At 70.0% G+C, this 115084-nt stretch carries 95 protein-coding genes and 1 tRNA gene (2 of these 96 only partly in view); 40 read left to right on the top strand and 56 right to left on the bottom strand.

Annotated elements, in window-relative coordinates:
• The 3 genes in view from ACZ1DY_RS38485 to lspA are tightly spaced (at most 22 nt apart) and all read left to right on the top strand, a layout consistent with a single transcriptional unit that may run on beyond the window.
• Positions 1 to 40, top strand: partial view of a response regulator transcription factor gene (locus ACZ1DY_RS38485; RefSeq protein ID WP_037340466.1) — the 3' portion only. 653 nt of this gene lie to the left of the window's left edge; 40 of the gene's 693 nt are visible here — the last part of the coding sequence; its start codon lies beyond the left edge, outside the window; it ends in the stop codon at positions 38 to 40.
• Positions 37 to 1461 (top strand): HAMP domain-containing sensor histidine kinase, encoded by a 1425-nt coding sequence (locus ACZ1DY_RS38480; RefSeq protein ID WP_126736830.1) that lies wholly within the window; start codon positions 37 to 39, stop codon positions 1459 to 1461. Before ACZ1DY_RS38485 ends, ACZ1DY_RS38480 begins: the two co-directional genes overlap by 4 nt.
• Before the next feature lie 22 nt (positions 1462 to 1483).
• Complete coding sequence (lspA, locus tag ACZ1DY_RS38475) at positions 1484 to 1990, top strand: signal peptidase II (RefSeq protein ID WP_465482579.1); 507 nt, start codon at positions 1484 to 1486, stop codon at positions 1988 to 1990.
• On the opposite strand, the gene ACZ1DY_RS38470 is transcribed toward lspA, so the two are convergent.
• Entirely contained in the window at positions 1980 to 2351 is a 372-nt protein-coding gene (locus tag ACZ1DY_RS38470; RefSeq protein ID WP_465482578.1) for a VOC family protein, read from the bottom strand. The two genes, lspA and ACZ1DY_RS38470, sit on opposite strands and share 11 nt — an antisense overlap.
• Before the next feature lie 81 nt (positions 2352 to 2432).
• On the opposite strand from ACZ1DY_RS38470, the gene ACZ1DY_RS38465 reads away from it, so the two are divergent.
• Both ACZ1DY_RS38465 and ACZ1DY_RS38460 read left to right on the top strand, forming a co-directional pair.
• Positions 2433 to 3233 (top strand): DeoR/GlpR family DNA-binding transcription regulator, encoded by an 801-nt coding sequence (locus tag ACZ1DY_RS38465; protein WP_465482577.1) that lies wholly within the window; start codon positions 2433 to 2435, stop codon positions 3231 to 3233.
• An 85-nt stretch (positions 3234 to 3318) separates the two neighbouring features.
• The gene (locus ACZ1DY_RS38460) at positions 3319 to 4713 is read left to right on the top strand and encodes a S1C family serine protease (protein WP_465482576.1); all 1395 of its coding nucleotides are present in this window, start codon (positions 3319 to 3321) and stop codon (positions 4711 to 4713) included.
• Positions 4714 to 5025: 312 nt separating this feature from the next.
• Here ACZ1DY_RS38460 and ACZ1DY_RS38455 read toward each other — a convergent pair whose 3' ends face one another.
• The 5 genes from ACZ1DY_RS38455 to ACZ1DY_RS38435 are packed head-to-tail and all read right to left on the bottom strand — an operon-like array spanning position 5026 to position 8399.
• Complete coding sequence (locus ACZ1DY_RS38455) at positions 5026 to 5436, bottom strand: hypothetical protein (protein WP_465482575.1); 411 nt, start codon at positions 5434 to 5436, stop codon at positions 5026 to 5028.
• On the bottom strand, positions 5433 to 6500 hold the full coding sequence (locus ACZ1DY_RS38450) for a molybdopterin-dependent oxidoreductase (protein ID WP_465482574.1): 1068 nt from the start codon (positions 6498 to 6500) through the stop codon (positions 5433 to 5435). Before ACZ1DY_RS38450 ends, ACZ1DY_RS38455 begins: the two co-directional genes overlap by 4 nt.
• A complete protein-coding gene (locus ACZ1DY_RS38445; RefSeq protein ID WP_126736837.1) occupies positions 6497 to 7105 on the bottom strand; it encodes a methyltransferase domain-containing protein in 609 nt (202 codons plus the stop codon). The genes ACZ1DY_RS38450 and ACZ1DY_RS38445 overlap by 4 nt, the downstream gene beginning before the upstream one ends.
• Positions 7102 to 7746: a TIGR04282 family arsenosugar biosynthesis glycosyltransferase gene (locus ACZ1DY_RS38440; protein ID WP_465482573.1), complete on the bottom strand. Its 645-nt coding sequence runs from the start codon at positions 7744 to 7746 to the stop codon at positions 7102 to 7104. Before ACZ1DY_RS38440 ends, ACZ1DY_RS38445 begins: the two co-directional genes overlap by 4 nt.
• A complete protein-coding gene (locus tag ACZ1DY_RS38435) occupies positions 7743 to 8399 on the bottom strand; it encodes a glycosyltransferase family 2 protein (protein WP_257484168.1) in 657 nt (218 codons plus the stop codon). The genes ACZ1DY_RS38440 and ACZ1DY_RS38435 overlap by 4 nt, the downstream gene beginning before the upstream one ends.
• A 131-nt stretch (positions 8400 to 8530) precedes the next feature.
• On the opposite strand from ACZ1DY_RS38435, the gene ACZ1DY_RS38430 reads away from it, so the two are divergent.
• From ACZ1DY_RS38430 to ACZ1DY_RS38415, 4 genes are read left to right on the top strand one after another with little or no spacing between them, the layout of a single operon-like run.
• Positions 8531 to 9883: a hypothetical protein gene (locus tag ACZ1DY_RS38430; RefSeq protein ID WP_465482572.1), complete on the top strand. Its 1353-nt coding sequence runs from the start codon at positions 8531 to 8533 to the stop codon at positions 9881 to 9883.
• Between the two features lie 10 nt (positions 9884 to 9893).
• Positions 9894 to 10592 (top strand): response regulator transcription factor, encoded by a 699-nt coding sequence (locus ACZ1DY_RS38425; RefSeq protein ID WP_034305757.1) that lies wholly within the window; start codon positions 9894 to 9896, stop codon positions 10590 to 10592.
• Complete coding sequence (locus ACZ1DY_RS38420; protein WP_257484171.1) at positions 10589 to 11638, top strand: sensor histidine kinase; 1050 nt, start codon at positions 10589 to 10591, stop codon at positions 11636 to 11638. Before ACZ1DY_RS38425 ends, ACZ1DY_RS38420 begins: the two co-directional genes overlap by 4 nt.
• A gap of 54 nt (positions 11639 to 11692) precedes the next feature.
• Positions 11693 to 12859, top strand: a complete 1167-nt coding sequence (locus ACZ1DY_RS38415) for a serine hydrolase domain-containing protein (protein WP_465482571.1) — start codon at positions 11693 to 11695, stop codon at positions 12857 to 12859.
• Between the two features lies 1 nt (position 12860).
• Here ACZ1DY_RS38415 and ACZ1DY_RS38410 read toward each other — a convergent pair whose 3' ends face one another.
• A complete protein-coding gene (locus tag ACZ1DY_RS38410; protein WP_465482570.1) occupies positions 12861 to 13664 on the bottom strand; it encodes an MBL fold metallo-hydrolase in 804 nt (267 codons plus the stop codon).
• A gap of 70 nt (positions 13665 to 13734) precedes the next feature.
• The gene (locus ACZ1DY_RS38405; protein WP_465482569.1) at positions 13735 to 14796 is read right to left on the bottom strand and encodes an NAD-dependent epimerase/dehydratase family protein; all 1062 of its coding nucleotides are present in this window, start codon (positions 14794 to 14796) and stop codon (positions 13735 to 13737) included.
• Positions 14797 to 14918: 122 nt separating this feature from the next.
• Here ACZ1DY_RS38405 and ACZ1DY_RS38400 point away from each other — a divergent pair, with 122 nt between their 5' ends.
• Complete coding sequence (locus ACZ1DY_RS38400; protein WP_005155592.1) at positions 14919 to 15419, top strand: MogA/MoaB family molybdenum cofactor biosynthesis protein; 501 nt, start codon at positions 14919 to 14921, stop codon at positions 15417 to 15419.
• A 32-nt stretch (positions 15420 to 15451) separates the two neighbouring features.
• On the opposite strand, the gene ACZ1DY_RS38395 is transcribed toward ACZ1DY_RS38400, so the two are convergent.
• Complete coding sequence (locus tag ACZ1DY_RS38395; RefSeq protein ID WP_465482568.1) at positions 15452 to 15739, bottom strand: Rv0909 family putative TA system antitoxin; 288 nt, start codon at positions 15737 to 15739, stop codon at positions 15452 to 15454.
• A gap of 55 nt (positions 15740 to 15794) precedes the next feature.
• On the opposite strand from ACZ1DY_RS38395, the gene ACZ1DY_RS38390 reads away from it, so the two are divergent.
• Positions 15795 to 15968, top strand: a complete 174-nt coding sequence (locus ACZ1DY_RS38390; RefSeq protein WP_257484175.1) for a hypothetical protein — start codon at positions 15795 to 15797, stop codon at positions 15966 to 15968.
• Between the two features lie 6 nt (positions 15969 to 15974).
• Here the strand turns inward: ACZ1DY_RS38390 and mscL are convergent, their stop codons facing one another.
• The 3 genes from mscL to ACZ1DY_RS38375 all read right to left on the bottom strand — a co-directional run bounded on the left by mscL (position 15975) and on the right by ACZ1DY_RS38375 (position 17542).
• Positions 15975 to 16379 (bottom strand): large-conductance mechanosensitive channel protein MscL, encoded by a 405-nt coding sequence (gene mscL / locus ACZ1DY_RS38385; protein WP_126736847.1) that lies wholly within the window; start codon positions 16377 to 16379, stop codon positions 15975 to 15977.
• Positions 16380 to 16472: 93 nt separating this feature from the next.
• A complete protein-coding gene (locus tag ACZ1DY_RS38380) occupies positions 16473 to 17114 on the bottom strand; it encodes an SAF domain-containing protein (RefSeq protein ID WP_465482567.1) in 642 nt (213 codons plus the stop codon).
• A gap of 116 nt (positions 17115 to 17230) precedes the next feature.
• Positions 17231 to 17542 carry an FmdB family zinc ribbon protein gene (locus ACZ1DY_RS38375; RefSeq protein ID WP_126736849.1) on the bottom strand — a complete coding sequence of 104 codons (312 nt, stop codon included), beginning with the start codon at positions 17540 to 17542 and terminating at the stop codon, positions 17231 to 17233.
• An 851-nt stretch (positions 17543 to 18393) separates the two neighbouring features.
• On the opposite strand from ACZ1DY_RS38375, the gene ACZ1DY_RS38370 reads away from it, so the two are divergent.
• Entirely contained in the window at positions 18394 to 18552 is a 159-nt protein-coding gene (locus ACZ1DY_RS38370; protein WP_465482566.1) for a hypothetical protein, read from the top strand.
• On the opposite strand, the gene ACZ1DY_RS38365 is transcribed toward ACZ1DY_RS38370, so the two are convergent.
• On the bottom strand, positions 18553 to 18984 hold the full coding sequence (locus ACZ1DY_RS38365; RefSeq protein ID WP_257484178.1) for an arsenate-mycothiol transferase ArsC: 432 nt from the start codon (positions 18982 to 18984) through the stop codon (positions 18553 to 18555).
• A gap of 198 nt (positions 18985 to 19182) precedes the next feature.
• Between ACZ1DY_RS38365 and ACZ1DY_RS38360 the strand changes: the two genes are divergently transcribed.
• The 8 genes from ACZ1DY_RS38360 to ACZ1DY_RS38325 all read left to right on the top strand — a co-directional run bounded on the left by ACZ1DY_RS38360 (position 19183) and on the right by ACZ1DY_RS38325 (position 27858).
• Positions 19183 to 20814 (top strand): NAD-dependent epimerase/dehydratase family protein, encoded by a 1632-nt coding sequence (locus ACZ1DY_RS38360; RefSeq protein ID WP_465482565.1) that lies wholly within the window; start codon positions 19183 to 19185, stop codon positions 20812 to 20814.
• On the top strand, positions 20811 to 21791 hold the full coding sequence (senB, locus tag ACZ1DY_RS38355) for a selenoneine biosynthesis selenosugar synthase SenB (protein WP_465482564.1): 981 nt from the start codon (positions 20811 to 20813) through the stop codon (positions 21789 to 21791). Before ACZ1DY_RS38360 ends, senB begins: the two co-directional genes overlap by 4 nt.
• On the top strand, positions 21788 to 23140 hold the full coding sequence (locus tag ACZ1DY_RS38350; RefSeq protein ID WP_465482563.1) for a YcaO-like family protein: 1353 nt from the start codon (positions 21788 to 21790) through the stop codon (positions 23138 to 23140). The genes senB and ACZ1DY_RS38350 overlap by 4 nt, the downstream gene beginning before the upstream one ends.
• Before the next feature lie 9 nt (positions 23141 to 23149).
• A complete protein-coding gene (locus ACZ1DY_RS38345) occupies positions 23150 to 23845 on the top strand; it encodes a TfuA-like protein (protein WP_257484182.1) in 696 nt (231 codons plus the stop codon).
• Positions 23842 to 23988: a hypothetical protein gene (locus tag ACZ1DY_RS38340; protein ID WP_257484183.1), complete on the top strand. Its 147-nt coding sequence runs from the start codon at positions 23842 to 23844 to the stop codon at positions 23986 to 23988. Before ACZ1DY_RS38345 ends, ACZ1DY_RS38340 begins: the two co-directional genes overlap by 4 nt.
• Entirely contained in the window at positions 23985 to 25367 is a 1383-nt protein-coding gene (locus ACZ1DY_RS38335; RefSeq protein WP_465482562.1) for an MFS transporter, read from the top strand. The genes ACZ1DY_RS38340 and ACZ1DY_RS38335 overlap by 4 nt, the downstream gene beginning before the upstream one ends.
• Positions 25368 to 25466: 99 nt before the next feature.
• On the top strand, positions 25467 to 26675 hold the full coding sequence (locus ACZ1DY_RS38330) for an acyltransferase family protein (protein WP_465482561.1): 1209 nt from the start codon (positions 25467 to 25469) through the stop codon (positions 26673 to 26675).
• The gene (locus ACZ1DY_RS38325; protein WP_257484186.1) at positions 26668 to 27858 is read left to right on the top strand and encodes a cytochrome P450; all 1191 of its coding nucleotides are present in this window, start codon (positions 26668 to 26670) and stop codon (positions 27856 to 27858) included. The genes ACZ1DY_RS38330 and ACZ1DY_RS38325 overlap by 8 nt, the downstream gene beginning before the upstream one ends.
• Positions 27859 to 27933: 75 nt before the next feature.
• On the opposite strand, the gene ACZ1DY_RS38320 is transcribed toward ACZ1DY_RS38325, so the two are convergent.
• On the bottom strand, positions 27934 to 28428 hold the full coding sequence (locus ACZ1DY_RS38320) for a TIGR03618 family F420-dependent PPOX class oxidoreductase (RefSeq protein ID WP_225949358.1): 495 nt from the start codon (positions 28426 to 28428) through the stop codon (positions 27934 to 27936).
• A 19-nt stretch (positions 28429 to 28447) separates the two neighbouring features.
• On the bottom strand, positions 28448 to 40444 hold the full coding sequence (locus ACZ1DY_RS38315) for an SDR family NAD(P)-dependent oxidoreductase (RefSeq protein WP_465482560.1): 11997 nt from the start codon (positions 40442 to 40444) through the stop codon (positions 28448 to 28450).
• Positions 40445 to 40625: 181 nt separating this feature from the next.
• On the opposite strand from ACZ1DY_RS38315, the gene ACZ1DY_RS38310 reads away from it, so the two are divergent.
• Genes ACZ1DY_RS38310 through ACZ1DY_RS38300 form a run of 3 tightly spaced genes read left to right on the top strand, consistent with a single transcriptional unit; the run spans position 40626 to position 52361 of the window.
• Positions 40626 to 41903 (top strand): cytochrome P450, encoded by a 1278-nt coding sequence (locus ACZ1DY_RS38310; RefSeq protein ID WP_192743629.1) that lies wholly within the window; start codon positions 40626 to 40628, stop codon positions 41901 to 41903.
• A 31-nt stretch (positions 41904 to 41934) separates the two neighbouring features.
• Positions 41935 to 48441 carry an SDR family NAD(P)-dependent oxidoreductase gene (locus ACZ1DY_RS38305; protein ID WP_465482559.1) on the top strand — a complete coding sequence of 2169 codons (6507 nt, stop codon included), beginning with the start codon at positions 41935 to 41937 and terminating at the stop codon, positions 48439 to 48441.
• A 2-nt stretch (positions 48442 to 48443) separates the two neighbouring features.
• Positions 48444 to 52361, top strand: a complete 3918-nt coding sequence (locus ACZ1DY_RS38300) for a type I polyketide synthase (protein ID WP_465482558.1) — start codon at positions 48444 to 48446, stop codon at positions 52359 to 52361.
• Positions 52362 to 52445: 84 nt separating this feature from the next.
• On the opposite strand, the gene ACZ1DY_RS38295 is transcribed toward ACZ1DY_RS38300, so the two are convergent.
• Genes ACZ1DY_RS38295 through ACZ1DY_RS38240 form a run of 12 tightly spaced genes read right to left on the bottom strand, consistent with a single transcriptional unit; the run spans position 52446 to position 65176 of the window.
• Positions 52446 to 53966: a benzoate-CoA ligase family protein gene (locus tag ACZ1DY_RS38295; RefSeq protein WP_257484191.1), complete on the bottom strand. Its 1521-nt coding sequence runs from the start codon at positions 53964 to 53966 to the stop codon at positions 52446 to 52448.
• A complete protein-coding gene (locus tag ACZ1DY_RS38290; protein ID WP_257484192.1) occupies positions 53957 to 54193 on the bottom strand; it encodes a DUF6052 family protein in 237 nt (78 codons plus the stop codon). The genes ACZ1DY_RS38295 and ACZ1DY_RS38290 overlap by 10 nt, the downstream gene beginning before the upstream one ends.
• Positions 54174 to 55481, bottom strand: coding sequence for a phenylacetate--CoA ligase family protein (locus ACZ1DY_RS38285; protein WP_257484193.1), 1308 nt, complete (start codon positions 55479 to 55481; stop codon positions 54174 to 54176). Before ACZ1DY_RS38285 ends, ACZ1DY_RS38290 begins: the two co-directional genes overlap by 20 nt.
• The gene (locus ACZ1DY_RS38280; protein ID WP_465482557.1) at positions 55478 to 57223 is read right to left on the bottom strand and encodes an FAD-dependent monooxygenase; all 1746 of its coding nucleotides are present in this window, start codon (positions 57221 to 57223) and stop codon (positions 55478 to 55480) included. Before ACZ1DY_RS38280 ends, ACZ1DY_RS38285 begins: the two co-directional genes overlap by 4 nt.
• The gene (locus ACZ1DY_RS38275; protein ID WP_465482556.1) at positions 57223 to 58014 is read right to left on the bottom strand and encodes a tryptophan synthase subunit alpha; all 792 of its coding nucleotides are present in this window, start codon (positions 58012 to 58014) and stop codon (positions 57223 to 57225) included. The genes ACZ1DY_RS38280 and ACZ1DY_RS38275 overlap by 1 nt, the downstream gene beginning before the upstream one ends.
• The gene (locus tag ACZ1DY_RS38270) at positions 58002 to 58736 is read right to left on the bottom strand and encodes an indole-3-glycerol-phosphate synthase (RefSeq protein WP_465485766.1); all 735 of its coding nucleotides are present in this window, start codon (positions 58734 to 58736) and stop codon (positions 58002 to 58004) included. The genes ACZ1DY_RS38275 and ACZ1DY_RS38270 overlap by 13 nt, the downstream gene beginning before the upstream one ends.
• A 60-nt stretch (positions 58737 to 58796) precedes the next feature.
• Positions 58797 to 59849: an anthranilate phosphoribosyltransferase gene (gene trpD / locus ACZ1DY_RS38265; protein WP_465482555.1), complete on the bottom strand. Its 1053-nt coding sequence runs from the start codon at positions 59847 to 59849 to the stop codon at positions 58797 to 58799.
• Positions 59846 to 60841, bottom strand: a complete 996-nt coding sequence (locus ACZ1DY_RS38260; RefSeq protein WP_465482554.1) for a methyltransferase — start codon at positions 60839 to 60841, stop codon at positions 59846 to 59848. Before ACZ1DY_RS38260 ends, trpD begins: the two co-directional genes overlap by 4 nt.
• Positions 60825 to 62138, bottom strand: a complete 1314-nt coding sequence (locus ACZ1DY_RS38255; protein ID WP_465482553.1) for a tryptophan 2,3-dioxygenase — start codon at positions 62136 to 62138, stop codon at positions 60825 to 60827. Before ACZ1DY_RS38255 ends, ACZ1DY_RS38260 begins: the two co-directional genes overlap by 17 nt.
• 51 nt (positions 62139 to 62189) lie before the next feature.
• A complete protein-coding gene (locus ACZ1DY_RS38250; RefSeq protein WP_257484200.1) occupies positions 62190 to 62954 on the bottom strand; it encodes a tryptophan 2,3-dioxygenase in 765 nt (254 codons plus the stop codon).
• Entirely contained in the window at positions 62951 to 64342 is a 1392-nt protein-coding gene (locus ACZ1DY_RS38245) for an FAD-dependent oxidoreductase (RefSeq protein WP_257484201.1), read from the bottom strand. The genes ACZ1DY_RS38250 and ACZ1DY_RS38245 overlap by 4 nt, the downstream gene beginning before the upstream one ends.
• A 51-nt stretch (positions 64343 to 64393) precedes the next feature.
• On the bottom strand, positions 64394 to 65176 hold the full coding sequence (locus ACZ1DY_RS38240) for an alpha/beta fold hydrolase (protein WP_257484202.1): 783 nt from the start codon (positions 65174 to 65176) through the stop codon (positions 64394 to 64396).
• Positions 65177 to 65405: 229 nt separating this feature from the next.
• On the opposite strand from ACZ1DY_RS38240, the gene ACZ1DY_RS38235 reads away from it, so the two are divergent.
• Entirely contained in the window at positions 65406 to 66587 is a 1182-nt protein-coding gene (locus tag ACZ1DY_RS38235) for an epoxide hydrolase family protein (RefSeq protein WP_257484203.1), read from the top strand.
• Positions 66588 to 67486: 899 nt separating this feature from the next.
• On the opposite strand, the gene ACZ1DY_RS38230 is transcribed toward ACZ1DY_RS38235, so the two are convergent.
• Positions 67487 to 68407 carry a VOC family protein gene (locus ACZ1DY_RS38230; protein WP_257484204.1) on the bottom strand — a complete coding sequence of 307 codons (921 nt, stop codon included), beginning with the start codon at positions 68405 to 68407 and terminating at the stop codon, positions 67487 to 67489.
• Between the two features lie 204 nt (positions 68408 to 68611).
• Here ACZ1DY_RS38230 and ACZ1DY_RS38225 point away from each other — a divergent pair, with 204 nt between their 5' ends.
• Positions 68612 to 69298, top strand: coding sequence for a DUF899 domain-containing protein (locus ACZ1DY_RS38225; RefSeq protein ID WP_192743613.1), 687 nt, complete (start codon positions 68612 to 68614; stop codon positions 69296 to 69298).
• 58 nt (positions 69299 to 69356) lie between these two features.
• Here ACZ1DY_RS38225 and ACZ1DY_RS38220 read toward each other — a convergent pair whose 3' ends face one another.
• The 6 genes from ACZ1DY_RS38220 to ACZ1DY_RS38195 are packed head-to-tail and all read right to left on the bottom strand — an operon-like array spanning position 69357 to position 77130.
• A complete protein-coding gene (locus ACZ1DY_RS38220) occupies positions 69357 to 69644 on the bottom strand; it encodes a putative quinol monooxygenase (protein ID WP_192743612.1) in 288 nt (95 codons plus the stop codon).
• Positions 69645 to 69667: 23 nt separating this feature from the next.
• Complete coding sequence (locus tag ACZ1DY_RS38215) at positions 69668 to 71278, bottom strand: MFS transporter (protein ID WP_192743611.1); 1611 nt, start codon at positions 71276 to 71278, stop codon at positions 69668 to 69670.
• A 44-nt stretch (positions 71279 to 71322) separates the two neighbouring features.
• Complete coding sequence (locus ACZ1DY_RS38210) at positions 71323 to 72882, bottom strand: 4-hydroxyphenylacetate 3-hydroxylase family protein (protein WP_465482552.1); 1560 nt, start codon at positions 72880 to 72882, stop codon at positions 71323 to 71325.
• A complete protein-coding gene (locus ACZ1DY_RS38205) occupies positions 72879 to 74249 on the bottom strand; it encodes a condensation domain-containing protein (RefSeq protein ID WP_465482551.1) in 1371 nt (456 codons plus the stop codon). The genes ACZ1DY_RS38210 and ACZ1DY_RS38205 overlap by 4 nt, the downstream gene beginning before the upstream one ends.
• Positions 74250 to 74272: 23 nt before the next feature.
• Entirely contained in the window at positions 74273 to 75352 is a 1080-nt protein-coding gene (hppD, locus tag ACZ1DY_RS38200; protein WP_257484207.1) for a 4-hydroxyphenylpyruvate dioxygenase, read from the bottom strand.
• 26 nt (positions 75353 to 75378) lie between these two features.
• Positions 75379 to 77130, bottom strand: a complete 1752-nt coding sequence (locus ACZ1DY_RS38195) for an amino acid adenylation domain-containing protein (RefSeq protein WP_465482550.1) — start codon at positions 77128 to 77130, stop codon at positions 75379 to 75381.
• A gap of 370 nt (positions 77131 to 77500) precedes the next feature.
• Between ACZ1DY_RS38195 and ACZ1DY_RS38190 the strand changes: the two genes are divergently transcribed.
• Positions 77501 to 78733: an MFS transporter gene (locus tag ACZ1DY_RS38190; RefSeq protein WP_257484209.1), complete on the top strand. Its 1233-nt coding sequence runs from the start codon at positions 77501 to 77503 to the stop codon at positions 78731 to 78733.
• Between the two features lie 161 nt (positions 78734 to 78894).
• Here ACZ1DY_RS38190 and ACZ1DY_RS38185 read toward each other — a convergent pair whose 3' ends face one another.
• Positions 78895 to 79704 (bottom strand): alpha/beta fold hydrolase, encoded by an 810-nt coding sequence (locus ACZ1DY_RS38185; RefSeq protein WP_257484210.1) that lies wholly within the window; start codon positions 79702 to 79704, stop codon positions 78895 to 78897.
• 104 nt (positions 79705 to 79808) lie between these two features.
• On the opposite strand from ACZ1DY_RS38185, the gene ACZ1DY_RS38180 reads away from it, so the two are divergent.
• Both ACZ1DY_RS38180 and ACZ1DY_RS38175 read left to right on the top strand, forming a co-directional pair.
• A complete protein-coding gene (locus ACZ1DY_RS38180) occupies positions 79809 to 80495 on the top strand; it encodes a winged helix-turn-helix transcriptional regulator (protein WP_257484211.1) in 687 nt (228 codons plus the stop codon).
• A 226-nt stretch (positions 80496 to 80721) separates the two neighbouring features.
• Positions 80722 to 81942 (top strand): cytochrome P450 family protein, encoded by a 1221-nt coding sequence (locus ACZ1DY_RS38175; protein WP_257484212.1) that lies wholly within the window; start codon positions 80722 to 80724, stop codon positions 81940 to 81942.
• A gap of 64 nt (positions 81943 to 82006) precedes the next feature.
• On the opposite strand, the gene aroF is transcribed toward ACZ1DY_RS38175, so the two are convergent.
• Positions 82007 to 83056, bottom strand: coding sequence for a 3-deoxy-7-phosphoheptulonate synthase (gene aroF, locus ACZ1DY_RS38170; protein WP_257484213.1), 1050 nt, complete (start codon positions 83054 to 83056; stop codon positions 82007 to 82009).
• Between the two features lie 224 nt (positions 83057 to 83280).
• Between aroF and ACZ1DY_RS38165 the strand changes: the two genes are divergently transcribed.
• Both ACZ1DY_RS38165 and ACZ1DY_RS38160 read left to right on the top strand, forming a co-directional pair.
• A complete protein-coding gene (locus tag ACZ1DY_RS38165) occupies positions 83281 to 84462 on the top strand; it encodes an acyl-CoA dehydrogenase family protein (RefSeq protein WP_257484214.1) in 1182 nt (393 codons plus the stop codon).
• Between the two features lie 27 nt (positions 84463 to 84489).
• On the top strand, positions 84490 to 84906 hold the full coding sequence (locus ACZ1DY_RS38160; protein ID WP_192743600.1) for an SgcJ/EcaC family oxidoreductase: 417 nt from the start codon (positions 84490 to 84492) through the stop codon (positions 84904 to 84906).
• A gap of 184 nt (positions 84907 to 85090) precedes the next feature.
• Here the strand turns inward: ACZ1DY_RS38160 and ACZ1DY_RS38155 are convergent, their stop codons facing one another.
• Complete coding sequence (locus ACZ1DY_RS38155) at positions 85091 to 86641, bottom strand: (2,3-dihydroxybenzoyl)adenylate synthase (protein WP_306855998.1); 1551 nt, start codon at positions 86639 to 86641, stop codon at positions 85091 to 85093.
• A gap of 356 nt (positions 86642 to 86997) precedes the next feature.
• Here ACZ1DY_RS38155 and ACZ1DY_RS38150 point away from each other — a divergent pair, with 356 nt between their 5' ends.
• Positions 86998 to 92295, top strand: coding sequence for a type I polyketide synthase (locus ACZ1DY_RS38150; protein WP_465482549.1), 5298 nt, complete (start codon positions 86998 to 87000; stop codon positions 92293 to 92295).
• Between the two features lie 126 nt (positions 92296 to 92421).
• Here ACZ1DY_RS38150 and ACZ1DY_RS38145 read toward each other — a convergent pair whose 3' ends face one another.
• Entirely contained in the window at positions 92422 to 93435 is a 1014-nt protein-coding gene (locus tag ACZ1DY_RS38145) for an acetylserotonin O-methyltransferase (RefSeq protein WP_257484217.1), read from the bottom strand.
• Positions 93436 to 93448: 13 nt separating this feature from the next.
• Positions 93449 to 94648 carry a cytochrome P450 gene (locus tag ACZ1DY_RS38140; protein WP_192743597.1) on the bottom strand — a complete coding sequence of 400 codons (1200 nt, stop codon included), beginning with the start codon at positions 94646 to 94648 and terminating at the stop codon, positions 93449 to 93451.
• Positions 94649 to 95354: 706 nt separating this feature from the next.
• Between ACZ1DY_RS38140 and ACZ1DY_RS38135 the strand changes: the two genes are divergently transcribed.
• The 5 genes from ACZ1DY_RS38135 (at position 95355) to ACZ1DY_RS38115 (ending at position 99555) form a co-directional block, all read left to right on the top strand.
• The gene (locus ACZ1DY_RS38135; protein WP_465482548.1) at positions 95355 to 96587 is read left to right on the top strand and encodes a sensor histidine kinase; all 1233 of its coding nucleotides are present in this window, start codon (positions 95355 to 95357) and stop codon (positions 96585 to 96587) included.
• Positions 96584 to 97228, top strand: coding sequence for a response regulator (locus ACZ1DY_RS38130; protein ID WP_126736851.1), 645 nt, complete (start codon positions 96584 to 96586; stop codon positions 97226 to 97228). The genes ACZ1DY_RS38135 and ACZ1DY_RS38130 overlap by 4 nt, the downstream gene beginning before the upstream one ends.
• An 80-nt stretch (positions 97229 to 97308) precedes the next feature.
• On the top strand, positions 97309 to 97761 hold the full coding sequence (locus ACZ1DY_RS38125; RefSeq protein ID WP_465482547.1) for a DUF6463 family protein: 453 nt from the start codon (positions 97309 to 97311) through the stop codon (positions 97759 to 97761).
• Positions 97758 to 99122, top strand: coding sequence for a pyridoxal phosphate-dependent decarboxylase family protein (locus ACZ1DY_RS38120; RefSeq protein ID WP_465482546.1), 1365 nt, complete (start codon positions 97758 to 97760; stop codon positions 99120 to 99122). The genes ACZ1DY_RS38125 and ACZ1DY_RS38120 overlap by 4 nt, the downstream gene beginning before the upstream one ends.
• A 25-nt stretch (positions 99123 to 99147) precedes the next feature.
• The gene (locus ACZ1DY_RS38115; protein WP_126736854.1) at positions 99148 to 99555 is read left to right on the top strand and encodes a VOC family protein; all 408 of its coding nucleotides are present in this window, start codon (positions 99148 to 99150) and stop codon (positions 99553 to 99555) included.
• A 3-nt stretch (positions 99556 to 99558) separates the two neighbouring features.
• Here ACZ1DY_RS38115 and ACZ1DY_RS38110 read toward each other — a convergent pair whose 3' ends face one another.
• A complete protein-coding gene (locus ACZ1DY_RS38110) occupies positions 99559 to 100125 on the bottom strand; it encodes a helix-turn-helix domain-containing protein (RefSeq protein WP_257484223.1) in 567 nt (188 codons plus the stop codon).
• A 77-nt stretch (positions 100126 to 100202) separates the two neighbouring features.
• On the opposite strand from ACZ1DY_RS38110, the gene ACZ1DY_RS38105 reads away from it, so the two are divergent.
• From ACZ1DY_RS38105 to ACZ1DY_RS38090, 4 genes are read left to right on the top strand one after another with little or no spacing between them, the layout of a single operon-like run.
• Positions 100203 to 101363: an MFS transporter gene (locus ACZ1DY_RS38105; protein WP_465482545.1), complete on the top strand. Its 1161-nt coding sequence runs from the start codon at positions 100203 to 100205 to the stop codon at positions 101361 to 101363.
• A gap of 9 nt (positions 101364 to 101372) precedes the next feature.
• On the top strand, positions 101373 to 101534 hold the full coding sequence (locus ACZ1DY_RS38100; RefSeq protein ID WP_034305716.1) for a hypothetical protein: 162 nt from the start codon (positions 101373 to 101375) through the stop codon (positions 101532 to 101534).
• Complete coding sequence (locus tag ACZ1DY_RS38095; protein WP_126736857.1) at positions 101531 to 101878, top strand: VOC family protein; 348 nt, start codon at positions 101531 to 101533, stop codon at positions 101876 to 101878. Before ACZ1DY_RS38100 ends, ACZ1DY_RS38095 begins: the two co-directional genes overlap by 4 nt.
• On the top strand, positions 101875 to 103134 hold the full coding sequence (locus tag ACZ1DY_RS38090) for an MFS transporter (RefSeq protein WP_465482544.1): 1260 nt from the start codon (positions 101875 to 101877) through the stop codon (positions 103132 to 103134). The genes ACZ1DY_RS38095 and ACZ1DY_RS38090 overlap by 4 nt, the downstream gene beginning before the upstream one ends.
• 74 nt (positions 103135 to 103208) lie before the next feature.
• On the opposite strand, the gene ACZ1DY_RS38085 is transcribed toward ACZ1DY_RS38090, so the two are convergent.
• The 16 genes from ACZ1DY_RS38085 to glp all read right to left on the bottom strand — a co-directional run.
• Positions 103209 to 103463, bottom strand: a complete 255-nt coding sequence (locus tag ACZ1DY_RS38085) for a hypothetical protein (protein WP_465482543.1) — start codon at positions 103461 to 103463, stop codon at positions 103209 to 103211.
• Entirely contained in the window at positions 103460 to 103690 is a 231-nt protein-coding gene (locus tag ACZ1DY_RS38080) for a hypothetical protein (protein WP_465482542.1), read from the bottom strand. Before ACZ1DY_RS38080 ends, ACZ1DY_RS38085 begins: the two co-directional genes overlap by 4 nt.
• 45 nt (positions 103691 to 103735) lie before the next feature.
• Positions 103736 to 104719, bottom strand: coding sequence for a phage baseplate protein (locus ACZ1DY_RS38075; RefSeq protein WP_465482541.1), 984 nt, complete (start codon positions 104717 to 104719; stop codon positions 103736 to 103738).
• An 83-nt stretch (positions 104720 to 104802) separates the two neighbouring features.
• Positions 104803 to 105915 (bottom strand): serine hydrolase domain-containing protein, encoded by a 1113-nt coding sequence (locus ACZ1DY_RS38070; protein ID WP_465482540.1) that lies wholly within the window; start codon positions 105913 to 105915, stop codon positions 104803 to 104805.
• 11 nt (positions 105916 to 105926) lie between these two features.
• Positions 105927 to 106688 (bottom strand): hypothetical protein, encoded by a 762-nt coding sequence (locus ACZ1DY_RS38065; RefSeq protein WP_465482539.1) that lies wholly within the window; start codon positions 106686 to 106688, stop codon positions 105927 to 105929.
• Complete coding sequence (locus tag ACZ1DY_RS38060; protein WP_465482538.1) at positions 106685 to 107002, bottom strand: WXG100 family type VII secretion target; 318 nt, start codon at positions 107000 to 107002, stop codon at positions 106685 to 106687. The genes ACZ1DY_RS38065 and ACZ1DY_RS38060 overlap by 4 nt, the downstream gene beginning before the upstream one ends.
• A complete protein-coding gene (locus ACZ1DY_RS38055; protein WP_465482537.1) occupies positions 106999 to 107346 on the bottom strand; it encodes a YbaB/EbfC family nucleoid-associated protein in 348 nt (115 codons plus the stop codon). The genes ACZ1DY_RS38060 and ACZ1DY_RS38055 overlap by 4 nt, the downstream gene beginning before the upstream one ends.
• A gap of 34 nt (positions 107347 to 107380) precedes the next feature.
• The gene (locus ACZ1DY_RS38050) at positions 107381 to 108100 is read right to left on the bottom strand and encodes an ESX secretion-associated protein EspG (protein ID WP_465482536.1); all 720 of its coding nucleotides are present in this window, start codon (positions 108098 to 108100) and stop codon (positions 107381 to 107383) included.
• On the bottom strand, positions 108097 to 108423 hold the full coding sequence (locus ACZ1DY_RS38045; protein WP_465482535.1) for a hypothetical protein: 327 nt from the start codon (positions 108421 to 108423) through the stop codon (positions 108097 to 108099). The genes ACZ1DY_RS38050 and ACZ1DY_RS38045 overlap by 4 nt, the downstream gene beginning before the upstream one ends.
• On the bottom strand, positions 108420 to 109388 hold the full coding sequence (locus ACZ1DY_RS38040) for a hypothetical protein (protein ID WP_465482534.1): 969 nt from the start codon (positions 109386 to 109388) through the stop codon (positions 108420 to 108422). The genes ACZ1DY_RS38045 and ACZ1DY_RS38040 overlap by 4 nt, the downstream gene beginning before the upstream one ends.
• A 121-nt stretch (positions 109389 to 109509) precedes the next feature.
• Positions 109510 to 111840: a helix-turn-helix transcriptional regulator gene (locus ACZ1DY_RS38035; RefSeq protein WP_465482533.1), complete on the bottom strand. Its 2331-nt coding sequence runs from the start codon at positions 111838 to 111840 to the stop codon at positions 109510 to 109512.
• Positions 111841 to 111924: 84 nt separating this feature from the next.
• Positions 111925 to 112269: a hypothetical protein gene (locus ACZ1DY_RS38030; RefSeq protein ID WP_465482532.1), complete on the bottom strand. Its 345-nt coding sequence runs from the start codon at positions 112267 to 112269 to the stop codon at positions 111925 to 111927.
• Positions 112270 to 112434: 165 nt separating this feature from the next.
• Positions 112435 to 112507, bottom strand: a tRNA-Ala gene (locus ACZ1DY_RS38025).
• Between the two features lie 72 nt (positions 112508 to 112579).
• Positions 112580 to 113389 (bottom strand): divisome protein SepX/GlpR, encoded by an 810-nt coding sequence (sepX, locus tag ACZ1DY_RS38020; protein WP_257484238.1) that lies wholly within the window; start codon positions 113387 to 113389, stop codon positions 112580 to 112582.
• A gap of 161 nt (positions 113390 to 113550) precedes the next feature.
• Complete coding sequence (locus ACZ1DY_RS38015) at positions 113551 to 114222, bottom strand: GNAT family N-acetyltransferase (protein ID WP_126736877.1); 672 nt, start codon at positions 114220 to 114222, stop codon at positions 113551 to 113553.
• A protein-coding gene (gene glp, locus ACZ1DY_RS38010; protein ID WP_192743570.1) for a molybdotransferase-like divisome protein Glp crosses the window boundary here: on the bottom strand, positions 114222 to 115084 show its 3' portion. 409 nt of this gene lie beyond the right edge of the window; the window shows 863 of its 1272 coding nt (coding positions 410-1272); its start codon lies beyond the right edge, outside the window; it ends in the stop codon at positions 114222 to 114224. The genes ACZ1DY_RS38015 and glp overlap by 1 nt, the downstream gene beginning before the upstream one ends.

The raw sequence follows: 115084 nt of genomic DNA, 5'->3' as shown, positions 1-115084 counted from the left end.
GCGGGGAGTGGGCTACGTCCTGAGGGAAACCCCGCCGTGACCGAACCGGTCCCGGTCGTCGACGTGTCCGAAAAGGATCCGCGCGGCGACCGCTGGGGCACGCGGCGGTTCTCGCTCCGAGGCCGGGTCACGCTGCTCGCGGCCGCTTCGGTGGCCGGCGCGGTGGCGCTGGTGTCGCTCGGCGCGTACCTCGTCGTGCGCGACAACCTCTACCAGCAGGTCGACGACAACCTGCTCGCCCGCGCGCAGGCCGCGGTCGAGTCGCCCCAGGTGCAGACCGAACTGCAGCAGGTGCCCGGCGCCTTCCTCGCCAGCGCGGACCTGCAGATCGGCCAGCTGACGGTCGGGGAGAAGGTCCGGCTGACCTATCCGCAGTCCGGGAGCCGCCCGCCGTACGGCGAGGACGAGATCGCGGTCGCCTCCGGGGACAAGGCGTTCTCCCTGCGCACCGACCCGAGGACCGACAGCCGCGTCGTCGCCCTCCCGCAGGGCGACGGCCAGGCGATGGTGCTCGCGCAGTCGCTCGGGCCGACGAAGCGCACCCTGAACGAGCTTTCGGTGGTCCTGTTCCTGATCGGCGGCGCCGGGATCCTGGTCGCCGCGGCCGCGGGAACGGCTGTCGCGAGAGCTGGCCTGCGGCCGGTCGACAGGCTCACGTCGGCGGCCGAACGCGTCGCCACCACGGGCGACCTGCGGCCGATCCCGGTGAGCGGTGACGACGAACTCGCCCGCCTCACCCAGAGTTTCAACACGATGCTGGGCACGGTCGCCGAATCGCAGGAGCGGCAACGGCAACTCGTCGCCGACGCCGGCCACGAGCTCCGCACCCCGCTGACGTCGCTCCGTACCAACCTGGAGCTGCTCCTGTCCGCGAGCAGGCCGGGCGCGCGGACGCTGTCCGACGAGGACCGCAGCGACATCGAGGCCGACATCCGCGGCCAGCTCGACGAGCTGACCCAGCTGATCGGCGACCTCGTCGAGCTGGCACGCCAGGACGAGCCGCGGATCGAACACGAGCGCGTCGAAATGGTCGACGTCGTCGAGCGCGCGCTGGACAGGGCGCGCCGCCGCGCGGGCGAGATCGAGTTCGACGTCTCGCTTCAGCCGTGGGTGCTCACCGGTGACACGAGCGCGCTGGAACGCGCGGTGCTGAACCTGCTGGACAACGCGGTGAAGTTCTCGCCGGAAGGATCGACGGTCGGGGTCCGGCTGTACCCGGTCGGCGACGGCACCGCGGTGCTCGAAGTCGAGGACTCGGGGCCGGGGATCGCCGACGAGGACCTGCCGAAGGTGTTCGACCGCTTCTATCGCTCTTCGGAGGCGCGGACGCTGCCCGGTTCCGGCCTCGGCCTCGCCATCGTCCAGCACGCGGCACAGCGGCACGGCGGCGACGTCTACGCGGGCCGCGCGTCCACCGGTGGCGCGCTGATGACCTTGCGGCTCCCGGGAGCTCCAGCCTGACGAGTGATTACGCTGACGAGTGATGAGCACCGAGAACGCGCCTGAGATGCCGCCCCGCCGTCTGCTGTGGACACTGCTGGTGGCCGCGGTGCTGCTGGCCGCCGACCAGCTGACCAAATGGTGGGCAGTCGACGCCCTCACCGGCCAGGCCCCGATCCCGGTGATCGGCGACTTCATCCGGTTCCGGCTGCTCTACAACCCGGGCGCGGCGTTCTCGCTGGGCGCGAACTCCACCTGGATCTTCGCGATCCTGGCCGCGGTCGCGGTGGTCGCGCTGCTCTGGATCTCCCGCAAGGTCCGTTCGGCGGGCTGGGCGATCTCGCTCGGGCTGCTGCTCGGCGGCGCGACGACGCATCTGGGCGACCGGCTGTTCCGCGAGCCCGGCTTCGCTCGTGGCCACGTCGTCGACTTCATCGACTACAACGGCTGGTTCGTCGGCAACGTCGCCGACATCGCGCTGTTCTTCGGCGCTGTCTCGCTTTTCGTGCTGAGCTTCCGTGGCGTCCCGATCGAGGGCGTCAAGGAGTAACGAGACAGAACTCGTTCCCTTCCGGATCCGCGAGCACGACCAAGCCGTCTTCGGGACGCGCGAGTACGCGCGCGCCCAGTGCGACGAGCCTTTCGACGCTGTCGCCGGTCAGGTCCAGATGCACCCGGTTCTTGACGGTCTTCGATTCCGGGACCAGATTGAAGAACAGCCGCGGTCCCGAGGCCGCTTCGACCAGCACCGAAGGGTCGTCCTCGGGGCCCGAAAATCCCAGCGAACGAAGGCGGTCGAGCTCTTCTTCGTCATAAGGCGCGATTTCGTAGCCGTCGAGCGCGGCCGCCCAGAAAAGGGCGAGCGAAGCCGGATGACGGCAGTCGAAGACGACGTCGCGAAGCCTGGCCATGGCCTCATGGTGGCAGTCCGCTCGACTCGTCGCGCCATGTTTGATCGTGTAGGATTTTGTGTAGTTGATGGAGGAGGGTTCGTGCTCGCGCGGCAGCGACAGGCGGTGATCCTCGAGGAGGCGCGCCGGACCGGGGCGGTCCGGGTCAGCGACCTCGTGGTGAGGCTCGGCGTCTCCGATATGACGGTGCGCCGTGACCTCGACGTGCTCGCCGGCCGCGGATTGGTCGAGAAGGTCTACGGTGGCGCCACCTCCGTCGTCGGCAAGAGCACCGACGAGCCCGGTTTCGAGGCCAAATCCGTGCGTCAGCGCGCGCAGAAGGAGGCCATCGCCGCGGTCGCCGCCGGGCTGGTCCGGCCGGGCACCGCGATCGGCGTCTCCGCGGGCACCACGACGTGGACGCTGGCGAGGGCGCTCGACGAGATCCCCGGCCTGACGATCGTCACGAACTCCATCCAGGTCGCCGACGTGCTGCGCGGCGCGAACCAGCCGGATCGCACGGTGGTGCTCACCGGCGGCGTCCGCACCCCGTCGGACGCCCTCGTCGGGCCGGTCGCCGTGCAGAGCCTGCGGTCGCTGCACCTGGACGTCGTCTTCCTCGGCGTGCACGGGATGGCCGACGGGCCCGGGTTTACCACGCCGAACCTCACCGAATCCGAGACCGACCGCGCGCTGGTCGAGGCGGGCCGCAAGCTGGTCGTGCTGGCCGATCACACCAAATGGGGCATCGTCGGCATCTCCACGATCGCCGGGCTCGAAGAGGCCGACGTCGTCGTGTCGGACGACGGTCTTTCCATCCGGGCAAGGGAAACGCTCACCGAGCAGGCGGGTGAGCTGATGATCGCCGAAACGGTGGAGGCGGCGGAAGCCGAAGAAGCGTGAAGCCGGCGGCCGTTGGCGCCATACTCATGTGCGATGCACAGCATTGGCTCAGGAACTTCTCAGGACCATCCCGCAAGGTGAAGACATGACCGAGAACGACCCCAGCGGCCAGGACGCCGACAAGGCGCGGCCCGCCGTCGCTCAGCCGGACGCGGAGCAGAGCGCGAACTGGGCTCAGCCCGCGCCGCAGCAGCCCGACGCGACCGGCCTCGGCGGCCATGCCACTCCGCACACCGGAGCGCAGCAGGCCTACTCCCAGGAACAGCAGCAGTACAACCCTTGGTCCCCGCAGGCTCAGCACGCGCCCACGCAGGGGCACCAGATCCCGGGCCAGCAGACGCCGTTCACCCAGCCGGGTCCGTCGGTGTACGCGGTGCCGCAGCAGCGGCAGGCGCAGAAGTCCACATCGGGCAAGCTGCTCGCCGGTGTCGCGGCGATCGCGCTGGTCGTCGGCGGGGTCGCGGGCGGCACGGTCGGTTACCTGACCGGTGACGCGTCCGGCGGCTCGGCGGTGAACGCGCTCGACGCGCCGAAGCCCGCCCAGCAGACGGGCAACCTGCCCGCCGGTTCGGTCGAATCCGTGGCGCAGAAGCTTTCGCCGAGCGTGGTCGAGCTGCAGGTGTCCGGCCGGTCGGGTGCGGGCGAGGGCTCCGGCTTCGTGCTCAGCACCGACGGCTACGTGCTGACCAACAACCACGTCGTCGAGGTCGCCGCCGGCGGCGGGCAGATCCAGGCGGTGTTCCAGGACGGCAAGAAGGGCACGGCGACCATCGTCGGCCGCGACCCCACGACGGATATCGCCGTGGTGAAGGTCAGCGGCGTCAGCGGCCTGACCCCGGTGGAGCTCGGCCGCTCCGACGACCTGCGCGTCGGGCAGCCGGTGGTCGCCATCGGCTCGCCGTTCGAGCTGACCGGCACGGTCACGTCGGGCATCGTCAGCGCGCTGAACCGGCCGGTGAGCGCCGGCGGCAACGGCGACCAGACCACGGTGATGTCCGCGGTGCAGACCGACGCGGCGATCAACCCCGGCAACTCCGGCGGCCCGCTCGCGAACATGGCGGGCCAGGTCATCGGCATCAACTCGGCGATCTACAGCCCGAGGTCCGCGCAGGGCCAGGGCGGCGAGAGCGGCGGCAACGTCGGCATCGGCTTCGCGATCCCGATCGACCAGGCGCGCCGCACGGCCGACGACATCATCAACACCGGCCAGGCGACGCAGACCTTCATCGGCGCGCGAGTGCAGACGGCGCCGACCGGTGGGGCGCAGCTCGGTGAGATCTCGCCGGGCAGCCCCGCGGAGAAGGCCGGCCTCAAATCCGGTGACGTCGTGACGAAGCTGGACGACCGGCCGATCCCCAACGCGGACGCGCTCGTCGCCGAGATCCGCACCAGGGCGCCGAACGACAAGGTGAAGTTCACGCTCAGCGGGGACAAGGTCATCGAGGTGACCCTCGGCGGGCAGCCCGTCACGCCGAACTAGAGACGCTCGGCCGCCGTGCGCGGCCGAGACCAGCTCCGGCTCGAACCCCCAGCGGGCCGGACCCGAAGAGCCACGCGCGACCGGCTGCCAATCCCGGTCGCGTGTGGCTCTTTTTTATTGATGGATAAGGCAATTGCGTGCCGCCCAGGTCAGGGAGGAGTTGCGAAAGCCACTTTCGCAACGGTCGTGCCTTCTGATCGGACCATTCATCGCAGACGGTACAGCCGCATGTCGCGAAAGCCACTTTCGGGACGTCACGTGTCCCGAAAGTGGCTTTCGCGACACGGCGCCGGGCAGACCACCAAGGCCTCTCTAGCGCGCCTTCCGCCGGAGCAGCGCGGCCACGAGGACGCCGAGCCAGACGACCGCCAGGCTGACGAGCAGGCCGGTGACGGTGTCGGCGTCGTGCAGGCCCGGGTTCCGCGCGCCGCCGAAAGGCCGCCACAGCAACGGGATCGCGAGCAGCGTCAACACCCCGCTGAGCACCGCGCCCGTCTTGACCGGCGTCTTCCAGCGCTCCGGGAGGAACCTGCTCAGCGCGAATCCCACGGCGCCGACCAGCGGCGCGATCAGCAGGTCGTGCGCCAGCGGGCCACCGGCGAGCCAGCCCAGCGTCTTGAAGACGTCCGGGCGCAGCGGGAAGGCGTACTCGGAGAACAGCACCGCGCCCCACGCGAGAGCGGCGAGGCCGGGCAGGAACAGCAGCAGCCGCAACGTTTTCACAGCGTCTCCAAACGGGTGACCCATTTCGTCTGCAGGACGCCGGGCCGGTTCGGGGCGATGATCCGGCACGGGAAGCCGTGGTCGGCGTCGAGCACCTCGCCGTTGAGTTCCAGTGCCAGCAGGGTGAGGTCGTCCGCCGTGTGCTCGCCGGGAAGATCGCTGATCCCGTAGGGCCCGGCCTTCTCCAGCGAGAACACGCGGACCGGAGTGCCCGGCGTGCTTCCGGCGTGCCGCAACAACTCCGGCAGTGAGACGCCGCTCCAGCGCGCGGACTCGCTCCATCCTTCGACGCACGCGATCGGCAGCTCGGCCGAAGTTCTCGGCAGCGCGCGGAGTTCTTCCAGCGAATAGGTCTTCGTACCGTCCGGCGTCACCACCGAAAGCCGCCAGCCGGGGTCGTTCGCCGTGTCCAGGACACCCGCCGCCGCGGCGGTCCGGTTCACCGGCAGACCTTGCGGGCCCTTGTCAGTCCGCCACGACAGGCCGGAAATGTTGCGCAGCAACGGAACCGTCGCTCCAGCGGTCGCGACGACGGCGACACCCGCGGCGAGCCAGGTCGTGCGGAGGAAAGCGCGGCGCGAGGGCTCGGGCTTTGTCGTGAGTGAGCGGCGGACGATCGGGAGTTTCACAGCGACGTGCACGAGGATCGAGCCGATCGCCACCCACGCGACCGCGTAGTGCAGCTGCGGGAAGTAGAACGTCCACGGATAGTTCTGCGCGACGTTGAACAGGCCGGTGACGAGTTCGAAGAACGCGGCGGCCGAAAGCACCAGGATCGACAGGCGTTCCAGCGCGTGCGGCAGCGAGCGGATCACCGGGCGCTCGAACAGTTTCGGGTAGACGCTCCAGAGTTTGGCCAGCAGCAAGGGAATCGACGCGATCCCGGAGATCACGTGCGTGCCCTGGGTGACGCGGTACAGCCAGACCGGGCGGCTCGGCCAGCCGAACCACGACGGCGGATGCTGGATGAGATGGCTGATCAGGCCGGTGACGAAGCACAGCGTGAACGTGACGGCGAGCGCGAGCCCGATCCGGGACGTCACCCGCTCCGAAGGGGTGTTCATGCTTTCTCCAGGCAGGCGAACCAGCGGTGACCGTGACTGGTGGACCACGCGACGCGGAACGCGGTGCGCGCGGCGAGATCCGCGATCGCTTCCACGCCGACCCAGGCCCAGGTGAACCAGGCGCCGTTGTCGGGGCGCAGCCGGACGCGGTCCTGCCGGAGGCCGCGGCCGGGCGGGTCGAGTTCGACGAGCACCGTCCCGCCGTCGGTGAGCAGTTCCGCCATCCGGGCCAGGAGGCGATGCGGGTCGCCGCCGATGCCGATGTTCCCGTCGGCGAGCAGGACATGCCGCCAGCGCCCTTCGCCGGGGAGCCGGTCGAACACGTCCCGGTGGAGCGCGGCGGCGCCGCGGGCGTGGGTGAGCCGCACGGCGGTGGCCGAGATGTCGACGCCGAGCGAGGCGACACCACGTTCGGTCAGCGCGGCGGTGAGCCTGCCGGGCCCGCAGCCGACGTCGAGGGTCGGGCCGTCGCAGGCGGCGAGGAGGACGTCGTCGCCGTCGCAGGGGATGGCCGTCCAGCGGTCGACCGGCAGGTCGACGCGTTCGCCGGTCGCCAGTTCCAGCCAGCAGCGGTGGCCGAGCAGGCCGCGGTCGAAGGCGGTCACCGGACCTCCGCCACCGCTCGGGCGAACCGGCCGTGCGGAGCCGCCGCCGCGACCCGGTGCGCGTCCGCGATCGTGTCCACATCGGACAGTGTGGGCAGGGCGCCGGGCCGGAGGCCGATATCGGCCAGGGCGCGCAAGGTCTGACGTCCGGTGTCATCACGCGACATCGGCACCCCGGCGAGAGTCTTGGCGTGCAGCGGATCCTTGAGGCCCAGTGCCCACCAGCCACCGTCTTCCGCGAGTCCGAGGACCGAATCTTCGGGCCGGTTCGCGGCGTCGGCCAGGAGCGACGGGGTGACCTGCGGGGTGTCCATCCCGATCTGCAGCACCGGTTCGCCGGGACGGGGCGCGTCGGCGTGGGCGTTGACCAGTCGCAGGTCGAAACCTTCTCCGCGTTGGGGGATCACCTCCGTTTTGCGGAGCGCTGAAGCGATTTCCGTGCCGCGGACGGCTTCGTCGAGCTTGCCGGTCATGGCGACGACCACGCGTGCCTTCGGGGTCAGGAGGGCGGCTTCGAGAGTGTCGAGCAGGGAGGCGGCCGCGATCCCGGCGGCCTGCTCCGGTGTCGCGGGCGGGCAGAGCCGCGTCTTCGCGAAACCGGGCACGGGAGCTTTGGCGACGATCAACAGGCAGAAGGTCATCGGCTCAGCACCCGACCGAAATCCCTCGCGGCCCGCAGGGTTCCCCGCAGCGAGCCGGAGACCTTCGATTTCGTGCCCTTGGCGCGTTCGCCGTAGGACACGTCGAACTCGGTGACCCGCCAGCCCGCGCGATTCGCCTTGATCAGCAGTTCGAGCGGGTAACCGAAGGCGCGATCGGTGACGTCGAGATCGAGCAGTGCCCGTCGCCGGACGGCTCGCAGCGGCGCGATGTCGCGGACCGGCAATCCCTTGTGTCGCAGGAGAGACGAGATCACGGCGTTGCCGGCTCTCGCGTGCCACGGCCAGACACCAGGGCCGATGGGAATCCGGCGCCCGACCGTCAGCTCGGCGTCGGCGAGGCCGCCGACCAGCGTCGGCAACTCGGCGAGGTCGAGGGAGCCGTCGGCGTCGGCGAAACACACGACGTCCGCCGTGGCCGCTTCCAGCCCCGTGTGCACCGCGGCGCCGTAGCCGCGCCTGGGCTCGTGGACGACCTTGGCCCCGAGCCCGGCCGCGATTTCGGCGGAGCCGTCCGTGGAGCCGTTGTCGACCACGATCGCCCGGTAATGTCCGGGCAGGGCCGCCAGCACCCCCGGAAGGGCACCGGCCTCGTCGAGACAGGGGAGCACGACGTCAACCTGGTCATCGTTCACGCAACGCACGTTAAGTCCGGGGTGGACGGACGAAAACCCTTGCGCTGCTTACCGAATTCTGACGTCCGGGAAGTTCTTACCGAGTTCTGACGGTCCGCGCCGCCGAGCCGCCGGGCGGCGGGAACGCGGTTATGGTGCCGGTGATGTCCACTGTCACCGCCCCTTCCCGTACCGGCCGCCGGGCCGATCTGATCGCCGTGGGGCTGGCGATGCTCGTGGTCGCCGCCGCGATCGCGGTCGGCCTCCACTACAACCGGCCCGGTTCCGGCGTGGTGATCTACGCCTTCGCGCCGCCGCTGTTCGGGTTGTGGCTGCCGCATGTGGGGCCGGGTTCGGTGGCCGCGGTCGTGCTCGCGCTCCTGGTCGTCACCAAAGGTCCCTTGCTCGCCGCCCGGCTGCGGTGGCGTCCGCTGCTCGCGCTCGGCTACGTGACCGCACTGGCGTGGACGTTCTCGCTGGCGATGATCGATGGGTGGACGCGCGGTTTCACCGGCAGGCTCACCACGGAACACGAGTACCTGCACGAGGTCCCGGGGATCACCGACATCCCGAAGATGCTGGCCGGGTTCTCCTCGCGCATCCTGGACTTCCAGCCGGATTCGTGGACGACGCACGTCTCCGGGCATCCGCCGGGCGCGACGCTGGTCTTCGTCTGGCTCGACCGGCTCGGTCTGCAGGGCGGCGCGTGGGCTTCGACGGTCGTCGTGCTGGCCGGCTGCCTCGCGGTGGTCGCGGTGCCGGTGACGCTCTCCGCGCTGGGCAGGCAGGACGCCGCGAGGACTGTCCTGCCCTTCGCCGTCCTGACCCCGGGCGCGATCTGGATCGGTGTCTCCGCCGACGGTCTCTTCGCGGGGGTCACGGCGACCGGGATCGCGCTGCTGGCGCTCGCCACGCGACGGCGGATCCTCGCGCTCCCCGGTGGTCTGCTGCTCGGGTTCGGGCTCTTCCTCTCCTACGGTCTCGTGCTGCTCGGCGTGATCGTGCTGGCCGTCGTCGTGCTGACCCGCGAATGGCGGATCCTGCTCCTCGCCACGGCGGGCGTGACCGTGGTCGTGGTGGCGTTCGCGCTGGCCGGGTTCTGGTGGCTCGACGGCTACCACCTGGTGGTCGAGCGCTACTACCAGGGGATCGCGACGCTGCGCCCGTACTCCTACTGGGTGTGGGCGGATATCGCGGCGGTGCTGATCGCGGTCGGCCCGGCCGTGATCGCCGGGACGCGGCGTGCGGGTGCGGAGTTCCTCGCCGAGCCGAAACGGTCGTTCCGCGAGCCGGTCACCCTCATCGTGGTGGCCGCGGTACTGGCGATCGCTTTCGCCGACCTGTCCGGCCTGTCGAAGGCGGAGGTCGAACGCATCTGGCTACCGTTCGAGGTGTGGCTGCTGCCCGCGGTGGCGCTGCTGCCGCCGAAGGGACGGCGGTGGTGGCTCGCCGCGTCGGCGGCGACGGCGCTGGTGGTGAACCATCTGGTGCTGACGAGCTGGTGAGGTGGACGACATGACAGAGCAGGGCCGCGTGCTCGTGGTCGACGACGACGAGACCGTGCGGGACGTCGTCCGGCGGTACCTGGAGGTCGCGGGCTTCGAAGTCGACGTCGCCGGGGACGGCACCGAGGGGTTGCGGCTGTTCTCCGCGACCGGGCCGGATCTCGTGGTCCTCGATGTCATGATGCCCGGCCTCAACGGGCTGGAGGTGTGCCGTCGCCTGCGGCAGGTGAGCCAGGTGCCGGTCGTGATGCTGACCGCGCTCGGCGAGGAGGAGAACCGGATCGCCGGACTCCAGCTCGGCGCCGACGACTACGTCACGAAACCGTTCAGCCCCAAGGAACTCGCGTTGCGCGTGGCGTCGGTGCTGCGGCGGGCGCGGATGCCGCGGCCCGAACCGGCGGCACGCGTGATCACCGACGGCGACCTCGCGTTGCAGATGTCGGCGCGGCAGGCGGCCCTCGGTGGCGTGGAACTTCCGCTGACGAGCCGGGAATTCGATCTGCTCGCGTTCTTCCTCACCCATCCCGGTGTCGCGTTCTCCCGCGCCGATCTGCTGGAGAAGGTCTGGGGCTGGGACTTCGGCGACCAGTCCACGGTGACCGTCCACGTGAGACGGTTGCGGGAGAAGATCGAGAAGAACCCGGCGAAACCCGTCCGCGTCGCCACCGTGTGGGGCGTCGGCTACCGGTACGACCCGGTGCGGCGATGATCGGCTCCGGTGAGTCGTTCGGCGAGATGCTGGCGCATGCCTGGCACATCCTGCCGTTCGCGCTGATGTTCGCGTTGCCGGTGATGGTGCTCGGCGGTCTGGCGCTGTACCTGCTCCGGCGCGGCTCGCTGGCCAGCACGATGACGATCCTCGTGCTGATCCCGGTGCTCGCGACGCTGATCGCGGTGCTCGGGATCAGCGGGTTCATGTTCACCCCGGCGCTGACCACGATGACGCTGGTCTGTGTGCTGGTCGCGCTGGTGACGGTGCCGGCGGCGCTCGTGCTCGGCCGCGCGATCGCGCGCCGCAGTGTGTGGGAGCGGGAGGCGCGGGAACGGGAGCGCGCGGCCGAGGCGTCGCGGCGCGAACTGGTCGCGTGGATCAGTCACGACCTGCGGAGCCCGCTGGCCGGCATCCAGGCGATGGCCGAGGCCGTCGCGGACGGCGTCGTCGCCGACCCGATCGAGGTCACCGGGTACGCACGGCGGATCAGCGGCGAGACCACGCGGCTGTCCGGCATGGTCGGTGACCTGTTCGAGCTCTCACGGATCACCGCGGGCGCGCTGCAGCTGACGATGGCGGCCGTTCCGCTGCGCGACGTCGTGAGCGACGCCGTCGCCGCGCAAGCACCGCTCGCCGAGCAGAAACGCGTGCGGATGATCGAGTACGCGAACGTGTGGCCGGTCGTCTCCGGCAGCGACCCGGAACTGGCGCGGATCGTGCGCAACCTGGTGTCCAACGCCGTGCGGCACACGCCGCCGGACGGGACGGTCGCGGTCCAGATCGGCATCGAGGGCGGCGAGGCGCTGCTCGCGGTCTCCGACGGCTGCGGCGGGATCCCCGAAGACGAGATCGGGCGGGTCTTCGACGTCGCGTTCCGCGGGACGACGGCGCGCACCCCCGAGCGCGGCGGGCTGGCGAGCGGCGGCGGGCTCGGGCTGGCGATCGCGAAGGGCCTCGTCGAAGCCCATCGCGGCCGCATCGGCGTCCGGAACGACGGGCCCGGCTGCCGGTTCGAGGTCCGGCTCCCGCTCGCCATGCCCTGACCGTGTCAGCGGCGTGTCACCGCGGTGTCAGGGCGGGCCGCGATCGTTGCCGCCATGACGACTTCAGCGAAGCGATTCTTCCGACGGGCCGGGATCACCGCGGTGGCGGCCGCACTGCTGGCCGGGATCACGCCCGGCGTGGCCGCCGCGGACAAGGGACGGGACCGGCCGGACCTGCGGGCGATGGCCGAGCAGATCGTCGCCTCCGGTTTCGCCGGGACACAGCTGCGGGTGCACGACGCGCGCGGCGACTGGACCGGCAGCGCCGGGGTGCGCGAGCTGGGCTCGGCCGCCAAGCCCCCGACGAACGGGCGATTCCGGATCGGCAGCAACACCAAGACCTTCGTGTCCACCGTCGTCCTGCAGCTGGTGGGCGAGGGCAAGGTGGGCCTGGACGCGCCGGTGGCCGGGTACCTGCCCGAGTTCGGCCTTGACCGGCGGATCACGGTGCGGATGCTGCTGCAGCACACCAGCGGCCTGTTCGACTACACCGGCGCGATGCTGCCCGACGGCACGATCGTGCCGGGAATCCCCCTGACCGGTAAGGAGTTCCTGGACAACCGGTTCCACACCTACCGGCCGGAGGAACTGGTGCGGTTCGGCCTGTCCAAGCCGCCGCTGTTCGCGCCGGGCACGGACTGGACCTACACGAACATCAACTACGTCCTCGCCGGTCTGGTGATCGAGAAGGTCGCCGGCCGTCCCTACGGCGACGAGATCCAGCGGCGGATCCTGCGGCCGCTCGGGCTGCGCGACACCGTGGTTCCCGGCACCTGGCCGGGCATCCCCGGGCCGCACGCCCACGGCTACTACCGCTACGAGGAGAAGCCCGGGCAGTGGAAGACCGTCGACATCACGAACCAGAACCCGTCGTGGGCGTCCAGCGCCGGTGAGATGATCTCGACCACGAAGGACCTCCACACGTTCTTCTCCGCGCTGCTGGGCGGAAAACTCCTGCCCGCCCCGCTGCTCGACGAGATGCGCAAGCCGCACCCGAAGGGCGGCTACGGCCTGGGCATCTACATTCAGGAAGCGAGCTGCGGCACCGTCCTCAAGGGCATGGGCGGCTTCCACGGCTTCGGGACGGTGATGGCCAGCACGCCCGACGGCAGCAGGACCTTCGAGCTGTCCATGACCTACGGCGACTCGGCCGCCGATCTGGGACAGGCCTACACCAAGGCCGACCAGCTGCTCACCGACAAGGTGCTCTGCGGCAAGTAGGTCAGAGCCGCAGGAACCCCATGTCCGGGAAGTGGGCCGGCGCGATGATCGCGCCGGTCTCTTCCGCTTCCGCGAGGAACCGCTGCCGGGTGCGGAGCGCGAGTTCGGGGTCGACGTCGCCGAGGAAGCCCACTCGCGTGTCCGTCAGCTGCGCGGGCGTGTGCAGGACGTCGCCGAGCAGCAGCAGGCGCTCGTCGTCCGCGGTGATGTCGAGGACGTAGTGGCCGGGCGTGTGCCCGGGGGCGTGCCGCGCCACGATCCCGGGCGCGATCTCGACGGTGTCGCCGCTGATCGCCTCGGTCAGCCCCGCGCCGCGGGCGGTCTCCATGCCGACACGGCTCCATTCGCTCGTCCCGGCGGGCGCGATCAGGGCGTCCCAGTCGAGTTGGCCGAAGACCACCTGAGCGCCGGGGAAGGTCAGCTCGCCCTCGGGCGCGATCCAGCCGATGTGGTCGTTGTGCAGGTGGGTGAGGAAGACGGTGTCGATCTCGCCGACCGGGCAGCCAGCCTTGTCCAGCGCGGCCGCGAGGTCGCCGCCCGTGCCCATCGGCGGGGTGGGGTCGCCCTTGGCGGGCGTCATCCCCGGCGGGAAGGCGAATTCGCGCGGGCCGAGCCCGGTGTCGACCAGGATCGTGCGGCCGTCGCCGCGGATCAGGTACGCGCCGGTCGGGACGTGCACGGTGCCGTCCTCGTCGAAGATCTCCGGGTGGGCCTCGGGGTCGAGACCCGGGAAGAACGCGAGCGGCAGCCTGATCAGACCGTCCCCGAGCGCTTCGATCTCGATGTCTCCGACGGTGATGCCCACCAAAACCCCCAAAAAGCCGATTCCGTTGCCGGGAACGACAACCGGCGGAGGGCCCGGTCTGTTCCCGGTTTCAGAGACCGGCCGGTTCCCGCAGCTCAGCGGTGGCGAACCCGGCGATGCCCTCGGCGAACCCGGTACGAGCGGTGAAGCCGAGCAGACGCCGGGCGCGGGCGGGGTCCGCGACGACGTGCCGGACGTCGGCGGGCCTGGCACCCCCGGCGATCTTCGGAGACGGCCCGCCACAGGCCTTCGCGAGTTCCTCGGCGAGTTCGCCGACGGTGTGGGGCTGCCCGGAACAGATGTTCAACGGTGTCAGGTCACCTTCGGGTCCGTCGGTGCGCAGCGCCAGGACGTTCGCCCTCGCCACGTCGTGGACGTGCACGAAGTCTCGCTGCTGTTTCCCGTCCTCCAGCACGATCGGCGCCTCGCCGCGCAGGAGCGAGGAACGGAACAGCGACGCGACGCCCGCGTACGGGGTGTTCTGCGGCATCCGTGGCCCGTAGACGTTGTGGTAGCGCAGGGCCCAGACGGTTCCGCCGGTTTGCCGGGCCCACGCCGCCGCCAGATGTTCCTGCGCGAGCTTGGTGGCCGCGTAGGTGCTTCGCGGCCGCAGCGGCGCGTCTTCGGGGACCAGGCGCCAGTCGAGTTCGGCGCCACAGGTGGCGCACGAGGGCTCGAAGCAGCCGGCGTCCACATCGGATCGCTTCCGCGGCGACGGCGGCACGATCCCGTGGATGGGGCATTCGTAGCGGCCTTCGCCGTAGACGACCATCGACGAGGCGAGCACCAGCTTCCGGACCCCGGCCCGGTGCATCGCGGCGAGCAGGACGGCGGTCCCGTAGTCGTTGTTCAGCGCGTACGACGGCGCGTCGGACGGATCGACGCCGTGCCCGACCACGGCCGCCTGATGGCAGACCGCGTCGACGCCGTCCAGCAGCTCGGCCACCAGTTCGGGGTCGGTGACGTCGCCACGCAGGAACCGGTGGCGGCCGGTGTACCCCGGCGGATGCGGCGAACCGTGCGCGGTGCTCAGAAGGTTGTCGAGGACGACGACCTCGTCACCTTGATCGGACAGCAGATCGGCGATGTGGGAGCCGATGAATCCGGCCCCGCCGGTTATCAGTGTTCGCACCGTCCCGACGCTAGGGGCGATCCCGGGCGGCGGCGCCGGATCGCGGGCTCACGTCAGGGAATCGTCACAACTACGCGGCACCGCTGAAGCGAAGATCAGCCGAAACCGGATACGGTGTGACCATGGAACGGAGCGCACAACGGCTGGGCCGCGCACTGGTGGTCATCGTGGACGATCGGGTCGCCCACGGCGAACACGAGGACAACACGGGACCGCTGGTCACGGAGCTGCTCGAAGAGGCCGGGTTCATCGTCGACGGCGTCGTGGTGGTCGAGGCCGAGACGGCCGCGATCCGCAACGCGCTCAACACCGCGGTGATCGGCGGTGCAGACCTGGTGATCACCGTCGGCGGCACCGGGGTCTCGCCGCGCGACCGCACCCCCGACGCGACGGCCGGGGTGCTCGACCGCCCGATCCCGGGCATCGGCGAAGCCCTGCGCGCCTCCGGCCTGGCCGCCGGCGCGGTGGACGCGGGGATCTCCCGCGGGCTCGTCGGCGTCTCCGGCAGCACGCTGGTGGTCAACCTCGCGGGTTCGCGCGCGGCCGTCCGCGACGGCATGGCGACGCTCTCGTCGCTGGTGCCGTACGTGATCGACGAGCTGTCCGGGCTCGAAGAGGCCTAGTTCAAGAGGCTCGGTTTTCAGGGGCCCCGCGTTCAGGAGGCGGGGTCCTTCGGGGCGGGTCCGGGTTCGGTCCCGGGCTCGCCCTTCTTGTCGTGGTGCAGCACTCCTTCCACTTTTTCGGTGACCTGGCCGATCTTGTCCTCGAACCGGCCGCCGGTGACCTTGTTCGCCCCGGCCGACGCCGCCGAGACACCCTTGGCCGCCACGTCGCCCGCCTTCTCGGCCAGCGGCCCGGCCTTCTCGCGGACTTCGCCCGCGACCTCTTCCGCTTTGTGGATGGCCTGCGCGGCCAGCCCCTTCGCTTTTTCGACGATGCTCATGCGCTGATGGTCCCACCGGCGGGCGGCCCCCGCGACCGGTGCGAAAATGGGTGTCATGCCAGGTGAAGACGAGGACAAGCGTTCCTCCGCGGCGGAGAAACGGCGGGTCGACGAGATCTTCGGCGACGTCCTGCCGGACACGACCTCCGACGAGCGAGAGCCGGGGCAGCGCACCCCGGACTCCGACTCGTGGTTCCTGGAGAACCGGCCGCCTCATCACGACCGGTGACCCGGGTCAGTTCGCGCGGTTCTGCTGCGCGCGCAGCAGGTCACGGATCTCGGTGAGCAGTTCGACGTCGGTCGGCTCCGAGGGGCCGGCCTCTTCACCGCGCTTGCGCCGCTCCTGGACGTGCTTGACCGGCAGCACGATCACGAAGTAGACGACCGCGGCCACGATCACGAAGTTGATCGCCGCGTTGATCACGCCGCCGAAGTCCATGAACGTCGAGTCGTTCGCGCTGAGGATGTTGAACCCCAGCCCCTTGGCGGCGTCCGAGCCGCCGATGGCATTGATCAGCGGTTTGATCAGGCCGTTCGTGAAGGCCGTGACGATCGCTGTGAACGCGGCGCCGATGACCACCGCGACCGCGAGGTCGACGACGTTCCCGCGCATCAGGAAGTCCTTGAAGCCCTTGATCAAGACGCTCTCCTCTTTCACCTGGGACGGTTCGCCGACCGTCCCTTCTCCATACCGGGGGGACGCAGGCGCCCGCCGCCACAGGGCAGGCGCGAGCTAGCGGAGGGTAACCGTTATGGACCGTTCCAGCGAGGTGGCCGCGACTCGTGTCGCGATCGCGGAAGGCAGGGAAAGCAGCACCAAAGGTCCCTTGCTCCCGGCACGGGGCGAGGTCGGATCGCGGGTGCTCTGCTCGCCCACCGCGGCCACGACGGCCGCGCTGGCCAGCACGGACGCCTCGCGCCCGGCTTCGGCGGCCGCGACGACGTCGACGCGGCGGCCCGGCCTGAGCAACTCCGCGACACCGGCGTCGGCGAGCCTCACCGGCACGGTCGAACTCTCGGGATCACCCGATCCGGGGATGCCCGCGTCCAGCAGGCGGACGTCCGTCAGCGGTTCACCCGCCCGCGCCGCACCGACGAGCATCCGCCCCTCCACCGAGGAAGGCAGGCCGGTGGCGCCCTGTGGACGGACGTCGTCCGGGAGGTCGACGAGTTTGACGTCCTCGGCGCGCAGCAGCGAGCCTGCCGGGAGGTCGCGGGCGGAGACGACGGTCGCGGTGCCGGGCGCGCCGCGTGCGGACGCGGGCAGGAACAGCGCGATCAGGCCGCCGAGCAGCAGGGAAAGGGCGAGCCAGCGGCGGAGCAGCCGGGCCGGCCTGCCGTGGAGTCTTCGCAGGACGGGCAGTTGATGGAGCACGGGATTCCCCCTCGTCGATCGGTGTTGATCTCGACGTTAGGGGCGGGCGCGCTGCCCTGGAAAGAACGAAAACCCCCGGCTGTGGATAACCGGGGGCCTGTGGACAACTCGGGACGTCAGGAAGCGGCGGCGGCCGTTTTCGTCGTACCCGTGGAGGAGGATGTCGCGCTCTTGGTCTCCGGCTTCGACTCGCTCTTCGACTCCGTCTTGGTCTCGGACTTGGCCGGGGCCGAGGTGGTGCTGGCCTTCGAGTCACGCGAGTCGGTGCGGTAGAAACCGCTGCCCTTGAAGACCACGCCGACCGAGCTGAAGACCTTGCGAAGCGGGCCCGAGCACTGCGGGCACACGGTCAAGCTCGCGTCGGAGAACGACTGCACGGCCTCGAAAGCGTGGTCGCATTCCTTGCAGGCGTACTGGTAGGTGGGCACTGCTGCTCCTTCGTGCATTGGCACTCAGCCGACAAGAGTGCTAACGCCCTACGGTACCGGGGCATTCCGACGCAGGTCAAACAAGGTTTCCCAAGGTCACATGACGACCTGGTCACGCCCTCTGTTCCGTACCTGTTCCTCGCCGGACCGAGATCGGCTCTGGTCCAGGGTACGAGCCGTCATGAGCTGGGCGGTCTCCGAGCGTGCCGCCTGAGGGGCTCGCCTTCCTGCTCAGTGCTCACTCTGGCGGCCTCTCCGGCCACCCCGTGTGCCTGTTGCTCCGCTTCCCTCGCCCCTGCCGTCTCTAGCGCCGGGTCGGTCGCGTCAAGGCATGATGTGGCCGTGTGGCTCCTGGGTCTCCGTCGTCGTTGGTGGCGCGCTGCGGGTGCTGCCCTGCGGCGTTCGCGCCGCGCTCATCGATGCGAACTTGGAGATTCGGCCTCCCGGCTCACGGCTACCCGCAACACCGGCAGGCATGGTCACCGCCATGTACGGCATGAGCTACGGCCAAGCCCACCGGGTTCTGCCGGCTGAGGGTGTTCGACTTCGAGGGTGCGTACCGGTGAACCCGGCCGCTCAGCGCCCGCGGGGTCACGGTCGCGGGCGCTGAGCGTTCCGGCGAGTCGGGGCGGTGCCACGGCTCCGCTTCCGGGGATCGTCAGCCGGGGTGCGAACTGGGGACTCGACCCCCGGTCCGCGGCGGCGCCCTTTCTCGTCCGTCAAAAGTAACCTCCGGCGCCGCCGCCCGGCCTCTTCCCGATTGCGTGGCGCGCCGTCTGTAAAGGGTGTCGTCTCACCTCCGATCGGAAAGGCTCGAATATGGCGGACGCGAAGCGCCGCAGGAAATCGACGTGACCTTCACCGCCGAAGTCGTTCCTGATTCCAATAGCGGCCTGCCCTGGGTGAGAATGCAGGAATCCGCCGAATTCTCCGGTGCTGGAATGGTCGTCAAGGTCGGCGGCACCGTGGGCGGTCACGACCACGAGGCGACCAGGTCACCGTGCGCCTGATCAGGAGGATTTCCTGAGAAGGGCGGGCCGGGCGCGGGCTGGAGTGTCCACAAGGGACGAAAGAAGCTCGCGAACCCGCCGGTCCATGTCGTCCCGTAGCGGCCGGATGCCGACGATCCCTTCGGTTTCCGGGTCGGGGACGACCCATTCGACGTATCTTGTCCCTTCGGCGACCGGATAGGTCTCGCAGCCCATGGTGATCACGATGTCGGCCGCCGCCACGTCTTCGTAGGTGACCCGGCTCGGCACCTCGCCCGAGATGTCGACGTCCCATTCCGCCAGCGCGCCCGCCACCAAGGGATTGATCCGCTCCGCCGGGTCGCACCCCGCGGACCGCACGGTCACCCGGCCGAATCCGTGATGCTTCAGCAACGCGGCCGCCATCTGCGATCGGCTCGCGTTGTGCACGCACACGAAAAGGATATCCGTCATCTTCTCGCCCGCTCTCCTCGGTTTCGTGGCCTGCTCCCGACGTTACCCGTGAAAATCTCATTCGTGGGACATGCGGAAAAGAGGCGCAATCGAGGAGAAGTTCACCGTTCCGTCCCACTCGCAGTCTTGAAGAAGAGGACGGTATAAGGGTGGTGACACACTTCGGCCGGTGTTCGAAATGGACGGCAGGGGTGGTCGATGACCGAGATACGGGTGCACGGCGCCGTCATGGCGCACCCCCGGCGCCGGGCAGAGGCGGAAGCACTCGCGCGACTCGATCCCGCCGGTGCGACGCGGGTCGTCCTGGACCCCGATCCGGACGGGCCGCCGACGGCCGCGCGCACCACGAGACTGGCCTGGAGCGGCGTTCCCGACGACGCGACCCACTTTCTCGTCCTGCAGGACGACGTCCGGCTCGCCGACGGCTTCTTCGAGCACGCGAGGAAGGCGGCCGGGCGGCTGCCCGGCGACGCGATCGCGTTCTACGCCAACTGGAACTCGCGCAACGGCGCGGCCGTGCGGATGGCCGCGGCCGCCGGTGCGGACTGGGCGACGGCGGTCAACGAGTACGCGCCCTGCGTCGCGTTGATGCTGCCGGCCGAGATCGCGCGCGGTTACGCCGGATACGCGGTCCGCGACGGTGACCGGTGGCCGTGCGACGTGCTGATGTTCCGCTATCTCAAGGCAGTGGGGACACCGATCCGCATCGCGGTGCCGAACACCGTCGAACATTCCGGCCTGCCCAGTGTCGCCGGCAACGACGCGCACGGTCTGCGGCGTTCCGCGTGTTTCTCCGCGGTCGCCCCCGCGACGGTCGGTGACGTGCTCGCCGAGCACGAAGTGATCCCCTTCCACAAACACCTGACTTCCGAATGCGCCGTACGCGGCGACGGGTACTGGGAGTACCTCGGAACAGAACGGCTCCTGCGGCGATCGGGGATTTCGCCGCAGGAGTGCAGAACCGGGTTCGAACGCGGCTCGGACCTGTCCGAAGCCGCCTGGCAGACCTGGCTGACCGCGTTCGCCATGGGACTGTCCACTGTGGAACACAGTAGTGCGGTGCTTGACCAGGCGCTGGCGACCATCGGCCCGGGCGGTCTCTGCGATCGGCTCCTGGCGTCCGAGATCGAGGCGATCACACCCTCGCACCACGACGTCGCCGTATGGGGTTTCGCGGCGGGGCGTGATCGAGCGGGCAGGCCCAGGCGGCCACGCCGGGGGACCGGGATCCGGATCGCGATCACCGGCCCTGGCGGCCCGCTCGCCGAGCACCTTTCCGGACTGCTGACCGAACTCGGCCACGACGTCGTCGACAGCGCGAGGGCCGCCGAGGGGACGAGGCGCGTGCACCTCGGCGACGTGGCGGATCCCGGCGACGTCTTCCGCACGATCGTCGACGCCGGATCGCGTGAGCACGTCCTGCGGTTCGCGACGCCGATCGGGCCGCATACCTCGACGGAAACCCTGGTGGCGCACTGGATTGAGCTGGCATGGACCCGGCGGCCGCTGCCGGTCGACCCCGACCGCGTCCACCAGTTCACCGACGTACGCGATATGGCGAGCGCGATCGACGCGGTGCTGACCGGCGGACCGGTCGCGCCGGTGTACGACATCGCGACGGCGACCCTCACCGGGAATGAACTGGCGAAGGTCGTCTGCGCCGCGGTTCGCGCCGTGCCGACCGAAGTCGTCACCGCCCCGTCGGACACGCGCGTGATGAAGCTGGGCCTCGCGGCCGCGGAACTCGGCTGGACGGCCACGATCCCGGCCGAGGAAGCCGTCCGGGCCTTCGGCAAATGGCTCGCCTACGACGTGGACCGGGTCCGATGAGGATCCTCGTCGCGGGCCCCGTCCCCGAAACCAGCGACTACGGCAACGGCGTCACCGCGCGCCGGTGGGCGCGTCTGCTGCGGAACCTCGGCCACGAGGTCCGGGTCGCCCAGGACTACGACGGCGAGCGCTACGACCTGCTCATCGCCTTGCACGCGCGCAAAAGCGAGGCCGCGATCCGCGCCTTCTCCGCCGCTTGCCCGGACACGCCGGTCGTGATCGCGCTGACCGGCACGGATCTCTACCCGGACCTGGTCACCGGGGGCGTCGACCTGGGCTTGCTCGGACGAGCCGCGCGGATCGTCGTCCTTCAGCCGCGAGGACTTCTCCAGGTTCCGTTCGGGCTTCGCGGCCGTACCAGGGTGATCACCCAGTCGATGCCGCCGATTCCGGGCGAGGCACCGGCGGAGGACCGCTTCGAGGTCGCGTTCCTGGCACACGCCCGGCCGGTCAAGGATCCGCTGCGGCTGAGCGAGGCGGTGCGCCTGCTGCCGTCGTCGTCGCGGATCACCGTGACCCATGTCGGCGGCGTGCGCGAGGACGACGTCGGCGAGCGGCTGCGTGCCGAGTCGGCGGAAAACCCGCGCTACACCTGGCTCGGCCCGCTGCCGCGACCCGAAGCGCTCGCCGTCCTCGCCCGCAGCCGCCTGCTGGTGCTGACGTCGCTGCACGAGGGCGGGGCGAACGTGGTCACCGAAGCGCTCGCCGCCGGGGTCCCGATCGTGTCCACCCGCGTCCCGGGTTCCGTCGGGCTGCTCGGTGAGGACTACGCCGGCTACTTCCCCGTCGGTGACACGGTCGCGCTCGCCACCGTGCTCGACGACGCCGAGCACGACCGCGACGGGCTCTACACGCGGATACGGCGGCAGTGCGCCGCCCGCCGCGCTTCGGCGGATCCGGAGCGCGAAACCCAGGCATGGCGACGACTGCTCGCCGAAGCGGTGCCGGCGAACTCCGGATACGAGGGAGTGCGATGAAACTCAGGAAGAGCGTTCCGAAGGTCGGTGGTGGCGGGGTGCACCGGGAATTCACCGCCGAGCAGACCTACGCGCGGATCGAGCCGCATCTGCGGCGCGCCGGGGTCACCCGGGTCGCGGAGATCACCTGGCTCGACCGGGTCGGCATCCCGGTCTACAACGCCATCGCGCCGCGCTCCAACGACATCATCTCCGTCTACAACGGCAAAGGTCTGACGAACATCGACGCCAGGACGTCCGCGGCGATGGAGGCGATCGAGCGGTTCTCCGCCGCGCTCCCGGTGCGGCCGCGGGTCATCGCGTCCTACGAGGAGCTGGTCGCCGAGGGCCGCACGGTGCTGGATCCGCGCGAGAACAACGCGGAGCTTTCCGCGCACTACCGCGACGATCTCCCGATCTCGTGGGTCGAGGCGTACGACCTGATGAACGAAGAGTCCGTCCTCATCCCGCAGGCGTCCGCCGTCTACGGGCTGAAGTTCCATGAACCTCCTTGCTACAAGGTGCTTTCCACCAATGGCCTGGCGTCGGGGAACAGCCTCGAAGAGGCCATCTGCCACGCGCTCACCGAATTGATCGAGCGCGACTCGATGACCAACGCGGAACTCGTGAGCAGCCAGCTGGCGCAGGTGCTGGAAAAGGGCATCTTCGTCGAGCCTCAGCCCGAGCACATCACGTCGTACCTCAGGGAACTCCACCCGCACGTGGACCTGGAAACGCTGCCGCCGGTCGCGAAATCCCTCGTGGACAAGTTCCACGACGCCGGGCTGAAGATGCGGATCGTGCACATCACCTCGGATCTGGAGATCCCGAGTTTCCTCGCCGCCACCTCCGAAGACCTCGGCCCGACGACGTCGCAGGGCCACGGCGGATTCGGCACGCATCCCGACGCGAACGTCGCGCTCATCCGCGCCATCACCGAATGCGCGCAGGGTCGCGCCGTCGACATCCAGGCGATGCGCGAGGACATCCGGCTCCCGACCGAGAACGTGTCCAAGTACCAGAACCACGTCCAGCGGTCGGCGACGATCGACAAGGGCGCGTGGGCCTGGCAGCCGATGCGCAAACAGGTCGCGTTCGACGAGATCCCGTCGTGGACCACCGACGACGTGATGACCGACATCGAGCTGATCCTGGACCGGATCCGCGCCGCCGGTATCGACCGCGCGCTCGCCGTCGACCTCTCGCCGCCGGGGATCCCGGTGAGCGTCGTGCGGGTGATCGTGCCGCGGCTCGAATCGTGGGCCGTCGACCACTGCAAGATCGGCCCGCGTGGCGCCGCGGTCTGGAACGACACGCTGCTGGAACTCTCCGCCCGGATCCGGGCCGCCGAACTTTCCAAGCCCGCCTAGGAGATCGTCATGCGCGCAGTGGTTTTCATCGGCCCGAGCATCGACATCGAATCGGCTTCGGCCGAACTCGACGTCGAGTTCCTGCCGCCGGTCAAACGGGGCGACCTGGCCGGACTGCTGGCCAGGCCGGAGCCGCCGGAGGCCATCGGCATCGTCGACGGCCGCTTCTTGCAGAGCCTGTGCGTCTCGCCGAAGGAGGTGCTCGAAGCGATGGACCGCGGTGTCACGATGTTCGGTTCGTCGAGCATGGGCGCCTTGCGCGCGGCGGAATGCTCGCCGTTCGGCATGGTCGGCGTCGGCAAGATCTACGAGGAGTACTTCTCCGGGCGGATCGATGCCGACGACGAGGTCGCCGTCACCTACGACGAGGAGAACCTCTCGGCGTTGTCGGAGCCGATGGTGAACATGCGGTTCGCCATCGCCGCCGGCATCGAGCAGGGCGCGTTCGCCCCCGGGACGGGCGAGCGGTTCCTCGAGATCGCCAAGGAGCTGTACTTCCCGCAGCGGGTCAACCGGACCGTGCTCATGCTGCTGCGCCGGGAGATCCCGGAGGACGAGCACGCCAGGATCGCCGCCTTCTTCGCCGGCGGGGCCCCCGACACGAAACGCGAGGACGCCCTGCTGCTCCTCGCGGCGATGCGGGACTTCCTCGACCCGGCCGCCGTACCGCAGATCAAATCCGCCGACGTCCGAGGTGCGCTGTGAACATCGACCCGTCTCTCGCCCCGCTGGCCGGGTTAAGCCCCGACCAGCTGGAACGGTTCCTGGAGGCCGTGCGGACGTCGTCCGACGGCGTCCAGGGCACGCTGGAATCCCTGACCATGACGATCATGACCTCGATCGAATGACCGCGGCGCCTTTGGCGGAGGAGGGTGTCACACCGTCGAAGGCGGGCATCTTCTCCAAGGAGTACCGGGCGAGCACGATCGGCTTCGCCTGCGTGATGTTCCTCGAAGGGTTCGCCGCGCTGGCGCTGGTCACCACCCTGCCGGTGGCGGTCGGCCAGCTCGACGGGCTCCACGTGTACGCGCTGGCGCTGGGCGGGTTCGTCACGATGAGCCTGTTCGGCAGCGTGCTGGCGGGCGAGATCGCCGACAAGCGCGGGCCCCGGCTGCTGCTGATACTCGGACTGGGCCTGTTCCTTGCCGGGCTGCTGGTGGCGGGAACCGCGACCACGATGTGGCAGCTGATCGCCGGACGCTGCGTGCAGGGTTTCGCGAGCAGTGTCGTGGTCGTCGGGCTCAACGTCACCATCGCGCAGTCGTATCCGTCGAAGCTGCGGCCGAAGGCGCTCTCGCTGATGAGCACCTGCTGGATCGTGCCGTCGATGATCGGCCCGGCGATCGCCGGGACGGTCACCGAGCTGCTGTCGTGGCGGTGGGTGTTCTTCGGGCTGGCGATCCTGGTCTCGGTCGCTTCCCTGATCCCGCTCGGTTTCCTGCGGCGGCTCAGCCCGGTGGCCGACGACGAACGCGCGACGCCGCCGGGTCTCGTGCGGGCCGCGGCGATCGTCGCGGTGGCGGCGGGGGTCCTGCACTTCGGCGCGTCCGGATTGGACCTGACACATCTCGCGTTCGCCGCCGTCGGCGTCGTCGCGCTGGTGATCAGCGTGCCGCGGCTGCTGCCGGAAGGGACGCTCCGCGCGGCCAGGGGTATCCCCGCCGCGATCCTGCTGCGGGGGCTCAGCGCGGGCATCTACTTCACGCTGGAGTCCTACATCCCGCTGATGCTGATCAACCAGCGGCAGATCTCGGTGACCGTCGCCGGTGTCTCCTTCACCGGGGCGACGCTGCTGTGGGCGGGCGCGGCCTGGCTGCAGGGGCATCCGTGGGCCGAGGTGCCCCGGCACCGGTTGGTGCTGCTCGGTTCGGTGGTGATCGCCGGATCGAGCGTGATCGCGATCTTCGGCGTGTTCGGGTTCGTGCCGCCGCTGACCGCGAGCGCCGCGCTGATCGTCGCCGGATTCGGGATGGGGCTCGTGATGCCGAGCTTGACGGTGCTCGCCTTCGACCACTGCCCGCCGGAGGACCAAGGCCGGTACTCGGCCGCCATGCAGGTGTCGCAGGGCCTCGGGAGCGTGGTGCTGATCGGCGCGGCGGGGGCGCTGTTCAACGTCGGGACGGCCGTCGAGTACCCCGGTGCGCTGGTCTACGGCGTGGTCTTCGGGTTCGTCACCCTCGTGGCCGTTCCCGCCTGCCTGCTGGCACTGCGGAGCCGGGTGACCTGACCGATCGGACGAATGCCGCCCGCCGGGTGCGGACCGATCCCGATCAGCTCCGCACCGGCGGAGATGCCCTGGTGAAGAGCGGTCGCTGACGATGGGGACATGGACATTTCCCTTTCGCCCGCGGCCGGATCGGGCCGCCGGGCGGCGCGAAACGCGCGGGCCGCACGCCTGCCGTCGCTGACCGGGATGCGCTTCATCGCCGCGCTCGCGGTCTTTCTCTCCCATCTCACCCTGGAGAACCTGTTCGCCGACGACGGCGTCCAGAAGTCGATGACGGCGATGTTCATCCAGGGCGGTTTCACCGGCGTCGGATTCTTCTTCGTGCTCAGCGGATTCGTGCTGGCCTGGTCCGCACGGGAGAAGGACACGGCACGGACGTTCTGGCGGCGTCGGTTCTTCAAGATCTACCCGAACCACGTCGTCACCTTCGTCGCGGCGGCGTTGCTGCTGGGCTTCGTCGCGAACGAGACCTTCGACCCCGGGACAGCGGCGCTGAACCTGTCGTTGCTGCAGGCCTGGGCGCCGGTCAACGGCGGCTTCAACATCGTCTCGTGGTCCCTTTCCTGCGAAGTGCTGTTCTACCTGTCGTTCCCCTTGCTGTTCCGGTACATCCGCCGGATCCGGCCGGACCGGCTGTGGTTTTGGGTGGGCGTGGTCGTCGCGCTGATCCTGCTCGTCCCGCTCGCCGCGACCTCCCTGCCGAACGAGCCCTACCTCTGGTACGCGGAGACCTCGGTACCGCGGTTCTGGTTCGTCTACGCGTTCGCCCCCGTACGCCTGCTCGACTTCGTGTTCGGCATCCTGCTGGCGCGGGTCGTGCTGGAAGGGCGCCGCCTGCCGCTGGGATTCGGCTGGGCCGCTGCCCTTTCCCTGGTCGCCTACGCGACGGCGCCGCTGTTCCCGATGACCTACAAGCTGACGGCGGTCACCGTGGTGCCCCTCGGCCTGCTCATCGCGGCGGGCGCGGTGGCCGACCGTGACGGGAAACGGACCTTCCTGGCCGGCCGCCGGATGGTGTGGCTCGGTGAAGTCTCCTTCGCCTTCTACATGGTGCATTGGCTCGTGCTCACCTTCGGGGTGAGGTGGATCGGGGACGAATGGGGGACACCGGCGGCGCTGGGGGTGACCGCCCTGCTCTTCGGTGTGACGCTCGTCTTGTCCTGGCTGCTTTACGCGGGCGTGGAACGACCCGTCATGCGGCGCTTCTCCACCCGGCGCAGACCGCGGTTCGTTGTGTATCGGCAAGATCCGGCTTCCGCGAAAACCGCGGCACCGGCACCCACGGTGAGGATGGAAGACCATGGCTGAAGAACTCGACAGTTTCCCGTTCCCGCAGGGCCCCCGGGGCCGTCCCGTCGAAGACTACGAGCACCGTCTGCGGGAGTGCCCGCTCGGCAACGTACGGCTCCAGAGCGGCGACGTGGCGAGGCTCGCGGTCCGGTACGACGACGTCGTCAAGGTGCTCAGCGACCAGCGATTCAGCCGGAACCTCACGTACGAGGGGGCGCCGAGGCAGGCCGACGGTCTCGATTTCACCGTCGACCCCGACATCATCATGAACATGGACCCGCCCCGCCACACCCGGCTGCGCCGCCTGCTGGCGGGGACCCTGACCCCGCGCAAGGTCGAGGAGTGGCGGCCAAGGGTGCGCACCATGGCGAACAAGATGATCGACGGGCTCGATGGCCCGGTCGTCGACGTGGTGAGCACGGTCGCGTTCCCGTTCGCCGTCGAGGTGATCAGCGAGGTGATGGGGGTACCGGGGATCGACGCCGAGCGGATCCGGCACTGGTCGGATCTCCTGCTCCCGTCCGGCGGCCTCGGGATCGAAGAGCAGACCGCGGCGCTGATGGAGTTCGCGGCGTACTGCGTCGAACTGATCGAACAGGTCCGCCACCTGCCGGGCGACGGCGTGCTCCAGACAATGATCCAAGCGCGGTACGAAGGCGACCGGCTCACCGACGACGAGCTGGTGCGCAACACGATCGGCATGTTCCTCGCCGGGCACGAGACGACCGGATCGGTGCTGTCCCGTGCGTTCCTGCGGCTGCTGGCCCCGCGTGAGCACTACGACCGCCTGGTCGCCGAGCCCGGTCTGATCCCCAGCGCGGTCGAGGAACTGCTGCGCGTCGAGGTACCGGGGGACGGCGCTCCGCTGCGGGTCGCGTTGGAAGACGTCGAGCTGGCGTCCGGGACGATCCGCAAGGGTGAGGCGGTCGTCGCGTCCTTCGTCGGGCCGAATTACGATCCGACGATCTACGACGCCCCGCGGGAGCTGCGCCTCGACCGGGACGAGAAGGCCCATCTGACCTTCGGCCGCGGGGTGCACTTCTGCCTCGGCGCGAACCTGGCGAGGATGGAGATGCAGGAACTGATCGGCGCCTTCGTCGACCGGCATCCGGATCTCTCGCTCGCCGAGGACCCGGACGAGGTCGAGTGGACCGACAGCGCCTTCAAGCGGCCGTCCCGGCTGCTGCTGAACCTGCGCTGAGCAAAGACGAAGGGAGCTTTCCCCGCGTGAGACGCGAGGAAAGCTCCCTTCGTCATGTGGGAGCCGGGAGACCGGCTACCACTGCCACCGGGTGGGCGTCCCGGTGAAGTCCTCGGCCCGCATCCCGAACGCCCAGGCCGGCCGGATCGCGACGACGGCGTTGACGTCCGGGTCGTAGCTGTAGGCCGACGAGTACTTCGCGTTGGCCGTTTCGACGAACGTGGCGATGGCCTCCGGGTCCGTGACGAACTCCGCGACGCCGTCGAGGACGACCGGGTCGAGCGCGTCGTCGATGGTGACGGTGCAGCGCGGGTCGGCGCGCAGGTTGCGCATCTTGCGCGAGGTGTGGGTGCTGCCGAACCAGAGGGCCTCGCCGTCCCAGGCCGCCCATACCGGCATCACGTGCGGCCTGCCGTCGGGCCGGACGGTCGCGACCCAGTAGTTCATCGTGGCCCGGAGTTTGTCGTCGGCCCAGGACCAGGGCAGCAACCCGGCTTCACACTGTTGGGTGCCGTAGCCGGGCATGTGCGGACGGCCTGCCTTCAGCGGTTCTCGGATACCAGTGCTCATTTTCCCTGCTTTCCTTTTCTCAGGCGGCTGACGCGTCGTCGTCGAAGGCGAGGACGTCGTCGATGAGGTCGAACAGTTCGTCTTCCGACGCCGAGTCGAGGTCGTCGTCGCCGGGCAGGGCCGGGCGCGCCTTGAGCGCCATCGCTTCGAGTCTCTCGGCTATCTCGGCATCGATGTCTACAGTGGACAGAGTGGTTTCGAGCTCCTGGAGTTTCGCGAGCACGGCCCGCGTCGCGTCCGCCCTGTCGTCACCAAGGCACTCGTCGAGGTGCGCGGCGAGACCGGCCGGGGTCGGCTGTTCGTAGACGACGGTGGTGGCGAGCCGGAGGCCGGTCTCCGCGTTGAGCCGGTTGCGGAGCTGGATCGCGGCGAGCGAGTCCATCCCGAGGTCGCGGAACGGCTGGTGCACACCGATCGCGTCGTCCTCGTGACCGGAGACCGCGGCGACCGAGCGCACCACGAGGCCGAGCAGGGCGGTCCGGCGTTCTTCGGCCGAGAGCCCGGCGAGCCGGTCCCGCAGGGACGTCTCCGGCGCCGCCGTCGTCGTGTTCGCCCGCCGTCCCTCCACCAGTTCGTCGAACACCCGGCTGGCCCGGGTCGCGGTGTGGACGGGGGCGAACCTGGCCCAGTCGACGTCGCCGACCGTCTGCACGGCCACCGGGCGGGCGAGCGCGCGGTCCAGCGCCGCCAGCGCGGTCTCCGCGCTCATGCCCGACACACCTTCGTGCTGACCCTGTCCGGGGACCGCGGTCCCCATGCCCTCCTCCGCCCACGGTCCCCAAGCCACCGCGGTGGCGGGCAGCCCGAGTGCCGCCCGGTGCTGGGCGATCGCGTCGACGGCGGCGTTCGCCGCGGCGTAGTTGGCCTGACCGGGAGCGCCGAAGGTGCCCGCCATCGAGGAGAACAGGACGAACTGTTCGAGCGGCAGGTCCCTGGTCAGTTCGTGCAGATGCCAGGCGGCGCCGGCCTTCGCCTCGAAGACCGTCTCCAGCCGTCGCGCGGACTGGGCGTCCAGTACGCCGTCGTCGAGGAGTCCGGCCGCGTGCACGACACCGGTCACCGGATGCTCGGCGAGCAGCGCTCGCAGTGCCTCCCGATCGGCGACGTCGCAGGCGGCGATCGTCACGGTGGCACCGAGCGCGGTCAGTTCGGCGCGCAGTTCTTCGGCTCCCGGCGTCTCCGCGCCACGACGGCCGGCGAGGACCAGATGCGGTGTGCCGTGTCCGGCCAGCCATCGGGCGACCCGCTTGCCCAGCGCACCGAGCCCGCCGGTGACCAGGACCGTGCCCGATGGCCGCCAGCCGGCCCCGGTCTCCGGGAATTCGAGCGCCCTCAACCGTCGCACGTGGAGCCCGCTCGCCCGCACCGCGAAGTGGTCTTCGCCGTCGTCACAGGTCAGCGCCTCGCAGAGATGTGCCCAGCCGGCGTCGTCGGGTTCCGGCGGCAGGTCGATGAGCCCTCCCCAGCGGTGCGGGGCTTCGAGCGCGACCACCCGGCCGAGCCCCCAGACGCCCGCCTGCCAGGGGTCCGGCGGCGGGTCGGCGGGGCCGATCGCGACCGCGCCGGTGGTCACCGCCCAGACCGCCGCCTCGATCGAGGTCCGTTCCAGGGCTTGGACGAGCGCGAGCACGTCCGTCGTCGCCGCGACACCCGTCGTGTCCCGGGTGCCCGCCAGCCACAGGATCCCGCCAGGGGCGGTCGCCGCGTGCTCCGCGAGCCGGTCCGTCCAACCGTCGGAGCCGGTGTGCCGGACGATCCGCACCGCGCAGCCGCGTTCGGTCAATGCCCGGTCCGCCTTGGCGACCCGTTCGTCGAGGTCTTCTCCCGGCGGGGCGATCACCAGCCAGGCGCCGGTCGGCAGCGGGTGCACCCCGGCGTTCCTGAGCCGCCACACGGGTTCGCCCGCCAAAGAGTCCGTCGTGGACTGTCGTCGATGGATCCAGTAACGCCTGCGCTGGAACGCGTAGCCGGGCAGATCCACCCGGCGGCCGCCCTCGTACCACGGTGAGAAGTCCACGTCGGCCCCTCGCGTGTACAGCGTCGCGAGCGCGGCGCCCAGCATCTCGGTCTCGTTCCGGCCGCGCCGGAGACAGGACACGAGTTCGATCGGATGGTCGGCGAGAGCCTGCTGTCCCAGCGTGGTGAGGGCGTTGCCGGGGCCGGTCTCGACGACGGTGTGGGCGCCTTCGGCGGCGATCACGCGCAAGGCGTCGCCGAACCGGACGGTTTCCCTGGCGTGCCGTACCCAGTACTCCGGGGTGCTCGCTTCGGACGGTTCGAGCCGTTCCCCGGTCACGCACGAGACGATCGGCACCTCCGCCGGGCGGAAGTCCAGCGTGTCCAGGATCCGCCGGAAGCCGGCCAGCATCGGATCCATGTGCGGCGAGTGGAACGCGTGGCTCACCGCGAGCCGCGTCGCCCGGCCGCCGGCCGCGGTGACGGTCGCCGACAGGGCCAGGACGGCGTCCTCGTCACCGGAGACGACCACGGAGCCGGGACCGTTCACGGCCGCGATCCCGACCCGGCCAGGGTGGTTCGCGAGCAGGTCCTCCAGCTCGTGCTCGGTCGTGCGCAAGGCGGCCATCGCACCGCCCGGCAGGGCCTGCATCAGCCGCCCTCGCGCGGCCACCAGCGCGGCGGCGTCCGGAAGCGAGAACACCCCCGCGGCGTACGCGGCGGCGATCTCGCCGACCGAATGCCCGGCGAGCAGCCCCGGCCGTACCCCGAATCCGGTCAGCACCCGGAACACGGCCACTTCGACGGCGAAGACGGCGGGCTGGGTGAAGTCGGTGCGATCCAGCAGCGCCGCCTCCGGGGTGCCCGGCGCGGCGAACACGATGTCCGCGAGCGGGCGTTCCAGGTGCGGGTCCAGTTCCGCGCAGACCTCGTCGAAAGCCTCCGCGAAGCCGGGCAGGTCCTCGCGCAGCCGGCTCGCCATACCCGGGTACTGACTGCCCTGACCGGGGAAGACCAGCGCGACCGGCCCGTCGGCGACCTCGCCGGTGAACAGGGCGGCCGCCGGTCCGGCACCGGTCAGCGCGGTCACCAGATCGGCGGTTTCACGGCCGAGCACCGCCGCGCGGTAACGGTGCCGGGTCCGCGTCGTGGCCAGGGATCGGGCCAGGTCGAGCGCGTCGCCGCCGGGCGTGACGTGCCGCGCCAGCCGCCGCGCCTGTTCCGTCAGCGCGCCGGGCGAGGCCGCGGAGAGGAGCCAGGGGACCAGCGGCCCCCTTGGCACAGGGGCGGGTTCGGCGGCTTCGGGCTCGGGCTGTTCCAGGATGACGTGCGCGTTGGTGCCGCTGATCCCGAACGCGGACACGGCGGCGCGGCGCGGCCGGTCCGTCTCCGGCCAGGGCGTCGGTTCGGTGATCAGCGCGATTCCGCCGTCGTTCCAGTCGAGGTGGGTGCTGGGCCGGTCGTGGAGCAGCCCGGGCAGGGTGCCGTGGCGCATCGCCTCGATCATCTTGAGGACGCCCGCGATTCCCGCGGCGGCCTGGGCGTGGCCGAGGTTGGCCTTCGCGGAACCGACGAGCAACGGGGAACGCCTGTCCTGCCCGTAGGTGGCTTGCAGCGCTCCCGCCTCGATGGGGTCGCCGAGGGTTGTCCCGGTGCCGTGCGCTTCGACCACGTCTATGTCCTGTGTGGACAGTCCGGCGTCGGCGAGGGCGCCGGTGATGACGCGCTGCTGTGCCCGCCCGCTCGGCGCGGTGAGCCCGTTGGACGCGCCGTCGGAGTTGATCGCGGAGCCCTTGAGGATCGCCAGGACGGGGTGGCCGTTGCGCCGGGCGTCCGACAGCTTCTCCAGGACGACGATCCCGGCGCCCTCGGCCCAGGCGGTGCCGTCGGCGTCGGCGGAGAAAGGCTTGCACCGCCCGTCCGGGGCGAGGCCGCGTTGCTCGGAGAACTCCACGAACAGCTTCGGGGTGGCCATCACCGTGGCGCCACCGGCGAGGGCGAGTTCGCTCTCCCCGTTACGCAGGGACTGGGCGGCCAGGTGCATCGCCACCAGCGAGGACGAACACGCCGTGTCCAGGGTGATCGCCGGCCCTTCGAAGCCGAACACGTACGACACCCGGCCGGAGGCGACACTGCCGGCGTTGGCCACCGACACCTGGCCGACGAGGTCTTCCGGCAGTTCGGCGAGCGGGAGCGCGTAGTCCCCGCCCATGATGCCGGTGAAGACACCGGTCCGGCTGCCGCGCAGCGCGGCCGGATCGATCCCCGCCGATTCCAGCGCGTGCCAGGAGACCTCGAGGAGCAACCGGTGCTGAGGATCCATCACGAGCGCCTCACGCGGTGACAGCCCGAAGAACTCCGCGTCGAATTCCGTTGCCGTGGTGAGGAATCCGCCGTGCCGGACGTAGGACTTGCCCGGTGTCTCGGGATCCGGGTCGTAGATCCCGCCCAGATCCCAGCCCCGGTCGGCGGGGAACTCCGAAATCACGTCGCGGCCCTGGGCGAACACCTCCCACAGGTCCTTCGCGGATTCCACCCCGCCCGGGTACCGGCAGCCCGCGCCGACGATCACGATGGGGTCGTCGTCGACGGCGCGGACCGGCGCGGGAGTGCTCTCGGCGGCTCGCGGTGCGCCCTCGCCCCAGAACCTGCCCGCGAGGTACTCGGCCAGCGCGCCGGGGGTCGGATGGTCGAAGACCAGGGTCGCGGGCAGCCGCAGCCCGACCGCCTCCCCGAGCCTGTTACGCAGTTCGAGACCGGTGAGGGAGTCGAAACCGAGGTCCTGGAACGCCCGGTCGCTCACCACCGAGTCCTTCGTGGTGTGGCCGAGTACCGCCGCGACGGTACGGCGGACGAGTTCGTTCATCGCCTTGTCGTCCCGCTCCGGCGGCAACGAGGGCCCGGCCGCGCCCGTTTCCCGGGTGGCGGCCGCCACGCGCCGAGAGGGCGCGGCAAGTGCGGAGAACAGCGGCGAACGCTGGTCGCGCAGGGCGGTGACGTCGAGGCGCGCGGGGACCAGCAGGGCGGGGCCGCCGGTGAGCGCGGCGTCGAACGCCGCGAGCCCCTGGTCGGTGGACAGCGGAAGCAGGCCGCGGCGGGCCATCCGGGCGACGTCGGTCTCGGACAGATGCCCGGTCATCCCCGTGTCGAGCGCCCACAGCCCCCAGGCGAGCGACGTCGCGGGCAGGCCGAGCGCGCGGCGACGGTGGGCGAGGGCGTCGAGGTAGCTGTTCGCCGCCGCGTAGTTCGCCTGGCCGGCGTTGCCGATGATGCCCGCGATCGAGGAGAACAGCACGAACGCGGCGAGGTCCAGCCCCTCGGTGAGCTCGTGCAGATTCCGCGCGCCGTCGACCTTCGGCCGGAATACGGTGTCCACATTGGACTCGGTGAGCGATTCGACCGTTCCGTCGTCCAGTACGCCGGCGGCGTGGACGATCGCGGTCAGCGGGTGTTCGGCGGGGATGGCGCCGAGCACCCCGGCCAGCCGGTCGCGGTCGGCGACGTCGCAGGCGGTCACCGTCACCCGCGCACCCGACCGGGTCAGCTCGGCGACCAGTTCCGCGGCGCCTTCGGTGTCCAGGCCGCGGCGGCCGGTGAGCAGCAGGTGACGTACCCCGTGTTCGGTGACGAGATGCCGGGCGATCAGCCTGCCGAGGCTGCCGACGCCGCCGGTGACGAGCACCGTCCCGTCGGGATCGAACGGCCTTTCCCGCTGCTCGGTGGGTTCGGTCGCCCTGACGAGCCGGGGCACGAGCACCCGGCCGCCGCGGACCGCCGACTGCGGTTCTCCCGCGGCGAGCGCCTGTTCCGGGGTGCTGTCGTGGTCGAGGTCGGCGATCAGCACGCGATCCGGTGCTTCCGACTGTGCGGCGCGGACCAGTCCCCACACCGGCGAACCGGTGGTTTCCGGCGGGTCGTCCGCGGTGGTGGCGATCGCCCGCCGGGTGAGCACGAGGAGCTTCGCGTCGCTGAAGGCCTCGTCGGTGATCCAGTCCCGCACCAGGTCCAATGCCTCGATCGTGACGGCGCGCGGATCCACCGAGGAGTCTTCGGGTCCACAATGGACACCGACGAGATCGGGCAGTGCCCCGCCGTCGGCGAGTGAAGCGCGCAGCGCGGCCAGATCGTCGAAGACGGCGAACGAGGGGGCCTCCGCCCGTGCCTCCGGAGCCGGGATCCAGTCCACCCGCAGCAGGGTGCGATTCACCCGCGGCCCGGCGAGCTTGGCGAGGTCGACCTGCCGGAGGGTGAGCGATCCGATCGTCGCGACGGGATCGCCCGCCCCGTCGGACAGGGTCAGGGTGACCGCGTCGTCTCCAGCCGGGGTGACGTGCACCCGGAGGAAGGTCGAGCCGGTGGCGTGAAGATCGACCGACGTCCAGGCGAAGGGAAGCCGGACGGTGTCGTCGCCCGTCCGGCCGGCGAGGATCGCGTGCAGGGAAGCGTCGAGCAGCGCGGGGTGGATGCCGAATCCTTCAGTCGATTCGCCCGGCAGCGCGACCTCCGCGTACAGCTCCTCGCCGAGCCGCCACAAGGCGCGAAGTCCCTGGAAAGCGGGACCGTATTCGTAACCGATGTCGGCGAGGCGCGCGTAGGAGCCGTCGAGGTCGACGGGTTCCGCTCCCGGCGGCGGCCACTCTCGCGGATCCCGCGCGGGTGCGGTGGGAGTGGCGAGGGACCCGGTGGCGTGGCGGACCCAGCCCGATTCGCCGTCGGAATCCGCGGGTCGCGAGTGGACGGTGAAGCTTCGTCGTCCTGGCTCGCCCGCGGTGACCGCGAGCTGGATTTCGACGGCGCCGTCGGCCGGGATGATCAGCGGGCTCTCCAAGGCCAGCTCGTCCACCCGGCGGCAGCCGATCCGGTCACCGGCGTGCAAAGCCAGCTCCACGAAGGCCGCTCCGGGCAGGAGAACCGTGCCGTTCACGGCGTGGTCGGCCAGCCAAGGATGGGCCGACAGCGAAAGCCTGCCGGTCCACAGCGATCCGTCGCCGTCCGCGAGGGTGACCATGGCGCCGAGCAGGGGATGGCCCGCGTCCCGCAGACCCAGCGATGCCGACCCGGCGGCCCCTGTGGAGGGCGTGAGCCAGAAACGCTCCGTCTGGAAGGCATAGGCGGGCAACGACACGAGCCTGCCCCCGGGGAAGACGGTGTCCCACTCGACTTCGGCGCCGTGCACCGCCGCTTCGGCGAGCGAGCGCCGGAAGCGGGGGAGGCCGCCTTCGCCCCGCCTCAAGGAACCCAGCGCGACACCCTCCCGCGCGGACTCGTCCAGGATTTCCTGGAGTCCCACGGTGAGCACGGGATGCGGGCTGCATTCGACGAACAGCGCGTGTCCTTCGTCCGCCAGCGCCCGGATCACCCGGTCGAACTCGACCGGGTTCCGGAGGTTCCGGTACCAGTACCCCGCGTCCAGGACGGCGGTGTCGATCAGGCCGCCGGTCAGCGTCGAGTGGAACGGTACGTCGCTCGATCGCGGAGCCAGTTCCGCGAGCAGTTCGAGCAGCGGAGCGTGGAGTTCCTCGACATGGGCGGAATGGGACGCGTAGTCGACCGGAAGCCGCCTGACCCGGACGCCCGCTTCGCCGAGTTCCGCGGCCAATTCGTCCAGCGCGGCCGGATCGCCCGAGAGCACCGTCGCCGACGGCCCGTTCGCCGCCGCGATCGACACCCGGCCGTTCCAGCGCTCGATCCTCCGCCCGGCCTCCGCCCGCGGCAGTGCCACCGAAAGCATCCCGCCGCGGCCGGAGATCGCCCGGATCGCCTTGCTGCGCAACGCGACCACTCGCGCGCCGTCCTCAAGGGACAATGCGCCCGCCGCGGTCGCCGCCGCGATCTCGCCTTGCGAATGGCCGACGACGGCGGCGGGCCGCACCCCGTGCGACTCCCACAGCGCGGCGATCGAGACCATCACCGCCCACAGCACCGGCTGGACGACGTCGACCCGGTCCAGCGCGGCCTTGTCGGCCAGCGCCTCCGGCAGGAGCCAGTCCACGTGTGGTTCGAGCGCCCGTCCGCAGTCCGCCATGCGTTCGGCGAACACCGGGCTGGTGTCCAGCAGTTCCTTGGCCATCCCGACCCATTGGCTGCCCTGGCCGGGGAACACGAACACCGGCCGCGGATCGGCCTTGTCCGCACCGGTGAGGACCTCCGCCGCCGACTCCCCGGCGGCGAGCGCGGTGAGACCGCGGAGGAGTTCCTCGCGATCGCTTCCCACCACGGCCGCCCGATGAGCGAAACGGGTCCTCGCGCCCGCCAAGGTGAAACCGGCGTCGTAGACGTCGAGCGCGGGGTCGGCTTCGAGGCGGTCGCGAAGCCGTCCCGCTTGGTCCTTCAGCGCTTCTTCGCCGTTCGCCGAAAGCATCAGCGGTACCACCGGAGCGGTCCGCGCGGCCGTTCCGGGCTCGTCCGGGGCCTCTTCGAGTACTACGTGGGCGTTGGTCCCGCTGATCCCGAACGACGACACCGCGGCACGGCGCTTGCGGCCGGTGTCCGGCCACGGCGTGTGCTCCGCGAGCAGTTCGACCCGGCCCGCCGACCAGTCCACGTGCCGGGTCGGCTCGTCCAGGTGCAGCAGTTTCGGCAGTATTCCGTGCCGCATCGCCTGGACCATCTTGATCACGCCGCCGACGCCGGCCGCGGCCTGGGCGTGGCCGAGGTTCGACTTGAGCGAACCGAGCAGCAGCGGACGGCCCGCCGGGCGTGCCTGGCCGTAGGTGGCGAGCAGCGCCTGTGCCTCGATCGGGTCGCCGAGGGTGGTGCCCGTGCCGTGCGCCTCGACGGCGTCCACGTCCGAGGCACGAAGACCCGCGTCGGCGAGCGCGTCCAGGATCACCCGCTCCTGCGCCGGGCCGCTCGGCGCGGAGAGCCCGTTCGAAGCGCCGTCGGAGTTGACCGCCGAGCCCCGCAGCAGGGCGAGTACGCGGTGTCCGTTCCGTCGTGCGTCGGAGAGCCGCTCGACCACGAGCACACCGACGCCTTCCGCCCACGCGGTGCCGTCCGCCGACGTGGAGAAGGACTTGCAGCGGCCGTCCGGGGCGAGGCCCCGCAGGCGGGAGAACTCGACGAACATCTCCGGGGTCGCCATCACGGTGACACCGCCGGCGAGCGCCAGATCGCTGTCGCCCGAGCGTAGTGATCGCGCCGCGAGATGGAGCGCGGTGAGCGACGAGGAGCAGGCCGTGTCCACCGTCACCGAAGGGCCGTGCAGACCGAACACATAGGACAGTCGCCCGGAGACCACGCTGGAGGTGTTCCCGGTGATCAGGTGCCCTTCGAGTCCGTCCGGCACGGTGTGCACGCGCGGTGCGTAGTCGTGATGCATGACACCGGCGAACACCGCGGTACGGCTGCCGCGCAGGCTCGCCGGAACGATGCCGGCGTCCTCGAACGCTTCCCAGGCGGCGGACAGCAGCAGGCGCTGCTGCGGGTCGGTGGTCAGCGCCTCCCGCGGTGAGATGCCGAAGAACCCCGCGTCGAATTCGGCCGCGTCGTAGAGGAAACCGCCGTTGCGGGTGACGGAGTGCCCCTGCCTGCCCGGATCCGGGTCGTAGAGCGAGTCGACGTCCCAGCCGCGGTCGCGGGGGAGTTCACCGATCGCGTCGGTGCCTTCGGCCGCCAGCCGCCAGAGCCCTTCCGGATCGGTCACCCCGCCGGGGAAGGCGCAGGCCATGCCGATGATGGCGATCGGCTCGTGGGCCTCGGCGGGCTCGGACACCGTCGCGGGGGGACGGCGCTCCTGTTCCTCGCCGGACAGCAGCGAACCCAGGTGGCGGATCAGTTCTTCGGGGGTGGGGTGGTCGAAGATCACCGTCTCGGGCACGGTCACGCCCAGCGCCTCGGTGAGCCGCCTGGCCAGTTCCGCGCCCATGATCGAGTCGAAGCCCAGCTCGGTGAACAGACGGCCGGGGGAAGTGCCTTCCCCGTCGTCGAGTCCGAGCACCGCCGCCGCGTGGCCGAGCACGGCCCCGGCGATCGTGTGCTCGATGTCCACTGTGGACGCCGCGTCGGCGGAGGGGAGCGTGTCGAGCCAGTGGCGTTCGCGCTGGAAGGCGTAACCGGGAAGGTCCACGGTCGCCGGTCGTCCGCCGGGGAACAGCGCGGTCCAGTCCACGGAAGCGCCTTCGACGTACGCGGAAGCCACCGCGGCGAGGAAGGCCCTGGCGCCAGGCCCGAGCGGGATTTCCCGCCCGCCCGAGGAAAGGAGCACGACGGGTTCGCCCGCGCGTTCAGGCGCGGTGAGAACCGCTTCGGCCACCTCGTCCGCCGGGATCGTCCGGGTGACATACGCCGCCGCGAACCCGCCGATCCCCTCGCCGGAAACGGATTCCGGCTCGATCCCCGAGGCGGTCAGCAGCCGGTGGGTCGCGACCTGGGAAGCGAAGGTCCGGGCCGCCGGGTCCCCGCTCCGGTCGCCGAAGAGCGCGAGAGCTTCGTCGAACGCCGTGGCGAACGCCGGGAACACGTCGGGTGAATCGCCGAAGTCGACGGGCGCCGAGCCGAACCGCAGCTCCGCGGACCAGCCGGGATCGGCTTCCGGCACCTCGGTGTCCACCTCGTCCAGCGCGGCCAGCAGCTCCGCCCGATCGCCCGCGACGACGGCGGCCCGGTACTCGAAGGCGGTCCGCGTGGTGGCCAGCGACCAGGCGATCTCCGCGAAGTCCTGGTCCGGGCGCGTGAGGAGATGGGCCTTCAGCCTGGCGACCTGCGCGCGCAACGCGGACGGCGTCCGGCCGGAAACCACGCAAGCCGCGGACGGCGGAGCGGTAACGGTGGTGCGCGGTGCCGTCTCCGGAGCCGCGCTGAGCACGACGTGACAGTTCGTGCCGCCCATCCCGAGCGAGGTGACACCGGCGGCACGTTCGCCGTCGTCCCAGGCGGTCGCTTCGGTACAGACGCGCAACTTCAAGTCTTCCAACGGAATCCGCGGATTCGGCTCGCGGAAGTGCAGGCTGGGCGGGATTTCCCCGTGGTGGACGGCGAGGGTGGCCTTGATCAGCCCGAGCACGCCCGCCGCGGCTTCGAGGTGCCCGAGGTTCGTCTTCACCGACCCCACGGGCAACGGCGCCGACCGGTGACGGCCGTATACGGCACCCAGTGCCGCGGCCTCGATCGGGTCGCCGACCTTGGTCCCGGTCCCGTGCAGTTCGACGTAGCCGACGTCGTCCGGGGCGAGACCGGTGCTTTCGAGGGCCTGGGCCAGTACCTGTTCCTGGGCTGCCCGGTCGGGCACGGTGAGGCCGGCGCCGCCGCCGTCGTTGTTGACCGCGCTGCCGGCGATCACCGCGTAGATCCGGTCGCCGTCGGCGATCGCGGCGTCCAGCGGTTTGAGCACGACGATGCCGCCGCCTTCGCCCCGCACGAAGCCGTCCGCGGCCGCGTCGAAGGTGCGGCAGCGGCCGCTCGCGGACAGGCCGCCGAACTTCTCGGCCTCGCGCGCGCTCGCCGGGACCAGGTTCAGGTTCACCCCGCCCGCCAGCGCGATGGTGGATTCGCCGGAGAGCAGGCTCCGCGTGGCCAGGTGCACGGCGACCAGGGACGAGGACTGTCCACTGTCGACGGTGATACTCGGGCCGCGCAGGCCGGCGAAGTAGGACACCCGGTTGGCGATCAGCCCGCGCTGGAGGCCGGTGAAACTGTGCTGGGTGGCCACGTCGAGTTCCTGGGCCAGCCGCGCGTAGTCGTCCCGCATCGCGCCGAGGAACATGCCGCAGTCCTGGCCGCGCAGCGTGGCGGGGACCAGGCGGGCGTCTTCCATCGCCGCCCAGGCGAGTTCGAGCGCGAGCCGCTGCTGCGGGTCGAGCACCGCCGCTTCGCGCGGTGACACCCCGAAGAACGCCGCGTCGAACTCCTCGACGTCCGCCACGAACGAGCCATGCCGCGAAGCGGCGGCACCGCCGGAATCCCAGCGGTCGCCGGGAACCTCGGTGACCATGTCCTTCGCCGCGCGCAGGACGTCCCAGAACTCGGAAACGTCCGCCGCTCCCGCGACCCGGCAGGCCATGCCGACGATCGCGACCGATCCGGACCGCGTGAAAACTTCCCCACCAGAATATGCGGACATGGCTCCGAAACTACGTCCGCCGCCGAAGCGCGAGCCAGTTCTCCGGGCGCATCCGGCACATCGGAAGAACTGAGGTATTACCTGGTCATGAGCCTGGCAGCGGAGCAAAGACGGAGGTGCGCCCCCGGTGGCGCGGCGGGCAGAGTGGCGTCCATCGACTCGACCTCCGGGGGCGCTGAGAATGACCGACGTCGGAACGACTTCGCTCGACGAACGCGAACGGGTGGCGGAACCGGGGAATCCGCTCCACGTACTGCTGGACCCGGCGATGCGGATCGATCCGCATCCGACCCTGGCCAGGCTGCGGGCCGCGAGCCCGCTCGTGACGCCGGACGGCACGGTGGTCGTCGGCGACTACGCGAGTTGTCTCGACGTGATGCGGAATCCCGCGATGGGCAACGACACCTTGGACTCGCCCGGCCTGCGTGGCCTGGTGCCGAACAGTGGCGCGAAACAGGTTCTCGACTCGATCTTCTTCATGGACGGTGGCGACCACGGCAGGCAGCGACGGCTGATCTCGAAGGCCTTCACGCCGAGGATCACCGCGCGCTACCGCCCGTGGATCGAGAACATCGTCGACGAACTGTTTTCGGAAATCGCCGGCGCGACCGAATTCGACGCGGTCGGCGATTTCGCCAATCTGCTGTCCATCAGGATCATCTGCGAACTCCTCGACGTCCCGATGTCCGATGTGGACGTTCTCAAGGAGTGGTCGGACGACCTCGCGCTCGCGACCGAGCTTCCCACGCTGGTCGCCGGGTTCCGGCGGCTGGGCCTGCTTTCGCCGGAGGAACTGGCCGTGGTCGACCGCACGTGCGCGTCGATGCACGCCTATTTCGCCGACCTGATCTTCAAACGCCGCCGCGACCCTGGCGACGACCTCGTGTCCAGTCTCATCCGGACGGAGGACCGCGGGCAGACCCTCGCCCGGCACGAGGTGACGAACGTGCTCGTCACGTTGTTCGCCGCCGCGCACGAGTCGGTCACGAACCTCATCTCGAACGGGATCCTCGCCCTGCACCGCAATCGCGACCAGCTGGCACTGCTGCGGGCCGACCCGGCGCTGGCCGCGCCGATGGCCGACGAGGTGCTCCGCTACGACGCCCCCGTCCAGTTGACCGCCAGGGTCGCGCTGAGCCCGACCACGGTCGCCGGGCTCGACGTCGACGCCGGGACCGTGGTGATCCTTCTGCTCGCCGCCGCCAACCGGGACGAAGCCGAATTCCCCGAGGCGGACCGGTTCCTGATCTCGCGCACCACCAAGCGCATGCAACTGGCCTTCGGCGCGGGCCCGCATTTCTGCATCGGCTCCAGTCTCACCAAGCTCGAAGCCGAACTCTCCTTCCGCGCCGTCGCCGAACGCTTCACCGATTTCGAGGTCGACGAGGGTTCGCTGGAATACCGCCGCCACGTGGTCGTCCGCGGCCTGCGGAAGATGACCGTCCGCGTCTCGCGCTGAGCCCTCCGGCGACAACACCGAAACTGGAGCTTTGATGTCTACAGAGGACAAGACCCGCCAGTACCTGAAGAAGGTCACGGCCGAACTGCGGCGTACCCAGGACAGGCTTCGCGAGGTGGAGGGCCGTGCGCACGAGCCCATCGCCGTCGTGGGGATGGGCTGCCGCCTTCCCGGCGGCATCGACTCCCCGGCCGGGCTGTGGGACCTGGTCCGCGACGGGGGCGACGCGATCACGCCGTTCCCGGACGACCGGCACTGGGATCTCGACGAGCTCTACGACCCGGACCCGGACGCGGGAAGATCCGGTCGTTCCTACGTCCGCGAGGGCGGTTTCCTGCACGACGCCGCGCTTTTCGACGCCGGCTTCTTCGGCATCTCCCCTCGGGAAGCGCTCGTGATGGACCCTCAGCAGCGAGTGCTGCTGGAGGTCGCGTGGGCGACGCTGGAGTCCGCCGGGATCGATCCGGACGAACTGCGCGGCAGCCGGACCGGAGTCTACGTCGGCTCCACCGGGAACGACTACGAGCTGGTGTGGAAGGGCTCGAAGGAGTACTCGCCGCACGGCATCACCGGGAACAGTTCGAGTGTCATCTCGGGGCGGATCTCCTACTGCTTCGGGTTGGAAGGGCCGGCGGTGACCGTCGACACCGCCTGTTCCTCTTCGCTGGTGGCGATCCACGAAGCCATTCGCGCGCTGCGCGAGGGCGCGTGCGGGATGGCACTGGCCGGCGGGATCACCGTGATGGCCACGCCGGACACCTTCACCGAGTTCTGCGGCCAGGGCGTGACCTCGATCGACGCCAGGTGCAAATCCTTCGCCGACGGGGCGGACGGGGCGATCTGGGCCGAGGGCGCCGGTCTCCTCCTGCTCGAACGACTGTCCGACGCGCGTCGCGCCGGGCATCCGGTGCTGGCGCTGCTGCGGGGTTCCGCGGTGAACCAGGACGGGACGAGCAATGGTCTCTCCGCGCCGAGCGGGCCCGCGCAGCAGCGGGTGATCCGGGCCGCGCTCGCCGACGCCGGACTGTCCACACAGGACGTCGACGTGGTGGACGCGCATGGCACCGGCACCACCCTCGGCGATCCGATCGAGGCGAACGCGCTGATCGCGACCTACGGCAAGGACCGGTCGCCGGAGCGTCCGCTGCGGCTCGGTTCGCTGAAGTCGAACATCGGGCACACCCAGGGCGCGGCGGGGGTCGCCGGCGCGATCAAGCTGATCATGGCCATGCGGCACGGTGAACTGCCCAAGACCCTGCACGTCGACGCCCCCTCGTCCAAAGTGGACTGGACGAAGGGTGCGGTCGAACTGCTCACCGAACCGGTGCCGTGGCCGGAAACGACGACACCGCGGCGAGGTGGTGTGTCCTCCTTCGGCATCAGTGGGACCAACGCCCATCTGCTGATCGAGGAGGCGCCTGCCCGGGAAGTCTCCCCGGTGGCGGCGACCGGGTCGCTTCCGGTGCTGCCGTGGGTGATCTCCGCCAAGTCCGGGGCGGCGCTGCGTGGTCAGGCGGCCCGGTTGGCATCCTTCGCCGAGGACCACGCTCCCGCCGACATCGCGGGCGCGCTGACCAGCACGAGGGTCGGCTTCCGGCACCGGGCGGTGGCGTTCGGCAGGACCGCCGAAGACTTCGCCGTCGCGCTGAAGGCCTACGCGGACGGCACCACGAACGGCGCCATCGTCGAAGACGTGACCGGCAACGGTTCACTCGCCTTCTTGTTCACCGGGCAAGGCGCGCAGCGGCCGGGGATGGGACACCGGCTCGCGGCCGAGTACCCCGTGTTCGCCGCCGCGCTCGATGCCGTCTGCGCCGAACTCGACAAGCACCTGCCCCGGCCGCTGCGCGAGATCATGTTCGCCGAAACCGGCTCGGCGGAAGCGGAACTGCTGTACCGCACCGAATTCACCCAGCCCGCGTTGTTCGCCTTCGAAATCGCCCTGTTCCGGCTCGTCGAGTCGTGGGGGGTGCGCCCGGATCAGCTGCTCGGGCATTCGGTCGGCGAGATCGCCGCCGCGCACGTCGCCGGCGTCTGGTCCCTGCCCGATGCCTGCCGGGTGATCGCCGCCAGGGGACGCCTGATGCAGGCGTTGCCCGAGGGCGGGGCGATGGTCTCGGTGGACGCGACCGAAGCGGAGGTACTGCCCGATCTGGCCGGCCTGGAGGACCGGGTCTCGATCGCGGCGATCAACACCGCGGAGTCCGTGGTGCTGTCCGGGGACGAGGACGCGCTGGCCGGCCTCGAACGGCTTTGGGAAGGCCGTGGGCGCCGGACCAAGCGGCTCCGCGTCAGCCACGCCTTCCATTCTCCGCGGATGGAGCCGATGCTCGCCGAATTCGAAGCCCTGCTCGGCGAACTCACCTACCATCCGCCGTCCATCCCGATCGTGTCCGACGTGACCGGGGAACCGGCGACGGCGGAGCTGTTGGCGTCTCCCCGGTACTGGGTCGAGCACGCGAGGGCGGCCGTCCGGTTCCACGACGGCCTGGCCACCCTGCGGGAAGCGAAGATCACCACCCTGCTGGAGCTCGGTCCGGCCGCGGTCCTCTCCGCGATGGTGCCCGCCGTCGGTGAACCCGGAATGGTCGCCGTCCCGGCCGTGCGCACCGACCGTGACGAGGCCGAAGCCGTCCTGCGCGCGGTAGGCGCGCTGCATGCCCGAGGGGTGCCGGTGGATTGGGCGGCGGTCCTCGCTCCCGTCGCGTCCTCGCCCGTCGAACTGCCGACCTACGCCTTCCAGCGCGAGCACTACTGGATCGCGCCGGACGCGGACACCGCCGACGTCCAGGCGGCGGGTCTGCTCCCGTCGGGGCATCCGCTGCTGGGTGCCGCGCTGACCCTCGCCGACGGCGGCGGTGTCGTGCTCACCGGCCGGATCTCGTTGCGGGCACAGCCCTGGCTGGCCGGACACCGCGCCCACGACACCGTGATCCTGCCGGGCACGGCGTTCGTGGAACTCGCGCTGTCCGCCGGCGAACAGGTCGGCTGCGACGTGATCGAAGAGCTCACGATGGAGACCCCGCTGACCCTGCCGGACGAGGGCGGGGTGCGGATCCAGGTGCTGGTCGGTGAACCGCTGGACTCCGGCAGCCGTCCGGTCCGGGTGTTTTCCCGGCCTGACGGCGCCGATGTCGGGGGCTGGCGTTCCCATGCCGCCGGGCTGCTGGGGGCCCGCACCGCGCCCGCCGGCGACGGGCTGACCGAATGGCCTCCCGCGGGTGCGGAGCCGATTCCTTTCGATGGCGGCTATTACGACGACCCGGAGGTCGTGCTGGCGTTCGGGTACGAAGGGGTGTTCCGCGGTCTGCGGAAAGTCTGGCTGCGCGGGGACGCGGAGCTGTTCGCGGAGATCGAACTGCCCGGGGACCGGTCGCTGACCGACGGGTACGGCCTGCATCCGGCCCTGCTCGACGCCGCGCTCCAGGCCGTCGGGCTCGGCCCGTTCCTGGATTCGATCAACCAGGGCTCCGGCAGCATGCCGTTCGCCTGGTCCGGGCTGACCCTGCACGCGGCGGGGGCGTCGATGCTGCGGGTGCGGGTCACCGGCAGCGACGGGCATGTGGCACTGACCCTCGCCGACGGCGCGGGCGCGCCGGTGGCCACGATCGAGAACCTCGCGTGGCGGCCGGTCGCCGAGCGGTCGGCTCTCGGCGCGCCGGATGTGGACGACTCCCTGTACGGGCTGGACTGGGTGCCCGCGAGCGGGCAGGCCGCGGCGGGTGCCGGCGGGCATGTCCTGCTCGATTCGGGATCCGCCGGGCTCGCCGCGCTGATCGCCGCGGGCGGTCCGGTCCCGGAGACCGTGGTCGTCCCGCTGTCCACAAAGGACGGTTTGGTGGTGCCGTCGGCCAGGGAGGCGCTGACGGAGGTGACCGAAGTGCTGCGCGCCTGGCTCGCCGAGGAGCGGTTCGCCGACGCGAAACTGGTGCTCTCCACCCGAGGGGCCGTCGCCGCGGTGGCCGGGGACCGGATCGATCTGACGATCGCCGGGATCTGGGGCGTCGCGCGGTCGGCCCAAGCGGAGCATCCAGGCCGGATCGTGCTGCTGGACACCGACGGACCGGTCGACGACGCGATCACTGTCGCGCTCGCGACCGGCGAAGCGCAGATCGCCGTGCGGGCAGGGACGGCCCTGATCCCGCGGCTGCATCCGGTCGCGGCGGACGGGCTCCTGCCGGTCCCGGCGGAACCGGCCTGGCGCCTCGACAGCACCGGGCACGGCACGCTGGACAACCTGGCGCTCCTGCCTTGTCCGGAGGTGCTCGGACCGCTCGGGCCGCTGGACGTCCGGGTCGGGATCCGGGCCGCGGGGGTCAACTTCCGCGACGTCCTGGTCGCCCTCGGCATGTATCCCGGGAAAGCGGTACCGGGAGCGGAAGCCGCCGGGGTGGTCCTGGAAACAGGCGACGGCGTATCCGATCTCAGCCCCGGCGACCCCGTGTTCGGCGTGTTCACCGGCGCGATGGGGCCGGTGGCGGTCACCGATCACCGGCTGATCGCGCCGATTCCCCAGGACTGGTCGTACGAAGCCGCGGCTTCCGTGCCGATCACGTTCCTCACCGCGTACTACGGCCTCACCGATCTCGCCGGGCTCCGGCGAGGCGAGTCCGTGCTGATCCATTCGGGCGCGGGCGGTGTCGGCATAGCGGCGATCCAGCTCGCGAAGCATCTCGGGGCGGAGGTGTTCGCCACGGCCAGTGAAGGCAAGTGGGACACGCTGCGGGGGCTCGGGCTGGACGACGCGCATATCGCTTCCTCGCGGACGGTCGAGTTCGAAACCCGGTTCCGGGAGACGACCGGCGGCCGGGGCGTCGACGTGGTGCTGAATTCGCTGACCGGTGAGTTCCTGGAGGCGTCGTTGCGCCTGCTCGCTCCGGGAGGACGGTTCCTGGAGATCGGGAAGGCCGACGTCCGCGATCCCGAAGCGGTGGCCGCTGCCCATCCCGGCGTCCGCTACCACTCCTACGACCTGGTCGCCTCCGCGGGCGAAGACCGGGTCCGGGAGATGCTGGACGAGGTCTCCGCGTTGTTCGGCCGCGGCGTGCTCACCCTGCCGCCGCGCCGCGCTTACGACCTCCGGCGCGCGGGAGAGGCGCTCAGGCACGTCAGCCAGGCGAAGCACGTCGGCAAGGTGGTCCTCACCGTGCCGCGCAAACCCGAACCCGACGGCACGATCCTGATCACCGGCGGCACGGGCTGGCTCGGCGGCCTGATCGCCGAGCACCTCGCACGCCGGGGCGCGCGGCACCTGACGCTGCTCAGCCGCCGCGGCGACGGCACACCCGGCGTCGGCGAGTTGATCGCGAAGCTGTCCGGCCTCGGTGCCGAGGTCACGGTGGTCAAGGGTGACGTCGCCGACCGGGGCGACGTCGAAGCCGCGCTGGCCGCCGTGCCGCCGGAACACCCGCTCACCGCGGTCGTGCACGCGGCCGGGGTGCTCGCGGACGGCGTCGTCGCCACGCTGACCGGCGAGCAGCTCGACGCCACCCTCCGGCCGAAACTCGACGGGACCTGGCATCTGCACGAACTCACCAAGGACCTCGACCTCGCCGCTTTCGTCTGCTTCTCCTCCGCGGCCGGCATCTTCGGGGCCGCGGGTCAGGGCGCCTACGCCGCCGCGAACTCCTTCGCCGACGCGCTGATGAACTGGCGGCGGGACACCGGACTCCCCGGCACCTCGCTCGCCTGGGGGCTCTGGGCGCCGGGCGACGATTCCGCCGAACGCGGTGGGATGGCGGGCGGGCTCAGCGCGGCGGACTGGGCCCGGATGGGGCGAACCGGTGTCCGCGGGCTGACCGCGAAGCAGGGCCTCGCGCTCTGGGACGCGGCGCAGGAGTCGGACCGGGCGCTGCTCGCGCCGCTCGGGCTCGACCTCGGCACGATTTCCGGGCTGGGCGACGGCATCCCGCCGTTGCTGCGGGACGTCGTCCGCGGCTCCGCCCGGCGGGTGGCGGCCGGTCGCCGCCAGGACACGCCCACCGAGGCACCCGACGCGCTCATCCGGAGGTTGGGTTCGCTGCCGGAGGCCCAGCGCGAACGGCAGCTGGTGTCCCTCGTGCGAAGTCACCTGGCGGCCGTCCTCGGCTACGCGTCGGGCGACGAGGTGCCCACCGAAACCCCCTTCCGCGAACTGGGTTTCGACTCCCTGACCTCGGTCGAGCTCCGCAACCGGCTCACCGCGGCCACGGGCCTCAGATTGCCGCCGACGCTCGTTTTCGACCATCCGACGGCGAACGCCCTGGCCGGATACCTCGGCACGGAAATCGCCGACTCCGGCGCTCCCGCCGCTCCGGCGCCTTCGCCCGCTCTTGCTCAGCTGACCGCTTTGGAACGAACTGTCGCCGAGCTGGACGAGGACGCCGAAGTGCGCCCGACGCTGAGCGCGCGTGTGCGAGCCCTGCTGACGCAGCTGGAAGGCGAGAGTTCCGGCGACGCGGAGGACACGCTGCGGTCCGCCTCCGTCGACGAATTGTTCGACTTCGTCGACCGGGAGTTCGGCCGTGCCAGTGACGACGACGAAACCGTGGGGGCCTAGCCATGTCCGATGACCCGAAGCTCGTCGAGTACTTCAAGCGGGTGACGGCGGAGCTGTACGAGACCAAGAAGCGGTTGAACCGCCTTGAAAACGCCGAGGCCGACCCGGTGGTGATCGTGGGCGCCGGCTGCCGGTTCCCGGGCGGGGTCGAATCGGTCGAACAGCTGTGGGAGGTGTTCGCCGAGGGACGGGACCTGATCTCGGAGTTCCCCGCCGATCGAGGCTGGAACCTGGCGGAGATCTACGATCCCGACCCCGAGGCGCCGGGGAAGTCGTATGTCCGCCACGGTGGGTTCATCGAATCGGCGACGGAGTTCGACGCGGGATTCTTCGGCGTCTCGCCGCGGGAAGCGCTGGTGATGGACCCACAGCACCGGCTGTTGCTGGAGGTCTCCTGGCACGCGCTCGAGTCCGCCGGGGTCGATCCGGCGCGGCTTCGCGGCAGCCGGACCGGGGTGTTCACCGGGCTGGTCGGGGGCGATTACGCCTCCCGGGTGGAGGAGGTGCCGGTCGATCTGGTCGGGCAGGTCTCGATCGCCAACGCGGCCAGTGTCGCCTCCGGGCGGGTGTCGTATCTCTTCGGTTTCGAGGGCCCGGCGATCACCCTGGACACGGCGTGTTCGTCCTCGCTCGTGGCGATGCACCTGGCCGCCCGGTCGCTGCGGAACGGCGAATGCGACCTCGCGCTCGCCGGTGGCGCGACCCTCATCCCGAGCCCGATCCGGTTCATCGAGTTCTCCCAGCAGCGCGGCCTCGCACCCGATGGCCGGTGCAAACCGTTCGCCGCCGCCGCGGACGGCACCGCCTGGGCGGAAGGTGCCGGGATCGTCGTCCTGGAGAAGCTCTCCGACGCGCGGCGCAACGGGCACCGGGTGCTCGCCGTGCTCAAGGGGTCGGCGGTCAACCAGGACGGGGCCTCCAACGGTCTCACCGCGCCGAGCGGGCGGGCGCAGCAACGGGTGATCACCGACGCGCTCGCCGACGCCGGACTGTCCACACAGGACGTCGACGTGCTCGAAGCCCACGGCACGGGCACGAAACTGGGCGATCCGATCGAGGCACAGGCGCTGCAGGCCACCTACGGGAAGGGTCGTGCCGAGCCGGTGCTCGTCGGTTCGGCCAAGGCCAACGTCGGGCACACCCAGGCCGCCGCCGGGATCGCCGGCGTGCTCAAGATGCTCATGGCGATGCGTCACGGTCTCGTGCCCCCGTTGCCGCATCTCGACCGGCCAACGCCGCACGTCGACTGGGAAGGCGGTGGGATCGGCCTGACCACCGAAACCGTTCCCTGGCCGGAGACCGGCCGTCCCCGCCGCGCCGCGGTCTCGTCGTTCGGGATGAGCGGAACGAACGCGCATCTCATTCTCGAACAGGGCGAGTCACCGGAGGAGGCCGGAGCCGGCGCTCCTCCGCCGTTGCTGCCGTGGGCGGTTTCCGCGGCCACGGCGGCCGGGGTCGCGGTCCAGGCGAAGAAGCTGCTCGACGAACTCGGTGACGCGGACCCGGCCGACGTCGCGTATTCGCTCGCCACGACGCGAACCCATCACCGGCACCGCGCGGTAGTGCTGGGCGCCGATCGTGAGGAACTCGTCTCCGGCCTTTCGGCGCTCGCCTCTGGGGAACCGTCGCCGTTCGTGGTCGAAGGCACCGCGATCCCGGACGCCGGTGTGGTGTTCGTCTGCCCGGGCCAGGGCGCGCAATGGCAAGGCATGGCGGTGGGCCTGCTCGACGCTTCACCGGTGTTCGCCGAGCAGATCGTCGAGTGCGAGAAGGCGTTGACGCCGTTCGTCGACTGGTCCCTGGTCGACGTCCTGCGCCAGGCCGAGGGCGCGCCGTCACTCGATCGCGTCGACGTCGTCCAGCCCGTGCTGGCGGCCGTGATGATCTCGCTCGCCCGGCTCTGGCGGCAGCACGGTGTGGAGCCGTCCGCCGTCGCCGGTCACTCGCAGGGCGAGATCCCGGCGGCCTGGATCGCCGGTGGCCTGAGTCTTTCCGACGCCATGCGCGTGGCCGCGCTGCGCAGCCGTGCGCTGACGGCGCTGTCGGGAACCGGCGGGATGGTCTCGGTCGCTCTCGGCGCCGAAGCGACGGCCGAACTGATCGACGGCGAAGCGGGCGGGCTCACCGTCGCCGCGGTGAACGGCGCACTGTCCACAGTGGTCTCCGGTACCCCGGGCGCGCTGACGGAGCTGCTCGAAAAGTGCGGGGAGCGAGGCGTGCGAGCGCGTCGCGTCCCGGTTGACTACGCGTCGCATTCGGCTCACGTCGAACGGATCCGGGACACCGTCCTGCGCGAACTGGCGCCGCTGGTGCCCGCCGACCCGGTGCTGCCGTTCGTCTCCGGCCGGACGGGCCGGTGGCTCGACGGCGAACCGCTGGACGCCGGGTACTGGTACCGAGGCCTGCGGGAAACGGTCCGGTTCGACGAGGTGACCACCGCGCTGCTGCGCGACGGTCACCGGGTGCTGCTGGAGGTGAGCCCGCATCCGGTGCTCGCCGGCGCGATGCGCGAGACCCTGGACGCGAGCGGCGCGACCGCCTCCGTGCTCGGGACGCTGCAACGTGGCGAAGGCGGTCCGGACCGGTTCCTGCGCGCCCTCGCCGAAGCCCACGTCGCCGGGGTCGAGGTGGACTGGCGGGTCGTTTTCGAGGGCAGCGGCGCGAGCCGGGTGGATCTGCCGCCCTACCGGTTCCAGCGCGACCGGTACTGGCTCGATCCGGTCCTGCCCGAGTTCGGGGACGGCACGGCCGGGGAGGAGCACGCCGAACCGGACACCGACCTGGCCGCGCTGTCGCCGGAGGAGCGGCGGGAACGGCTGGTCCGGCTGGTCCGCGGACATGTCGCCGCGGTGCTGAAGTACCCGCGGGGGCGCGAGGTCCCGCTCGACGACACCTTCCGCGACCTCGGTTTCGAATCGCTCACCGCCGTGGAGTTGCGCAACCGGCTCGCGGCCGCGACCGGCGTCGACCTCCAGCTGACCGACGTGCTCAACTATCCGACGGTCGAGGAGCTGGCGGAGTTCCTGTCGGACGAGGTGCCCGAGAGCGGATCCGCTGTGTCCACATCCGACGAATCCGATTCGGACAGTCTGGTTTCGCTTTACCTGCGAGGGGTCGGGCAGGGACGACCGCACGACGCGATGGGCCTGGCCAGGATGGCCGGACTGCTGCGGGCTTCGTTCGACGAAGAGACGGACACGGCGGCCCTGGTGGGGATCTCGCGGCTGGCCGTCGGTTCGGGCGGTCCCGCGCTGGTCTGCGCGGTGCCGCCGGTCTCGCCGATCACCGACGCCGCGTACTCGTTCATCGCTCCCGCCATGCAGCGGCCCCGGGACATGTGGACGATGTGGCCGCCGGGGTTCACCGACGGCCAGCCGCTGCCGCCCGACCTGCCCAGCCTGTTCGAAGCCCAGCGCCGCGCGCTCGACGAACATGTCGGCACCGGGCCGCTGGTGCTGGTCGGTTACTCGGCGGGCGGCTGGGTCGCGCGGGCCTTCGCGGAGTATCTGGAGGCGGAGGGCCGCCCCGCCGACGCCGTCGTGCTCGTGGACATCTACCTGCCCGCTTCGGACCGCAACGAGGTACGCGGGCGGTTCATGCAGGAACAGGCCGGGCGGCAGGAACTCTTCGGTGGCGGGAAAACCGGTTCGATGGCGAGCCAGCTCGGCGCGATGGGCCGGTACGTCACGCTGTTCGACACCTGGGAGCCGGTCCCGATCCGCACGCCGACCCTGCATCTGCGGGCCGCGGAATCCCTGCCGGGGCTGCCGGCCTTCACCGCGGACGACCAGTTCCCGGACGCGCTCGGCGCGCGGACCGTCGATCTGCCCGGCAACCACTACACGCTGCTCACCGAGCACGCGGACGCGGCGGCGGCCGCGCTGCACGACTGGCTGACGGAGCTCTTCGGGGATCGCTGACGAACGGCCGAAAGGGCCCTTCACCGCATGGGATGCGGTGAAGGGCCCTTTCGTGGCGTGAGACGCGGGGAAGTCCCCTTCGGCTCAGGCGGCGTCGCGCAGCCGGCCCCGGTCCACCTTCCCGGAAGGCGTTTCGGGAAGGGCGTCGACGAACCGGATGTCGCGCGGGTACTTGTACGGCGCCAGCCGTTCCCGCACGTACCGCTGCAATTCGGCCGCTTCGACAGGGTCGGATACGACCACGTACGCGCGGCTTCGGGTGAGCCCGCCGTCCTCGTAGCCGACGACGGCGCACGCTTCGACCGCCGGATGCGTCGCGAGACAGTTCTCGATCTCGACCGGGGCCACCCACACCCCGCCGACCTTGAGCAGGTCGTCGGCCCGTCCCCGGTAGTGGAAGTACCCGTCCTCGTCGCGGGTGAACAGGTCACCCGACCGGACGGTGTGCTCGGCGGGGAAGGTGGCCGCCGACTTCTCCGGCGACCGGTAATAGCCGAGCGCCACCGGCTCGCCGGACACCTCCAGCACGCCGACCTCGCCGTCGGGCAGGGCCTTCCCGCCGTCGTCGACGACCCGCGCCCGGTAGCCGGGCACGACCTTGCCGAGAGTGCCGACCCGGGATTCGCCCGGCCGGTTGGTGATGTAGCCGTGATAGGCCTCCGAAGAGCCGATGCCGTCGATGACCTCGACCCCGAAGGTGTCCAGCCACCGCCGGTGCAGATCGGGCGGCAGATGCTCGCCCGCCGAGGTGACGAACCGCAGGCTGCTCAGATCCTTGCCGCCGGCGCCGGGATGCTCGAGCATCGCCTTCATCATGGTGGGCACGTTGACCAGGATCGTCGGGCGGTACCGCTCGACGAGGTCGAAGATCGTGTCCGCGGTGGACCGTTCCGGGAACAGGATCCCGGTCCCGCCGACCCCGAGCGGGAAGAGCGCCACGAGATCCCTCGCGTAACCGAAGAACAGCTTCGGCACCGGCAGCACGACGTCGTCCTCGCGGATGCCGAGCGCCATGCGCGCGTACCACTGGAAGCTCAGCCACGGGCTGCGGGCGGTGAGCCGGCAGGCCTTCGGTTTCCCCGTGCTCCCACTGGTGAGTTTCCAGATCGCCTCGTCGTCGCCGTCGACGTGCACGGCGTCCAGCACCGGGGGCAGCTTCGCCACGAGCGTCTCGAAATGGTGTTCCCCCGGCGCGAGTTCGCCCGGCTCCGCGCCGACGACGACGATCTCCCGCGCCCCGGCCTCCCGCAGCTTCGGTGCCGTGCCGACGTCGGCGACCACCACCTTCGGCTTCAGGTAGTCCAGGTAGTAGCGGTAATCGCCGGTGCCGAGGAAGTTGTACACCTCGACGGTGACGGCGCCGATCCGCTGCGCCGCGAACCAGGTCGCCACGTACTCCACCCCGTCGCGCAAGGCGATCAGGACCCGGTCGCCCCGGCCCGCCCCGAGCGCGCGCAGGGCGTTGCCCGCCCGGTTCACCTGTGCCCGGAGTTCGTCGTAGCTCGTCGGGCCGTCCTGGGTGAGCAGAGCCGTCCGCCGCCCGTCCTGCCCGTCGAGGAAGCGTTCGGCGACGTTGAAGCTCTGGTCGGAGCCGGTCAGGGACATCGTTTCTCTACTCCCTCGGTCGGATCAGCGGGTACCCATCGATGCGAATAGAACTCGAAGTCGATCGCCTGCCCGTCGAGCGCTGCGTGTACCTCGGCGACGGCCGCCCTCGCCGCCGCCCGCACCGAGGGGACGGCGCAGCCGATGGCGAGTTCGTGCAGGGTCAGGTACGTGTCGATCAGCGCATGCCGGTGTTCGGCGCTGAGTTCACCGGTCGCGTTCGTCATGGAATCTCGCCGCCTTCGCCTCGAATCGGGGGAGCTCGCCCGGTGCGGCGAGCCGGACTTCCGGTTGCAGTCCGATCAGTCGTTTGACCGCGTCGCGGACTCCGGCGGCGAGGGCCGCCTGGTCGGCGCCGGGGCGGGGCTCGATCCGCAGCACCATCTTGTCGAGGCCGCCGTCCGTGCGGAGCACCGTCTGGAACTCCGCCACCGCGTCGAAACCGCGCACGACGTCCTCGACGAGGACCGGGGTCACCGAGATCCCGCGGATCTTGCGCATGTCGTCGCTGCGGCCGAGGATCCCGCCGTCGTAGAAGTCCCAGGTGCGACCGCACGGGCAGTCGTGCCAAGGGCGTTTCACCACGACGTCGTCCGTCCAGTAGCGGAAGACCTGGATCCCTTCCCGGCCGAGACCGGTCATCACGCGCACGCCGCGTTCCCCGTAACCGGCGGGGCGGCCGGTCCCGGGATCGAGCACCTCTTCGACGACACCGGGTTCGATGATGTGGCAGGCGCCGGGCCGGGACGGGCATTCGAACATGAAGACCGTGCCGAGTTCGGTCATCCCGGCGAAATCGAACACCCGCGCGCCGAACCCCTCGGTCAGCGTGCGGGTCGTGGCCGCGGAGCGCGGTTCCGCGCCGGTCACGATGATCCGGAGCTTGCTATCGGTCGCCAGATCGATGCCCAGCTCGGCGGCGGTTTCCAGCAGCCGCATCGCGTAGGTGGGGGTGGAGCCGAGCACCTCGATCCCCTGGTCGACGATCAACCGGACGCGGGTGACGGAATCCATCGAGCCGGTGGGCACGATGGTGCAGCCCATCCTGGACAGCGCGTCCTGCATTCCCCAGAACCCCATGAACAGGCCGTATCCGAAGGCCACACAGCCTTTCTGGCCGGGGCGGACGCCCGCGGCGTGCAAGGCGGCGCACCACATGTCGACGCCCCACGCCCAGTCCCGCGCGGTGTCGAAGGTGCGCAGTGGTGTGTGGCCGCTGGTGCCGCTGGTCTGATGGAACCGGACGCCCGCCACGGGATCGGTGGACGGCAGGATGCCGAACGGCGGGTCGACGGCTTCCGCCGCGACGAGATCCTTCTTGTACAGCAGGGGAACCCGCTCTTGGAAGTCGGCGAGCGATTCGAGGCCGTCCGGGATCCGCGTCGCCCAGAACTTCGAGTTGGTCCTGGCGTGTGCCAAGGCCTTCCGCAGCTTCACCCACTGCCACGCGGCCAGCCGGTCCCGCGACATGGTCTCGGTGGCGGGTTGCCAGAACGTGGTCTCCGGGGTGCTCATTCCGTCTCCTCCGTGTTCAGGACGACCAGGTCGGCGCGGGCGGAAGCGACCGTCGTGTCGGCCTCGTCGACCGTCGTCAGCCCGTCGTCGGCGATCACCACGACGCCGGCGGTGTTGCGGATCAGGTCGGAGACCTGGACGACCCGCCCGGCGGACAGCGGATCCGCCTCCGCGGCCGAGAGCAGCAGACCGTCCACTCCGGACTCCTTGAGCGAAGCGGCCAGCGCGATCGCCGCCTCCAGCCCGTCCCCGGTGTAGGTCTCCTCGTCCAGGCCGAACGCGGCCACGACCGGGAGCGTGGCACTCGCTTCGCGAAGCTCGGCGGCGGGCGGCACGGTCGCGGTGAGCCGGTCCCCGAGGTCGAGCACCAGCAGCCGGTAGCCCAGTTCGGCCGCGGTCGCGGACAGCCCGGCGTCCGCGGCGGCGAGCCGGACCGCCGCCGGGACGGGACCCACCGGTGCGGGCGGGATCCCCGCTGTCCCGTCGACGAGGATCAGCCCCGCGCCGGGTTCACCGGTGGTCGTCACGATCCGGTTCGCGAGTTCGAGCGGCCCCAGGCTCAGCGGCGTGAACGCGGGCGACGGCGACGGCCGCACTCGTTCCCCGGTCGCCCGCGTGTGGAACCACTCGTTGAACTCGGCCGCGAACGGCGGGTCCAGCCGGGCGATGTCGTCGTGGGAGATCCGCCACGACCTGGCGAGCAGCTGATAGGCGAACTGGACCGGCTCGAAGCCGAGATAGCGGTGCGCGTGGTCGAAATGGCGTTCCGAGCGGAGGGACGCCTTCTGGAACTGCTCGACCCTGGGCCGCCGGGTCTTCTCGTACATCGCGAGCGCTTCGGAGATCCGGCCGGGCTGCTCCTTGAGCTCACCGGCGAGCGCGATGGCGTCTTCCAGCGCCAGCCGGGTGCCGGAGCCGATGGACCAGTGCGCGGTGTGCGCCGCGTCCCCGATCAGCACGACGTCGTCGGTGTGCCAGTTCTCGCATTCGAGGAGCCGGAACCGTGACCATTCCGAGTCACGCGGCAGGATCGGCTTGCCGTCGAGGTGCTCCGCGAACACGGTCTCGCAGAACCGGAGGGATTCCGCCAAGTCCATTTCGGACAGTCCGGACCGCTGCCAGATGTCGTCCGAGACGTAGAGGATCAGCGAGCACCAGCCCTGGCCCGAGGGATAGAAGTAGCCCTGGAAGAGGCCCCATTCCGTCTCGGCGAAGGCGTAGGTGAAATAGGGCAGCGGAAGTTCGACACCGAACCAGCCGAAATGGAACTTCGACGGGGTGAACGCGGGCCGGAAGGTTTCGGCGAGTTCGGACCGGATCACGGAGCCGACGCCGTCCGCGCCGACCACGAGATCGGCCTCGCCGTGCTCGGCGATGGACCGGGTCCGGTGTCCGAAGTGGAGCTTCACGCCGAGACGGCGGGCGTCGCGGCGCAGCACGGTCTGCACCTGATTGCGGGGGATGCCGTGGAAACGGTTGCCTTCCACCCGGCGGACCGTGCCGCGGTACCGGATCTCGACGGGGGTCCAGGTGGTCCCGGCCGAGACGATCTCCTCGTGGATGTCCGGCGCGATCGCGCCGAGTTCGGCCAGCGCGCCGTCGGGGAACACCAGCCCCCAGCCCGCCGAGGCGTCCTCGGCGTTGCGTTCGAAGACGTTCACCTCGTCGGCGATCCCTTGCCGCTTCAGCAGAGTGGAGAGGAAGAGACCGCCAGGCCCCGCCCCGATGATGTCGACTCGCATCACGCCCTCGATTCGGTGCTCGTCCGGACGGTCGCCGCCTTCCAGCGCGTGACCGCGTCGCGTACTCGGTCGAGCGGCGCGCCGCCCGTGGCGCCGAGCACGCGGTAGAGCTCGCTTCCGATGACCACTCCGGCCGCGTGCCGCGCCACCGCGCGGACGCCGGCCTCGTCACGAAGACCGAATCCGGCGAGGAAAGGCAGGCCCGCGCCACCGGCCGCCGCCTCGGTCAGCCGTCCCGCCTCGGCCGGGGTGAGCGGATCGCCGGTCCGGGCGGCGAGGGAACGGTAGGTCAGCACGTCGGCTTCGGCCTCCAGCCGGGCGGCCCGGGCGGGTTCCGTCGACGAGGTGATCAGGGGAATCGCGCTGAGCCCCCGGTCGAGGACCCGGCCGATGGACGGCGCGTTCGACGGATCGGTCAGCACCAGTCCGTCCAGGCCCGCGGCGGCCGCCTCGGCCAGCAGCGGGGAGACGCCGAGATCGGCGGTCGTGGCCGGGTACACCAGTTGCAGCAGCGGGGTTTCCGGCAGCGCCGCGCGCAGCTTCCCGACCATCTCCCACGAGCGGACGGCCGGGAGGTCGCCCGCCCGCTCGAAGGAGCGCGCCACTTCGGCTCCGCGTGGCCGGGTGCCTTCGGTGGGGATGCCGAGTTCCAGGACGTCGGCGCCCGCTTCGACCACCGCACTGGCGAGTGCCTCGAACGGGACGATCGGATCACCGACGGTCAGGTAGACCACCAGGAGCGCCTCGTCCCGTGACCGGCTTTCGCGGAACCGCTCGCCTACGTGGGGCATCGGACGGTTCCCGCTCGCAGCCGCCTCGCCAGCCCGGCGGGGTCGGGGCTCTGCGCCAGCGCCGTGCCCACCAGTACGGCGTCCGCTCCGGCGGCCACGGCCCGGACGACGTCTTCGGGGGTGTGGAACGCGCTCTCGGAGATGACCCGGACCTCCGGCGGGATGGCCGAAAGCAGTGATTCGGTCCGGCTCACCGTGCCGGTGTCGAGTTCCAGCGCGACGATGTCCCGGTTGTTCACGGCGATGGTCTTCGCGCCGAGTTCCAGCGCCCGCGCCACGTGCTCGGGCTCATGCGCCCCGACGACCACTTCCAGGCCGAGGCGTTCCGATCGGGCGATCATGCGCTCCAGCAGCCCGGGCTCGACGACGGTGTTGACCGAAAGCTGCACCGCGTCGAAACCGGCGTCCGCCGATTCGTCCACCTGCTCGATGGCGTTGAAGAACTCCTTGCGCATCAACGGAAGCGGGCAAAGGGCGCGAATACGCGCGGCCAGTTCGATCCCGCCGCCGAAGTGCACCGGGTCCGTCGGCGTCGACACCGCCTCGACCCCGCCCGCGACCAGTTCGGCGAGGTAGCCCTCCAATTCCTCAGGGCGTAGCAGCAGCCCGTCGCGTGGCGAGACGAACTTGACGTCGGCCATCAACGCGGCCCGGCCGTCCAGGCGCGCGTTGTCGAGAACCTCCTGCAAACTCCGACCGTCCACCTGGTCCCTCCTGATCACGAGCAACTCGGAAATCGTCGCATCGGCCGCGGTACTGGATCTTCTCGTTGATTGCCGGATTCACCGCGGGCCGGCGATGGCGCTGGAAAGCTTCGCCCAGGCGCGCAGTAGGGATTCCGCCGCGCCGGAGTCGATCGCGTGCTCCGCGTCGGCGAGCCGACGCCGGATATCGGTGGCCAGCGACTCGCCGAAACCGTGATGGGCGGCCAAGGCCGCGGCCGCGTTGAGCAGCACGGCGTCCCGGACGGGACCTCGCTTGCCGCCCAAGGTCTCCAGCGCGATCGCCGCGTTCTCCGCGGGACCGCCGCCACGCAACGCGCCGGACGCGGAAAGCGGGATCCCCACCGAAGAGGGATCGAACTCGTGCCGTCGCACCGTTCCCCCGGAGGCGACCCAGACCTGACTCGTGGTCGCCGTGGTGAACTCGTCGAGCCCGTCGTCGCCGCGGACGACCAGGGCGCGTGTCCCGCGCCGGGCGAAGGCCTCGGCGAGTGTCTTCGTCTGCCCGGCGAAGGCGCAGCCGACGAGGGCGGCGTCCGGTCGAGCCGGATTCGACAGCGGGCCCAGCAGGTTGAACGTGGTCGGAACGGCGAGTTCGCGGCGTGCCGGGCCGATGTGCCGGAGGCCCGGATAGAACGACGGCCCGAAGCAGAATCCGATGCCGAGCTCGGCGAGGCACCGTTCCACCCCGTCCGGCGGCAGATCGACCGCGACGCCCAGCGCCTCCAGCACGTCCGCCGAACCGGAGGACGACGACGCGCTCCGGTTGCCGACCTTCGCCACGTCCGCGCCGGTCGCGGCGACGACGATCGCCGCCATGGTGGAGATGTTCACCGAACCGGAACCGTCACCGCCGGTACCGACGATGTCCACCGCCGGACGGCTCAGGCGCACCGGGGGCGCGTGGGACACGGTCCGTTCCGCCAGCGCCGCGACCTCGGCCGCCGTTTCGCCCTTCGCGCGCAGGGCGACCGCGAAACCGGCGAGGCGGACGGGGGTGACGTCGCCGGCCATCACCGCGTCGATCACCCACGCGGCGTCCGAAGTGGACAGATCGGTCCCGTCGAGCAGCCGCTTGGTGAGCTCCGTGAAGTCCCGTCCGGCCGTCGTCATTGCGCCACCCTGGCCTCGATGAGGGAAGAACGGGACGAGCCGGTGACACGAGAGATCTCGAAACCCGCGCCGCCGAGCAGTTCCCGCCAGTGGCTCTCGGTCCGTTCCCGGCCGCCGAGCAGCACGAGCATGTGCAGATCGAGCAGCTTCGCCGGATGGGGTTCGGCGCCGTCGGGGACGACCTGCTCCAGGATCAGCAGCCGCGAGCCGGGTGTCATGGCCTCCGCGACCCGCCGCAGGATCCGGGTCGCGTCGGCGTCGTCCCAGTCGTGCAGGATCTGCGCGAGCACGTACACGTCCCCGCCGGGCGGGACGCGCTCGAAGAAGTCGCCGCCGATCGCCTGGCGGCGGCCGGACGTCGTCGTCGGCCCGACGACGTGCGGCTGGTCGAAGACGGTGCCACGCAGACGCGGATGGCGGGCGAGCAGCCCGTCGACGAGCGTGCCGTTGCCGCCTCCGACGTCGATCACGCTTCCGACGCCGCTCCAGTCCCATTCGTGGAGCGGCAGCATCCGCAAGGTGACCAGGCCCGCCTGTGCCCGGTCGAAGGCCGCCGCCTCGGCCGGGCGCTCGCCGTGCCAGTCGAACATCGGCTTGCCGAACACCTTGTCGAAACCGGCCTCGCCGGTGCGCAGGCTGTGTTCCGCCGCGGACCAGGCCTGGTACGCCTCGTTGTCCATCAGCGTCGCCAGATGTCTCAGCGAGCCGGGGGTTTCCTCACGCAGCAGCGAACCGAGCCCGGTGACGGCGAAGGTGCCTCTCGGCTCCTCGGTGAAGAGACCTTCGGCGACGAGCACCCGGAGGAACCGGGTCAGCGCGTCGCGATCGACCCCGGCCTTGGCCGCGATGACCTCGACCGGGAGCGCGTCGTCGCCGAGGTGCTCGACGACGTCCGCCCGGGTCACCGCGAAGATCGCCTGCGAAACGATGTAACCCATGATCTTCCGCCGCAGCAGGCTGTTCGCTTCGTCGTTGTCAAGCAATGCGGACACCTCCGTCCTGTTCGCCGGTGCCGGGATGGAGTACGGGGAACAGCGGCTGATCGGCCGCGATCCGGAGGTAGTCCGCCCCGCTGGTGCCCCCGGTGCCCGGCACCTGGCCGATGATCTTCAGCGTGATGCCCCAGTGGGTTCTCTTCATGCCGCGCCAGGCGTCGTCGAGGTTTCGCATCGCCGCCGCCAGTGCGGTCGCGGCGGGTCCGTCGGGCATGGCTGTGAAGACCTCTTGCAGGGAAACGCCTTCCAGGGAGAGCGGTGGTGCCTGCGGATTCGGCGGGATCGGCGCCCCGCGTAGTTCGATCTCGCGGTAGGCTCTGGACTGGATCGCGCTGCGGCCACTCGTGTTCGCGCGGATCTCGGCGAAGCTTTCCCGCGGCATGGTCGTCAGCACGCGATAGAGCAGCGTGGTCGCGGCGACCTTGTCCGCCGCTTCGGTGACCTCGCCGATCGCGGCCGCCGGTTCCCCACCATCCACAAAGGACACCGCGCGCTCGAGACCGCGCGCGATCCTGCGATAGAGCAGCTCGAAGACCTGCACACTGCGGATGAACATGACCTCGTCGTGCCTGTTCGTGGTCGGCAGCATGGCGATCCGCACCGCGTGCCGCACCGGCTCCGCGACCCGGGTGAGCACCGCGTCCGCCGCCGCGAGTTCCCGGTCGCCCCACGCGGTACCGCTCGATGGGATGGAGCGGAGCAGATCCTCCGCGAGCGGAGCGATCTCCCCCGCCCTGACGAGCGCGCGGAACGTGGCCTGGGTCCGCGCCCGCTGCTTGGCCGCGTTCGGGTTCGCCCGCAGCCCGGTCGCTTCGAACCGCAGGAGATCGGCCAGCAGCGCGACGATCAAGCCGTCGAGCCCGGCGTCGATCCGGTCCGGCCCGTCCGCGCCGGCGAGTTCCTCCAGGAGCGGGATCGCGGCGTAGGAGTCGTAGTTCCCGTCCTCGTGGTCGAAGGTGCCGGGCAGCCAGTTCGCCAGGATCCGGTCGTGGACCGTGCGCGGCGGGGGGAGCGATCCGGCGAGGACACGGAGTCTCTCGATCAGGTCCGGATCGGCCTGGTTGCGGCCGACCGCCTGGAAATGCCCGAGCACGGCCTCGAAGGGGAATCCCGAGGTTCCCTCCGCCACCGGCCCGGAGGTCCGCGCGGACCAACGGTCGAGGAGTTCGACGGCGAGCCGGGGTGAGCGTCTCCAGGAGCCCGCGCCGACGGCCCGGAGGCTGAGCCTGCCGACCCCGGTCGTCGTGGGCGGAGCGGCTACCGAGCCGGCCGGGGTGTCCTTCTGCGGTGTCATAAGTGCTTTCCCTCATCAGGTCCGGAATCGACGGCAGGGTTTCACCGCGCGTCAAGTGATGTTCCGCACCTCCCACAGCGCGGGGAACAAGGGCGTGAACACGCCACGGCGCAGATAGACCGCGCCGGACGAACCACCGGTTCCGGTCTTGTCGCCGATGATGCGCCGGGCCATCGTCGAATGCCGGTAGCGCCATTCGGTGAAGATCTGGTCGAGGTCGACCATGCGCTCGCACAGCTGCGCCACCACGCCGTCCTCGCGGTACGCCTTCGCGATCGAAGGCGCCGCCGTCTCCGGGGATTCGCCGGGCAGTACCGGAAACCCCTGCGCGGTGAGGTAGCCGGCGAACGAGTCGAACAGGGGCGGCCTGGTCATCGCGGTGATCAGCCGCTCCCGGTCGGACGTGCCCTCCGGGAACTTGTCGAACACGCCGGGGTCACGCCTGCCGAGGACGACCTCGATCTCGCGGAACTGCGCGGAGTAGAACCCGCTGCCGCCGAGGTCGTCCCGGAACCGGACGAACTGCCCCGGTGTGAGCGTGTCGAGCACGTCGATCTGCCGGAGCGTCACCCGCACGATCGCGATGAGCCGCCCGATGGTCCGCAGCGCCGCTCCCGGCTCGCCTTGCCCGAACGCCCGCGCGAGCTCGGCGAACTCGTGCAGCAGCTGCTTGAACCAGAGCTCGTGCACCTGGTGCACGATGACGAAGAGCAACTCGTCGTGTTCGCCGGTGTTGGGCTGTTGAAGCTCCAGCAGTTCGTCGAGGGCGAGATAACCGCGGTAGGCGGTGTGGGCTGCTTCGTCGGCAGCGGTCATGCCGCGCGCCTCCCTGATTTCTCTTCGGTGGCAACGGGTATGGGCGCGGGTACCGGGGCGGGGACCCGGCGGGACTGCCTCAGCACGCGCAGCATCATGGCGGGCTTCATCAGGCTCGTCGCGGGCTCGACCAGCCCGGCGACCCGCATGAAGGTGCCGGTGACCCGGCCGTCCCTGGTCGCGGCGCGCTGCACGCGGCCCATGTAGGCGTTGGCGATCCGGACCTGCGCCGGACGTTTCCCTTCGACACCGGGGAAACTCAGGTCACCCGACGCGGAGATCTGCCACGGGACGTCGATCTCCGCGGAGATGTCCTTGAAGAAGGCCAGTGCTTCCGGGGCCTTCCCTTCGCGCAGGTGGTTCCGCAGGGTCAGCGCCGTGAGCGCGGCGACGGTCATGCCCTGTCCGTAGACCGGGTTGAAACTGCACACGGCGTCGCCGACGACGAGCAGACCGTCCGGGAACCCGGTCAGCCGTTCGTAGTGACGGCGGACGCTCGCCGGGTACCGGAAGGCGACCGCGTCGCCGAGCGGTTCGGCGTCCTTCATGACGTCGTACACGTCGGGGACTTCGAGCGACTTCGCGAACGCCATGAAGCCGGCTTCGTCGGTGGGCGCGCTGTCGCCGAGCACGCCGGTGAGGGAGACCATGAACTTGCCGCCCTCGATCCGCGAGAGGAACGCGCCCCGCGGATGCGACGGAGTGGACACCGGGTTGATCGACAGATCGTCGCCGAGCGGTCCGCCGTCCGGCAGCCGGTACACCCGTGTCGTGTAGGTCAGGTCGATCCTGACCCGGTCCTCTTCCGGTGCGGCGTAACCGAGTTCGGTCAGCCACGCCGGGGTCCGCGACCCGCGCCCGGTCGCGTCGACCACCAGATCGGCCACCAGCCGCTGATCGGTTCCCGAGGCACCGTCCCGGATCTCGACGCCCTCGACCCGCGAGCGGTCCTCGGACAGGATCGGCCCGAGCACCGTGTGGCCATCCAGCAGCCGGACGTTGCCGATCGCCTCGACGCGGTCGCGGACGAGACCTTCCAGCACCGGGCGCGCGGCCGACACGCAGACCAAACCGGTGTGCGCGGGGGAAAGCCGCCTGCCGTTGAAGTACCAGCGAAGTTCCCCGAGGTCGCCGGTGGGGACACCGGCCTCGACAGCGGCTTCGGTGAACCCGTCGAACAGTTCGTCGAGGATCTGCTGCCCTCTCGCGAGCAGCCCGTGCACGTGCCTGCCCTGCGGCACCCCACGGCGTGCCGTCCGCACACCGTGCAGCTCGTCCCGGTCGACGATGACGACGTCCGCGTAGGACTCCGACAGGACCCGGGCGGCCAGCAGACCGGCCATACTGCCACCGAGAACGACCGCGCGCTCTCCTACTTGCTTGCCCACCAGGGCCTCCCTGTGTTCGTCCTGCATTCGGTCGGTCGCCGGGACGGCCGCTCAGTCGTCCGTGCCGAAGAACTCGATCACCGACGGGGCCACGGAGGCGGCGACCAGGTTGTGGTCGGCCTCGGGCAGGGTCACCGCACGCGCCCCGGGGATCCTCGAAACCACCTCGGCGAGGGAATCCTGTTGCCACTGCGGGCTTTTCTCGCCCGTGACGCCCAGCGTCGGCACGGTGATCCGCGAGAGCCGGTCGGGCACGTGGCAGTCGCCGATGATCTCGCCGTCGTAAGGCAGGGTGTGCGCCAGACCGACCAGATGCGGCCACGCCTCGGACTGCTCGATGCGGCCGACCGAGTCCGGTTTGAACCCGACCGCGTTGATCATGAAATGCTTGACGGCGTCGCCGGGCCGGTCGTCGCGGATGTGCTCCGCGAGGTCGGACCGGTACTTCTGGTCGAGGCGCTCACGCGAGCCCTCCAGGATGTACGGCGGCTCGTAGGCGACGAGCTTCGTGATCCCGTCCCCGCGCAACGCGACGTCGAAGGCCAGCACCGCCGCGGTGCAGTGGGCGAAGACGTGGGCCCGGCCGCCGGCCTCGGCGATGACCGCCTCGAGGTCTTCCTGTTCGCGCTCGACCGCGTAGGGGGCGGTGTCGCCACTTTCCCCGCGGCCGCGGCGGCTGACGTTGAACACCTCGAAATTCGGGGCCAGCAGCTCCGCCAGTTCCGCGGTGGCCCAGTGGTCGCAGAGCGCTCCGCCGAGCAGGACCACGGGATGACCGGCGCCGATCCGCTGGACCGTGATCGCGGTGCCGTCGCGCGAAAATACCTTGTCCATGGCTCCCCAAAGGGTCGAGGTCTCCCGGACGCCGTCGCACCGCGACCGCGCCACCGGATTTTTCATCCCGGTGATGGAAATCGTCACATGTTCGCCGGCGCGGAGACTTCTTCCCGACTGCTTGGTGGTTCCCGGTCCGGGCACGCAGCCGAGAAGACGTGCCCGGCCGTGCCGGAGGGTTAGCGTGCTCGCCGGGGGAGCACTGTCGTTTTCGATGATCGGAGTCGTTATGAAGCCCTTCCGCCTCGCAGTGCCGGAGGCCGACCTGGCGGATCTGCGTCGCCGGATCGGGCAGACCCGCTGGCCCGACGAACTTCCCGGCGTCGGCTGGGATCGCGGTGTCCCGCTCGGCTATCTGCGCGAGCTGGCGGAGTACTGGGCGGAGGAGTTCGACTGGCGCGCGGTGGAAGCGAGGATCAACGAGTTCCCGCAGTTCATCACCGAGATCGACGGCGAGGACGTGCACTTCCTGCACGTCCGGTCACCCGAACCGGACGCGACCCCGCTCGTGCTGACGCACGGCTGGCCCGGTTCGTTCGCCGAGTTCCTCGACGTCATCGGGCCGCTGGCCGACCCGCGCGCGCACGGACTGGATCCCTCGATCGCCTACCACGTGGTCGTTCCGTCCATCCCCGGCTACGGGTTCTCCACGCTGCGCGAGCCCGGCTGGGACGTGCCGAGGATCGCGGGCGCCTGGCGGGAACTCATGGCACGCCTCGGATACGACCGCTACGTCGCGCAAGGCGGTGACGCCGGTTCGCCGATTTCCTTGGTACTGGGAATGATCGACCCCGAACACGTGCTCGGCGTGCACGTGAACATGTTGATGACCTTCCCGTCGGGCGACCCCGCGGAACTCGAAGGCATCTCCGAAGCCGACGGCGCGCGACTGGCCGGGCTCGGCCGGTTCGACACCGAACTCTCGGGCTACATGAAGGTGCAGGCGACCCGGCCGCAGACGATCGCCTACGCCCTCACCGACTCGCCCGTCGGCCAGCTGGCCTGGATCGTGGAGAAGTTCCGTGAGTGGACCGATTCGGCGGAGCTCCCCGAGGACGCTGTCGCCAGGGACCACATCCTGACGGGTGTGACGCTGTACTGGCTGACGGCCACCGCCGGCTCGTCCGCCCAGTTCTACTACGAGGGCGCGGACGCCGTCCGCCAGGCCGCGAGCGGCGCGGTGCCGCCCCCGGTACCGGTGCCGGTCGGGGTCGCGGTGTTCCCCCGCGACATCTTCGTGCCGGTGCGCCGCCTCGCGGAACGCGACATCCCCAGCATCACGCACTGGACCGAGCACGACCGGGGCGGGCACTTCGCGGCGCTGGAGCAACCGGATCTGCTCGTGGCCGATCTGCGGGAGTTCACGCGGAAGCTCGTGGCCGGGGCCGGACGGGACGCGCGGGCCGCTTGAACCGGAAGGCCGAAGGGCGCTTTCCCCGCGACTTATGCGGGGGAAGCGCCCTTCGTCTCGTATGCGGCCCCGGCGGGCGGATCGTCCACAGGGGACACAAAGCGGCGATCGAGTGCCGGGTTCATGCCCGTATGAACCGTTGCGCGTGGGATCGTGAGTGGCGTTTCGGGTTCTGGCGGACTCGCGTTCACCTACCTGCCGGGTCCGTCGCGTCGTCTGACACCGGACGTGCACGGCACTGCCTTGATCAGTCCGGCGCAGGTTGCGAAAGCCACTTTCGCAACCTTCAACGTTGCGAAAGTGGCTTTCACGACACGAGCATCCCGACCCAGTGGCCCCAGCGGTCCCGGTGGCATCGAGCGTCGCGAAAGCCACTTTCGGGACACCAGACGTCCCGAAAGTGGCTTTCGCGACACAGCGCAGCGGGTCACCTGAATACCCAGGAAAGTGGCTTTCGCGACACAGCGCAGCGAGTCATCTGAATACCCAGGAAAGTGGCTTTCGCGACACAGCGCAGCGGGTCATCTGAATACCCAGGGCTGCCGGGCCGGCACGATCCCGCACCACCCACGCGCAGGTCAGCGGTGGGTATGTGAATGCCGGTCCGCTCCAACCGTCCTCACCACTCACGACCCCACGACCCCACGCGGAAGCCGCGCAAAGCACCCGAAACAGTGAGAAATCGCGTCCCTTATGGACAGTCGGGGTCGCGATCGACTCCCCCGGGTCAGTCCAGGCCGCGCCGCGAAGGCCCGGAAAACCCGCTCGACACGAGACTTGACCGCACCCTGTTCGACCTGCCCCCGGGCTACCCGGATCGTCAGGGCGGGACACGCTCACCGACCCGGCGCAGCGGGAAGCCGCCCGCGGAGAACGACCCAAGTGACCCACGACCGAGCTCAGGCGTCTTCCGCGCCCATCATCAGCGCGGCGAGGTCCTCCGGCGCGAGGAACGACGGCGGCGGCGGAGTGCCCCAGCTGAAGAAGCTCAGCGCGCCCTCGAACACCTCCGGCTTCCACAGCTCGTCGTCGAGGATGCAGTCCGTGTCGCTGTAGTACTCGCTGAAGTTGCCGGCGGGATCCTTGAGGTACCAGAAGAAGTTGGACCCGACGTGATGCCGCCCGAGGCCCCAGACGTGCCGTTCCGGATGGTCCTCCAGCATCGACGTCGCGCCGCGGCCGACCTCGTCGACGTCGTCGACCTGCCAGCCGGTGTGGTGCAGGTAGGTCACCGGGGAACGCAGGAGCAGCAGATTGTGGTGCTCCGTCGTGCACCTCAGGAACGCGCCCGCGTTCCGGATCAGGTCGCTGACCTTGAAGCCGATGCCTTCGACGAAGAACTTCTGGGAGATCGCGAAATCGGTCGAACCGAGGACCACGTGCCCGAGCCGCTTCGGCCGCACCCGGTCGTCGCGCAGCACGCCGGGCGCTCGCGTTCCCGGTCGTTCGATCCGCCCGTTGGCGTTGTACGGCGTCGGGGCGCCGGCGGTCTGCCGGATCCGCGGCTCGATCTTCAGCGTCACCTCGGTCCCGGTGGCCGGGTCGGTGCCGACCAGCCCGCCTGGCACTCGGCGGTGGGCGGCGCCGATCCGCTCCAGGTTCGCCTCGGCCCGGCCGAGGTCGTCCTCGTCGTCGACGGAGACGGTCATCCCCGCCAGTCGCCGGAACCTGGACGGCACCAGCCGCAGCTGACGTCCACCGTCCACAGTGGAGTACCAGCCGTCCTCTTCCCTGGCAAGGCCGAAGTCGTCGTAGTAGGTGGAGGTCTCCGCGAGATTGGGCACCCCGATGGTGACCGATCCCAGCCTGTGCAATGTCACGCGGCAGCTCCCTTTCGCCTCCGGCACGGACGGTTCCCACTGGTCAGAATACCGGAGTGAATACGCGTTCCGGGTGCTCGTGAAAGGTGTGACAATCCAGGATAAGCGCCCTCTCGTGGCAAACACGGAGTAGGACGAGCTGTCTCCGGCGAGCTAATATCGGATGAAAACACGGGAATGTTCGCCGAGAGTGAGGATGCAGCAGTGACCGCCTCCGAAGTCGTCTCCCGAGAGGAATGGACAGCAGCTCGCGCCGCGTTCCTCGCCAAGGAAAAAGAATTGACCAAGGCGCGTGACGAGATCAACGCGCAGCGTCGCGCGCTGCCCCGGATCCTGGTCGAGAAGGACTACACGTTCCAGGATCCGGAACGGGGCGAGCTCTCGTTCTCCGACCTCTTCGAGGGCAGGCGGCAGCTCATCGTCTACCACTTCATGATGCTGGGGCCCAGTGAGGAGTTCTGCACGAGCTGCTCCTTCTGGATCGACAACATCGGGCACCTCGCGCATCTGCACGCCCGCGACACCACGCTGATCATCGACTGCCCGGCTCCGCTGGAGAAGATCCAGCCGTTCAAGGAACGCATGGGCTGGACGGTGCCCTGGGTCTCGTCGCTCGGCTCGGATTTCTATCAGGACTTCCACGTTTCGCTCGGCAGCGGCGTCCAGCCGCCCGGGATCAGCGCCTTCGTCCGTGAAGGCGAAACGATCCAGTACGCGTATTCGACCCACGGCCGCGGCAGCGACCTGCTGAACACCACCTACAACTACCTCGACCTGACACCGCTCGGCCGTCAGGAAGAGGGACTCGGCTTCACCCAGGAATGGGTCCGCCACCACGACCGTTACGAGAACGCCGACCGGTGCGGGGTGTGCGAACACGCCGCGAGCTGAAAGACCGAAAGGGCCGTACCCGGATGGCTGCCGGGTACGGCCCTTTCGTCGTGGTCGATCAGTACGGCGAGCCGACGCTGGCGATCTCGAACTTCGCCAGGTCACCGCCCTTGATCTCGGTGAACTGCTCCGGCGGGTTGGCGACCGCGCGCCAGGAGTTCAGCACCTCGTCGGATTCCCAGCGCTCGAACAGGTTCACGCGCTCGGGGTCCACCGCGTCCGCCGTGATGGCGAAGTCCAGGCATCCTTCGAACTTCCGGGCCCGTGAGATGACGTCCTCGTGCAGCTTGACGTACTTGTCCCGATCGGCGGCGTCGATCTGGAAGTATCCAGCGACGATGATCATTTTCTGTCCTTTCGTAGAACTTTTCAATCCTTGGCCGAAACGGTCTCGGCTTCGGAGTCTTCCCGGGTGGCGGTGTCTTTCGCGTCCGGTGCGACATCCTGCCCACCGCCGGCGCTCTGGTGCGAAAGCGGCGGAATCTGGCGGAACGACTTGATGCACAGGGTAGCCAAAAGAACGAACAGCACCGCGCCGACGAGCGCGACGATGTTCAGCCCACTGGTGAACGCGCTCCTCGCCGATTCGAGCAGTTGCGAACCCGCGGGTTCACCGAGTCCCGGCGCGACGGCGAGGGCGTTGGTGACGCTTTCCTTCGCCGCGTCCGCACCCGGGGGCACGACGACCTGGCTGGTGTACACCGCGGTCCCGACGGTGCCGAACAGCGCGATACCCGCCGCCACACCGAATTGCCCGCCCATCTCCATGGACGCCGACGCCGCGCCGATCTTCTCCGGTGGCGTGTTGCCCATCATGAGCTCGTAGCCGAGCGCGGTGCCCGGGCCGATGCCCGCCATCGCCAGCGCGAACCCGATCACCGTGAGCGTCAGGCCGTCGACGGACGAAACCTGCGTGAGCAGGCCGTAGCCGATGGCCGCGACCAGCAGGCCGACGCTCATCACGTACGCGGGCCGGACCTGTCGCCCGATCCCGCCGCCGAGCATGATGGCGACCACCATGGCGAAGCCGGTGGGCACCAGCCAGAGACCGGCGGCCAGCGGGGAAAGCCCGACCACGGTCTGCAGGTAGAGGCTCACCATCAGCAGTCCGCCACCCTGGATGGCGCCACCGCCGATGCTCAGGATGAACGACGAGCGGAACACCCGGTGGGAGAACAGCCCGAGGTCGATCATCGGGTCGTCCAGCCTCTTCTGCCGGACGATGAACAACGCCCCGAAGACCAGGCCGACGACCATCGACCCGACCAGCAGCGGCTTCCAGCCCTCACGGGCGACCTCGGTGATGCCGTAGATGAGCGGCAGGATCGTGAGCAGCGAGAGCAGAACGCTGCCGAGGTCGATCTTCCGCCCGCCGGGTGCCTTGAACTCCGGCAGCACCGAACCGCCGGCGACGAGCACCAGCAGGACCACCGGCACGGCGAGGAGGAACACCGAACCCCACCAGAAGCCCGACAGCATCAGACCGCCGACGATGGGACCCAGCACCGAACCGCCCATGAAACAGGCCATCCAGATCCCGATGGCGGCGGATCGCTGCTTCGGGTGCTGGAAGATGTTGCTCAGCAACGCCAGAGACGAGGGTGCGAAGGTGGCGCCCGCGATGCCGAGCAGCGCCCTGGACACGATCAGCATCTCACTGCTGGTCGAGAACGCCGCCAGGAGTGACGCGATCCCGAACGCCGCGGCGCCGATCATCAGGATCTTGCGCCTGCCGATCCGGTCACCCAGCGCGCCCATGGTGGGCAGGAAGCCCGCCAGCAGGAAACCGTAGATGTCCAGGATCCACAGCTGTTCGGTGCTGCTCGGCGCGAGATCCGCCGTGATGTGCGGGGTCGCGAGCACCAAGACGCTCAAGTCCACCGACATCAGCAGGGTCGGCAGTGCGAGCAGGAACAGCCCGAACCATTCCTTCCGCCCTGCCAGGACGGGCGCATTGCCCGTCGTTGTTGTTGCGTCCATCAACCTTCCTTTCTCTGGGGCACGGCCCGGCGACGATCAGTTGATCACCGCTGGAGAAAATCGCCGCTCGTCCTTCTCAGCTCGTCGAAGGAGGAGAGATCCGGAGCGGTCCAGCCGTCCAGGTCGTATTCGGCCAAGCACTCGCGGACGAAGTCCTTGTACCCGTCGACCTGCCCCGAGACGACCTGAGACATCATGAGTTCGATCCGGGTGTTCTCATGGTTTCCCGAGTAGTTGCGCTCGTACAGTTCGTGCCTGCCACCGAATTCCGAGCCGATGGCGTCCCAGAGCAGCTTCATCACCTTGACCCTGGCCACCGAATCGGTTCCGTTCGAACCGCGGACGTACCGGTCGAGATAACCGCGGATCTCCGGATTGCGGAAATCGTCGGCACTGGAATTGAGATAGATCAGGCCGCTGGCGACGTCCTGCATCACGATCTCCTTGATGCGGGAATAGCCCAGCTGCATGAACCAGCGGTACGCCATCCCGTACTGGGGGTTCGGCAGGACCGCGCCGTTCTTCCAGGGCACCGGGTTGCGGGCCGCCGCGTCGGACAAGCCCTGGAACAAGGTCCGCCACGCCAGCACCTCGCCGAGTCTGGTCTGCACGCCGCGGAAGTCCTTGGAGCCGGTCAGTTCCAGCGCTTCGAAGAGCAAGCCCGCCAGGAACTCCAGCTTCACCGCGAGCCGGGTACAGCCCTGGAACATCGCGCGTTCGTTGAACCCGGAATGGCCGGTGAACATCTGCATCTTGCCGATGTTCCCGTAGACGAAGACGTTCTCCCACGGTACGAGCACCTTGTCGAAGACGAGGATGCTGTCGTTCTCGTCCATTCGCGCGGACAAGGGATAGTCGAAGGGACTGCCCATCACCGCCGCGGTCGCGGCGTAGGAGGTGCGGCAGATCAGCTTCACACCGGGCGCGTCCATCGGCACCGTCGCGACGAGCGCGAACCGCTTGTCCTTGACCGGCATGCCCTGGTTCGCGATGAAGTTGTAGTGGGTCATCGCCGAAGCGGTGGCGACGACCTTCGCGCCACTGATCACGACACCCGCGTCGGTCTCTTTCTCCACGTGGACGACCACGTCGCCGATCTCGTCCGGCGGCTTGCTGCGATCGATCGGCGGGTGCACGAAGGCGTGGTTCCAGAACAGCACCTTCTCCTGGGTTTCCCGGTACCAGCGATCGGCGTTCCCGGTGAACGGCGCGTAGAAGTCGGCGTTGGCCCCGAGGGTGCCGAGGAACGACGCCTTGTAGTCCGGTGTCCTGGTCATCCAGCCGTAGCTGATCCGGGCCCAGCCCGCGATCGCGGCCTGGTCCGCGACCAGGTCCTCGGCACTGCGCGGAGTGCGGAAGAACCGGTGGGTGAACCCGTCGCTCCCGGTGTCGGTCGGCGCGGTCAGCGTCGCCTGGCGTTCCGGATCGTGCAGCGCGTCGTAGAGCCGCGCCGTCATCCTCGCCGGGTTGGCGAAGGCCGGATGCCGGGTGACGTCCTTGACCCGGTCGCCGTAGAGGAAGACCTCACGGCCGTCCCGCAGCGATTCGAGGTACTCGTCCCCGGTCAACGGGCGGGTCTTCCGGGGGGCGGGTCCGGTGCTCATCGCGCCTCTTCCACCGAGAGCGGGGTGTCGGCATCGGTGACCACAGTGGACAGAATCGCGCGGAACTCCTCGACCAGGCCGGCGACGGTGTCCTCCCGGAACTCCTGCCGGTCGTACTTCACGATGCCGAAGATCCCGTGCTCCGCGTCGACGTCGAGCGTCCAGAGCATCCCGTTGGGGATGTCGGAGGAGATCGCCTGGCCGAGAACGCGGTGCCGTACCTCGGCGTACTTCGCGGTGGCGCCGAGCTCGCCGTCGGCGCCGAACGGGTGCTGGAACACCTGCAACGCGCTGACGGCGACCCCCGGGGTGGCGAAGGTGCTCGGCAGCTCGGGGGCCTCGCCGACGAGATGGGCGAAGGGAATGTCGTTCACCTGCGCCTCGATGCACGTGGCCCGGGTGCGCTGGAGGACGTCGCGCAGGGTCACGCAGCCTTCGAGATCGGTCCGCAGCGGCAAGAAGTTGAAGAACGGGCCGACGGTCTCCTCGAAGCGTTCGTCGAGCCTGCCGGAGGTGATGGTCGGCACGACGATGTCCGTCGCCGAAGTCCGGCGCGCGACCAGGACGTTGTAGGCGGTCTGCAACACCATGAACGCCGACGCGCGGGAACTCCTGGCGAGGCGCACGGTGGCGTCGGTCAACCCGGGATCCAGCACGAATCGGAAGGTCGAAGTCACCTTGTCCGGGCCGGGAACGACGGCGGCGTCCGCGGGCAGGCCGAGCAGACGCGCGTCACGCAGCTTGTCCCGCCAGTACGCGCGGGCCCGCTCGTGTGCCGGCGAACTGCTCGCTTCCCGTTGCGCGACACCGAACTCCCGGTACTGGCGCACCTCGGGAAGCCGGGCCTCGCGTCCTTCGGCCCGCGCGCCGTAGTACTCGGCGATGTCCCGCATCAGCAGCCGCATCGACCAGCCGTCGGTGCCGATGTGATGCCCGACGAGAACGAAGAGGGATTCCTCGTCGGACAGCCTGCCCAGCACCGCCCGCAGCAACGGCGGATGGACGGCGGAGATCGTCCCCGCTTCCACGACGCCGAGGAACTCTTCGACGCGGTGTTCCGACCCGGTTTCGGGGACGTCGACCACCTCAAGCCCGGGGGGCGAGGGCGGGCGGACCTCCTGATACCGGTCGGTGGAGGGCCGGTTGATCACGGTGCGCAGCGCCTCGTGCCGGGTCACCACGTCGCCGAGCGCCGCACGAAGCAGGTCGATGTCGACCGAGCCGAGCAGCCGCCAGCCGCGGACGTTGTGATACCGCGGGCCGAACGGTCCTTCGTCGGCATCGACGTTGTCGTCGAAACCGCAGAGGAACTCCTGCGTGTGGGAGAGCGGGTAGCGGCGCGATGCCGCTTCGTCCACTTCGGACATTTCGTGAACCTCCTCGAGGTGTGTCACGCGGCGTTCTCGCCGACCGCCCGGTCGGCGGACTCCTGGTCGGCGACGGCCTCGTAGAGCGCTTGGATGTTCCCGCTGCCGAAGGTCTGGGCTCCGAGCCGTTCGATGATCTCGACGAAGAAGGTGTTGCGCGGGTGCACGGATTTGGCGAAGATCTGGAACAGCTGGCCGTCGTGGTCCTCGTCGACGAGGATGGAAAGCCGTCGCAGCTCGTCGACCGTGTGGCCGACCGGGGAGAGCCGGTCGGCCAGCCTGCGGTAGTAGGACTCCGGCGTGCTGAGGAAACCGATCCCGTTGCCGTTGATCGCGTCCACCGCCCGCACGATGTCGGTCGCGGTGAACGCGATGTGCTGGACGCCGGCGCCGCCGTGGTCGCGGAGGAACCGGTCGATCTGCCCCGGCGCCCGGCTGACGTCGGGTTCGATCACGGTGAAGGTGACGGCGCCCGAGAGGCTTTCGACCACCTTCGAGTTCATGGCCTGGGCGCCGACGGAGATCTTCTCGGTGAAGACCGTCCGGAAGTCCAGGACCCGCTCGTAGTAGGCGACGGTCGATTCGAGCTGCCCGGGCGGAACGCAGACCGCGAAATGGTCGACAAGGCCGAGGTCGACGTCGGCCGCGGAGGGGTCCTCGACGGCACGGAACCCCGGCAGCGTCCGGACGTCCACAGTGGAGGGACGCTGGACGAAGGTGTGGGTGAGGTCGCCGAAGCCGCCGATGGTCGCGGTGACGACGCCGTCGGTCTCGGCCACCCCGGCCACCGGGCGCGCGCCCCTGGCGACGGCGTCGTCGAAGGCGGCGGCCGCGTCCGGGACACCGAGCGCGATGTCGCCCACCCCGTCGCCGTGCCGGGCAAGGTAGAACGAGCCGGCCTGGTCTTCGCTGCGGGGCTCGGCGAGGATCAGCCTGATGTCGCTCCGGCCGACCGCGATCAGGCGCGTGCCGTCCGGGCCGCCCGTGTACGACTCCGCGTAGGGCGCGAGTCCGAAACCGCCCGCCAGCCAATCGGCCGTGGCGCCGGCGTCGGAGGTGTAGATCTTCACGTGGTCGACCGTGAGGTCGTCGAAGGTGGCCATGTGGCTGTTCCCCTTGTGGTCGCGGGTCATTTGTCTTCGGCCGTCAGCTCCGCCACGTGTTTGGCGAGCAGCGCGACCGTCGGGAGGTCGAAGAGTTCCGCGACCGTGATGCGGACCCCGAGCTCACCTTCGACCCGCAGGACGAGCCGGGCGGCGTGCAGGGACTGGCCGCCGATGTCGAAGAAGCTGTCGTCGAGGCCGACGCGTTCGGCGCCGAGCACCTTGACGAAAATCCCGCACAGCGTCTCTTCGACAGGATTGCGCGGCGCGCGATAGCCGTTGTCCGCGCCGAACACCGGCTCCGGGAGCGCACCCCGGTCGATCTTCCCGTTCGCCGTCACCGGCAGTTCGCCGAGCGACTGGAAGGACGCGGGGACCATGTAGTCGGGAACCTTTTCGGCGACGTACGCACGTAGTTCGGCCAGGTCGACCTCGGCGGCGCCGGGGACGACGTACGCGGCCAGCCTGCGCTCGCCGTTCTCGAGCGCGCCCACGACGAGAGCGTGTGCCACGTCCGGGTGCTTGCCGAGTACCGCTTCGATTTCCGAGAGCTCGACCCGGAAACCACGGATCTTCACCTGGCTGTCGGTCCGTCCGGAGAACTCCAGCGCGCCGTCCTCGCGGGTACGGACCAAGTCGCCGGTACGGAACATGCGCTCGCCCGCCGCGCCGGAAGGATCGTCCACGAACCGCTCGGCGGTGAGATCGGGACGGCCCGCGTAGCCGCGTGCCACTCCGGCGCCTGCTACGTAAAGCTCGCCAACCTCCCCGTCGGGAACGGGCCGCAGGTCGCCGTCGAGCACGTAGGTCCGGGTGTCGTCCATCGGACGGCCGATCGGGATCGTCTCGGTGACCTCGTCCGGGCCGTCGAAGGTGGCATAGGTGGAGAACAGCGTCGTTTCGGTCTGGCCGTACATGATCCGGACCCTGATACCTGGACAGGCTTCGAGTACCCGGCGGACCGCGGCGGACGAGACGACGTCCCCGCCGGTCATCACCTCCTTGACCGTCGCCAGCGATTCCGGCGCTTCTTCGGCCACCACACGGAAAAGACCGGCGGTCAGGTGGACCGACGTGACCACCTCCGCGGCGAGGATCCGCCGCACCGCCTGGAGGTCGAAGGTCCCCGGCGGGGCGAGCACGACCTCGCCGCCGCGCAGCAGCGGGCCCCAGACCTCGAAGGTGGACACCCCGAACGCGTAGGGCGCGACCATCAGGACCTTTCCGTGGACCGAGGGGTCCCAGCAGGAATCGCCGAGGAGACTCAGCACGGAGCGGTGGGTGACTTCGACGCCCTTCGGCCTGCCCGTCGACCCGGACGTGTAGATGACGTACGCCAGGCGCTCGTCGTCCGGGCCGGGAAGCGGTGCCTCGTAAGGCTGTTCCGCCGCCGGTTCCCGGTCGACCACGACGACGTGGCCGACGGACGGCAGCTCGCCACCGCTCATCGCCGTGTCGGTGAGCAGGACCCCGGCGCCGACGTCGTCGACGATCCACTGCATCCGGTCGAGCGGGTAGGCGCTGTGCAGCGGGAGGTAGGCGCCGCCCGCCTTGAGCACGGCGAGCAGGGCGACGATGAGGTCGGGGGAGCGGTCCATCAGCACCGCGACCGGGGACTCGGCGGTGACGCCGAGATCGCGGAGCCTGCCCGCCAGCCGAGCGGCCCGTGCGTCCAGTTCCGCGTAGGTGACGGCCGAGTCGCCGGACCGCACCGCGACGGCGCCGGGGTGGGTTCGCGCGCGGGCCGAGAAGGCCTCCTGGATGGACGCGACGGTCATCGAAGTCTCCAATCCGTGAATCGGGTGGTGACCGAAAGACCCACCACCTGAGCGTTTCCCAGGCTTTCACCGGGCCACAGGGGAGAACGTCTTCTCGGTTGCGAGCCGCCCGCCCCGGTGGGCCGTGTCGTGGATCGCCCGGACCCGGACATCGGAACGCCTCCTTGGCCTGCTTCACACATCCAACGCACGCGAACGCGTTCAGTGTGCTGCTCCGGGCATGGTCACAGCCAGTGAGCGAGCCACCGCGGACTCGTGAATTTTTCATGTCGCGGGAGGATCCGGCGCTTTCGGAGAAGGGTCGTTCCACAAGTGAGTGACGCTGAGTCGCGCAACCGACGCGAGCACACTCGGCACAGGAGGCCAGGTCGTGACCAATGTGATCACCGGCGAGCAGGCGAGTCCGGCCCCGCCGCCGAGGCCCCGGGCCGGTCCGGGATTGAGTGTCCGGCACACCTTGCTGGCCTATGCCCTGTTCGTCATGCTCGGGGCGCTGTTCGCCGGCCTCGGCGCGGCCCTGCCGCAGCTGCGGGTGATCTACCAGCTCGGCCCGACGTCGGGAAGCGAACTCATCAGTGTGTTCAACGCGGGCTCGCTGCTGTCGACCCTCACCTTCGGGATCGGCGCGCGCAGATTGCCGCCACGGCGGTCGATCAGCGTGCTGGTGTCGATCATCGGCTGCGCCGCGGTGCTGATGGGGTTCGCCGCTTCGTGGCCGATGCTGCTGATCACGGCGCTGGTCGCGGGGACCGGCTTCGGCGGTCTCGTGGTGCTGCTGAACACCGCTTTCGCCAAGGGATTCGGGGAACGCAGCGCGATCAAGCTCAGCATCCTCAACGCCGTCTTCGGGCTCGGCGCCATCGGGGGGCCGCTGCTGATCGGGACGGTCGGGCTGGCGAACCTGCCGTTCGTGTTCACCGCGATCGGCGTGCTGATCCTGTTGTGCTGGCAGGTAAGGGATTGCGCGTCACTGCTCACCGGCTCCGAGCAGGGTGAGGACAGTGGCGTTCCGGCCGGGCGGCTGCGCCGGGGCCTCCCGATCCTGCTGGCCTTCGCCGCCATCGGGCTCGTTTACGCCTCGACCGAGACCGGCGTTTCCGCTTGGCAGAGCACCTATCTCGTCGGTGTGGGGTACTCGGTGTCCGCGGCCGCCCAGCTCGACGCGGGCTTCTGGGCGGGATCGACGCTCGGCAGGCTCGTGATCCCGGCCCTGACCGTCCGGATGGCGCCGCAGCGGGTGGTGCTCATCTGCACCGCCTTCGCCGTGGTGGCCCTGTTCACCGCCACGTCGCCGGCCTTGGCGCCTATCAGCTACAGCCTCGCCGGATTCGCGCTGGGCCCGGTACTCCCGACGGTGCTGGCCTGGATGGCCAAGGTCGCGCCGTCCTCGGCACAGTCGACGACCGCCGCCATCCTCGGCTGCGGGATGCTGGGCAGCGTGCTCTCCCCGATCGTGATCGGCGGGATCACCGGCAGCACGCCGGGACCGCTCATCCCGATCACGATCGGCGTCTTCGCCACGTTGACCCTGCTGGCGCTCTTCAACGCGGCCCGGGTGGCCCGCCGGGCGAAGTCGTCGGAAGCCGAATCGATCGGGACGTAGGGCGAGTGCCGTGTCGGGCCGGTGAGCGGGGGTGACGTCGCGAAAGCCACTTTCGGGACATCAGACGTCCCGAAAGTGGCTTTCGCGACACCCAGTGCGGCTCGGACGTAAACGCTCGGGACACGCTCATCGACCCGGCGCGGGGAAGGCCGTTCGGCAAGTCAGGCGTTGCGGGAGAAGAAATCGGCGAGTACCGGGGCCAGCGCGGCCGCGGAGACGTCGTGGTCCTGCCCGTCCAGTGTGCGTTGTTCGCCGCGTGGCAGGACCTTCGCGGCTTCCTGGGCGCCGTCGAGCATCCAGTCGGGGCTGTTCCCGCCGTAGAGGACGAGTGCGGGCACGTCCACTGTGGACAGAGGTTCGGCGGGAACGGCCGCGCCGAGGTCCGCGTCGGCCATGATGGCCGAATCGTGGGCCAGTGTCGGCGCGACGGCGGTCAGCCCGGGCCACATCGGGGATTCGCGCATCTGGCCGATCATCTCCGGCGGCGAGCCGACCCGGTCCAGGAAGAGCGCGACGGCGTCGCCGGGGCGGTCCGCGGCGATCAGTCGGATGAGTTCGCCGTGGTAGCGGCGAGCTTGTTCCTTCTGGTCGTCGGCGGTGTAGAACGGCGGTTCGTAGGCGACGACGGTGGTCACCGGCAGTCCGGCGGCGACCGCCCGCAGCGCCAGCGCCCCGCCCGACGACATGCCGAACAGCGACACCGGGCCGCCCGCGTCGGCGATCACCGCGGCGAGGTCCTCGAGTTCACGCTCCAGCGCGTCCTCGGCGACTACACCGGCACCGTCGCTGTCCCCGCGGCCGCGGCGGTCGTACGTGGTGACGGTGAACCGCGTGCTCAATTCCTCCGCGACACCGGTCAGCGGTCCGGCCTGGCGGTGGCAGAGCGCACCGTCGACCAGCACGACCGGCGCTCCCTGTCCGATCCGGGTGCGGGCGATGGCGGTTCCGTCCGCCGAAACGACGGTGCTCATGATCGCTCTCCCTTGGTCGACGTCACTGTAACCGTATCGTAAAGTACGAAAAACTGACTATCAACTTCAGTGACGCAACTCGATAGTGTGGTTATAGTGAAAACGTGGTGATCACGCGGGAGTACTTCGACGGATGCGGGACCGCGCACGCGCTCGATCTGGTGGGGTCGCGGTGGGCGTTGCTGATCGTGCGCGAATTGCTGCTGGGGCCCAAACGCTTCACCGATCTCCGGGCCGGGCTGCCGGGTTCGAGCCCGACCATGCTCGCCCAGCGCCTCCGGGAACTGGAGCAGACCGGCATCCTGCGACGCCGCGCCCTGCCGCCACCCGCGGCGTCCACCGTGTACGAACTGACCGAGTGGGGCGCCGAGCTCGAACCCGCCCTGCTGGCCCTCGGCCGCTGGGCCGCCCGGTCGCCGCTCATGCCCGAGCGTGCCCCGCTGTCCCTCGATTCCCTGGTGCTGGCGATGCGGACGATGTTCGACCCGGCCTCGGCCGGCGACCTCGAAATGGCGTTTCAGCTGCGTTTCGGGCAGTTCGAGGTGATCGCCCGGGTCGGCGGAGGCGCCCTCGAGATCGGGTACGGCACGCTGGACCGGCCGGACGCGGTGGTGACCACTTCGGTGGAGGCGTTGCGTGAAGTGATCTTCGAAGGCCGCGGGCTCGCGCAGGCGATCGCCGACGGAGCGGTCCTGGTCGACGGCGACCTGGAGGCGGTCACCGAATTCACCGGCTGCTTCCCGCTACCCGAACCCGCCGCCCTCCCCGTGAACGCTTCCCGGCGGCCCTGACCGGATTCGCACACCGGTGCCGGGCATTCCTCACAGGCGAAGTCTTCCAATGTGCCGAGTGCTCCGTATGGCCGCTGAAAGTCTTCAAACACCAGGGTTTCTTCACTTACGATCCAGGGCAGCGAGGTAGTCCCCGAGGATCTCCTTCCCGCGGAACTGACTCGTCATCCCGGTCGGCCGCCGGAGTCGTCTTCCAGTGCCTATGGAGTCCTTGAGGGAGATTTTCATGGAGAACCGCTGCCCAGTCGCGCTCGATGTCACCGGGGCCGACATCCACGGTGAAGCCGCCGCGCTGCGCAAGCAGGGGCCGGCGACCCAGGTGGAGCTTCCCGGTGGTGTCGTGGTCTGGTCGCTCAACAGCCACTCGGTCATCAAACGCGTCCTGTCCGACCCGCGTGTCACCAAGAGCGCGCGAAACCATTGGCCCGCCTTCATCAACGGGCAGATCCCGCCGGACTGGGAAATGATCAGCTGGATCGCGATGGACAACATGGTCACCGCGTACGGCAAGGATCACGTCCGGTTGCGCAAACTCGTCGGCAGCGCGTTCACCCGCCGCCGCACCGAAGCCATCAAGCCGCGGATCGTCGAGCTCACGCAGGGATTGATCGCCGCGCTGGAGTCGGTGCCCGCCGGCGAGGTCGTCGACCTGCGCGAGCGGTTCGCCTATCCGCTGCCCGCGATGCTGGTCGCCGACCTGATCGGGATGTCGGAGGACGCCAGGGCGAAGACCGCCAAGGTGATCGACATGATGGTCGACACCACGGTCACCCCCGAGCAGGCGCAGGCGGTGCTGGCAGGCTGGCGGGGCGCGATGGCCGAGCTGATCGCGGCCAAACGGCGAGAGCCGGCCGAGGACATCACCAGCGACCTGATCGCCGCGCGGGACGAGGACGGTTCCCGGCTGTCCGAAGAGGAATTGACCGACACGATCTTCGCGATCCTGGGCGCCGGTTCGGAAACGACGATCAACTTCTTCGACAACTCCATCACCGCGCTGCTCACCCATCCCGAACAGCGCGCGCTGGTGACCAGCGGGCAGGTCTCCTGGGACGAGGTCATCGACGAAACCCTGCGGGTCGAGTCGCCGCTCGCGCACCTGCCCCTGCGGTACGCGGTGGAGGACATCGAACTCGACGGGGTGACGATCCCCCGTGGTGACGCGATCCTGGTCAACTACAGCGCCATCGGGCGGGACCCGGAGGTCCACGGGGACACGGCGGGCAGCTTCGACATCACCAGGGAGAACAAGGAGCACCTGTCGTTCGGGCACGGCCCGCACTTCTGCCTCGGCGCGGGGATCGCCCGCGCGGTCGCGACGATCGGTCTGTCCACTTTGTTCGAACGGTTCCCCGGGCTGTCCCTCGCCGTCGAACCCGGTGAACTCCGCCCGCTGCCGACGTTCATCATGAACGGTCACCGGACCCTGCCCGTCCGGCTCGGCTGACGCAGGGGAGGGCCGTTTCCGGGACGGAGCACCGGAAACGGCCCAGGGATGGAAAACCGCCGGATCAGCTCGCCCGCAGATAGCGCCGCGGGGCCGCGGACGGGCGCCGTCCCATCAGGACGGCCAGCGCTTCCAACGATCCGGAGAGTTCCCGGAGGTCTTCGGTCATCAGGGCCTGCGGCCCGTCGCACAAGGCCTCTTCCGGACGTGGGTGCACATCCACGAGGACCCCGTCGGAGCCCACCGCGATCGCGGCGCGGCTCAGCGGCAGCACCAGATCTCGACGGCCGCCGGAATGCGACGGGTCGATCATCACGGGCAGATGGGAAAGGTGCTGTACCACCGGCACCGCCGAGACGTCCAGGGTGTTGCGGGTCGAGGTCTCGAAGGTCCGGATGCCGCGTTCGCACAGCACGATGTCGAGGCAGCCGCGTTGCGCGATGTACTCGGCGGCCATCAGCCATTCTTCGATGGTCGAGTTCATGCCGCGTTTGAGCAGCACCGGCTTGCCCGCCCGTCCGGCCGCCTGCAACAGACCGAAGTTCTGCATGTTGCGGGTGCCGATCTGGAGCATGTCGGCGTATTCGGCGACCATGTCGACGTCGTGCGGCGCGACGACTTCGGTCACCACCGGGAGTCCCGTCTCCGCACGGACGTCCGCGAGGATCCGCAGTCCGAGTTCCCCCAGTCCCTGGAACGCGTAAGGCGAAGTCCTGGGTTTGAACGCGCCGCCGCGCAGCAGCGTCGCCCCGGCGTCCCTGGCCATCACGGCCGCCGCCAAGGTCTGCTCCGGCGACTCCACCGCACACGGCCCGGCGATCAGGGTCATCGTGTCGGGTCCGATCGGGACGCCGCCGACCTCGACGGTCGACCTGCCCTCCGGCCGGTGTTCGCGGCTGACCAGCTTGTACTTGGCCGAAATCCTCGTCACCTTGGCGACTCCGGGCCTGCTGGCGAGGTTCAGCGTCTCGAATCCCTCGACGTCACCGATCAATCCGATGATCGTCCTGCTCACCCCGCGGCTGACGAAGGCCTCGCCGCCGGCGGATTCCACCTGGGCGACGATCGCCTCGATCTCGTCTTCGGTGGCGTCCGGTGTCATCACGATCACCATGGTTGCGGTCTCCTCTGGTCGGGCTCTCCGGAAAACCGTCGCGGCGCGACGCCGTTTCGGCAGGCCCATCCTGGCTCCGCCGCCAGGACGCCGACGTCCTCAAACCTGCCGCAATCAGGGAGACGTCCGCGCCTGACGGCACTGGGATCGTCTGAACAGGTTCACGCGAGGACCGGTGTCCTCCCGCTACCAGCCCACCTCGGTTCCACAGCTAGGAGGAAATGGTGTCGACCACCGAGAACCCGACTCGCGAGCAACTCGTCCAACGGGCCACCGATCTGGTGCCCACGCTCCGGAAGCACGCGGCGTGGACGGAAGAGAACCGTCGCCTGCACGACGAGACGATCGAAGCGATCACCGACGCCGGTCTGTTCCGGCTTCGGGTTCCGAAGCGGTACGGCGGCTACGAGGCCGACACCCGCACCCTCGTCGAGGTGGCGGCGGAGCTGGGCCGCGCCGAGGGTTCCTCGGCGTGGACGACCGGCGTCAGCTGGATCACCAGCTGGATGACCGGCCTGTTCCCGGACGCCGTCCAGGACGAGGTGTTCTCGCGGTCCGACATCCGCGTTTGCGGGACGCTGAGCCCGACCGCGATCGCGGCCCCCGCCGACGGCGGCGTGGTCGTGAACGGCAAATGGGGCTTCATCAGCGGTGCGCGCCACGCGCACTGGCAGGTCGTCATCGCGGTCCTCGTCGAGGACGGCGCCGAGCCGTACCCGGTCATGGGCGTGGTCCCTCTGACGGACTTGCTGATCGTCGACGACTGGCACACGGTCGGCCTGCGCGGTTCCGGCAGTGTCAGCACGGTCGCGAAGGACGTGTTCATCCCGAGCGAGCGGATCATCAGCCTGCCCGCGGTCTTGCAGGGCCAGTACTCGTCGGCGGCCAACGCCGGGCTGGAGATCTTCCGCGCGCCCCTGCTCCCGGTCGCCGCGGCGTCGTCGGTCGGCAGCGTGATCGGACTCGGCCGCGCCGCGAAGGAGTCCTTCCTCAAGCGCCTGCCGAACCGCAAGATCACCTACACCGCTTACGAAAGCCAGCGCGAGGCACCGCTGACGCACCACCAGGTCGCGGACGCGGTGATGAAACTCGACGAGGCCGAGTTCCACGCGACGCGGCTGACGTCGCTCGTCGACGGAAAGGCGTCCGACGGTACCGAGTGGAAGCTCGAAGAGCGGGTGCGGGCGCGGGCCGACATGGGCGCGACGGTGCGGCTGAGCAAGGAGGCCATCGACATCTTCGCCAACGCCAGCGGCGGGTCGTCGATCTTCTCCGACGTCCCGATCCAGCGCATCGCCCGCGACATCCAGGCGGTCAACCTGCACGCCCTCATGCACCCCGACACCAACAACGAGCTGTACGGGCGCGTGCTGTGCGGGCTCGAGCCGAACACCCTCTACATCTGAGACCGGCCACGAAGGGAAAGAGTCCTGATGACGACCACTGAAACCGCCAAGGTCACCGACGCGGACAAGGCGGCCATCGCGGCGCTCACGCAGAAGGTGATCGCCGCCTGGGCCTACCACGACGCCGATGCCTTCGCCGACGTCTTCACCGAGGACGGCACGATGATCCTCGCCGGCAGCTTCGCCAACGGGCGCGAGGAGATCCGGAAGTTCCTCAAGAACGCCTACGACACGAACTACAAGGGCACCCAGGTGACGGGCAAGCCGCTCAGCCTGCGGTTCCTCTCGCCCGATTCCGCGGTGCTGCTGACCCAGGGCGGCGTGCTGTACAAGGGCGAGTCCGAGGTCGCCGACCACAACGCGATCCGCGCCTCGTGGACCGTCGCCCGCCAGGACGGCGAGTGGCGGCTCGCCGCCTACCAGAACACCCCGCGCGACAAGTAGCTTCCCCGTGCGGCCGAGCGTCGCGAAAGCCACTTTCGGGACATCAGACGTCCTGAAAGTGGCTTTCGCGACACCCGAACCCCGGCAGACGTGCGAGCAGTCGAGCCGACCCCCTGTTCCGACCCTGCACCTGGCTTCACGCCTCAAGGCCCCTTCCCGCCTCGGGAAGGGGCCTTCGCTCGCCTCAGCTCGCCTGGCGTTCGCCCAGCAGCCGTTCCGTCGCGAGCCGGGCGGCGATGTCGGCGCGTAACGCCTTCTTGTCGACCTTCCCGACCGCCGTCAGCGGCAGCGAATCGGTGTGGACCAGCCGCTCGGGGAACTTGAAGGTCGCCACCCCCGCGGCTTCCATCGCCGCGTGCAGCCGGCCGGGGTCGAGCCGTTTTCCGGTGCTGTAGAGGCAGATCCGCTCGCCGAGGTCCGGATCCGGCATGGCAACCGCCGCGGCGAGACTCGCCCCGGCCTGGTAGGCGAAGTTCTCGATCTCTTCGGCGGAGATCTTCTCGCCCCCGCGGTTGATGACGTCCTTCTCCCGCCCCTCGACGACGAGGTTCCCGTCGGGAAGCATGCGCACGATGTCGCCGGTGTTGTACCAGCCGTCGCTGAAGGCCGTCGCGTTCCGCTCCTCCGCCCGGTAGTAACCGCGAACGGTGTAAGGCCCCCGGGTGAGCAGGATGCCCGGCTCGCCGTCGGCGACCGGCCGGCCATCGGCGTCGACCAGCCTCAGCTCGTCGTCCGGGCAGATCGGCCTGCCTTGTGTACGGCAGACGACTTCGGCGGGGTCTCCGGGACGGGTGAGGCACATCAGTCCCTCGCCCATTCCGTAGCCGTTCTGGAGCGCGCAGCCGAGCACGGGTTCGAACCGGCCGGCGATCTCGTCCGGGATCCGGGAGCCGGAGACCTGAACCAGTTCCAGGGAACCGAGATCGTGGGCGGAGCCGGCGACGCGGTGCTCGAGCCAGCGCTGCGCGATCGCCGGGACGAGCGAGGTCATCGTGACCCCTTCCGCCTCGATCAACGGGAAATTCCGTTCCGCGGTCGGCGAATCGGTGACGACCACCCGGCCTCCGGCGAACAGCGTGGCGAGCACCCAGGTCATCGGAAAACCGTGTCCGAGCGGAAGAACGGCCAGATAGACGGTGTCGCGCCCGATCCCGCAGATCTCCGCGGCCCGCTTGACGAGGTAGGAGAAGTCGTTGTGGGTACGGGGAATGAGCTTCGGAGCGCCCGTGGTTCCCCCGGACAGCAGGAAAAGCGCGACGTCGGTACCCGAAGGCTCCGCGGGTTCGAAGACTTCGTCGCTCGACGGGCACAGGTACGCCCGGAGGTCGAGGCTTCCTTCTTGGAGTTCGTCCGCGGTCACCAGGACGTGTTCGCAGGTTTCGGATTCGGCGGCGACTTCGTGGGCCAGTGCCTGGTGGTCGAAGCCCTTGACGATCCCGGCGGTGATGACCGCCCGCGCGCCGGCGTGTTCGGTGACGGCCGCGATCTCCTGTTTCCGGTGGCCCTGCAACGCCATCACCGGGACGACGCCGAGTCGAAGGCAAGCCACCGTCGTGACGACGAATTCCCAGTGGTTGGGCAGTTGGAGCACGACCCGGTCGTCCGGGCGCAGCCCGAGTTCACGCATCCGCGCGGCCGCGCCGTCCGCACGGGACAACAGCTGGCGGTAGGTCAACCGCAGGCCGCGGTCGACAAGGCAGACCGCGTCCGGCGTGGCGGCGGCCGCCTTTTCCAAGAATGAGATCAGTGGGCGATTTTCCCAATATCCCTTTGAAATGTATCTCGCGGCGAAGTCCCTGGGCCAGGGAACGGTTCCTTCGGTGTTTTTTCGTGGCATGCCGGACCTCCATATGCGCGACGCGGCTCGACTGCACCGAACGATAAGGCTCTGACCTGGCCGTCCCGTCTCCTCGAATGCGGGGAGTCGGCCCTGGGGCGGCGAATCGGACGCGGTGGCAACGCAGGAGATGCCAGCGCTGACGGCGGCGACAAAAAATGACTCGGTCGGAGTTCCCGGCCATGACGAACAATTCCGTCATCCGCGATGATCGTTTACGCGGCCGGGTCTTGAATGCGAAGAGGAGCAGGGACTTGAGCCAGGACGTGCAATTTTCAGACGCGGTGGCCGTCGTCGGCATGAGCTGCCGGTTCGCCCCTGACCTCGACTCTCCGGGAAAGTTGTGGGAGTTCCTGATCGACGGGCGTGATTCGGTGCGCGAGATGCCGGAGAGACGATGGTCATCTTACGCGGCCGCCAGCCCACAGGCCACGAACATTCTTCGGAAAACCACCCGCAAGGGTGCTTTTCTCGATGACATCGAGGGATTCGACGCGGACTTCTTCGGTATTTCCCCCAGGGAAGCCGATTTCCTCGACCCGCAGCAGCGCATCATCCTGGAGCTGGCCTGGGAGGCGCTGGTCGACGCCGGGCTCCCGCCGCATCTCCTGCGTGGTTCGGAGACGGGCGTGTTCGTCGCGGCGAACTCCAACGACTACGGGCGGCGGCTGCTCGAGGACGTCGGCCGCACCGGCGCCTACGCGGTCAACGGCACCACCTATTACGGCATCGCCAACCGCATCTCCTACTTCCTCGACCTGCGCGGGCCGAGCCTCGCCGTCGACACGGCCTGCGCGGGTTCGCTGACCGCGTTGCACCTCGCCTGCCAGAGCCTGCGGATCGGGGAGACCCCGGTCGCGATCGTCGGCGGGGTCAACATCATGGCCAGCCCGACGCTCAATATCGCGCTCGAAGCCGCGGGAGCGCTGGCACCGGACGGGAAGTCCAAGGCCTTCGACAAGAACGCCGACGGGTACGGACGTGGCGAAGGCGCCGGTGTCGTGGTGCTCAAGCGACTGTCGGACGCGCGCCGTGACGGCGACCAGGTGCTCGCGATCGTGGCGGGCAGCGGGGTTTTCCAGGACGGCAGATCCGACGGCATGATGGCGCCGAACGGAGAGGCGCAGGAACACATGCTGCGTCAGGCGTACCGGCGGGCGGGCGTCGCGCCCGGGTCGGTCGGCTACGTCGAGGCGCACGGCACCGGCACCCCGGTGGGAGACCGCGAGGAGGCCCAGGCGCTGGCGGCGGTGTTCGGCGGTGAGAGCAGGGTGGACGACCCCTGCCTGATCGGTTCGGTGAAGCCGAACATCGGGCACGTCGAGGCCGGTTCCGGGATCGCCGGGGTGATCAAGGTGATTCTCGCGCTGGGCAACGAAGAGATCCCGCCGAGCCTGCACGACGAACCGAACCCCGAGTTCGACTGGGCCGGTTCCGGGCTGCGCCTGGTGGCGGACCGCCAGGAGTGGCCGCGTGGCGAGCGGCCGCGGATCGCCGGAGTTTCCAGCTACGGCGTCGGCGGTTCGATCGCCCACGTCATCCTCAAGGAAGCCCCAGTCGCCGCGCCCGAGGCGCTGAGGGGTGCCAACGCGGAACTGGGCACGTCGGTGTTCCCGCTGTCGGCAGCTTCCGACGGGGGAGTACGGGCCCTCGCCGCGACGACGGCGGAGTGGCTGGCCGCGAATCCCGGTGTCTCGCTCGCTTCCGTCGGGAACACGTTGTCCCGGCGGCGTTCCCACCTCGCGCAGCGCGCGGCGGTCGTGGCGGGTTCGACCGCCGAACTGACCGAACGCCTGCGCGCGCTCGCCGAGGGACGGCCCGCACCCGGCGTCGCCAAGGGACGGGTGCCCTCGGCCGCGGACGGCAAGGTCGTCTGGGTGTTCTCCGGACACGGCGCGCAATGGTCCGGGATGGGTCGCCGTCTGCTCGTCGAGGAACCCGTGTTCGCCGAAGCGATCGATTCCCTCGGTGACGTGTTCCGCGCCGAACTCGGCTGGACCCCGCGTGAGGCCATTGTGGACGGTGGGCCGTGGAGTGCCTCGCACGTCCAGGCGATGACCTTCGCGATGCAGATCGGTCTCGCCGCGGTCTGGCGCCGCCACGGCGCGAAGCCCGCCGCCGTCCTTGGCCACTCGGTCGGCGAGATCGCCGCGGCGGTCGCCGCGGGCGCGCTGGACGTCCTGGAAGCCGCGCGTTTCGCCTGCCGCCGGGCCGCCGCGTTGCAGCCGCTCGCCGGCCGTGGCGGGATGGCCATGGCGGGCCTGGCGTTCGACGAGGTCGAGCGGCGCTTGGCCGGGCACGACGGCGTCGAAGCCGCCATCGCCGCGAGCCCCGGCTCGACCGTCGTCTCCGGCGACCGCGCCGCTGTCGAACGGCTCGCCGCGGAATGGAAGACCGACGGGATCGGGATCTGGACGGTCGACACGGACATCGCCTTCCACAGCGAGCACGTCGACGAGGTCGTCGCGAACGTGGCGGCCGCGGCCGCCGAGCTCACCCCGCGTACCCCGGACGTCCCGCTCTACAGCACGGCGCTGACCGATGTCCGTTCGGCGGCTCCCCGTGACACCGCCTACTGGGTGGCGAACCTCCGGCAGCCCGTCCGGTGCGCGCAGGCCGTGACGGCGGCGATCGAAGACGGATACCGGTTGTTCCTCGAAGTCTCTTCGCATCCCGTGGTCACCCACTCGATCAAGGAGACGCTCGACCACCTCGATGTCGAGGAGGCGAAGGTCGCCTTCACGTTGCGGCGCGACCAGGACGAGGTCGCCACGCTGCTGACGAACTTCGCCGAGTTGCACTGCGAGGGCGCCGACTTCGACTGGGCGGCCGAGCATCCGGACACCCCGCTGCTCGCCCTGCCCGCCGTGGCGTGGCAGCACCGTCCTTATTGGATCTTCGGCGACGACGCCACCGGGTCGAACGGTGTCGGCGGCGGGCACGATCCGGAGAAGCACAGCCTGCTCGGCGGGAAGATGGCCGTCAGCGGCTCTCCCGCGCGGGTGGTGTGGCAGACCTATCTGGACATGGATTGCCGCCCGTACCCGCTCAGCCACGAGGTGGTCGGAGTCGAGATCACCCCGGCGGCGTCGATCATCAACACCTTCGCCGAGGCGGCGGTCCGCGACGGCAAGCAGGCGGCGATCACCGACATCGTCCTGCGCACCCCGCTTTCCGTCGTCCCGCCGCGGGTCGTACAGATCGTGTCCTCGGAGAACACCCTCCGGCTTTCCACCCGGCTCGCCGAAGACGGCAACGCCGGTGAGGAGCACGAGTGGATCACCCACACCACGGCGGCGGTCGAACCCGGGGTGCGGGTCACCGAAGGCACGATCGACACCGCGGATCTCCGCGATCGGCTGCCGGAGTGGTCGTGGGAGAAGGTCGACACGATGTTCCGCCGGATGGGGGTCGGTGGCTACGCGTTTCCGTGGGACCTCGACGAACTGCGCCGCACGGATTCGGAGCAGCTCGCGGTGATGACCATCGAGCCGGGCGCCCCGAACGCGGCCAGCTGGGCGCACGTCATCGACGGCGCGCTGACCATCAGCGCGGTCGTGGTGACCCCCGAGGACGCCCCCGTGCTGTGGATGTCGAGGTCGATCGAGAAGGTCGTCTTCGACGGCGTCCCGCCCGCGAAGATCGTGGTGCACAGCCGCCGATCGCCGCGGTCCCCGCGGGACACCACCGACGTCCTGGTCGCCGACGAGACCGGCAGGATCGTCTGCGAGGTCACCGGACTGCGGTTCGCGGCGGTGGAACACCTCGGCGCCGCGGCGGCGGGCCCGCGCGACCTCGTGCACGAGATCGCCTGGAAGCCGTTGGAGACGGCGGAAACCTGGCGTGAACTGCGCCAGGTCCTGCTCGTCGGAGACCCGACGGTCACCGGTCTCCTCGCGGCCCGGTTCGAAGCGCTCGGCACCCGGGCGGTGCGTGTCTGCGGGCCGGATCCGCACCAGGACGCGGCGCGCGACTGCGACTGTGCCGCCGATTTCGGCGAGTCGATGCTGTCGGAGCCGGGCGCGGTCGTGATCGCGCCCTCGCTCGCCCGGCCGGGCGAAACGCTCGAAGCCGCGACCGAACGGGCGAGCTGGACGGTGATCCGGACCCTTCAGCGGATCAGCGAGATCGCGTCGATCGCCGGCGACGACTTCGCGTCGCAGCAGGTCTGGGCGCTCTCGCGAGGCGTCCGCAAAGCCGTGGACGAGGCGGCGCTCGCGCACGGACCGCTCTGGGGTGTCGCGCGGATCGCCGCCGGTGAACGTCCGGAGCTGTGGGGTGGCGCGATCGACGTCGACGAGGTCGACGAGGACACCGCGGATCGGCTGCTCACGCTGCTCCGGCACGCCGGTGGCAGCGAAGACGTCATCTCGCTGTCCGGCGACGCCACCGAGGTCGCCCGCTTGACCACCATCGAGCGGCCGTCGGACGGCGCGAGCCTCCAGTGCCGGGCCACCGGTACCTACCTGATCACCGGTGGTCTCGGTGGTCTCGGTCTCGAGGTCGCGCAGTGGCTCGCCGACCGCGGCGCCCGGCGGCTCCTGCTCGCGGGACGGCGGGGCCTGCCGCCTCGTTCGGACTGGGACGCCGTCACGGATCCGCAGGTCCGGCACCAGATCGACAGTGTGCTCGCGCTCGAGGCGGCCGGGGTCACGGTGCGCGCGGTGCCGGTGGACATCACCGACGAGGTGGATGTCGCCAGGGCCCTCGACCCGGCGAACCACGGGCTGCCGCCGATCCGTGGCGTCATCCACGCCGCCGGTGTGGTCAACGACGCGCTGATCGACAAGGTGGACCTGGACGGCCTGCGTGACGTGCTCGCTCCCAAGGCGAGCGGTGGGCTGGTGCTGCACCGGCTGTTCCCGCCGGGGACGCTGGACTTCCTCGTCCTGTTCTCGTCCTGTGGCCAGTTCGCCAGGCTCACCGGGCAGACCAACTACGCCGCGGCGAACTCGTTCCTCGACGCGCTGGCCGCGCACCGCAACGCCGGTGGGCACTCCGAGACCACGAGCATCGGCTGGACGTCCTGGCTCGGTGTCGGGATGTCGGAGAGCATCGCCAGCACGATGTTCGAGGCCAACGCCCGCGGCCTCGAAGCGATCACCGCGGCCGAGGCGTTCCGCGCCTGGGCGTTCGCCGAGCGGTACGACGCGCCGTACCAGGCGGTCCTGCGGGTCCTGCCGCTGCCGGCGCGGACCACCCGGGTGCCGATGTTCCGGGATCTGGCCGCCATCGACGCCGACGCGGCCGAGGCCGACGGCGGTACGGACGTCGACTGGGCGAGCCTCTCCGCCGAAGAGGCGCACGAGCTGATCACCCAGGAGGTCCGGGAACAGGTGGGCGCCGAGCTGAACCTGGCCGCCGAGGACGTCGACCTCCGGCGTCCGCTGGTCGAGCTGGGCGTCGACTCGGTGATGACCGTCGGTCTCCGTGTCCGGCTGAGCCGCCGGTTCGGGCTCGATCTGCCGCCGACGATCCTGTGGGCGAAGCCGACCGTCGCCGCGCTCTCCGCACACGTCACGGAGGTCCTGCGGGAGCCCGAAGCGGCCTGATCGCACGAATGGCGAAAGCCCCTGTCACAACCTCGCGGGTTGCGACAGGGGCTTTCCCCGTAGCCGGCCCGGGGCAAGAGAAAGGGCGCCTTCCTCGTGAGGAAGGCGCCCTTCGTTTCGTTCCGGTCAGGGCTTTCTGGCCGTGATCGCCCCGTTGGCACCCGGCGCCTGGAACCGCACGGTCCGGATGTCGTCGAATCCCGCGGCGGTCAGCCATTCGTGGTACTCCGCGGCCGTGTAGTTGCGCCCCCAGGTCCCGACCAGCATGGCCATGCTCATGAGCGCGGCGTCGGCCGGACCGGCCTTGTCGTCGTCGACCAGCAGCTCGGATATCACCAGCAGCCCGCCGCTCGGCAGCGCGCGATGGCATTTGGCCAGCAGCTCGGCGTTCCTGGCCTCGTCCCAATCGTGCAGGATCATGGAAAGCAGGATCGCGTCGTGCCCCGGCGGCAGTTCCGCGTCCTGAAGGAAGTCGCCGGAACGCAGGCTGATCCGGTCGGACAGTTTCGCTTCCTCGACTTTGTCCACTGTGTACTCGCACACGAAGGGCAGGTCGAAGATCGTGGTGTGGAGGTCGGGATGGCGACGGCACAATTCGACGGCGAAAGCGCCGCCCCCGCCCCCGACGTCGAGCAGGGTGGACGTCTCGCCGAAGTCGACCTCCTCCGCCAGGACCCGGGCCGTGCCGGCGGAAAGCGGGTACAGGCCGTCCCAGAAGATCCTCGGCCTGGTTCCTTCCTCGAAGATCTCCTCCTGGTCTCCCGAAAGCAGCCTGCCCGGCCTGTTCGCCCGGACGATCTCGGTGACCCGCATCCAGCCGGGGTTGGCGTACTGGCCGAGCATCCTGATGTAGTCGCCGAAGTAGTCCGGCTTCCCCTTCACCAGATACGCCTCGGCGACCGGCGTGTTGCGGAACCGGCCGCCGTCGGCGTCCAGCAGGTCGAGCGCGGCGCACGCGGTGAGCAGGATCTCCGCCGGCCGTTCCGCGATCCCGGTTCCCGCCGCGACCTCGGCCGGGGTCGCGCTCCCGCCGGAGAGGAAGGTGAACAGGCCGAGGTCTTCGGCGGCGACCAGTGTCTGCGATGCCCACAGGCCGGTGGTCAGCCGGACCAGGCCGTCGAGTGCGGGTTGAGTGTCCACTGGGTTTCCCCTTCTAGCTGGTTTCGAATTTGACCGGGACTTTTTCGAACACGATGTGCCTGCCGTTTTCGAAATGGCGGCCCGGATCTTCGGTGAGGTGGTAGACCGGGTGCCGCGCCAGCTCCTGGAGCACGATCCGCAGCTCCAGCCTCGCCAGGTGCGCGCCCATGCAGTGGTGGATACCGAAGCCGAAGCTCAAGTGCTGGTGCGAATTCCCGCGGTCGAGGGAGAACGTGTCCGGGTCGGGGAACTTGTCCGGATCACGGTTCGCCGCGTCCAGCAGGAAGACCACCCGGGAGCCTTCGGGGATCGCGGTCCCGGCGATCGTCACGTCACGGGTGGTGACCCGGGTGAACCGATCGGTCGGGCACCACCGGCGCAGCGTCTCGTCGGCCGCGACCGGCATGAGGTCCGGTTCGGCCTTGAGCCGTTCCTGGAGAAGGGGATTGCTCCCGAGATACCACAACATCCGGCTGATGGTGTTCATCGTGGTTTCGTGACCGGCGATGCAGTACGAGACGATGATCGACTGGAGGGTCTCCTCGGACAGCGGCTCACCGTTCAGCTCGGCCCCGACCAGCCGCGACAGGTAGGAATCGCCCGGCTCCTCCTTCGCCCGCCGGACCTCTTCCGAGACCAGCTGGCGGAACTCCGGCCAGAAATCGGTCAGGTCGGGGTTCTTCGAAAGCCGCGCCCACAACGTCGTGGTCAGTTCCCGGATCTGGTGCTGCGCCGATTCCGACAACCCGAGGGCGATCGCGAGCACACCGATCGCGAGCGGCTTCGACACCTCCCCGGTGAAATCCCCGTGTCCGCGCTCGACCATCGGCCGGACCATGCGGGAAGTGAGCTCGGCGACCTGGGACTCGAGGCTCCGCACCACATCCTGTTGCAGCGGGGGAGACATCAGCCTGCGACGGGCGCGGTGCTCCGGCGGATCGAAGTCGATCGGCGAGAACTTCGGCGTCCCCGCCGCCCGCGGGAAGAAGACACCGCTCCCCGAGCTGTACGTGGCGTGATCCTTGAAGGCCGCTTTGACCTGCTCGTAGCGCGACAGTATCCACATGCCCCCGTGCGCTTCGGAATAGGTGACACCCTCGTTCTTGCCGATCTCGCGGTTGACGATCTCCGCGACTTCGGGGGTGTATTCGGGATCGTGGTAGTCGAACCGCCGGGTGAGCCGCTCGATGGGATCCTGTCGCGTCGACGTCATTCTTCCGCCCTCAGATGTCAGAACCCGGCGTCGGCCATCACTTCGACGGTCTCGTCCCGGCGGCTCGGGCCCATCGTCACACCGCCACCCGCGCCCGCTCGTCTCGTCGATTGCCGTCCCCGCCGGGTACTCGCGAACGCGAGGTGTGCGGACGCCGAACCTGCTGCGGACATTCCGCGCCGAGGGCCCGGCCCGGTCCCGCGCGCCTTCCTCCCCCGCCCCGAAGGCGTGTCGCGAAAGCCACTTTCGCGACCCTGGACGTCCCGAAAGTGGCTTTCGCGACGCCTCTCCCTCGCCCTTCCCGATTCCCTGGGAAGGGCCTTTGACCTGCTGTGGAGCTGAGGGGAATCGAACCCCCGACCCTCTCGGTGCGAACTGTCGGCATCGACGTTTCCGCAGGTCACCGAGGTCAGGTCCGGGGTCATGGACGCTGCTGACGGTCGCTCATGGTCGCTGGCGTTCCGCACCTGTTCCGTGGACGCCACCAAGCCGCCGGAGACAGTCACAGACCGTGCCAGACGCCGATACTTCGGCAACGCGGTGATTCTGTTGCGAGACAAGGAAATGTGCCCTGAACCTGCCTGGCAGGGGGCCGCGGACTGTAACCGGGTACGGTGCCGGGGCATTCCGACGCAGGTCGAACAAGGTTTCCCCAGGTCCCGTGAGGGCCTGGTCACGTCCGGCGACGATGTCTACGATCATGGCCGTGACGTGGACCGACCGCGTGGACCGGTGGACGCGGGCACACCCGGCCGGTTCGGACCTCCTGCTCGCCCTGGCCGTCGCCGCGCTGCTGGGGCCGGGTTCGCTCGACATCCTCCTGGTCGCCGACTCGCCGGACTGGGCGCTGTGGGTGGCGGGTGTCTGCGCGATCGTGGTGCACTCCACCGTCGCGCTGCGGCGGATCGCCACCAAAACCGCGTTCGCCACCGCCACGCTGGCGATGGCGGTGCTCGTCGTGCTGCCGAACACGGTGGTCCGGGCCGAGCCATTGGGGCTGGCGAGCGCGAGCGACAGCATGGAGATCCCGCTCTTCTTCCTCCCGACGTCGGCGGTCTACCTGGTGCTCCTGTACGCCGTCGCCGCGCATCGGCCGCTGCGCGAGAGCCTGCTCGCCCTCGGGATCAGCGTGCTCGGAGCGGTGCTGTGCACAGCAAGGACGGCGACGGCCTACGGCGCGCTGCCCGCGGGGTGGCTCACGCTGCTGCTGGCCGTGCTCGCTTTGGTCGCGGCGGTGGCGGGCACCTGGGCCGTCGGCCGCTTCCGGTTCGACCGGCGGCGGCGCCTCGCCGACGAGGCCGCGGAAGCCGCCGAGCGTGCCGCGGCAGGCGAACGACAGCGCATCGCCCGCGACATGCACGACATCGTCGCCCATTCGCTGGCGGTCATCGTGCGTCAGGCCGAAGGCGGTTCCGCCATCGCTTCCAAGGCGCCGGACCGCGCGGCACAGGCGCTCACCGTCATCGCCGGCACCGCTCGTGAGGCACTGGCCGACATGCGGGGCACGCTGCGGGTTTTGCGGGACAGCGAAACGCGGCCCTCGCTCGCCGGGATACCGGACTTGGTGGAGCGGGTCCGGGCGACGGGCGTCGACGTCCGGCTGTCCGAGCGCGGGCGGCCCGACGCGCTGACGGCGAGCGCGGCCATGGCGGCGTACCGGCTCGTCCAGGAGGGTTTGACCAACAGTGTCAAGCACGCGGGCCCGCGCACGGGTGTCACCGTCACGATCACGCACACCCCGCAGGCGTCGGAGTTCGTCGTCGAGGACGACGGGGCCGGTGCCGGCGAGCGGCCGCCGCTCCCCGGGACGGGCGCCGGACTGAGCGGCGTCCGGGAACGCGTGCGCGCCGCGGGCGGTACGTTCGAGGCCGGTCCGGCCGGCGGCGGTTTCCGGGTGCGCGCGGAGTTCCGCGTCGGTAAACAGGGAGCTTCGGGATGACGATCGACGTCGCGCTGGTCGACGACCAGGAACTGGTCCGGACCGGGCTGGCCATGGTCGTCGACGCGACCGACGACATCCGCATCGTCGTCCAGGCGGCCGACGGTGTCGAGGCCGTCGCGAAGCTCGCCGGGACACCGGTCGACGTCGTGCTGATGGACGTCCAGATGCCGCGGATGGACGGCGTCGAGGCCACCGGGCTGATCGCCGCCCGCGAGAACGCGCCCAAGGTGATCCTGCTGACGACGTTCGATCTAGACGAATACGCCATCGCCGGACTGCGCGCCGGGGCGAGCGGGTTCCTGCTCAAGGACGCGTCGGCCGACGAGGTGCTGCACGCCATCCGAGCCGTCCACGCCGGCGACGCCGTGATCGCGCGCTCCACGACCCGCCGCATGCTGGACCAGCTCGCGGTCGCCCGCGAGACTTCCCCGCTCCTGAACCGGCTCACCGCGCGCGAACGCGACGTGCTGCTGGAGATCGCGCAGGGCTACTCCAACGCCGAGACCGCGCAGCGGCTCTTCCTCTCCGAAACCACGGTGAAAACGCACGTCGGTCATCTCCTCGCCAAACTCGAGGTCCGTGACCGGGTGCAGGCGGTGATCTTCGCGTACGAGAACGGGCTCGTGCGGCCGAGCTGAGGCGATCTCATCATTTCGGAGGAGGGACCGGGCACCTCAGGCCGAGGATTCCCGTCGCGCCGGCGAGCAGCCTGATGCGCATGCAGACAATCGACAAGCCCTACGAAGCGACCACCCCCCGCGCCCGGTGGCGTGACCCGGCCACCTGGGGCGGGATCCTCGCGCTGGGCGGCGGCCTCTTCCACACCGTCGTCGCCGGCTTCATGCGCCGGGAAGTCTGGGAGCGGATCTTCGACGAAGGATTCTTCAACACGGTCACGCTGGACCCCACGCCCGACCGGCTCCCCATGGCCGAGGCGTTCTGGCTCAGCCCTGGCAGTTTCGGGGTGCCGCTGCTTCTGCTCGGCGGGCTGGTGCTCCGGCACACCCGGCGCGGCGAACGCGTGCCCGCCTGGCTGGGCTCGGGCGTCGTGGCGTGGGCGGTCCTGCTCGGGCTCCTGGGCGGTTTCGACGCCGGAACGATCGCCCTGCTGCTCGTCGGTTCGCTTTTTCTGGCAGGAGCCCGGCGCGGCCGTGGAATCATGAACGAATGACCGAGTTGGGGGATCTGCTGGCCGATGTCGCCGCCCGTGTCACCCGTTACCGCGCAAGCGTCACCGACGCCCCGGTCTTCCCCGAGGACACGACGGGCGTCCGGGAGAAGCTCGGCGACCTGCCGGAGAAACCCGCCGCGCCCGCCGACGTGATCCGGCGGCTGGCGGACGCCGTCGAGCCGGCGCTGGTGGCGAACACCGGCCCGAGGTACTTCGGTTTCGTCACCGGTGGGGCGCTGGACGCCGCGACGGCGGCCGACATGCTCGCGACCGGCTGGGATCAGCCCGCGTTCAACAAGATCACCTCGCCCGCCGCCGCGATCGTCGAGGAGGTGGCGGGCGAATGGCTCAAGGACGTCCTCGGCCTGCCGTCCGGTGCGTCGTTCGGTTTCGTGACCGGCGGGCAGGGCGCGAACACGGTCGGCCTCGCCGCCGCCCGGCATCACGTCCTCGCGCGGGCCGGGTGGGACGTCGAGCGACGCGGGCTGCACGGGGCGCCGCCGCTGCCGGTCGTCGCCAGTGAAGAGCGGCACGCGACGATCGACCGGTCGCTCCGCTTGCTCGGCTTGGGCACCGACGCCGTCCGGCCGGTGCGCGCGGACGGCCAGGGCGCCATCGACATCGCCGATCTCGAACGGAAGCTCGACGGGCCCGCAATCGTTTGCCTTCAGGCGGGGAACGTGAACACCGGCGCGTTCGACGATTTCGCCGCCGCGACGGAGATCGCCCACCGCCACGGTGCGTGGGTGCACGTCGACGGCGCGTTCGGGCTCTGGGCGGCCGCCGCCCCCGCGCTCCAGCGGCTGACCGTGGGGCTGGAGAAGGCCGACTCCTGGGCGGTCGACGGGCACAAGTGGCTCAACGTCCCCTACGACTGCGGTTACGCGTTCTGCGCTCATCCCGAGTCGCACCGGGCCGCGATGGCGCTCACCGCCGCGTACCTGACCGGCCAGGGAGAGGGCGGGGTGAGGGCGCCGAGCGACTTCGTGCCGGAATCCTCCCGCCGGGCGCGGGGCTTCGCGACGTGGGCGGCGCTCAGCGAACTCGGTCGCGAGGGGATCGCCGAGATGATCGAGCGATGCTGTGCGCTGGCCAGGAGGTTCGCCGAAAAGCTCGAAGCGTGCGAAGGCGTCTCCGTCGTGAATGACGTGGTGCTGAACCAGGTCCTTGTCAGCTTCGGCGACGAAACGGACCGGGTCGTCGAAGCCCTTCAACGCTCCGGCGAGTGCTGGATGGGCGCGACCACCTGGCACGGCATGCGCCTGATGCGCGTCTCCGTGTCCAACTGGAGCACCACCGAGGCGGACGTCGACCGCAGTGTCGCCGCGATCGAGGCGATCAGGAATCGAGAAGCGTCGTGAACCGGTCTCACCTAGCGTGACCGTCATGGACATCGCCATTCACGGGAGTTTCCTCCCGCAGACCGACCCCGACGCCGCTCTGGCCTTCTACCGCGACCTCCTCGGCTTCGAGGTGCGCAACGACGTCGGCTACGACGGCATGCGCTGGATCACTGTCGGCCCGCCGGGGCAGCCGGTGTCGATCGTGCTGCACCCGCCCGCCGTCGACCCGGGTATCACCGAAGACGAACGCCGCGTCATCGGCGAGATGATGGCCAAGGGCACCTACGCGGGCATCCTGTTCTCCTCCGACGACCTCGACGGTCTCTTCAAGCACCTGCAGGAGTCGGGCGCCGAGGTCATCCAGGAGCCCACCGACCAGCCGTACGGCCTGCGTGACGGCGCCGTCCGCGACCCGTCGGGGAACCTGATCCGTATCCAGCAGCGCGTCTGAGAGCTACCGGGTGCGGGCGCGGACGTGGACCCGTTCGCCCTGTTCGCCGAAGAGGCTGAGCACCTCGACCCGCCCGCGGCCGGTGGCACCGAACCAGTGCGGCGTCCGGCAGTCGAACTCGGCGGCCTCGCCCGCGCCGAGCACGACGTCCTGGTCGCCGAGTACGAGCCGGAGCCTGCCGCGCAGCACGTACAGCCACTCACGGCCGCCGTGCGTTCGCGGGTGGGGTTCGTCGTCGCTCGCCGGGATCGTCATCTTGTAGGCACGGGGGCCGTCCTCGTGCCGGGTGAGCGGGATAAGGACACGCCCGTCCCGGCCGTCCACAGGGGCGTCGAGCACCCGCGGTGACGAGACGATCTCGTCGACGCGCAGGCCCAGCGCGGCGATGACCGGCAGCAGCAGTTCGAGGCTCGGTTTGCGCTGCCCGGATTCGAGCCGGGACAGGGTGCTGGTGGAGATGCCGGTGGCTCGGCTCAGCTCCACCAGCGTGGTGCCCTTCTTCTCCCTGGCGCGGCGCAGCCGGGGCGCGATCTGTTCGATCGCCGCGGTGACGGTGGGTTGGCTCTCCATGCCGCCAGGACAGCAGGTCGTCCCGGTTCCGGCAAAGTTCTTTGCCGAAACAGCCAAAAGCTCCCGATGCTGGCGGCATGATCGAGACGAAACGCCTTCCCGCCGGGGTCTATCTCCTGTCCTTCAGTCTGTTCGCGATGGGGAGCGCCGAGTTCCTGATGGCCGGCGTCCTGCCCGCGGCCGCCGCCGATCTCGGCGTCTCCCTGTCGTCCGCGGGCGCGCTCATCACCGCGTTCGCCCTCGGTGTCGTCCTCGGCGGCCCGCCGTTCGCCGTGCTGAGCCTGAAGTGGCCGCGGCGGACGGCCTTGATGACGACGCAGGCCGTCTTCGCCGCCGCCATCGCGATCGGCCTGCTCTCCGGCGACTACTGGATCCTCCTGATCACCAGGTTCATCGCCGGTCTCGCCTACGCCGGTTTCTTCGCCGTCGCCGCCGTGACCGCGATCAGCCTGGTGACGCCCGACCGCAACGCCCGCGCCTCGGGTGTCGTCGTCGCCGGGCTCAGCGTCGCCATGGTCGCCGGGGGACCGGCGGGCACCCTGCTGAGCAACCTCACCGACTGGACCGGCGGCTTTTGGGGCGTCGTCGCGCTCACCGTCCTGGGTGTGGCCGCCTGCGCCGTCGGCCTGCCTGCCACGACGTCCACCGCGCCGAGCCTGTCGGGTGAACTGCGCGCCATGCGGACGCTGCGCCTCTGGGGCGTCTACGCGGTCACCATCCTGAGCACGGCCGCGTACATGGTGTCCTTCAACTACCTGGCGGCGATGCTCGCGGACGTCCTGCCCGCGGTCTGGATCCCCGCGGTCCTCGCGCTGTTCGGGATCGGCGCCTTCGCGGGACTGTCGCTCGGCGGCCGGATCTCGGACCGCCGGCCGCACCACGCGCTGCTGGGCGGCGCCGTCGGCATCGCGGGCTTTTCGGTGCTGCTCGCGCTTTTCGCGTCTTCCGCCTTGGTGGTCGTGCCGACGGTGTTCCTGCTGGGTGTCGCGGCCTTCGTGCTCAATCCGGCGCTCTACGGCCGGGTCTTCACGATCGCCGCTGCCGCCCCGACCCTCGCCGGCGCGACCACGGTCTCGGCCTTCCAGCTGGGCATCAGCCTCACCCCGGCCTTCGCCGCCGGGGCGCTGAACCTGGGGGCGTCGCTGACGGCCATCCCGTGGATCGGCGCGGCGCTGGCCCTGGCCACGATCCCGCTGGTGCTCCTCGACCGCTCGCGTGATCGCATGCTTGCTTGCTAGCATGCGAGCATGGCTGAGGTCACCAAGCGGCAATTCAACGTCTACCTGCCGAACGACCTCATCAAGCGGGTGAAGCACGCGTCCGTCGACGCCGACGAGTCGCTCTCGTCGTTCGTCGAACGGGTGCTGGAGGAGTACCTGCTGCGGACCAGTGAGGAACGTGAGCGATGAAGGTCATGCCGATCCGCTACAGCTCGGACGTCGAGGCGATGACGCGGTTCTACGAGGCGCTCGGCCTCGGTACCGGGCCGGTGTCGCGCCCCGGCGGCTGGGTCGAGATGCCCGCCGCGGGCGGGATGCTGGCCATCCACCGGTCCTCCGGCGACGACGTCGGCCGCTGTGAGCTGGCGTTCGAGGCCGAGGAACCGTTGGAGGACGTCGCGGAACGCCTGCGGGCGGCCGGGTTCGAGCCGGGACCGCCGATGGACGAAGGTTTCGGTCACTCGATGCGCGTCCAGGACCCGGACGGGGTGTGGGTGCAGCTCAACCTGTACGACCGCGACCTCTACACGTGACCGAGACCCGGCGCGCGGGCCCGCTGTTCCTCGCGGTGGGCATCGTCGCGCTCGAATTCGCGGCGGCCGTCACCGGTTTCGTCGCTTCCAGCCTGCTGCCGATCGTCGCCGCCGAGCTCGACGCGAGGAACGACCTCGGGCTCCTGATCGCCGGCTCGACACTGGGGCTGTTCGTCGCGCTTCCCTTGGCGAGCCGCGTTCTCGGCAGGCTGGGCCCGCGCGGCACCCTCGCCGTCGGGATGGCCGCCTATCTCGGCGGGCTGCTTCTCGCCGCGACGGCACGGGCGGCGTGGATGTTCGCCCTCGGCCAGTTCTCCGCCGGGCTCGCCAGTGGCCTGCTGGCGATTTTCGGGATCAGCTCGGCGATCCGGCATCTCGACGACCGGCTGCGGATCCGCGTGGTCGCGGCGTCCTCGGCGATGTGGATCGTGCCCGCGCTGGTCGGCCCGGCCGCGACGCTGGGCCTGGAGCATCTCGTCGGCTGGCGGTGGACCCTGCTGCTCCCGGTGCCGTTCGTCCTTTTCGGACGGTTGCTGGTCGTGCGCGCGGCCCGCGGTGAACCGTCCACAGAGGACGGACAGCGACCGCTCGCGAAGACGCTGACGGTACCGCTGGGAGCGGCGCTCGTCGTGTTCAGCGCGGGTTTCTGGCCGCTCGCGCTCGCCGGGGCGGCGATCACCGTCGCCGGGATGATCGCGATCCTGCCGCCGGGCACTGCACGGCTCCGGCCGGGCACCCCCGCCGCGCTCGGCGCGATGGTGCTGTTCGCCATCGGCTATTTCGGCGCGGACAGTCTCATCACCGTGCTCCTGACGAGCGGTTACCAGGTGAGCCTCGGGCAGGCGGCGATCGTGTTGAGCGCCGCCCCGCTCGGCTGGGCGGTGACGAGCCTGGTGGCCGCCAAGTTCACGTCGGCGCGCTTTCCCGTCGTGGGCCTGGGAATGACCGCGCTCGGCACCGCCGTCCTCGCCTTCGGCGGTTCGTTCGCCACGGCTCTCGCCGCCTGGGCCGTCGCCGGGATCGGTGTCGGACTCGCCTACCCGGGTCTGTACATCCGAGCCACGACCGCGGGTACGAGCGGTTTCACCGCCGCGGAACTGGCGACCGCCGTCATCACCGCGGAATGCGTCGGGCAGCTGCTGGGCCGGGCCGTCGGTGGCGCCTTGAGCTCATCCGGCACCGGTTTATTCGCCTCCTACGCGCTTTTCGCGGCCTCACTGGCGGCCGCCGCCTACGCCGCGGCCCGCCGGGAATGAATCAGCCGGCCCGAAGATGGCGCCACGGCTCGACCATCGGCCGCCTGCCCAGCGCGTCCAACACCTGCGGCCCGTCACAGAGCGCATCCCCCGGATGCGGGTGCACGTCCACGAGCACGCCGTCGGCGCCCACCATCGGAACGCGACGGGTCGATCATCACCGGCGGATGCGGAAGATGCTGAACCACCGGCACCGCCGAAACGTCGAGCGTGGTGCGTGTCGAGGTCTCGAAGGTCCGGATCCCGCGCTCGCACAACACGATGTCGAGACAGCCGCGCTGCGCGATGTACTCGGCCGCCACCAGCGATTCCTCGATGGTGGAGTTCATCCCGCGTTGAGCAGCACGGGTTTCCCTGCCCGGCCCGCCGCCTGCGGCAAGCCCGTCAGCCTGCGCTTCCTGTCCGCGGACTCCGCGGTGCCGCTGCCCCGGGGCGGCGTGCTGTACAAGGGCGAGTCCGGGGTCGCCGACCACAACGCGATCCGCGCCTCGTCGACCGCCGCCCGCCAGGACGGCGGCTCGCCGCCTACCAGAACACCCCGCGCGACAAGTGTCATCCGTCCGAAGAGGCCTGTCCTTCCGGGACAGGCCTCTTCGGCGTTTCAGTCGATGAGGACGTTCTTGTAGAACAGATTCGCGTAGCGATTGATGTTGTCCATGCTGCTGCGCGAGCCGAAACCCATGTACAGCCGGGTCTCGCCGGCCAGGCTCCGGTAGATCCCGAGTCCCTCCGGCTCGCGGAACACCAGCGACTGCCCGGCCTTGGTCAGCGCGCGGCTCTTCACCGTGCCGGTGTTCATGTCGATGCAGGTGACGTACGAGTTGATGTCGGCGGGATCGGCGTGTCCTTCACCATCCAATGTGTACAGGTACTGGCCGTAAATGGTGTATCCCTGGAAGGTCACCGGCACGGTGGACAACGCGGGCTGCGCGAAATGCGCCAGCGGCGAGCTGAAGTCACCGGCCGCGGCGGAGGCGAGCGGGTAGACGCTGTAGAACATCTTGCCGCCTTCGTTGCGGCGCACCGCGATCCGCTTGTTGATCGGGTCGGTGGCGCAGGTGATCGTTTTGCTGCCGGTGAGGAACTTCTTCACCGACGGCGTGCCACCGTTGACGAACTTGAACCTGGCCAGCGCCGTGCCACGACCGGTGCCCGTCGGTCCGTCCGAATCGCATTCCATCCAGATGTAGGAGTCGGTGCCCACCGGTTCGACGCCGATCGACACCCCGTGCCCGGCGTTGTTGAGATGCATCGAGCCCTGGATCTCACCGGAGAAGTTGACCTGCGTGACACACAGGTCGTCACCGGTCCCGCCGTTGCGCGCGTTCACGATGAAGATGCGCACGTTCTGGTTGTCGAAGGCGAAACCCTGCATCACGTGATGCGACTCGTGAAGGATCTTGCTGCGAAACTCGTCGTACGACGGCTTGGTGAGGTCGAACCGCTTGGACGCCGGCACCGCGGCCGAAGCCGGCGCGGCGAACACCGCGCCCGTGCCGAGCAGTGCCGTCGTCGCGGCGAGACCACCACCGGCGCGCAGCAGCGAACGTCGGGAGAACGGGGATCGGGGCACCTGCTCGGACATGAGCGCTCGCCTTCGTCGGGTTTCGCGGTTCGATCGAAGGTTGTTCACGCGCGTACAAGATTCGTACAACCCGGCTCACCGATCTACCTCCCCTCGCACAGGGCGGCGTTGGCGACGTCGATACCGCTCGGATCGGTCGGGAACTTGTTCGTGTTGGTCACGACCGAAGCGAACCGGCCGTCGTCGGTGGTCAGCGTGAGCGACGCGTGCCCGGTCGGCAGGGCACCGTCGTGTCCCCAGGCCACGTCGCCGCAGGACAGCTGGATGCTGAACTGCCCGAGCCCGTATCCGGCGGGAGCGCCCGGCGTCCACGGCACGACGGTGCGCATCTCGGCGAGGGCCTTCGGCGAGACGACAGTGCCCGAAACGAGCGCACGCCCGAACTTCGCGAGATCCGTCAAGGTGGATTCCATCGCGGCCGACGAACTCCACTTCGAGAGCTCGAACGAGGTCGTCATATCGACCCAGAAGTAGCCGCCACCGAGCTGGAAACCCTGGTAGCCGGGCAGGTACGGACTGGTGAGCGTCCGCTTTCCCGGCGGCGGGAACGAGGTTCCGGTCAATCCGAGCGGTTCGACGATCCGCTCGGTGATCGCGTCACCGACGTACTTGCCCGTGAACTTCTCGATCAGCAGTCCGAGCACCAGGTAGCCGACGTTGGAGTAGTGGTAGGCGCCCGGCGCGGAAACCGGCTTGTCGTCCATCGCGGCGCGCACCAGCTCGGCCAGGTCGAACGTGCCGTCCGGCTTGGTCTTCGCGCCGGCGGGGTCGTGAGGGAAGCCCGCCGTGTGGTTGAGCAACCGGCGCACGGTGATGACGGTGCCGTCGTAGTTCCCGGTTACGACGCCGGGCAGGTACCTCTCGATGGGAGCGTCGAGTTCGACGAGCCCCTCGTCGAACAACTGGAGCACCACGGCCGCGGTGAAGGTCTTGGTCTGGCTGGCGATCCGGAAATGGTCGCCCGCCGTGATGGGCCGCTGCCCGGGGGAGGTGGCCGAGCCGCTCGACAGGGTCCACGAGCCTTGGGCGTCGCCGGCGTGCACGGCCGCGCCGGGGCCCACCTTCCGCTGGTAGCGATCGAGTACGGCTTGCGTGGCGGCGTGATCGCCGGTCTCGGCCGCCACCGCGGGCGCGACCGGCACGGCGAGTGCGACGGCCAGTGCGACACCGGCGATCCGCTGGATCTTCGTTCCCATTCTCTTCTCCCTCAGTCTTTTCCGGAGTTCGCGGAGGCGTCACCGATAGCGGTGAGGCCTTTCTCGACGACGTCGAGCACACCGGCGACGCCTTCGAGCAATTTCACGAGGTTTTCGCCGCTGGCGAGCAATTCGCCCAGTTTCGCCGCGATCCGGCCGCCGTGTTCGACGGCGATCGCCACGCATTCCGGGATCGCCTCGGCGATACTGGCCCCGAACGTCGCGGGCGCGGCCGCGATGGCCCTGGTCATGATCGGCACGATCTTCCCGACGGCCTCGGTGATCAGGCGGGTGACGATGTCGACGGCCTGCGCCACCACCTCACCGGCGGCGACCATCGCCTTCGCGTTGGCCGCCGCCGACTCCGCGACCGTTTTGATCCCCTCGACCAGTTTCGTCGCCGTCGCGGTGTAGTCCCGCTTGGCGTCCCCGGACCATTCGCTCGTCTCGTTCTCCGTCGTGGAGCCGTAATCCTCGGCGACGGAGTTCGCGCCCTGCGCGCCCTTGTCGTGCTCGGCGGAGGAAGCCGACACCGACCCCGGCTCGCCGCGAAGCTGCCCGAGCGGCTCTTCGAGGAACGAGATCATCGGCGTCAGGAAGTCGCACCCCGCGCTGCTCAGCGCCGAAAGCGGGCTCGCCGTCGAGCCGAGCATGCCGAGCGAGACAGCGGGCTCGCCGCTGAGCTCCGCGGACAACCATTCCTTGCCACCGACCGAATCCCGCGCGATACGCAGGTCGGCGAGGGCGGTGTTGATCTCCGCCGCCGTCGTCATCGTGGGCCTCCGTCGCGGTTCAGGCGGGCGGCGTGGCCTTCGTCCGTGCTCTGATACAGCTCGGCCGCCCTCCGCATGCCGTCGCCGACGTCGTCCAAAACCGACGCCGTGTGGGCGAACGCTTCCCTCGTCCGGTTCATCGCGGCGCCGATGCCCGCGGTGAAGCACTGCACGAACGGCCCGAGCGCAGCCGACGGCATTTCGCCGGGCAGCGCCGCGCCGAGCGACGACAACTGGCCGGCGTGCGCGGCGAGCCGGCCCGCATGCCGGCGTAACTGCTCGGGATCGACGGTGTAGGACCGTTCCGCGGTCATCGCACGACCTCCGGCGAGAGGTGCCGGGTGAGCTGGGTGAGCGCCGGGCCGTCCCCGAGATACCCCGCCATCACGTCGGCCATCCGTTCCCCGGCGAGACGCTGTGCCACGCGTGCGGTGGTCACGATCAGCGCGGCGAGCGAGTCGGCTTCGAGTTTGCGCGCGAAGGGCGTCAACGCGACATCTTCGAGCACGCCCGCCGCGTTGACCGAGACGGTGACCTCGCCCCGGGGTGAACGGGCCGTCGCCCCCGCCTGTTCGAGGCTCTCCCTGGCCTGTCGTGCGCCGTCCGCGGCGCGTTCGAGCCGGCCTCGGTAGTCGGCGAGCCATTGTGCCGGCTCCATGGTGTTCCCCTTCCTTGTTCGATGGAATGCGTCGTCATCCGGCGGCCGATGCCACCGCTTCGCGTAGCACGTGAACGAGTTCGTTGTGCCGCAACGGGTTGACGCTCACCCAACCGCGGTCGTCGTGATCGATCCGCACTCTCCCCGAAGGAGCGTCCAGCCAGGAAAGTTCGAGTGGCCGCTTCTCGGTGCCCGATCCGCGCACGACACCGAGCTGGCCGCGTCCCACCACCGAAGGCAGCACGGCGGCGAGCGCTTCGACGGCCGGGTCGTCGGCGGTGGCTCCCGGCGGCAAGGTGATCGGCAGGGTCGGTGCGGCAGGCACCTCGGGGAGGAGCCCCGCGAGCGTGTCGGCCAGTGCGTCGTACGCGACCCTCATGACGGTCACCGGGCTCGGTGTGCCACCGAGCGGCTGTCCGCACAGGACCGCTCGGTCTTCGTGGATCATGGCCGCGAAACCCGTCAAGATTCCGTCGCGGGCCAGCACCAGATCGACCGAGCTGTGGAACCCGCGCAGCGCGGCGACCAGAGCCGCGGCCAGGCCGGCTGGTCCGTCCGCCGTGGCGAGGCCACGCTCCGCCAGCGAACCGCCCGCGGCGCGGAGCGATGCCTCGCGTTCGCCCGCGATCCGGCCGAACGACGGAATCCGCAACGGGAACGGCAGTGGTACCCCCGCGTGCGTCGCGAGCAGATCCAGCTCCACGAGCTCGAAACGGCCGCCGTGTTCGTCGAGCGGGGTGGCGATGGTCGTCATGACGTCCGCCCCCTGAGGTCGTCGCCGGATCGCTCGTCCTGTTCTTGGTACTTGCGCTTGGCGGACGCGAGCAGCTGCTGGTATTCCCTGACTTCGCGTTCCGCTGCCTTGATCTCGCCCGCGAGCCCGGAGCCGCCCGCGGCCTCCCGTAGCCGGTTCGCCAGATGCGCGGCGGGTGGTGCGGTTCCCAGCAACGGCAGCCGTTCCGCGAGCCTGCTCGCCGTTCCCACCAGATCGGCGGTGAGATCGCCGAGATCGGCCAGCGTCGTGATGCGCGCGTCGAGCAGTTCCAGTTCGACTTCGATTCCCCGGCCCGGGTTCATCGCCACTCCTGCCGGGGAAGACCGATGACCGCCTCACTGGCGGGTTCCGCGAGGGGGAACAGCGCGTGGTCGATCGTCGGCAGCTGGTTCGTGTGGTCGTCCTCGTCGGACCGGCCGTGCGTGCCTGTGCCAGGCGGAACCAACGGGCCCACGGAGGCGGTGCGCGTCGCGGCCGGCTCGGCGGGCGCCCGCGCCACCATCGCGCCGGACCCGGGCGGCAGCGCCGCCGTGCCCACCCGCACCCCGTGCGCGAGGGGGCTCACGAAGGCGCCGGGCCCGGCGGTGGTCCCGGCACCGACGGCCGGGCCTTGTCCCACCGCGCCGGACCCGGTGAGGCGCTGCCACGAAGACCCGCTCGGGGCGGTGCCATCCGGCAGTGAGGCGCTCGCCGTGGTGCCGCCACCGCCCGGCGTGGCCGACGCGGCCGGGATCGTGCCCTGTGCCCGACCGATCAGCCTGCCCGAATTCGTCAGGCTGGACTCGTAGGTCCGCATCGTTTGGACGGCGCGCTGCTTCCGCACGTCGGTCGTGGCGGTGGCGGCGTAGAAGCTGAAACCGGCTCCGCCGAAGGTCCAGTCCAGGAACATGCTCGTCATCGGTGCGACCGGGTCGTCCGCCGGGGCGGGCATCGTGGCCCTGGCCCATGCCAGCGCGTCGGCCGCCTGTTGCGCCGCCCGCTCGCCGGCGTGGGCGAGCTCCGCGATCTTCTCCACCCGGTCGGCGAGCGTGAGCAGTCGCCCGGCCGCCTCCTCCGCGCCGCTGCCCCGCCAGCCGTCCAGCAACGCCGCGTGCTGTTCGCGCAGCACCTCGGCGTGGTTGACCAAGGCCGCCCGGTGTCCGGACCAGTCCGCGGCGATCGTGCTGACGTTCGTGACGTCGGCGTCCTGCCACAGCATCCGGTGCAGCTCTTCGTGGCTGTAGGCCTCCCAGTGCACCTCGCCCTCCGGCGCGGTCTCGGCACTCACCCCGGTTCCCCCTTCCCACGGACCGCTTGTCGACGCGACCCATGCTGGCGGCGGGCGTGCCGGAGCCGGAAGGTCGAGCGGCGGCCATTTACGGCCGGTGGTGCTGAGCTGCGAAAAGGCCCTAGCGTCGGGCGCGGTAGGCCTTGGCGAGGTGTTGCTGCAGCCGGGCGTGCCGGAACTGGTAGACGGCGCCGGACTGGCGCAGGATTCCTCGCCGGTACGCGTCGTCCAGGAACGCGGTGACGGCCCACGGCAGCTTGCGGAGGAGCGGGAGCCGTAAGCGGGCGAAGACCAGCCACTGGCCCCACGCGGTGAAGGTCATCACGTACGCGGAGGCCGTGACGAGTCCCGCGGTGAGCCCGAGCAGAGCACTGACCCTGAACGACTTCACGAGGTGAAAGGACGGCCCCGTGAGGTCCTCCAGCGCGGCAGCGGCCCCGAAGGCGCCGAGGCCGATCGCGATCGCGAACACCGGCGCGAACAACGCGACGACACGCAGCACGGTCGAGCGGTTCGCCGCGAGCAGGTCGGCGGGGCTGGTGGCGGTGGTCAGGTTGGCGGGCACCTCGAGAACGGTGAGGAGCGCCAGCAACCCGCCACAGACGGGTCCGAAGGCGAGCCCGAAAACGGTGATGTCGATGAGGATCAGGCGGAGGAGACGACCGAGATCGTCGATGACGACGAGATCCGGTGACAGTGCCCGCACGAAGACACCGACGAAGGTGATGACGACGGCCGCCAGCACGCCGCCCGCCACCCCCGCCGCGAACCTGACGGCGATCCTCCGCCGGAGGCGGGGACGGCGTGCCCGCCGGTCGAACAGCCGCAACCGCACGCGCGTCGGTTCGAGGTGCCCGGTCTTGCGGACCACCAGGAGCGAATACAGCAGACCGAACGGAACGGCGATCACGGCCCCGCTGGCCAGCCCGTCGACGAGGACGACGGGTAACCGGAACGGCAGCCCGGAAGTGAGCGAATTGAGCGGGCAGAGAACGAACCAGATGACGAGCGCCGTGGTCAGCCAGGTGGAGGCGGTCACCAGGAGAACGCGCGACCGGCGCGTCAGCGAGCCGCCCATCCGCCACCATTCGAGATCGCCGGTGTCCCGCCGGTCGAGGTCGTCGGCGAGGAAGCCCAGCCAGTGCCGGACCTGTTCGAGGTCCCAGCGCTGCTGGACGTCGCCGGCTTCCCAGACGGTGGGGACGAAGGTGTCGAGCAGATGCTCTTCGAGAGCCTGCGCCGTCGGGAAGCGGTCGATGTCCAGCAGGCTCGCCGGATCGCGGTCGCGCGAGTCGCTGTAGACCGTACGGGCGAGCCCGATCATGAGCGGGGTTTTCAGGACCGTGGCCAGGTTCGCGGCAGGCGCTTCGGTGTCCCGCAAGGCGGCCAAGACCGGATCCCACGCCGTGGCCGCGCCGCCGGGAGCGAGTCGCCGTGCCGTTCGGGGCAGGTAGCCGGCGAGGTCGTCGACGGTGAGGTCGGTCAGTTCGACGACGGCGGCCGACGTCAGCGTGTGGACGTTGGTGACCGCACGCTCGTACTCGTCGAAGCGACTGGTCAGGAACAGCGGTCCGGAGAGGGAGCTGAGCGCTTCGAGCGCCGGCCGGTGCAGGCCCTCGGCGATCTCGTCGAAGCCGTCGAGGACGGGAAGGATGTACCCGGTGTCGACCAGCACGGCCGCCAGCGTCGAGCCGCCGGGTGCCTCGGCGGAGAGACCGGGATGGTCCCGCTGAAGCGTTTCGACGAGCCAGGTTCGCAATGGCGTCGTGGCCGGGTCCCACGAACCGATGGTGAAGATCACCGGTACGACGCCGCCGCGGTTCCGGACGGCCAGCGCGTCGAGCGCGAATCGGAGCGTCAGCACGGTCTTGCCCGCTCCAGCGCGGCCGAGCAGCACCAGTTTCCGTGAGGGGATGCCGCGGTAGATGCCCGCGATGTCGCCGATCTCGCCAGAGAGGTCGAGCGGTGCGGCGGTCATACCGTGCGGAACGCGGCAGATGTTGTCCCAGTGGTCGGCGAGATCGGCCGCGGTCCGCCACCGAACGGGCAGGGGGAACGGATCGTGCACGCGGCGCAGTTCCTCCTCGCGCCGGAGCCGGGTGGCGATGATCGTGGCCAGGTGGTCCGCCGCTTCGGACACCTCGTCGGGAACGACGACGAGGGACGGGGCCGGAACCACCGGTGACTCGCCTGCGTCCTCGGGCGGCACTTCGACGGGCTCGTCCGGTGGCCTGCCGTCGGCGGCGGCGAGGAGGTCGGCGCGCTCGCGCGGGGTGATGCCGAGGGCGTCGGCGAGCAACGTCACGGTGCCGACGCGAGGGTCGGTGCCCCCACCGTTTTCGAGACGGCGGATGGTTCGCACCCCGACGCCTGCGCGGGCGGCCAGGCCTTCCTGCGTCAGACCTGCCCGGCGGCGGGCGTCGCGGAGGAGAACGCCGAACCGACCGGCCACAGGCGACGTCCCTCCCAGATCCGCTGTGCGACGGGTGATCATCCTAGTGGCGGACCGGCCACGAACGGCAGCAGGTGGGCCCGGTCAGTGATGCGCTGTTCCGTATTCGTCAATTGCGACATGTGTACTGACGAAATCGGCAAGGAAAGGGTGGTTCTCGAAGTGGAAACCGGCATGGTGTGGAATCGGTCCTAGCTCTGACCTTCTGTGTTCGAGGTACTTCCTACGCTTCAGCAGCGCGATTTCGTCTCCGTCTTGAACGAAAGCAAGGTCATCGAAGGCATTGTCACGACCGGCGATGTCGCGAAGCGCTACGGCGAGTCGGCGACGCCGTTCTTCAGCTGGGTGAGCTGGATCAGGCGCTCCTTCGACGTCGATTCCATTCAGCCGTATTGCGATAGGAAGGTCGACAGCTTCGACCCGGGTCATTCGCGATAAGGTCACGCACTTCCATCCTGACCCGGTGCCAAAGGACGCGGTCGAAAAGCCGCGACGGTTCACCAGGTTGCTACACCAATACCGTGACCTGACCTGGTCGAGTGGCGTGAAACGCAAAGGACCCGCACTCTGCCCGAGTGCGGGTCCTTCGAACTGTGGAGCTGAGGGGAATCGAACCCCTGACCTTCTCGATGCGAACGAGACGCGCTACCAACTGCGCTACAGCCCCTGGTAAAGCTTGCCCCTGCGTTTGAGGCTCCATGAGCTTAGCAGTGGCTCTGGAGCCTCGAACGCAGGGGGGTCACTCTCCGGAGGCCCGTCGGAAAGGCCTGGTCCCGGGCTCGTCAAGCTCGTGGAAGGCCGGGTCCTCGTCGTCGAGGTCGACGACGACGGCCTGGCGGCGGAGGCGGGACATCGGGGACGGCTTGCGCTCCACGACGGCCGGGCGTTCGGTGGCGACGACCTCGATGTCCTCACGGGACTCGTGCGTTTCCTCGTCGTCGACCGCCGGGCGGCGCGGGGCGCGGGTGCTGTTGAAGCGGGCGAGGCGGCGCTGCCGGATCTCGTTCTCGATGCGGACCTGACGGCGCAGGTACACGAGGTAGCCGACCAGGACGGCGTCGACGACACCGTTGGCCCACCAGACCGTCGGGGTCAGGAAGCCGGCGACGGCCGCGGTGGTGACCACCAGCACCAGGAGCGCGATGACGATCCGCTGCCGGAACGCGTACTTGGCGCGCGCGGCGATGTCCGCCGCCTCCGGGTCGAATCCGCCCCGGCCTGGCCGGTAGCCGGTGGCTTGGCGTTCTCTTTCGGGCCGGGCCGTGCGCGAGGGCTGGGGAAGCGGCTCGGCCTCCGGTGCCTCGTCTTCGAGGTCGGCGTCGAGCTCCGCCTCGAGTTCGGCCAGGTCGTCTTCAACCGATGGTTCCGTGTTTTCCGCCATCGCGAACTCCTCCGGTCCCTCGTGGCGTGTGCTCCCGCTCCGCACGACCCGCGCCGCCAAGGCCGAGTCCGTCGTCCGTGCGACCTGCTGGCGCTTGCGGGCGACCATGGGCACGAGAACGACGAGCCATGCCGCTGCGAGCGCGACGATGATCACCGAACTGGGCATCTCCCGTCACCTCCCCCGATCCACTGCTGTAGTCACGCTAGCCACAACAGTCACACACGCCGCGCAGACTCGCCGGTTTCGATCACGGAAAATGCATCACCAAATTAGGTGAATCTCACAGCTTGTGGTAACGCGGTCACCGGAACGACCCGGTGACGGGGTCAAACGCGCTCCGCGAGGCCCTTCGCGACGAGCCGCGAGACCAGTCCGTCACCGGTCTCCTCCTTGGTGACGGCGTAGCAGAAATGGTCCCGCCAGCCGCCCGCGACATCGAGATAACGCTCGAAAAGACCCTCTTGCCGATAGCCCGCTTTGGCGAGAACCCGCAGGCTGGGCGTGTTTTCGGGGCGGACGGTCGCTTCGAGCCGGTGCAGTCCGCCGAAGTCGAAGACGTGGTCGGTGACGAGGGCGACGGCGCCGGTCGCGACGCCGCCGCGGACGATGTCCGACGACACCCAGTAGCCGATCCAGGCCGACCGGAGCGACGCCCGGATGACGTTACCCACAGTGATCTGCCCGGCGAAGCGTCCATCCACCGTGATGGTGAACGGGAGACATTGCCCGCGCCTGGCGAGGCCGCGCAGCGCCAGCCATTGGGACGGCCACGACCAGTACGCGTTGCGCTCCGGCCACGGTCCGACGCCGGTCGGTTCCCACATTTCGAGGTGTTCGCGGTCCCGCAGCCGGACACGGCTCCAGTCGCCGGCGTCCCGCAGCCGGACCGGCCGGACGGCGAGGATCCCGGCGGGCACCCGGAGCGGGCCCAGCTTCGCGGGCCAGCCCGGATGCCTGCTCTCGATCGGATACGCGACGCCGGAAATCGGTGCGCCCATTACGCCCGCTGGGCCAGGAAGGTCACCTTGACCTGCTCGCCCGCGGCGACCTCGGTGAGGTCTTCGTCGATGTTGATCAGGCAGTTCGCCTCGGCCAGTGAGGCGAGCAGATGCGCGCCGGAGGTGCCGAGCGGCTGCACCAGGTATTCGCCGTTGCCCTCGTCGCGCAGCAGCTGGCCGCGCAGGAAACCCTTGCGTCCCTTGGTCGAGGTGATCGGGGAGAGCAGCCGCGCGCCGACGATGCGGCGGTGCGGGTTGCGGGTGCCGCGCGCGGCGCGGATCAGCGGGCGGACCAGGACCTCGAACACGACCAGCGCGCTCATCGGGTTGCCGGGGATGAGGAACGTCGGCACCGAATCGGGCCCGAGCCTGCCGAAGCCCTGCACGGATCCGGGGTGCATGGCGACGCGCGTCATGTCGATGTGGCCGAGGTCCGACAGCGCCGCGTGCACCTCGTCGCCCGCGCTTCCGCCGGCGCCACCCGCGACGACGACGATCTCCGACATCAGCAGGCGCCCTTCGACGACCTCCCGCAGCCGTTTCGGGTCGCCGGGCACGATGCCGACGCGGCTCACCTCGGCGCCCGCGTCCCGCGCGGCCGCGGACAGCGCGTAGGAGTTGACGTCGTAGACCTGTCCGACCGACGGGGTGCGGTCGATGTCGACCAGTTCGTCGCCCACGGAAACGATCGAAACCCGGGGCCGCGGGTAGACCAGGACCTTCGCCCTGCCGACCGCGGCGAGCAGGCCGACCTGGGCCGAGCCGATGGTGTCGCCCTTGCGCACGGCGACGTCGCCGATCTGCACGTCCTCGCCGGTCCGGCGCACGTAGGCCGCCGACGGCACGGACTTGTGCACGGTGA

This window comes from Amycolatopsis sp. PSD-21, assembly GCF_055561455.1.
Note: the sequence above shows the minus strand (reverse complement) of the source record. Positions and strands in the feature narration are given on the sequence as shown.

What these genes read in the sequence shown, in the direction of transcription:
- lspA (WP_465482579.1), top strand. Translation starts at nt 1,484, where the DNA reads ATGAGCACCGAGAACGCGCCTGAGATGCCGCCCCGCCGTCTGCTGTGG.
- ACZ1DY_RS38470 (WP_465482578.1), bottom strand. Translation starts at nt 2,351, where the DNA reads ATGGCCAGGCTTCGCGACGTCGTCTTCGACTGCCGTCATCCGGCTTCG.
- ACZ1DY_RS38460 (WP_465482576.1), top strand. Translation starts at nt 3,319, where the DNA reads ATGACCGAGAACGACCCCAGCGGCCAGGACGCCGACAAGGCGCGGCCC.
- ACZ1DY_RS38450 (WP_465482574.1), bottom strand. Translation starts at nt 6,500, where the DNA reads ATGAACACCCCTTCGGAGCGGGTGACGTCCCGGATCGGGCTCGCGCTC.
- ACZ1DY_RS38440 (WP_465482573.1), bottom strand. Translation starts at nt 7,746, where the DNA reads ATGACCTTCTGCCTGTTGATCGTCGCCAAAGCTCCCGTGCCCGGTTTC.
- ACZ1DY_RS38430 (WP_465482572.1), top strand. Translation starts at nt 8,531, where the DNA reads ATGGTGCCGGTGATGTCCACTGTCACCGCCCCTTCCCGTACCGGCCGC.
- ACZ1DY_RS38425 (WP_034305757.1), top strand. Translation starts at nt 9,894, where the DNA reads ATGACAGAGCAGGGCCGCGTGCTCGTGGTCGACGACGACGAGACCGTG.
- ACZ1DY_RS38420 (WP_257484171.1), top strand. Translation starts at nt 10,589, where the DNA reads ATGATCGGCTCCGGTGAGTCGTTCGGCGAGATGCTGGCGCATGCCTGG.
- ACZ1DY_RS38415 (WP_465482571.1), top strand. Translation starts at nt 11,693, where the DNA reads ATGACGACTTCAGCGAAGCGATTCTTCCGACGGGCCGGGATCACCGCG.
- ACZ1DY_RS38400 (WP_005155592.1), top strand. Translation starts at nt 14,919, where the DNA reads ATGGAACGGAGCGCACAACGGCTGGGCCGCGCACTGGTGGTCATCGTG.
- ACZ1DY_RS38395 (WP_465482568.1), bottom strand. Translation starts at nt 15,739, where the DNA reads ATGAGCATCGTCGAAAAAGCGAAGGGGCTGGCCGCGCAGGCCATCCAC.
- ACZ1DY_RS38390 (WP_257484175.1), top strand. Translation starts at nt 15,795, where the DNA reads ATGCCAGGTGAAGACGAGGACAAGCGTTCCTCCGCGGCGGAGAAACGG.
- ACZ1DY_RS38365 (WP_257484178.1), bottom strand. Translation starts at nt 18,984, where the DNA reads ATGACGGATATCCTTTTCGTGTGCGTGCACAACGCGAGCCGATCGCAG.
- ACZ1DY_RS38360 (WP_465482565.1), top strand. Translation starts at nt 19,183, where the DNA reads ATGACCGAGATACGGGTGCACGGCGCCGTCATGGCGCACCCCCGGCGC.
- senB (WP_465482564.1), top strand. Translation starts at nt 20,811, where the DNA reads ATGAGGATCCTCGTCGCGGGCCCCGTCCCCGAAACCAGCGACTACGGC.
- ACZ1DY_RS38350 (WP_465482563.1), top strand. Translation starts at nt 21,788, where the DNA reads ATGAAACTCAGGAAGAGCGTTCCGAAGGTCGGTGGTGGCGGGGTGCAC.
- ACZ1DY_RS38345 (WP_257484182.1), top strand. Translation starts at nt 23,150, where the DNA reads ATGCGCGCAGTGGTTTTCATCGGCCCGAGCATCGACATCGAATCGGCT.
- ACZ1DY_RS38335 (WP_465482562.1), top strand. Translation starts at nt 23,985, where the DNA reads ATGACCGCGGCGCCTTTGGCGGAGGAGGGTGTCACACCGTCGAAGGCG.
- ACZ1DY_RS38330 (WP_465482561.1), top strand. Translation starts at nt 25,467, where the DNA reads ATGGACATTTCCCTTTCGCCCGCGGCCGGATCGGGCCGCCGGGCGGCG.
- ACZ1DY_RS38325 (WP_257484186.1), top strand. Translation starts at nt 26,668, where the DNA reads ATGGCTGAAGAACTCGACAGTTTCCCGTTCCCGCAGGGCCCCCGGGGC.
- ACZ1DY_RS38320 (WP_225949358.1), bottom strand. Translation starts at nt 28,428, where the DNA reads ATGAGCACTGGTATCCGAGAACCGCTGAAGGCAGGCCGTCCGCACATG.
- ACZ1DY_RS38315 (WP_465482560.1), bottom strand. Translation starts at nt 40,444, where the DNA reads ATGTCCGCATATTCTGGTGGGGAAGTTTTCACGCGGTCCGGATCGGTC.
- ACZ1DY_RS38310 (WP_192743629.1), top strand. Translation starts at nt 40,626, where the DNA reads ATGACCGACGTCGGAACGACTTCGCTCGACGAACGCGAACGGGTGGCG.
- ACZ1DY_RS38300 (WP_465482558.1), top strand. Translation starts at nt 48,444, where the DNA reads ATGTCCGATGACCCGAAGCTCGTCGAGTACTTCAAGCGGGTGACGGCG.
- ACZ1DY_RS38295 (WP_257484191.1), bottom strand. Translation starts at nt 53,966, where the DNA reads ATGTCCCTGACCGGCTCCGACCAGAGCTTCAACGTCGCCGAACGCTTC.
- ACZ1DY_RS38290 (WP_257484192.1), bottom strand. Translation starts at nt 54,193, where the DNA reads ATGACGAACGCGACCGGTGAACTCAGCGCCGAACACCGGCATGCGCTG.
- ACZ1DY_RS38285 (WP_257484193.1), bottom strand. Translation starts at nt 55,481, where the DNA reads ATGAGCACCCCGGAGACCACGTTCTGGCAACCCGCCACCGAGACCATG.
- ACZ1DY_RS38280 (WP_465482557.1), bottom strand. Translation starts at nt 57,223, where the DNA reads ATGCGAGTCGACATCATCGGGGCGGGGCCTGGCGGTCTCTTCCTCTCC.
- ACZ1DY_RS38275 (WP_465482556.1), bottom strand. Translation starts at nt 58,014, where the DNA reads ATGCCCCACGTAGGCGAGCGGTTCCGCGAAAGCCGGTCACGGGACGAG.
- trpD (WP_465482555.1), bottom strand. Translation starts at nt 59,849, where the DNA reads ATGACGACGGCCGGACGGGACTTCACGGAGCTCACCAAGCGGCTGCTC.
- ACZ1DY_RS38255 (WP_465482553.1), bottom strand. Translation starts at nt 62,138, where the DNA reads ATGACACCGCAGAAGGACACCCCGGCCGGCTCGGTAGCCGCTCCGCCC.
- ACZ1DY_RS38250 (WP_257484200.1), bottom strand. Translation starts at nt 62,954, where the DNA reads ATGACCGCTGCCGACGAAGCAGCCCACACCGCCTACCGCGGTTATCTC.
- ACZ1DY_RS38240 (WP_257484202.1), bottom strand. Translation starts at nt 65,176, where the DNA reads ATGGACAAGGTATTTTCGCGCGACGGCACCGCGATCACGGTCCAGCGG.
- ACZ1DY_RS38235 (WP_257484203.1), top strand. Translation starts at nt 65,406, where the DNA reads ATGAAGCCCTTCCGCCTCGCAGTGCCGGAGGCCGACCTGGCGGATCTG.
- ACZ1DY_RS38220 (WP_192743612.1), bottom strand. Translation starts at nt 69,644, where the DNA reads ATGATCATCGTCGCTGGATACTTCCAGATCGACGCCGCCGATCGGGAC.
- ACZ1DY_RS38215 (WP_192743611.1), bottom strand. Translation starts at nt 71,278, where the DNA reads ATGGACGCAACAACAACGACGGGCAATGCGCCCGTCCTGGCAGGGCGG.
- ACZ1DY_RS38210 (WP_465482552.1), bottom strand. Translation starts at nt 72,882, where the DNA reads ATGAGCACCGGACCCGCCCCCCGGAAGACCCGCCCGTTGACCGGGGAC.
- ACZ1DY_RS38205 (WP_465482551.1), bottom strand. Translation starts at nt 74,249, where the DNA reads ATGTCCGAAGTGGACGAAGCGGCATCGCGCCGCTACCCGCTCTCCCAC.
- hppD (WP_257484207.1), bottom strand. Translation starts at nt 75,352, where the DNA reads ATGGCCACCTTCGACGACCTCACGGTCGACCACGTGAAGATCTACACC.
- ACZ1DY_RS38195 (WP_465482550.1), bottom strand. Translation starts at nt 77,130, where the DNA reads ATGACCGTCGCGTCCATCCAGGAGGCCTTCTCGGCCCGCGCGCGAACC.
- ACZ1DY_RS38185 (WP_257484210.1), bottom strand. Translation starts at nt 79,704, where the DNA reads ATGAGCACCGTCGTTTCGGCGGACGGAACCGCCATCGCCCGCACCCGG.
- ACZ1DY_RS38175 (WP_257484212.1), top strand. Translation starts at nt 80,722, where the DNA reads ATGGAGAACCGCTGCCCAGTCGCGCTCGATGTCACCGGGGCCGACATC.
- aroF (WP_257484213.1), bottom strand. Translation starts at nt 83,056, where the DNA reads ATGGTGATCGTGATGACACCGGACGCCACCGAAGACGAGATCGAGGCG.
- ACZ1DY_RS38160 (WP_192743600.1), top strand. Translation starts at nt 84,490, where the DNA reads ATGACGACCACTGAAACCGCCAAGGTCACCGACGCGGACAAGGCGGCC.
- ACZ1DY_RS38140 (WP_192743597.1), bottom strand. Translation starts at nt 94,648, where the DNA reads ATGACGTCGACGCGACAGGATCCCATCGAGCGGCTCACCCGGCGGTTC.
- ACZ1DY_RS38130 (WP_126736851.1), top strand. Translation starts at nt 96,584, where the DNA reads ATGACGATCGACGTCGCGCTGGTCGACGACCAGGAACTGGTCCGGACC.
- ACZ1DY_RS38125 (WP_465482547.1), top strand. Translation starts at nt 97,309, where the DNA reads ATGCAGACAATCGACAAGCCCTACGAAGCGACCACCCCCCGCGCCCGG.
- ACZ1DY_RS38120 (WP_465482546.1), top strand. Translation starts at nt 97,758, where the DNA reads ATGACCGAGTTGGGGGATCTGCTGGCCGATGTCGCCGCCCGTGTCACC.
- ACZ1DY_RS38115 (WP_126736854.1), top strand. Translation starts at nt 99,148, where the DNA reads ATGGACATCGCCATTCACGGGAGTTTCCTCCCGCAGACCGACCCCGAC.
- ACZ1DY_RS38110 (WP_257484223.1), bottom strand. Translation starts at nt 100,125, where the DNA reads ATGGAGAGCCAACCCACCGTCACCGCGGCGATCGAACAGATCGCGCCC.
- ACZ1DY_RS38105 (WP_465482545.1), top strand. Translation starts at nt 100,203, where the DNA reads ATGATCGAGACGAAACGCCTTCCCGCCGGGGTCTATCTCCTGTCCTTC.
- ACZ1DY_RS38100 (WP_034305716.1), top strand. Translation starts at nt 101,373, where the DNA reads ATGGCTGAGGTCACCAAGCGGCAATTCAACGTCTACCTGCCGAACGAC.
- ACZ1DY_RS38095 (WP_126736857.1), top strand. Translation starts at nt 101,531, where the DNA reads ATGAAGGTCATGCCGATCCGCTACAGCTCGGACGTCGAGGCGATGACG.
- ACZ1DY_RS38085 (WP_465482543.1), bottom strand. Translation starts at nt 103,463, where the DNA reads ATGAACTCCACCATCGAGGAATCGCTGGTGGCGGCCGAGTACATCGCG.
- ACZ1DY_RS38080 (WP_465482542.1), bottom strand. Translation starts at nt 103,690, where the DNA reads ATGACACTTGTCGCGCGGGGTGTTCTGGTAGGCGGCGAGCCGCCGTCC.
- ACZ1DY_RS38075 (WP_465482541.1), bottom strand. Translation starts at nt 104,719, where the DNA reads ATGTCCGAGCAGGTGCCCCGATCCCCGTTCTCCCGACGTTCGCTGCTG.
- ACZ1DY_RS38070 (WP_465482540.1), bottom strand. Translation starts at nt 105,915, where the DNA reads ATGGGAACGAAGATCCAGCGGATCGCCGGTGTCGCACTGGCCGTCGCA.
- ACZ1DY_RS38065 (WP_465482539.1), bottom strand. Translation starts at nt 106,688, where the DNA reads ATGACGACGGCGGCGGAGATCAACACCGCCCTCGCCGACCTGCGTATC.
- ACZ1DY_RS38060 (WP_465482538.1), bottom strand. Translation starts at nt 107,002, where the DNA reads ATGACCGCGGAACGGTCCTACACCGTCGATCCCGAGCAGTTACGCCGG.
- ACZ1DY_RS38055 (WP_465482537.1), bottom strand. Translation starts at nt 107,346, where the DNA reads ATGGAGCCGGCACAATGGCTCGCCGACTACCGAGGCCGGCTCGAACGC.
- ACZ1DY_RS38050 (WP_465482536.1), bottom strand. Translation starts at nt 108,100, where the DNA reads ATGACGACCATCGCCACCCCGCTCGACGAACACGGCGGCCGTTTCGAG.
- ACZ1DY_RS38045 (WP_465482535.1), bottom strand. Translation starts at nt 108,423, where the DNA reads ATGAACCCGGGCCGGGGAATCGAAGTCGAACTGGAACTGCTCGACGCG.
- ACZ1DY_RS38030 (WP_465482532.1), bottom strand. Translation starts at nt 112,269, where the DNA reads ATGACCCGGGTCGAAGCTGTCGACCTTCCTATCGCAATACGGCTGAAT.
- sepX (WP_257484238.1), bottom strand. Translation starts at nt 113,389, where the DNA reads ATGCCCAGTTCGGTGATCATCGTCGCGCTCGCAGCGGCATGGCTCGTC.
- ACZ1DY_RS38015 (WP_126736877.1), bottom strand. Translation starts at nt 114,222, where the DNA reads ATGGGCGCACCGATTTCCGGCGTCGCGTATCCGATCGAGAGCAGGCAT.